Origin of the sequence: Gilliamella sp. App4-10, from assembly GCF_001690495.1 — a bacterium.
Taxonomy (GTDB): domain Bacteria; phylum Pseudomonadota; class Gammaproteobacteria; order Enterobacterales; family Orbaceae; genus Gilliamella; species Gilliamella apicola_G.
In genome coordinates, this window is sequence record NZ_LZGS01000035.1 from 346030 (window position 1) to 461372 (window position 115343).

Genomic DNA, 115343 nt, shown 5'->3' on the forward strand with positions numbered 1-115343 from the left:
CTTGGGAAGGCATTTTTTTTGACCATAACCCTGATTATATTATGAAAATGGCAACTAAAGCCGCCCAAATTGGTGTGGAACGCTTTATTATTGATGATGGTTGGTTTGGTAACCGTGACGATGATTATCAAGGCTTAGGAGATTGGTATTTAGATGAACGAAAATATCCAAACGGTTTAGAACCAGTGATTAAACACGTTAAAGACCTTGGTATGGAATTTGGTATTTGGGTTGAGCCAGAGATGATCAATAAAAATTCAGATCTTTATCGTACCCATCCAGATTGGTTGCTTGAGCTACCAGGTTATCATCAGCCAGAAGGTCGCCATCAATATTTACTTGATTTACAACGCCCCGAGGTTTTTGAATATCTGCTAGAAAGACTAACATGGTTACTCGGTAGTTATGACATTGATTATATTAAATGGGATATGAATCGAGAAATTGTTCAACCAGGCCATAAAGGTAATCCAGCAATTTTAGGTCAAACTAAAGCGCTTTACCGATTACTTGATATTTTGCAAGAAAAATTCCCTGATGTTGAAATTGAATCTTGCTCATCAGGAGGGGGGCGCATCGATTATGAGATGTTAAAGCGTACACAACGTTTTTGGACTTCGGATTCTAATGATGCATTAGATAGACAAATAATTCAACGTGGTATGAGTTACTTTTTCCCACCAGAAGTGATGGGTGCGCATATTGGCGGTGCTTTATGTCATACCACATTCCGCGAACTGCATATGAATTTGCGTGGTCTAACAGCTTTATTTGGTCATATGGGCGTTGAACTCGATCCAGTGAAGGAGTCTGAGCGAGAACAAAAAGGGTTTGCACATTATATTAGTTTACATAAACAGTTGCGTCCTTTATTACATAGTGGTAACACTGTACGTTTAGATGTTGATGATAGCCCAGCGATGCAAAGTTATGGTGTTGTAAGCCAAGACAAAAAAGAAGCTGCGTTTATCATTGCTCAACTAACATTACCAACTTATGCGTTAAGTGGTAATTTGCGATTAACAGGCTTGTTAGCCGATAAGCAATACCAAATTGAGGTGCTAGATATGCCTGATAATATCGATCCTGCAATAAATGGCCATGTTATGAAAACATTACCGCAATGGATGAAGACTCAAACAATCCTGACTGGTAATTGGTTAATGCATGTGGGATTGCCTTTACCAGTGCTTGATCCGGCAACAGCAATGTTAATAAAAGTGACTGCTAACTAATATTATTAACGCTCTTAACTTAATTATTTAGCAACTAACTAGCAGGAGGAATTAGCTAAATTACTAATTCTCCTTAATATTCAATTACTACTGAAACGATTGTGGTTGTTGATACGTTAATGATATTATTGGCAAACACTTTTTTTTACCTTATTATAGTTAATTAAGTCATATATTAAGACTATTGCAAGTCTAATCAGCTTAAAGATGTCAGCAAAAGAAGATAGTTAACTTTCGCTTTATGCACCTATTTTTTTATATTGTTGATGACCGTCAAATCGCTATATTGACAATATATTGAGCATAAATATTTTATCAATAGTAATTAATTAAAAGGTTTTTTATGGCGACAATAAAAGATGTTGCACGTTTAGCAAAAGTATCAGTTGCAACCGTGTCTCGCGTGATTAATAACGCAAATAACGTGCGAGATAATACACGAGTTACCGTAAAAAATGCCATGGAAACATTAAACTACTATCCTGATGCTAATGCACGAGCTTTGTCACAGCAAAATTCGAATACCATTGGTATTATTGTAGCCGATGTTTCAGATCCGTTTTTTGGCGCTATGGTTAGTACCGTTGAAAAAGTTGCTTCACGAACTGGGCATTTTTTGTTGATTGGCAATGGTTATCATAATGAGCAACAAGAATATAATGCCATTACTCAATTGATTGAACATCGCTGTTCATCGTTAGTTGTACATGCCAAAATGATCCCCGATAGTACCCTTAAAAAATTAATGCAACAAGTGCCAGGAATGGTTCTGATTAACCGCATTGTAAAAGGGTTCGAAAAGCGCTGTATTGCCCTTGATGATCGCTATGGTTCTTATCTTGCAGTCAAGCATTTAATTCAACATGGACATACTAAAATTGGTTATTTATGTTCAAATCATAACATCTCTGATTCATCTGATCGTTTACAAGGTTATAAAGACGCATTATTAGAACATGGTATCAACGTTAATGAAAACCTGATCGCTATTGGTTTACCAAATGAAATAGGTGGCGAACAGGCAATGATGTCATTGCTTGAACGAAACAACCATATCACCGCAATCGCTTGTTATAACGACTCAATGGCAGCCGGTGCAATGTCTGTACTTTATGATAATGATATTGAGATTCCAAACGATATTTCGATCATTGGTTTTGATGATCTCGTTTTATCACGTTATTTACACCCTAAATTAACCACCATTCGTTATCCATTACAAACAATGGCAGAACAAGCTGCTGAATTAGCATTAAAGTTGGCTAAAGGTGAAGCACCCCCTTCAAATTTAATCAACATTTTTATACCAACACTCACGAAACGTTATTCAATAAATTTCATTAGATATTAACTATTTAATATCTAATGAAATTAAATAATACAGTAAATAGATATCAACAAACTATCCATTTTTCATCTGACCTATATAAGTAATTTTTTCTTAATAATAATTCAGATCATGAATTTAGTATTATTTTCTATTACGTAAAATTATCATTAAAACCAAACTTCTGTTTGTACACCAAAACTAATTTGATGATCTTTACCATTAAAATCAAATTGACTAATATCATTTTGTAACGCTTCTATATAAGAAACATAAAAGCGGATATCAGGCCTTGAAGATAAAATACTTTTTCCAACTTTGAATGAATGATAAAGTGTTGTTTTGTATCCCTCTTCAACATAAGTTTTACTTTTGACTTTATTCTTTTGCCTAAAGTAACCTAGTTCAATACCGCTTTGATTGTAAGTATCCCATATATAAGCAGGTCTTATTGCTGATTTAAAGCTCATAAAATCGGTATGCGCAAGATGAAGATCATAAGAATAAATATCATTGCCCGAAGTTAACGCCAAAGCATGAGCAACAATCATATCATCGCTTAAATAGGCTTCACCTTCTGATACGAAGCGATAAGCTTTACCACCAGTATGCGTTCCAATATAGTCATTATCCGAATTACTGGCAAACTCTGGATTATTAGTATTAATGTTAGCTAACTGTGAAGCTACAGAATTGGTGGCCGTCTGTAATGTAAACTGATTAAATCCACCAAAAAATGCATTTTGACGCAATACAAAGCTACCAAGCCAAGCATTTTTAACAGAGATATTATTTTGAATTTTAGATTTATTTGGCGCTGAATAACGCGCATTCACACCAAACGTTGCATCTTTCCATAATGGAATATCATGATAGCGGATTTCTAATTCATTTAAATCAACTTCTTCTTTTTTATATTGGGTAATTTTATTACCATCGCTATCCGTTTTAATGACATCTTTTTTATTTTTCACATTTACATCTGCTCTAACTAAAGCTAAATCAAGTGCACCAATACCCACTTTAAGATTTTCGATCCCAATCCCCCCGCCTGCTGGCGTTTTTTGTGTTTTCCAATCGAGCATTTGTATTTCATTATAAGGTAAAGAATGTTTACCAACCCATAATTTCGCATCAGGAAATCTAGGCACAAAACCTTTAGTTTCTAGATAGATATCTGAAAATTGCATAAGATTATCATCTTGAGTATTAAATAAACCCGCAGCTTTATTGGTTGCCACGTTTCCATCAATCATAACAATTGCATCAACTCTTTTGCCCTCTTGATCATAGACTTTTTGCTTAAAGATAAGATCATACCAACCACCATATTCATTACCAAATCGACCTAATGCACCTTCAGCATAATTTTTAGGTTTGCCATTACTTGAGGTTGACCAACCACCACGGAAGTAGCCGTTATAAGAAAACCCTATTTCATCTTTAATATAGTCTTTAAATTCAGCTAAAGTAAATGATGTCTTTTCTAGATAATTTTCGTCTTGTGTGGTACCAGTTTTTGATGTATTAACTAGCACTATTTGATTATCATTACTTACTGTCGGAAGATTAACAGAACCCTGTTGTTTTACAATTGTTGGTTTTTGACTATTTTTAAGCGTTTTTCCCTGATTATTTATAACAATTTGTTGTTTTTGAAGATGATTATTTAACTGAGCGAGCTGTTTATTAGACTCAATCACTTGCTTTTTCAAATCATTAGACTCTTGACTAAGTGCTAATAATTTTTGCTCTAATAACGCAATTCTTGCTTCTAACTCATCTTGAGTTGCTGCCAAAGCATTTGGTAAATAACTTAATCCCAGCATAGTCATTAAAGCAATTTGTTTTATCTTTATTTTACATACTATTTTTTTTGAAAATTTCATTTCCCCTCCTATTCATTATTTTAAAAATAGATAAATATCTTTTAAATTTGAGGCAAAAAAAAACCTAAAGAATAGTCATAACTATTCTTTAGGTTTTGCCCGCTATAAGTCGGTAACAATCCAATACCTTTTAATAGGTAATTTCAATATAACTAATAAAAACGACTATTCAAAAACTAAATACTAATAGTGTGATTGATATCACATTAAAAATTATCATTTTATATACAACTTCAACAAGGGTAATTAGCATTCTAAAAAATACCAAAACGGTAAAAAACTTATTAAATAAAAATGTATACGATTACATAAATGTTAACTTCATCACTGTTTTTAAACACGTGTAATTTATAATCCATAAAAGCTCGATGATAATAATGTTGGTAATCATGAGCAGTCAACATGACATAACAAACCGAATAAGTGGGGAAATATATGAATCCTTCTTTTAATGAAATCATAAACCGACATGATTGGAATAATTTATCTATTTTAAATATTAATCGACTTGATAGCCATCCAAAATTTCATAGCTGGCGAGATAAGCAACAAGCTAAAAATAATAGTAATTCAGACTCGGTATTATCGCTAAATGGTGATTGGTTTTTTAGTTATTATAATAATCCCAAACTAGTACCCGAATCTTGGTTACAAAAAGAGTTAGATCGCACAACTATTCCAGTACCCTCTAATTGGCAATTGCATGGTTATGATGCGCCAGTTTATACCAATATACGTTATCCTTTTCCTTATAATCCACCTAATGTGCCAGAAGAAAACCCGACTGGGTGTTATTCACGCTACATATCCATAACTAAAGAATGGCTAGTTAAAAGTGATACGCGGATTATATTCGATGGAGTTAGTTCTGCTTTTCATCTTTGGTGTAATGGACAATGGGTTGGTTATTCGCAAGATAGCCGAATTCCAGCAGAATTTGATCTAACGCCTTTTTTGCATGTAGGCAAAAACCGCATAGCAGTATTAGTTTTAAAATGGTGTGATGGCAGTTATCTTGAAGATCAAGACATGTGGCGATTAAGTGGTATTTTTCGCGGAGTTTCATTACTGAATAAACCTAAACCACACTTACGTGATATCCTCATTGACACCTTACTTGACGCTTGTTATCAAAATGCCACTTTATCGCTACAGGTTGATGTTCAACATGATGGAAATATGGATTTATTAAATGTCGGTGTTGAATTGTGGTATAAAGATAGATTGGTTGTTGAACATATCCAACCAATCGGTTTACCTTTCACTGATGAAAAAGGAGGATACACTGACCGTTTACACTGTGAAATACCGATTACCAAACCAAAATTATGGAGCGCAGAAAACCCAAACCTTTATCGCATTATTGTTAGTTTATATCACAAAAAAACAGGATTAATTGAATCAGAAGCTTATAACGTTGGATTTAGAACAGTTGAAATCAAAAATGGGCAACTATGCCTAAATGGTAAACCACTTTTGATTAAAGGTACAAATCGCCATGAGTTCTATCCTGATTTGGGATATGCGTTGACTGAAGAAGCAATGTTACATGATATAAAATTGATTAAGCAACATAATTTTAATGCTGTGAGATGCAGCCATTATCCTAATGATCCACGTTGGTATGATCTTTGTGATCAATATGGTTTATATTTGGTTGATGAAGCCAATATTGAATCACATGGTATGTTTCCTATGTCTCGCCTATCGGCAGACCCTCGATGGTTTTCTGCTTATAGTGAACGAGTAACAAGAATGGTTCAATGCAATAGAAATCATCCTTCCATTATAATCTGGTCGCTAGGAAATGAATCAGGACATGGTTCGAATCATGATGCACTTTATGCTTGGATTAAAAGCAACGATCCCACTCGTCCTGTGCAATATGAAGGCGGTGGTGCTAACTCTGCGGCCACCGATATAATTTGTCCAATGTATGCTCGCGTTGAACAAGATCAGCCACACCCTAACGTTGCCAAATGGGCAATAAAAAAATGGGTCTCAATGCCAGATGAAAACCGTCCACTTATTTTATGTGAATATGCCCATGCAATGGGCAACAGCCTAGGAGCATTTTATAAATACTGGCAAGCATTTAGACAATATCCTAGGTTACAAGGTGGTTTCATTTGGGAGTGGGCTGATCATGGTATACGTCGTTATACTCAATCTGGCGGTAGTTATTGGGCTTATGGTGGGGATTTTGGTGAAGCTTATCATGATCGGCAATTTTGTTTGGATGGATTAGTGTTTCCTGATAGGACTTCTCACCCTAGCCTAATAGAAGCAAAAAAAGTGCAGCAGCCATTTCAATTTGAATTAGTTAGTCAAAAACCGTTGATTATTGATATTACAAGTGAATATTTATTCCGCCATACAAATAATGAAATTTTGTGTTGGGAATTATTAGTCAATGGAAAAAAACATCAAAACGGAAAAATTAAACTTAATATTAAACCAGATAGCTCATTACAAATAACCCTTCTTAACAATATACCAAGTGATTTAAATTGTGAAGACTTACATTTAACAGTCTGTATTATTCAAAATAAATCTACGCCATGGTCACAAGCCGGTCACATTGTTGCATGGGAACAGTGGCGATTAGCTAATTCATATATTCCACCATTAGCTTTTTGCCAAGCAAAAAGTAAGCTAATATTGACTGAAAACCAAGATGATTACATTGTTAATTACAAACACCAGCGTTGGAAATTTAATAAAAAAACAGGGCAACTTTACCAATGGATTAAAGGAAATAAACCACTATTAGCCTCGCCGTTTACTGATCAATTTATTCGTGCTCCTATTGATAATGATATTGGTATTAGTGGCGATTATGATAGTAATAATAATCCATTTGCTTGGATTGAGCAGTGGAAAGCCGCTGGTTATTACAATCTTACTCATCAATGTCTAGATATACAGCTCACACAAACAACTGATAAAATTGTGATAGAAGCTTTACATGTATACTTATTTAAAAACAAAAAGGTCATTCAAAGTAGATGGCAACATCAGTTTGATCAAGAAGGCAATTTGACTTTATCAGTGCAAGTTGATATCGCTAATGATATGCCCGCACCAGCGCGAATTGGCTTAAGTTTTCAAATGAAGCCAATCCCTAAAAAAGTAAAATGGCTTGGTTTAGGGCCTCATGAAAATTATCCTGACCGAAAATCATCCGCTACTTTTGGTGATTGGTCATTACCTTTTTCAGAACTTTATACACCTTATATTTATCCATGTGAAAATGGATTGCGCTGCGACGTTAAAAAACTGCAACTTAACGAAATGACAATAACTGGGCATCAATTTAAATTTAACATCAATCAATATGGCACTGAGCAACTCATGGTAAAAACACACCGCCATTTATTAGCACCCAAGCCATATGCATATGTAAGCATTGATGCTTATCATATGGGGATTGGTGGCGATGATTCTTGGACACCAAATGTACATCCTGAATTTTTACTGACAGAAAAATATTATAGTTATCAACTGGTTTTTAAGTGTTAATTAAAAACAATTAACTATATAAAAAATAAGGCACTAATCACTTGTGCCTTATTTTTAGTTATTTAATCTATTTTTCAACACTGAGAGTTTTTAATGTCTTATAGCTCATTCGATACATTCCCTTCAAACAACTTATCAAGTTCTTCGATAAACGCTTGCTCAGGTAGATGGTAAAAGATACCATGCTCGGGCATACCACGCAAAAACAGATAGTAAACGCCCCCAAAATGGGTTTGATATTGGTAATTGGCTAAACGACCTTTTAAAAAGCGATGCAAGGCTAAACAGTAAAGTTGGTATTGTAGGTCGTAGCGATGTTCACACATCACTTTTTCTAGTGCTTCTTGATTATAAGAATCAACGCATTCACCTAACCAATTTGATTTATAATCAACCAAATAATATTTCCCTTCGAATTTAAAGACTAAATCAATAAACCCTCTTAGCATGCCTTGTACCGAATCAAAATCTACCTTAGGACATAATCTTGATAAACGATCATATTGTTTGCACAGACTATCTAATTGCTGGCTAGTTACAGTTTTGCGTATAGGAAGATAAAATTGTAATTCGTTAATATGTTGCCCCATTAACACTTGCGATAATATTAAATTTGGATCATGCAGTGGTGTAGTCAATACTTGTTGCATCCAATTCGTTACTACACCACTCCATGCTGGCTCTAAATTGAGTTTTTTTACCATTTGATTACATAATTCATCAAGGTTATCTGGTGTGATCTCTTCCATAATGCTGTGCATTAATGTACCCACATATGCCCCTTTCGGAAAGTGGTGGATATCATATTGTATATCGGTTGACGGAGCATTAGCAGGTTCAAGTTGGAGCTCATCCCAATCATTAATAATATCGGGATTGTAAGCCAATATGGCATGATTATGTTTTTGTAATTCAGTATAACTTGTGACTCGCCAACTGCTTGATAGCTTACGCGAAAACTCATTCGCCGATAAGAATTGGCTTGGTAAAATTTGAGAAATATACTGTTCGTTCTCTATCGGTAATTGTACTTCAACTAAATTGGCCATATTGGCAATTGATCTTAGTTCATTTTTTAATAAATGATTAATCGCTGATTGACTTTTCTTCAACGACGCAAGCCCAATACTGCAATGATAAACTGAACGGGTCATTGCTACATATAATAACCGCAAATCTTCAGCAAGGCGTTCATTTTCTATCTGTTGTTTAATCTCGTCGGACAGTAACCATGCATAGGTTGTTTGATAGTCATTGTCTTTATCATGATAAAATTGACTATCCGCCTCACGATACATCGAAATAAATGGCAACCACACAATTGGGAATTCCAGCCCCTTGGATTTATGAATAGTAATTATTTTGACAAGGTTTTCATCACTTTCAAGGCGTTGCTGGTGATTTTCTAAATTAGGATCGGGGCTAACTATTTGTTTTGTCAACCAACGCATTAACGCATGTGGACTATCTAATTCATTTGATGCTTCTTGGAGTAACTCGCCTAAATGCATTAAATTGGTTAACGTTCGTTCACCATCTTGGCGAGCTAATATGTTTTCAGCTAAATGACGTTTTTTCATCATTCTGCGTAACATCACTAATACACCATAATATTGCCAAATTGCTTGGTATTGTTTGAACTCTTCAACTAAACTTTCCCATCTGTCTTGATCGTCAGTGATTTGTTCAAGTTCAGTCATGGTTTGCCCTAATAATGATGTCATTAATGCTAGTCTTAATGTTGTTTCGTTTTCAGGCATTAAGACCGCTTGCAATAAACTCAATACATCATTTGCCTCAATTGAAGAAAAGACACTACTATTGTTTGATAAATAAACACTTTTAATGCCGTAATTGGACAATTTTTGTTGAATAATTTCGGCTTCACGACCTGTGCGAACTAAGATCGCAATATCAGCTGTAGTGACAGGACGTTGTTTTTCTTCATTATCAATTAATATTGAAGAATTAGACAATAAAGACAAAATTTGATTAGCACAACAACTTGCTATATGTTCTTGATAATCTGTATTGGTTGCAATGCCATCAGGCAGTAAATAAGCTGTGAGTGCGGCAACTTCTTGGTTATTCACTTGCAAAGACTTTTGTTGATTCCTTTTTGCCGCATCCATGGGTAAAAATGGAATATCTTCAAATATAAATGGATTATTACAATTAGCGAATAATTGATTAACCGCTTTAACCATCGAAACCGATGAACGATGGTTGACATCCATAGTAAAATAATTTTCTCCAGTCGATTGTTTAGCTTTTAAATAAGTGAATATATCAGCTCCCCGAAAGCTGTAAATCGCTTGCTTGGGATCACCAATAAAGAGTAAACCTCGATCTGGCTGTTGGTTATCATAAATACGGTTAAAAATTTGATACTGCGTGGGATCGGTATCTTGAAATTCATCAATCAAAGCAACGCGGTATTTTGACGCTATAGATTGCGCTAATCGTTTACCTGTTTTTGCTTGTAACGCGCGATTAAGTTGCCCAATAAGATCATCAAAGCTCATTTCACCGTGTTTGAGCTTTTCGTCATAAAGCCCTTTTTGAATCACGCTAACAATATCCATTAAGATTTGGCTACGCAAATCCAAAGACTGTGTATATAGATCGTCAATTTGTTCAAAAACAAAATGACATGGCGCATTCTTTCCTTCTTTTGTCTTTTCGATTAATACCGATTGCTTAAATTTTTTAAGTTCATCTGGTAATTCAAACGTTTGAGTTGCGCTGTTAGCCCATGCTGATACTTTAATGACCCAATTAGGTAAATGTCGGCTATTATAAGATTGTTTGCTGACACCTGATTGAGTAATGATATTGACTAATTCATCAGATAAATCTAACCAAGACTTTTTAACATTTTCAATTATTTCATAATTTTTTAGATAAAACGCCTTAATTGTTGTACCGATATCTGGATTTAGCTTGTTAGTATTGTTAAGATTTAAGCCTAAATAAGGTGTGATATCTTTTAATAATGCGGCTGGATCTTGCCATGTAGCAAGTACCAAATAAGCAAGCTGTTTATCAAGTGGCGTAAAATAGTGACGCCAAAACTCTTGTGTTACCCTTAATTTCAGTTGAGATTCATCAGAAATTAGCTTTTGTTCAAATAAAACACCTGACTCAAACGCATGGCTAGTTAATATACGCTGACAAAAACTATGAATAGTATAAATTGCCGCGTCATCCATTGATTGTTGGGCTACAGTAAGTCGTTGTATTGCTAATTTGTGATCATCGATTAACTCAATGAGTTGTTGATAAATCGGATCTTTATGCTGCTGTTGTTGTAGTCCAATTCGTAATTCTTGAATATTTTGTCTTATCCGTGAACGTAGTTCTTGAGTTGCGGCTTTAGTAAAAGTAACAACCAAAATTTCATTAACGTCTAAGGGTCTTGGATAACTATTTTGACCAATACCAAGCAATAATCTTAAATAAATAAAGGCGAGCGAATAAGTTTTACCGGTTCCTGCCGATGCTTCAATTAAGGTTCGACCAGTTAAAGGTAAATCAAAAAGATTGAGTTTTTTTACTCTGCTTGATAAAACCATTCAAGCTTTCCCGCAGATTCTGGCAATAAATTAATACAAGCAATTGCAGCAGTAGGAAACATAGGCGGAGAGACTTGTGGACAAAGTTCATTAACTAAATATCCTACTAATGGCAAATGTGATACCACAATCACATTTTCAATCCCATCGGCTAACAATAATGTTAATACGTCAACAATATGAGATGGGCTACCACTAGGTACTAAAAATCGATTAGTTTCAACTTTATCGACACGAACATGCGATGATAATTCTGTCAATGTTTGTTGTGCTCGTAGATAAGGACTCACTAAGCCAAAATCAAATTGATAATTTTGCTGTTTAAGCCATATTCCAGCTTGATTTGACTGAATAATACCATAATTTGTTAATGTCCGACTTGAATCTGATGAAGCAGAAAATCCTGCTTCACCATGTCTCATAATACAAACTTTCATCAATATTTAATTAACGTAATTTTAATTGGAAAATCATGGATTCTGCACCACAGCAAAAAGTGAATTTTACTGTTAATTTAAAGCCATCATTAATTTTTTCAATATTGCTCTCAATTTGGCAAGGCTCAGTTTCAACATCTTTGGCAGCTTGTGTTAATGATGCCAACTTTTGTTGAGCTTCAGATTCTGTCGCAAAAACGCGCTCATATTCAGCGCTACAATCTTCATTGTCAATTATTGTACCCACATCCACGCAACAACATGCGGCTGTTTCGTTTGCTTTACATTTGTTTAAAGAATCTGTCATGCTCTACACCTCTATTACCAGTTGATATGATTCATAGTATACTCTTAATCATAACTTAGGGCAAAGTACTAACGCTGTTTTGTTTTAGTTATTTATAATAACTTGATAACTAACCGCTCTAACAAATTTTGATTGAGTTTTTAAGGCATATATCGGAATTACTTGCGTTGTTTAGCGTAATTTGAAAAATGACTGTATAACGCGTCTTCCAAACAAGCGATACGGCGCTTATATCATAAAAAAATCACCGTCATCGATTTGGCTAACTACTTTATGGTCAATCGTCCAACAATTTATCGTACTGAAAGACTCCATTAAACATTCAATAACATGACTCACATTGCATATTAAACACGAAAACAGATAGCATCATTTTCTAGGTGGGTTGTGTGCTCGCCATCGTATCCATTACAAATTCACGAAACCAACCAGCCCTAAAATAAAAGGGTAAGTCAAAAGATAGAAAACGAAATGTTTAAGCGATTTTAGGCAAAACGTTTTATGAGCTTTTTAAATGATTATTTTCATCATGAAGTGTAAACAACCCATTGTTTTCTTACCAGTCATATAATTAGTTTTCTGAATAAATATTGACAGAATATAACAATAAACCACTTTGGCAATAGTTGTACAAATAACATGAAGTGAACAGACCTCTGCCAGACAGCAGAGGTTACATTATTAAAATTTAGGCGCTGAAGGACGACCGCGTTTTTTAGCAAATCCTTTATCTGATGTATCAGATTTGCTACCTTTACGGTTTCGCTTAGATTCAGACATTGTGCCATTAACCAAGCTCATTTTCATTGGCTGATTAAGAACTCTGACTTTTTCAAAGTGTTTTAACATATCTTTTGGCATGCCTTTTGGTAATTCAACAGTTGAATAAGTATCATAAAGTTTGATATTGCCAATATAACGGCTACTAATATCGGCCTCATTGGCAATTGCACCAACGATATGCCGCACTTCAACACCGTTTTCTTTACCAAGTTCGATACGGTACATATCCATATCACCCACATCGCGACGCTCACGACGTTTTGGTGTTTCGCGGTTATCTCCTCGTAGGCGGCGCTCACCACTACGGTTATCTCGATCACGAGTGTCACGAGATGGCTTAAATACCGGATCAGGTGGAAGAATCAGTGGACGTTCACCTTGCGCTAATTTGAGCAAAGCAGTTGCAATTGTTTCAAGACCTGCACCACTGTCAGCTTGTATTTTCGCTAATAAATTTTGGTATTGATCTAAATCACTACTTTCTAACTGTTTTTGGACTTGCTCCGTAAATTTAGCTAAACGACGTTTTTCCAGCAACTCTTTAGATGGCAATCCAACTTCTGGGATTGGTTTTTTTATGGTATGTTCGATATTTTTAAGCAAACGACGTTCACGACTATCAACGAATAAAATAGCACGACCGGCTCGACCAGCTCGGCCAGTACGACCGATACGGTGAACATAAGATTCGGAATCTAACGTAATATCATAATTGATAACTAAGCTGATGCGCTCAACATCTAAACCACGAGCCGCAACATCTGTTGCAATTAAAATATCTAATCGACCATTGCGTAAACGATCTAATGTTTGTTCACGCAATTGTTGTGTCATATCGCCATTTAAAGCCGCACAGCTATAACCGTGTTTTTCAAGCACTTCTGCCACATCTAAAGTAGCCGATTTTGTTCGAACAAAAATAATCGCTGCATCAAAATCTTCAGCTTCTAAAAAGCGAACAATCGCTTCATTTTTACGCATACCTCGAACAAGCCAATAACTTTGGTCAATATCAGGCGCTGTTTGATTAGTACCTTTAATTTGAACTTCTTTAGGATTATGCATAAATCGTTTAGTAATACGACGAATTGGCGCGGGCATCGTTGCTGAAAATAATGCTGTTTGATGATTTTCGGGAATCGTCGCCATGATGCTTTCAACATCATCAATAAAGCCCATTCTTAACATTTCGTCAGCTTCATCAAGTACTAAACCTTTCAGATTGGAAAGATCCAGTGTTTTACGATTTAAGTGATCAAGCAAACGTCCTGGTGTACCAACCACAATTTGTGGTCCTTGTTTTAACGCACGTAATTGCACGTCATAACGCTGGCCTCCATATAAAGCTAGTACTTTTATCCCTTTCATATATTTTGAATATTCAGAACAAGCATCTGCAACTTGCATAGCCAGCTCTCGTGTTGGCGCTAGAACTAAAAGTTGTGGTGCTTTTAGGCTTGCATCAATATTCATTAGGAAAGGGATTGAAAATGCAGCAGTTTTACCACTACCTGTTTGCGCCATTCCCAATACATCGTTACCTTCTAATAATAGAGGTATACATTCAGATTGTATAGGTGATGGTTTGCTAAAACCAAGATCATTTAATGCATTAAGGATATCCTCGGATAAACCAAGGTCAATAAAAGAAACTTCTTTTGTCATGTAAACTCGCTTATAAATTTTAAATATATAAACTTACTTATTTAATTAATTAGCAAAGCAATTGATAATTATTAACTAATACCGATAACATTCTATCTTATTTTGCTAAACTGAATAAAGAAAGCAGATATAAATTTATGCCAGTTCACTAAATTGAAAATTTACAACTCACCCCAATAACTAACTGCCAATATTAACTCAGCAACTATTCGATATAAATTCAAAATAAATTTAAAATTAATTGATATTTATACGATAAAAGATAAAGTTAACTGCATTATCTCATGTTGATAACATATTATTTGGCAAATCAGAACTACGCTATAACAATATTTTCACTTTTAAAACTGGCATGACTCTTGTTACTCTTCTTCAAGTAACTTCATTTCGTAGAGTGCCTGTTGATGTTCAACATAGTTATAAATATTATTGGCTAAAGCATATTTAAATAACATTTTGGCACGCTCATTGTCACCTTTACTTTGATAATATTTTCCTAAGTAAAAGTAGGCTTCACAAAGGCGCTCGGCTAATTGTCGATTATTCTCAACACCTTGTTGAAGGTTCTGCATTAATTTAGATTCACTTATTTTACCTAAATAAAATGCAATAATATTGCCACTATAAATCGTTTTATCATTAATCAGATCATAACGTTTTTGTAGCTCAATTTTGGCAGCTTCACTGTCAATTTCTTTTTCAATCAGATAAAGCCATAAAATTCTGATAGGTTCATTCACATCATATTGATAAAACTGGAATGCATCGCGTTCAGCAGCTTGATAATGACCTGTGCGATACAAAGTAATAGCACGATTCAAATACGCATAGGTATAAGCTGGATCAAGCTCTAATAAGGTATTAAATGACACCAAAGCTGCATCAAAATCGCCATCTCTTAATGCGTAAGTTCCTAAAAAGTTGTAAACATCAGAAATTTCAGAATTTAAACTCAATAAATACGAAAAATCGCTTTGCGCAAAAGCTTTAAAACCTAAGGAATCGTAAGCAATACCTCGCTGCAATATGAGCTGCATTCGAGTTACAGTATCAAGATCTTTTTTTGATAGGAGCTGGCTGATCTGAGCAATTTTTAACTCATCATCATATGAAATTTGCTCAGGGACAGCAAGCAAAGGCTGAGAATTAGAACAACCAGACAAGAGAATAACAGCTAGCAAAAAGCAGTACACAGTTCTCAGGTTGAATAATCTCATTTTTTTCCCCTAGTGAATAAGATTTTTATTCTGCAGTTGGAGCAACTTCGTCTGACTGCTCAACAGCATCTTTCATACTCAAACGGATTCTGCCTTGGCGATCAATTTCTAGTACTTTAACTTTTACTTCTTGACCAACTTTTAAATAATCAACTACTTTTTCGACTCGATGATCAGCTATTTGAGAAACATGCACAAGCCCTTCTTTTCCACCAATAACAGATACAAATGCACCAAAATCAACAATTCTCGTTACTTTACCTATATAAATTTTACCAATTTCGACATCAGCAACTAAATTAGTAATACGTGCCATGGCATCTTTCGCTTTATTACTATCTGAAGCCGCAATCTTAACTGTACCATCATCAGTAATTTCAATAGTTGTTCCTGTTTCTTCAGTTAAGGCTCGAATTGTTGCACCTCCTTTACCGATGATATCGCGAATCTTATCAGGATTTACGTTCATTGTATAAATACGTGGTGCAAATTCCGAAATTTCTTGGCGAGGTTTATTAATTGCTTGTTCCATTACACCTAAAATGTGTAAACGTGCACCTTTTGCTTGATTAAGCGCTACTTGCATAATTTCTTTAGTGATACCTTCAATTTTGATATCCATTTGTAATGCACTAACGCCTTCACGCGTACCGGCTACTTTAAAGTCCATATCGCCAAGATGGTCTTCGTCACCAAGAATATCTGACAATACCACAAACTGATCGCCTTCTTTGACCAGCCCCATAGCAATACCAGCAACAGATGATTTAATTGGCACTCCGGCATCCATAAGCGCAAGTGAAGCACCGCAAACAGAAGCCATCGAAGATGAACCATTTGATTCGGTAATTTCTGACACCACTCGAACAGTGTATGGAAACTCTTCACGACTTGGCATTACTGCCGCAACACCGCGTTTAGCTAAACGTCCATGACCAATTTCACGACGTTTTGGTGAACCTACCATACCAGTTTCACCAACAGAATATGGAGGAAAATTGTAATGAAGTAAGAAACGCTCAGTATACTCACCCGTTAATTCATCAATGATTTGTGCATCACGTTCTGTACCTAATGTTGCCGTGACTAATGCTTGTGTTTCGCCACGTGTAAATAGTGCACTACCATGCGTTCTTGGTAAAACACCCGTACGGATATCAAGTGCACGAATCATATCTTTTTCGCGACCATCAATACGAGGTTCGCCTGCAATAACACGCTTACGAACAATTTGGCTTTCTAAATCGACGATAATATTAAGCACTTCGTTTTCATCAACTTCTTCATTTTGCTCTTTTAGTGCGGCTAATACTTCTTCTTTGATTAAATCAATTTTCGCATAACGCGCCTGTTTTTCGGTTATACGATAAGCTTCACCTAAGCGCTCTTTAGCGAGTTCAACAATGGCATTATATAGCACTTCGTTTTTAGCTGGTGCTACCCAATCCCATTTTTCGCAATTGGCTTTTTTTACAAATTCATTAATATTATCAATAACAACTTGTTGTTGCTCATGACCAAATACCACTGCCGCTAACATTTGATCTTCAGTAAGTAAATCAGCTTCAGATTCAACCATTAATACTGCACTTTTAGTTCCAGCAACCACTAAATCTAAACGACTTGTAGCAAGTTCTATTACAGATGGATTTAATACAAATTCATTATTAATAAAACCAACACGCGCAGCACCGATAGGGCCATGGAATGGCACACCCGATAAGCAAAGCGCAGCAGAAGCACCTATCATAGCAACTAAGTCTGGGCTCACATCAGGATTTACTGAAACCACGGTTGCAATAATTTGGATTTCATTAACAAATCCTTCCGGGAATAATGGACGAAGTGGTCGGTCAATTAAACGTGCAATTAGGGTTTCGCCTTCACTTGGGCGACCTTCACGTTTAAAAAATCCGCCGGGAATACGCCCTGCAGCATAGGTACGTTCTTGGTAATTAACCGTTAATGGGAAAAAGTCTTGACCTTCTTTTACTTTCTTATTGGCAACAACAGTGACAAATACAGCAGTATCATCCATATTAACCATAACTGCAGCAGTTGCTTGACGGGCCATAATACCTGTTTCTAAAGTCACAGTATGACGACCATATTGAAATTTTTGGTATGTCGGATTAAACAAAATAATTTCCTCTTGTTATTTATTATGTTGAAGTTTGATATTTCGACAGGACAAAGCATTATGCTGCGCGTATTGATATTCTCTTCAACAATGTGGGGATATATTCAACAAAAAGATTATTTCACTGTCACGACTAATGACAAATCTATAAATTATAGAGCTCTCATTAGTCGCGCGAAACATGAGATATAATCTTAACTTTGTTGACTTACATAAAATATTAATTTTTTAAGCTCAGTATTATATCAGAGCATCGATTTTTCACAACGAAAAAGAGGCCTAAGCCTCTTTTCAAGTAGATTATAAATTAGCGACGTAAACCGAGTTTTTTAATCAATTGGTTATAACGTTCGATATCTTTACGACGTAAATAATCTAATAATTTACGTCGGCTAGACACCATACGTAATAAACCACGACGGCTATGATGATCTTTTTTGTGCTCAGAAAAATGACCTTGTAAATCATTAATACGCGCAGTTAAAAGAGCAACTTGAACTTCAGTTGAACCTGTGTCATTAGTGCCACGACCATATTCGGCAACGATTTTCGCTTTAGCTTCTACAGTTAGAGACATGATAAACCTCTTAAAATAAATATAAAATATGGAATGACCGATCTCTAATTCAGACACTCCTCGGTATTCATATAGTGAATATATGAACTGCACAATTATACAGAAATTTATAAAAATAGCAATTTGATTTATTTAGTTAACGACAGGATTTATTTGAGTTCAAAACCATACTCTTCTTGGATTAGTTTTTTTAACGCCTCAATATAATTTTGGGCAGATATACTTAATTGGACTTTTTGTGATGTTATCCAACCAATTAGGATCTTTTCTTCGACATTTAATGGTATTGATAAAATATCAGAACCATTTAAATCAGTACTTAAAATCCCTGTACTAATGGTATAACCATTAAGTCCATGTAATAGGTTAAACAAGGTTGCCCTATCGCTCACATGAATACTCTTTTTATGATAGACCGTACTTAAAATCTCTTCTGAAAAATAAAACGAATTATACTCCCCCTGCTCGAAAGAGAGATAAGGATAATCCTCTAAATCAACTAAAGTTAATGATTTCATCACAGCTAATGGATGATGAGCACTAATAAATACATGAGGATGAGCTTCAAAAAGTGGATTAAAGGTTAAACGATGTTCTTTCAGTAATCGCAAAATCACCTTTTGATTAAAATCAGTCAAATATAAGATGCCAACCTCACTGCGTAAATTGGCTACATCGCTGATAATATCGTATGTTCTTGTTTCCCTAAGCGTAAACTCGTATTCATCTGTATGATTTTTTTTAATTAAATTAACAAAAGCATTAACTGCAAAAGCATAATGTTGGGTAGATATACTACATAGCTGCTTAGAAGGTACTTTTTTTGAATAATGTTGTTCCAATAATTCAGCCTGATCTAAGACTTGTTTAGCATAACCTAAAAACTCAACACCATCGGTCGAAAGTGAAACGCCTTTGGAGGTACGTACAAAAATCTCAATACCAAATTCAGCTTCTAAATCTTTTACCGCCGTTGATAAACTCGGTTGTGTAATGTACAAATTTTTAGCTGCTTCATTAATTGAGCCGGAACGTGCAATTTCTAAAATATAACGTAATTGTTGAAGTTTCATAATATCAGTTAATGTCTTAACACAAATATATACTAAATCATATTTAAGTGAAGTAAATAATTGTTATCGTTTTTATACTCAAACACATACTTTCCTGAAAGTTTTTAACAACGATTTTGTTGTGCTATTGTAAAATAGTGATGAAAACAAATATTAATGATTAAAATGGTGAGCAATTAAAAGAAGTTTTCGTAAATTAATTTTATACTCATAAACGTTGAAACAGTAATTAGCATGGGTCTGATTAATTTGCGACCTTTAGCAATGACCATCTTAGCACCAAGTCTTGCACCTATAAATTGACCAACTAACATGATAAGTCCAATTGGCCATATCACTTCACCACCAACAATAAAAAATAGTAAACCAGCTAAATTTGAAGTGAAGTTTAACACTTTGGTATGTGCTGTCGCTTTAGTTAAATTAAAGCCAGCCAGTGTTATATAGGCTAACGCATAAAATGAACCCGCGCCAGGCCCAAAAAATCCATCATAAAAACCAATTGCTAAAGCTGGTATTAGTGCAAATTGGATAAGTGAAAAGCGACTTTTACGATCGTTTTCACCAATGGTTGGAGAAAGCAAAAAATAAAGTCCCACGCCAATGGTTAAAATAGGCAGTAATAGCTTTAAAAAATCAGCTTGGACATGCATAACCGACAATGTTCCAACTGCCGATCCAACAAAAGCACACATGATTGAACACTTTTGCTGCTTTAAATCGACCATTCGCTGACGAATAAAATATAAACTAGCAGAAAATGAACCACCACAGCTTTGTAATTTATTAGTCGCCAAAGCACTGGCTGGCGGCAGTCCAACCGCAAGTAAAGCAGGTACGGTTAATAAACCACCGCCACCTGCAATTGAATCAATAAAACCCGCTAAAATAGCAATAGTAAACAGTAAGATAAGTAACTCATCACTCATAGCGAATTGACATCATTACATTGAGCGCGATAGCGAAGATAATGATCCATTAGCACTATAGCAACCATCGCTTCAGCGATAGGTACGGCTCGTATTCCTACACATGGATCATGTCGACCATGGGTCGATACTTCAACGGTCTCGCCATAGATATTAATTGATTGTCCAGCAATTTCAATGCTTGGTGTTGGCTTTAAGGCGATACTGGCTAATATCGTTTGTCCTGAGCTAATACCCCCTAAAATACCGCCAGCATGGTTAGATAAAAAACCTTGCTTGGTTATTTCATCTCGATTTTCACTGCCTCGTTTATTAACAACCGCATAACCATCACCAATTTCAACGCCCTTCACTGCATTAATACTCATTAACGCATGCGCAAGTTCAGCATCTAATTTGTCAAATACGGGTTCACCAAAACCTACTGGAACGTTCTCGGCAACAATACAGACTTTAGCGCCAATTGAGTCACCCTCTTTTTTCAGTGATCTGAGCAACTGATCAAGTGCCTCTAATTGGCTTTCATCAGCGCAAAAAAATGGATTTTGTTCAACTTGTTGCCAATCTTTTAATTCACATTTTACATCGCCCATCTGAGCCAAATAACCACGAATGGTTATGCCAAGCTTTTCTTGCAGATATTTTTTTGCAATCGCGCCAGCGGCAACGCGCATGGCAGTTTCACGAGCAGAAGAACGACCGCCACCACGATAATCGCGTATGCCATATTTATTTTGGTAAGTATAATCTGCATGGCTCGGTCTAAAGATATCTTTAATTTTGCTATAATCTTGAGAACGTTGATCGGTGTTTTCAATAAGTAATCCAATACTTGTCCCTGTTGTCACACCCTCAAATACACCTGATAAAATTTTAACTCGATCGGCTTCTCGGCGTTGAGTCGTATAACGAGATGATCCAGGTCTACGACGGTCAAGGTCATGTTGCATATCTGATTCAGTTAATGCAAGTCCAGGTGGAACGCCATCGACAACACACCCTAATGCTACGCCGTGTGATTCACCAAATGTGGTCACTTTGAATAATTTTCCGATTGAGTTTCCAGCCATAATAAATTTATTCCAATTATTGAAAGCAGCTTATTTAAAACAGTAATGATATTGAATCAACTCTTCACGAGTGATTGCAAACACGCCCAGACCACCATACTTAAATTCAATCCAATTAAATGGGACATCTGGATATTGTTGCTGTAAGCTAATCCAGCTATTACCAACTTCACAAACTAATATACCCGCTGGAGCTAAATAATCTATCGCATCTCGTAAAATTGTTTTTACCAAATCTAAACCATCGAAGCCCGCCTCTAATGCTAATTTAGGTTCATATAAAAACTCATCTGGCAAATCACTCATATCTTCACTATCAACGTAAGGTGGATTTGTGACAATTAGGTCATATTGTTTTACAGGCACATCATTAAATAGATCTGACAAAATAGGTGTAACTCGAAAATCCATTTCGTGCATTTCAATATTTGTTTTTGCAATATCTAATGCTTCTAATGAAATATCGGTGATATCAACTTGAGCATCAGCAAACTCATAAGCACAAGCAATACCAATACAACCACTGCCTGTGCACAAATCTAAAATATTTTTAGGTTCAGCGAATATTAGCTGTTCAAAATGGTTATTAATGAGTTCACCAATAGGAGAACGAGGAATTAATACACGTTCATCAACGTAAAAAGAATGGCCACAAAACCAAGCTTGATTAGTTAAATAAGGGGTTGGTACACGATCTTTAATTCGTTTTTGAATAACATCAAAAAGTTGATTTTTTTCTTCATTAGTCAGATTTGCAGAATAAAACTCCGAAGGAATAAACAACGATAACCCTAACGTTGCTAAAATTAATTGTTTAGATTCATCAATAGGATTATCTGTACCATGACCTAAAAAGACATCTGATAGACTAATTTGTGATGCTGTCCAACGTATAAAGTCCTGAACTGTGTGTAAGTTTTCCATAATGGCTCCAAATGATCGAGGAGAGGAAGGTATTGCTTGTCATTTTAGGTAACTAACTTTAATTACATTTTGTTAAAGTAACTCTAATAGTTAGTTCCTGCAGTAATGCGGAACCTGATGGTTCTATCCTTCAATGACTAAATATTTATGGCGGTGAGGAAGGGATTCGAACCCTTGATACGTTGCCGTATACACACTTTCCAGGCGTGCTCCTTCAACCACTCGGACACCTCACCTAATTATTAGAGCCTGTTTTTTTCAAGCAGGCTGCATACTATAATAATCACCAAACAATTAATCAAGTTTTTTTAATTCATGTAAACAATGGTACCAAATGTCGCTAAAACAGCTAGTATACCAACTGTCGTGATCAAAGCATACTTTAAATTTGAACACATTTTTATTATCTCCAATTATTTTTTATTATTAATTAGTCTGTTCGATTGGTGAATCAAACGAGATAATCTCGTTAATAGAGCTATTACCTTTTAATCTGGGATATTTAGGCGCAAAATCAAGTAATATCTCGATAGATTCATCCAAGTAAGCATCAGGTTGTTTATAATCTTTAGGTAAATCATCTAATTTAGTGATTGATGGTAAACCAGCTTTATTTAAACGTTCATTCATTCTTTTTAAACCACGCTCTTCATTAGTTTTTTGTTCTGCTTCTCGTTTTTTCTTATTAAGCGAAACAATATATTGACGATCTTTTTTATCATTAAGCCTTTTGATATCTTCATCAATATAAATAAATTCAGGATTCTGTGAAATTCGAGTTAAATGTTGCGATTCTAAATCAGGTAATAACGGCTTAATATTGGCAACAGTCAAATAATCAGCTGATGCTATTTTATCCCAAGGTAATGCATTATCTAAGAATCGTTCACCTGTTTCATCAACATACTTAACTTTATTCATTTCAATGTCCGGCTCAACACCTTTTAATTGAGTACTACCTCCATTGATACGATAAAACTTTTGAATAGTGTATTGAGCACCGCCTAGTTCAGGCCAATTAGGATGTAATCTTGCATCAACCGGATAAGAAATGTTACGAGAAGTTTGTACAGTTCCTTTACCATAAGTCGTTTCACCAACAATTAATGCGCGCCCATAATCTTGCATAGCAGCAGAAAATATTTCTGATGCTGATGCACTATAGCGATTAACCATTACAACAAGTGGTCCGGTATATTCGATACCTTTATTTTTATCATCGTAAGTAATAACTTTTTGCAAATTGTCACGTACTTGAACAACAGGTCCACTATCAATAAATAAACCAGTTAAAGTAATAACCTCGGCTAATGAACCGCCACCATTATCACGTAAATCAATAACCAGACCTTGTAAATTTTCTTTATTCGCTTTCGATAAAAGAGATTCCACTTTTTCGGTTAATCCCATGTAGAAACTCGGTATTTCAATAACCCCTACTTTACCGCGCTGATTATCAATGATCTTCAATTTCGCTTCACGATCTTCAAAATGAATTTTATCACGAGTAAGCTCAATGACTTTGGCCTTACTATTGTTACCTGCTGGTAAAATTTCTAACTTAACTATAGTCCCTTTTGGTCCACGAATTTTATCGACAATATCATCTAAACGCCAACCGATAACATCTTCAATTGCAGAATCACTTTGACCTACGCCAATGATTTTATCGCCAACAGAAAACAGCTTACTTTTTTCAGCAGGTCCGCCAGTGACAAAAGACATAATCACGGTATAGTCGTCTTGTTGACTTAATGTTGCCCCAATACCTTCAAATGATAAACTCATTTCAGAATCAAAATCTCGTTTTTTACGTGGTGCTAAATAGCTAGTGTGGGGGTCGATTTCTCTTGCAAATGCATTCATAAATACCTGAAACGCATCTTCATTATTTGATTGTATGATCGTCTTTAGAACGCGATTATAACGTTTAGCTAATACCTCGCGAATCTCTTTTTCATTTTTCCCAGATAAAGATAAACTGAGTTCGTCATATTTAACGCGTTTATCCCAATAGGCATCAAGTTCGGCTTCAGAAATTGGCCATGCAATTTCTTCACGATTAAAATCAACTTCATCATTAACAGAAAAATCCATAGGGCGCTGTAAAACTGTAAGTGCATATTGATAACGGTTATAGCGTTTTTTTAAAAAAAGATTATAAATGTCATAAGCCGTTTTTAAATTGCCATCAATTAATTCTTGACCTAAAGACTCTTGCCTGTTTCGAAAGCTATCCACATCACTTTGAATAAATATGAATTTATTACCGTCTAATAATTTGAAATAGCGATCAAAAATCTGAGCAGAAAAAGCACCATTTAAGGCAAAATTACGATAATGTGATTGGGTAAAAAAATTGGTTACACGTTTAGCAACAACTTGGTGAATCTCGTCTTGCCTCAAAACAGGTATTTGTTCTCCAACTTGTGGCTTTGCCTGAACATTTTGACTAACAATACCTAAAATAAGACCGGCTGTAATAATACCTTTCAGTAATTTATTCATTCAAATTCTCTACTTGTTGATAATAAGTTCAGGTTTAACCGTTAATTCCATACCTGTACCAACCTTTACTTTAATATGCTCTTTTTCAATATTAATTATTTGTACTTTTATAGGTTTCTTACCTACTACAACTTTAACAGAATCACCAATTTTTAGAGTTTTAGCCTTTTTAGAAGGCTCACGTATAGTTTTACGTTTTTCTTTTGTACGATCTTTAAGGAGTTTTTTAGCTTTTTCCTTACTCTCTTTCAACTGTTGTTGAGCATGCTCCATCTGTTCTCGATTGATGACTTCATGAGGGTTGCCATCTAAGTCAACACGGTTAGTCCCTTCTTTTATACTATACAAGTAGCGCCAACTCATGGTGTATGCACGTAGTGCAGCACGAAGTTTAGTTTTACTAAGTACTTCATTACCATCCAGTCGAGAAAGGATATCTTGAAAAACTCCAATCTTTAATGGTTTTGCTTCACCTTCAAGGGTAAAACAATTCGGGAATTTTTGAGCTAAATAAGCAATAATTTCTTTACTATTTGTTAATTGAAACTGACTTTCCATTGTTTATTCCATAGCAGCTAAATTTCACGGGCGTTAAAGTATAGCGCAGCTTATACAATAACACTAATTATCTTTTTTCTGTTTATTAATAAAAGTAATAAAATCTTTAATACCGTTTCGCATCAACCATGAGGCAACAATAGATTGTTCTTCAACGGATAACTGTTCAAATGCAGTCATCCAAAGTTGTAAAGGTTCTATCGGCGAAACAACATAACTAGCACTTTCTTCTTCAACATATAATGCTTTTTTAACATTAAGTGGTAAGCTATCTATATGATATTCTAAAGCTTTGCCTCGAACACCTGCTCTTTTTCGTGCAATCCAATTTTCAGCTCTTGCTTTTCGATTAACACCTTGTATCGTTGACGGCATCCCGGCAATACTTGATAGCTCTTTTGATGAGAACCACTCTTTCATTTTCACTATCCCATTTTAGCACAATTAAGAAAAAATTATAGAAATCAAAGAAACTTTGATACAATAAATAAGAAACATGTAATTATTAATAATTCAAGTTCAATTGCAAACTTACTCGTTTTAGTAACTTTAGAGCATAACATAGATATACAAGGTTATAAACTAAGAGGAAATAAAAAATGAAAAAAAAGTCTAATGATTGGCATCCAGCAGACATTATCGCCGCCTTAAAAAAGAAAGGTACAACGCTTGCAAATCTATCTCGTCAATCAGGTTTAAGCTCATCAACACTTAGCAATGCATTAGTTCGTCCATGGACGAAAGGAGAGATCATTATTGCCAAAGCACTAAATCTAGAGCCTCACCAAATTTGGCCTAGTCGTTATATTAATTCGAGAACAAAGCAACCAATAAAGCGTGTAATACGCCAGAGCAAAGAATAAATTTTAAAATAATCCGTAATAAAAAATCACTTTAAAATAACAATATGGAAACATATAGAAACAAATAGTTTCCATGTTTTTAATATTAAAAATGCTTTTAGCTTGATTGAAAGTTACTTTATTTTTCAATAATAAAAATATTAGTTCATCTTGAACGTTGCCCAACATATGCTATTATCTATAAAAAGTATTAACTAGCAGGCAACAATATAATGAAAAATTTAAAAAAAGTTATTATCGCATTATTCCCAATGATAATATTATCAAGCTGCTCACAAAAGAATTTTATAGAGCAAGGAACCCCACTAAACAAAGAAAAGGTAAGAAATATAGTTGAAGGTTCAACGACTGAATCACAAATGATTACCCTATTTGGCGAACCAACAAACCGAAAAAAAATTAATTCAAATGAAAAACAATGGACATATAAATATATTAAAAAAAGTTCAACCAGTCATATAATTATCGGTGAAACACAATACAATATTATTGAAGGTACACTTGATGTTATCATTTCAAAAGGAGTAGTAACTTGGTTTAACTATGATGAGGAACACAAACAGAAAAAATGGTAGTTCAATGTATACGCTGTAATATAGCGCTATCATCATGCGGTGCCATTTAGATAATTTCTTTTATCCTATTAATTGATACTTTATTCCCTAGCAATTTTGCCCACATTTTTTTTATAAGTCTATTAAAAGAAAATACAATACTGGACAAAATTATACATTACGTTATACTCATCAGCGAAATTAACTAGACAATCGCTGCTTTGTTTTTGTTCTTTGTTCAAAGAGGACAGGCAAAGGGGAGGAAAGTCCGGGCTCCATAGGGCAGAGTGCCAGGTAACACCTGGGGGATTTTAGCGAGAGCTAAAATTTACGACTAGTGCAACAGAAAGTAAACCGCCGATGGCTTATTTTATAAGATCAGGTAAGGGTGAAAGGGTGTGGTAAGAGCACACCGCGCAACTGGTAACAGCTGTGGCATGGTAAACTCCACTCGGAGCAAGGTCAAATAGGGATTCATTAGCGCGGCCCGCGTTGAATCCGGGTAGACTGCTTGAGCTAATGCGTGAGTATTAGCCTAGAGGAATGATTGTCCACGACAGAACCCGGCTTATCGGTTAATTTCACTTTTTACTTCTTATTTTTTTCTCATTGCTGTTTGATGCAGTTTTTGATGGCGTTTTATTATTGAATAAACGTTTAACTGATAGCAAAACTGAAAATATCAAACCTGACACCAATAAAAAGACAGGTATTAACATTAGAAGAGACATTATCTGCTTTTCATATTCTTTAAAAATTGGTGATAACCCAAACAGATAACCTAATGTCACTATCAAGGAAATCCATAATGTCGCACTGATCAAATTATAAATATGGAATTTTCGGCTATGTAGCCCTGATAAACCTGCCATCATTGGTAATAATGTACGTACAAAAGCAATAAATCGACCAATAAATAGTGCTTGTAATCCATACTTATGAAATAATACTTCAGATTTATGATGATATTTTTCCGGTATATTCGCCATCCAACCCTGTACAAGTTTGGTACTACCAAGCCACAGTCCTTGTGCATAACCTAACCAAGTACCTAAAGCTGCACCTACAATTAAAATAAGATTAATTAAACCAAAATGAAAAACATCAAGACTAATTAAAACCCCTGTTAAAAACAGTAAACTATCACCAGGTAAAAAAGCTGCTGGTAATACCCCATTTTCTAGAAGGATAATAACAAACAACATGCCATATAGTGTCCATAGCACATTAGGATTTGAAAGCGTTGCAATATCCAAATTAACAAACGCATGATAAAGTGTAATTATTGTTTCCATCTATTCTTAAATCCCATTAATGTATCGTTATTAGTGGTTAATGGTACCACCAACTGTTAAATTGTTCACTTTCAAAGTGGGTTGACCAACCCCAACAGGCACACTCTGACCTGCTTTACCACAAATACCAACACCAGAATCTAGCTTAAGGTCATTTCCCACCATTGATACTTGTTGCATAGTTTCAATACCTGAACCGATTAGTGTTGCACCTTTTACCGGCGTTGTTATTTTACCTTTTTCAATCAAATAAGCCTCTGACGCCGAAAAAACAAACTTACCAGAAGTGATATCCACTTGCCCGCCAGCAAAATTAGGAGCATAAAGTCCGTAATCAACACTGCTAATAATTTCGTCGAAAGAGGACTTCCCTGCTAACATATAAGTATTAGTCATTCTTGGCATAGGTAAACAGGTGTATCCTTCACGGCGCCCATTACCGGTTGAGTGCATGTTCATTAATTTGGCATTAAGTTTATCAAACATATATCCTTTTAGGATACCATTTTCAATGAGCACAGTTCTTTGACTTGGTGTGCCTTCATCATCGATTGAGATTGAACCACGCCGATTTTCAATCGTGCCATCATCGACAATAGTACAAACTTCTGAGGTGACTTGCTCTCCAATTTTTCCGGAAAATACTGAACTATTTTTACGGTTAAAATCACCCTCTAAACCATGTCCTACAGCTTCATGTAACAAAACACCTGGCCAACCAGCACCTAAAACAACAGGCATTGTACCAGCAGGTGCAGCTTTAGCGGAAAGAGAAACGAGTGCCTGACGCACGGCTTCTCGAGTATAACTATCAGCATAACTTTCTGACGTTTTAGGGTTGATTGTTAAAAAATATTCATATCCAAATCGACCACCACCACCACTACTTCCTCGCTCACGTTTACCCTCTTTTTCAACCAGAACTGAAACCGACAAACGAACCAAAGGGCGAATATCGGCACTTAATGTACCATCAGTAGCTGCAATTAAAATGTCTTCGTAACTACCCGTTAAGCTAGCTGATACTTCAATAACGCTTGGGTCAATTGAGCGCGCTAACTTATCAACTTGCTGCAACAACGCAATTTTCTGCTCTTGAAAAAACGAATTAATCGGATTTATTGATGGATATATTGGTACTGTTTGAGTAGATTTAAATGGCGTCACCGCTATGGGGGTTTGTAGTTTAGTAATTGAATTTGCTGCTAATACACTTTGTTCCAAACGCGCTAATGAAAGCTGATCAGTATAGGCAAAGCCGGTTTTTTCACCCACAACAGCCCTAACACCAACGCCTTGATCACGATGGAACGAGGCATTTTTTATAATACCGTCCTCAAGTAACCAACTTTCATAATAACCAGATAAGAAATATAAATCACCAAAATCAATTCTCCTTGAACTCAGTATATCAAGCAAATGCAGAAGATCTTGTTGGCTTAGATTATTTGGATTGAGCAATCGTTCACTCACTTGAGTTAGTATCATAAGTTCCTTAAATTTTAATTGTGGATGCTAGCCTTCTTGATGATCGATTAAAAACTCGAACATAATGATTTTTTAGCTTTCATCATTTTTATACTAAAACGCATAGTTTCCTGAAACTTTTTTACAAAATAGTGTCCATTACATTAACACTACATCGTATTGTTCTTGAATATAAAGTGGTTCAACTTTTACTTCAACACGTTTCCCCACAAACACCTCAACTTCAGCTAAAGCATGAGACTCATCATTAGTTAAAGCATTAGCCACAGCGGCTGAGGCATAAACTAAAAAGTACTCTGAGTGATGGGCTTTATAAACACGAACTATTTCACGTAAAATTTCATTGCAAACTGTTTCTACCGATTTGACCATACCACGGCCTTTACATGCTGGACATTCTTCGCACAAAATATGCCCAATACTTTCGCGTGTTCGTTTGCGAGTCATTTCGACCAAACCTAAAGTCGAAAATAAATTAACAGTCGTTCTAGCTCTATCTTTAGATAAAGAATCTTGGAGCGATTGTAACACCCGCTCTCGATGCAATTCCTCTTGCATATCAATAAAGTCGATAATAATAATACCGCCTAAATTACGTAATCGTAACTGGCGAGCAATAGCAATAGTTGCTTCAATATTAGTATTAAAAATCGTTTCTTCTAAATTTCGATGTCCAACAAATGCCCCGGTATTAATATCAATTGTTGTCATGGCTTCAGTTTGATCAATAATTAAATATCCACCTGACTTCAATTTGACTTTACGATCTAATGCTCTTTGTATCTCGTTTTCAGTATCATAAAGATCGAAAATCGGTATATTACCACGATAATGTGATAATTTACTGGTCACTTCGGGCATAAATTCTTGCGTAAACTCAACCAATAAATCATAAGTTAGTTTCGAATCCACCAAGATTCGCTCTATGGGATCACCAACAAAATCACGTAATACACGTTGTGATAATGCCAATTCACCATAAACTAGATTTTTACTTACCGGACGAGCCATACGTTCTTGAATTTTAGCCCAAAGTCGTTTTAAGAAATTGGCATCTTGCTCTAACTCATAAGCATTCGCACCTTCTGCTGCCGTTCTAACAATAAAACCACCTTCGGCTGTCACATATTGCTGAACAATATTTTTTAACCTTTCCCGCTCTTGTTCGCTTTCTATACGCTGCGAAGTTGCCACATGTGCAGAATTTGGTCCAGGCATTAATACTAAATAACGTGATGGCAAAGTAATATCGGTTGTAAGTCTAGCCCCTTTGGTTCCTAATGGATCTTTAACCACTTGCACCATTAAGTCCTGCCCTTGACGAACAAGTTCAGAGATATCTTTTACTTGAAATTGTTCTTGTTCAGTATCTGATACGCACTCAGTATGAGGCATAATATCTGATGCATGTAAGAAGGCCGCTTTCTCAAGCCCAATATCTACAAAGGCAGCTTGCATTCCCGGTAAAATACGAATGACTTTGCCTTTATAGATATTTCCAACAATACCACGCCTAGATTCACGATCAACATGGATTTCTTGCAAAACACCATCTTCAATATAAGCAACTCGAGTTTCAGATGGCGTTACATTCATTAATAATTCAACAGACATAAGATTTCCTTTTAATTAATAGCAAAGCTTCGTCTTATGAGCCGCAAAAATAGATAGATGACAATCCATAATAAACCATCAATACAACTTGATAGCAAAATCAATGGTGATATCGTTATAGTATGATAAATACTGACTTGGAATAAAAATACCAGTAAATTATAACATATCGAAATCGCAAAGATGATAAACGACTGTTGCCATAACGCTAAATTACGTATCAATTGGAAATTAAAAACAAGTAAATAAGCAATAAATGAATAAATAAAAGCATGGATCCCCAAGATTGAACCAGAACACAGATCCATCATCACGCCAAATACAAAAGCGGTACCAATTCCAACCCGATGAGGAAGCGCTATCAACCAATAAGCAAAAATAAGGATTAGCAAATGTGGTTTAAATACGTTATATGAAGGTGGCCAAGGAATAATTTGTAAACATAAGCCAATTAATAGTATTACCCAGATAATCAATATTCGATTACGGCTCCTCATGTTTTACTCCCTGATTTCCCCACAATAACAATAAATAACGTAAACTCTTCAGATCTGCTGTTGGTGTTGCTGAAATAATAGGGGTTGAATCAGTAATATCAAGTTTTACTGAACTGACTACGGCTACAGGATATCCTTCCGGAAAACGACCATCAAGTCCCGAAGTCACTAAAACATCACCGACTTTTATATCAACGTTACTAGGCATAAACTCTAATGTTAAATCATTACTACAGCCATTCCCCACAGCAACCATGCCAATATCATTCCTTAGTACTTGTACTGGTATTGCATGTTGATAATCACACACTAAAATTGCACGGCTGGTTGATAGAGCGGTTTCATAAATTTGCCCTACTATTCCTTTTTCGTCAACTACAGGTTGCCCAACATAAACACCATCTTGCTTGCCTTTATTGACAACAAATTGATATGCATAAGGATCTGTATCAGCAAGTAATACTTGCACAGCCATTTTGTGTTCATCATGCCTTAATGGGGAACCTAATAATTCGCGAAGTCTAGTGTTTTCATGTTTTAAATGCTCAAGCAATAATAGATCGTTTTTTTGTTGTAATAAGTCTGCATGCAATTTTGTATTTTCATTTATTAAAGTTTCTCGCGTTTTTGACATCTCGTAAAGAGAATCAAACGACGACTTTGGCGCATTCGAAACATAATATAGTGGAGAAATAATAGTATCTAAATAATAACGAATTTCTTTAAATGGACGATAATTGATATCTAATACAATTAGAGCAACGGCTAGCGCCAAAGAAGTAAATAATTGTACACTGAGAGGCGAACGCTTAGAAAAAAGTAATTTCATTGTCCAGTACTTACCTGTTTTATGTTTTAAGATCTAATTATTTCAAGAAATGAATTCGCCGACAATGTCGGCGGAAAATATGAAATGTTTACTTAATAATCGCTTCATTATTATGAAACTAACTAACAAATAAAGGTAACTATTATTTATTCTTCACTAAATAGATCACCACTATGCATATCAACCATATCTAACGCTTTTCCACCACCTCTTGCAACACATGTTAGTGGATCTTCAGCAACAACAACATGGATACCGGTTTCAGCTGCTAATAATTTATCAATATTACGTAATAAAGCACCTCCGCCTGTTAAAACCATACCATGTTCTGAAATATCAGAAGCTAACTCAGGAGGACACTGTTCTAAAGCAACTTTAACCGCACTAACAATGCCACTTAATGGTTCTTGCAGCGCTTCTAAAATTTCATTAGAATTTATAGTAAAGCTACGCGGTACGCCTTCCGCAAGATTACGACCACGAACTTCAATTTCAAGTACTTCATCACCAGGATAAGCACTACCGATGAAATGTTTGATTTTTTCAGCCGTTGCCTCACCAATTAATGCACCATAATTACGACGAACATAGTTAATAATTGCTTCATCAAATCGGTCTCCACCAATACGTGCAGATGCAGAATACACAACACCGTTTAATGAAATAACAGCCACTTCTGTAGTTCCACCACCAATATCAACTACCATTGAACCTGTTGGTGCAGATACTGGTAAATCAGCGCCGATAGCTGCTGCCATTGGCTCTTCAATTAAATATACTTCACGGGCACCAGCGCCTAATGCAGACTCTCGGATGGCTCGACGTTCAACTTGTGTAGCGCCTACAGGAACACAAACAAGTACGCGAGGGCTTGGTCTTAAAAAGCTATGACTATGGACTTGACGAATAAAGTGTTGTAACATCTTTTCAGTAACTGAAAAGTCTGCAATAACGCCATCTTTCATTGGTCGAATGGCTGCAATATTACCAGGCGTTCGCCCTAACATCAGTTTCGCAGCATGCCCAACAGCAGCAACACTTTTAGGTGTGCCTGTGCGATGATCTTGGCGAATCGCTACAACTGAAGGTTCGTTTAAAACGATACCTTGCCCTTTAACATAAATAAGTGTATTTGCTGTACCTAAATCGATCGATAAATCATTTGAAAACAAGCCACGAACTTTTTTTAACATAATAAAAACTCTTCCTAGAATTAATCTTGTTTAAGTATATTTTAGTATTTAAAAACAAACCATGGAATCAAAAAAATATATTCTCCACTTTACCCAACTAAATAGAATATTATTTAATCCTCTCAAACCATAGCCACTTCAATAGTAAATGAAGCTTACTATTGTATCGCAATTATAAAATAATACCTAGAAAATAGTATAACAAGTGTTTTATAAAGGAGATATATAATGACAAATTCAGTTTTACAGTGTATTCTTTTGCGTTAATGTTAAGTTACAACCTTATTATTGGTCAAAAGAACAGTTTTAGCCAATAATAAGATTACATTAAAATAATTAATTGTTACTTATATCAAATAAACACGGTGTAATTCATGGATATACGCAAAATTAAAAAATTAATTGAATTAGTTGAAGCGTCAGGTATTTCTGAACTTGAAATTTCTGAAGGAGAAGAGTCAGTTCGAATCAGTCGTTCTGTTCCTACTACAAACTATTCGGCGCCTGTACAAAATATTCAAATTCCTCAATCAGCTCCTGTTGTTGTGGCTCCAAGTGTTCAAACAGAAGTCGTGTCAAATACTGTTACAACTGATGGAACAACAATTAAATCCCCAATGGTTGGAACTTTTTATCGTACACCAAGTCCAGAATCAAAAGCTTTTGTTGAAGTTGGTCAAACAGTAAATGTTGGCGATGTACTTTGTATCGTTGAAGCGATGAAAATGATGAACCAAATCGAGTCAGAAAAAGCTGGTACAATAAAAGCCATCTTGGTTGAAAATGGTCAACCAGTTGAATTTGATCAGCCACTATTCATTATTGAATAATCTGAATTTATTTATTATTGACTATACGATTAAGAGATTGAATATGCTGGATAAAATTCTTATTGCGAATCGTGGAGAAATAGCTCTACGTATCTTACGAGCATGTAAAGAACTTGGAATTAAAACTGTCGCTGTTCATTCTTCGGCAGATAAAGACTTAAAGCATGTATTACTTGCTGACGAAACGGTCTGTATTGGTCCCGCAGCCTCAGTAAAAAGTTACCTTAATGTTCCAGCATTAATTTCGGCTGCAGAAGTAACTGGCGCAGTGGCTATTCATCCTGGATATGGCTTTTTATCTGAAAATGCAGACTTTGCTGAGCAAGTTGAGCGGTCTGGCTTTATTTTTATTGGGCCCAAACCTGATACTATTCGCCTAATGGGTGATAAAGTATCAGCAATTCACGCCATGAAAAATGCAGGAGTCCCTTGTGTACCTGGTTCAGATGGTCCTTTAAGTAGTGATATTGAACTCAATAAACAAATCGCTAAGCAAATTGGCTATCCAGTTATCATTAAAGCCTCTGGCGGCGGTGGCGGACGAGGTATGCGTATTGTTCGGGAAGAAAAGGATCTTGAACAATCCATCAAAATGACCAAATTGGAAGCCAAAACAGCTTTCAATAATGATATGGTTTACATGGAAAAATTCCTTGAGAACCCACGTCATATCGAAATTCAAGTACTTTCTGATGGTCAGGGCCATGCTGTTTATTTAGGTGAACGAGATTGCTCAATGCAAAGACGTCATCAAAAAGTGGTGGAAGAAGCACCAGCACTTGGCATCACACCTAAAATGCGTAAATTCATTGGTGAGCGTTGCGTTAATGCATGTATTGAGATCGGTTATCGTGGTGCAGGTACCTTCGAATTCTTATTTGAAAATGGCGAGTTTTATTTTATTGAAATGAATACCCGTATTCAAGTAGAGCATCCTGTTACTGAAATGATAACCGGTGTTGACCTAATAAGAGAACAAATATTAATCGCCGCAGGCGAACCACTCTCAATTAAACAAAGCGATATTGAAATCAAAGGTCATGCAATTGAATGCAGAATTAATGCTGAAGATCCGAAAAAATTTATGCCATCACCAGGGAAAATTACCCGCTTTCATGCGCCAGGTGGCTTTGGCATTCGTTGGGAATCACATATTTATGCTGGTTATACTGTCCCGCCTTACTATGACTCAATGATTGGTAAATTAATTGCTTATGGTGAAACACGCGAAGTTGCCATTGCCCGTATGAAAAATGCATTAGCAGAGCTAGTGATTGATGGAATCAAAACCAATATTGATCTTCATATTGAAATTATGAATGATGAAGGCTTCCAAAAAGGCGGTACCAACATTCATTATTTAGAAAAGAAATTAGGCATTTATGAGTAACAAAATAATCCCTATCTATTAGGGATTATTGCTTTATTTAAGTATCAATAAGGTTTGGGTAGAAATAAATGAAAAATTGGAAAAGTAGCGCCGAAGAAATTTTAACCATAGGACCAGTTGTTCCGGTTATTATTATTGAACGGATTGAAGATGCTGTACCACTAGCCAAAGCTCTAATTGCTGGTGGAGTAAAAGTACTGGAAGTGACGTTACGGACAGCTTGCGCAATTGACGCAATAAAGAAAATCATCAAAGAAGTTCCTGAAGCTGTGGTTGGTGCAGGAACAGTGACAACTGTTGAACAACTAAAACAAGTCACCGAAGCTGGCGTTGAATTTGTCATCACTCCTGGTATTACTGACGCTATTTTAAAAGCGGCGGTTGAAGGTCCTATCCCTGTTATTCCTGGTATTGCAACTATTTCTGAACTATTAACAGCACAAGAATATGGTCTAACAGCATTAAAATTCTTCCCAGCTGAAATCAATGGTGGCGTTGCAGCATTAAAAGCTTTTGCTGGTCCTTGTGGATATATGAAGTTCTGTCCAACTGGGGGAGTAAACCCGAAAAACTATCGCGATTACCTTGCGCTTGATAATGTACTTTGCGTCGGTGGCACTTGGTTTATACCTACTGATGCCATTGCAAAAGGGGATTTTGCTAAAATTACGGAAATGGCAAAACAAGCCGTTGCTGGTGCACAATAACTGCTATTATTCCGCCGATATAATATCGGCGGTTAACCACGCGTTGTCGATGCTTCTTAACTTCTTAACCCTCGCCCACTTTCAATAAGTCGCCATGCAATTACATATAGTACGGTAACAAACAAAATCAGCATTGAAAACGTTATCCATAACGGCACGTCTGTCACGCCCAAAAATCCATAACGAAAACCGTTAATCATATAAACGATTGGATTAATTTTTGAAATCCACTGCCAAAAGGCTGGTAACATAGTAATAGAATAGAAAATACCACCAAGATAAGTTAATGGCGTTAATACAAATGTTGGAATAATGCTTATATCATCAAATGTCTTGGCAAATACCGCATTTAATAAGCCAGCTAATGAAAACAGAATTGAAGTCAATAGTAATGTACAAACAACAAATAACCAAGAATGTACTTCATAACGAACAAAAAATAGTGATACGATAGTCACTAAAATACCGGTTAAAATACCACGCATCACGCCACCACCAACATACCCAAAAATAAGAATATGCGTTGGTACAGGTGCTACCAATAATTCTTCAATGTTATGTTGAAATTTAGCGCTAAAAAAGGATGAACAAACATTGGTATAAGAATTGGTAATGACTGACATCATGATTAATCCCGGCACAATAAATGCCATATAGCTAAATCCCCCCATGTCACCAACACGAGAGCCAATTAAATTACCAAAGATGATAAAATAAAGAGACATTGTAATAACGGGCGGAATTAGCGTTTGAACCCAAATTCTTAAAAATCGTGTCACTTCTTTACGCCAAATACTTTTTAAGGCAATCCAATATAAATTATTCATCAAATATCACCTTTCTGTTTGGTATCATTGTGCAATAGATCAACAAATAACTCTTCTAACCGATTTGCTTTATTTCGTACGCTAATCACTTTAATACTTTGTTGATTTAGTTGTTCAAATAATTGGTTTAACCCATGTTGCTTATCTACTTTGACTTCTAACATTCCTGCTTCAACATCAGAATAATTGTAGCCTTGTAATTTAATAGGCTCAGATGTGGGGACATAATCAATAACAATTGTTTCAGATTGGCTTTTGGCCAATAGCTCACGCATTGAGGAGTTCGCAATCAATTGACCTCTCTGAATAATACCGATATTTCGACATAGCATTTCAGCTTCTTCTAAATAATGGGTGGTTAAAATAATTGTGATACCTTGCCGATTGATTTCACGTAAAAAATCCCACATAGAACGGCGTAATTCAATATCAACACCTGCGGTTGGTTCATCAAGAATCAATAGTTTAGGCTCATGCACAAGCGCTCTGGCTATCATTAATCGCCTTTTCATGCCACCGGATAACATGGTAGCTCGACTGTGGCGTTTGTCCCATAAATCTAAAATTCGTAAATACTTTTCAGCGCGCTCTAATGCTAATTTTCGGGGCAAGCCATAATAACCACCTTGATTAGTAACTATTTGTAGTACTTCTTCAAATTGATTAAAATTAAATTCTTGCGGTACAAGCCCTAATTGTCTTTTGGCATTGACAACATCTTTATCTAAATCATAACCAAAAATTTTAACTTGTCCCGCTGTTTTGGTGACTAATGAGCTAATAATGCCTATAGTTGTTGACTTTCCAGCACCATTTGGTCCCAGCAAGGCATAAAAATCACCAGCTTGCACAGTTAAATCGATACCTTTTAATGCTTCTATACCATTTTTATAAATTTTTTTGAGTGATATTAGCTCAAGTGCAGGAATTGATGGCATGAATATATCCTAAGTGAATCAATTACTATTTGAATAATATGATATCATGTTAAATCAATTGACAATAAAATCAATCAATGTAAAGGTCTTTTTAATTTTATTTATATCAATGCGAATAAATTATCATTGTAAGATCATAGCGCATATTATTATTGGTTGGGCACAAACAGTGTAGTTTTAATTTTCAAGCTGTGTGCCTTTATCGTTGAAGGAATAAGTAGCATGTTTAAAATTGGGTTAGTTTCAGTATCAGATAGAGCTTCAAGTGGCATTTACCAAGATGAAGGAATTCCATCATTAGTTTCATGGTTACAAACTGCATTGAAAACACCTTTTGTAAGCGAAAATCGTGTTATTCCTGATGAACAAGCTATTATTGAACAAACATTATGTGAGCTTGTTGATAATCTACATTGCCATTTAATTTTAACCACCGGAGGTACTGGTCCTGCAATTAGAGACGTAACACCTGATGCGACACTCGCCATCGCTGATCGGGTGATGCCTGGATATGGAGAGCAAATGCGTCAAATCAGCTTACATTTTTTACCAACAGCGATTTTATCAAGGCAAGTTGGTGTTATTCGCAAAAAATGTTTAATCATAAACCTACCAGGCAGGCCAAAATCAATAAAAGAAACCCTTGAGGGGGTTAAAGATAACCAAGGCAATGTCATTGTTAGTGGCATTTTTGCTAGCATCCCCTATTGTATACAACTATTAGAAGGACCTTACATTGAAACCCATGAACAAGTTATAAAGTCTTTTCGCCCTAAGGATGCAATTAAATCAAAACTTTAATTTTATGCAAATTTAACGCATAATTATGTATTTAATAATTGCTACTAATGCTATTTAAAATAGCTGGAGTTATTTTGGTTTGAATAATAAGTAAAATTTATTATAAGTTTTATAAATACATGTATTATGTATTAGCAATTTATTAGCAGTAAACAGTAACAAATTAAAAGCCAAGGAACATTATGAAACAAGCTAATCTCACCAAAATGTTTAAAGAGATGCTTCGTCAAGAGAAGTTTAGTTCGCAAGTAGAAATCGTACAAGCGCTACAAGAACAAGGATTTGATAACATCAATCAATCTAAAGTTTCACGCATGCTAACAAAATTTGGTGCAGTAAGAACCCGCAATGCAAAATCCGAAATGGTCTATTGTTTACCTGCAGAAATAAGTGTGCCCACAACGAGTAGTCCATTAAAAAATTTAGTGATTGATATTGATTTCAATAGTTCAATGGTGGTGATAAGAACCAGCCCTGGTGCCGCTCAACTCATTGCTCGATTACTTGACTCAATTGGTAAATCAGAAGGCATTTTAGGTTCAATTGCGGGCGATGACACTATATTTAGTACACCTACTAAAGAATATACAGTAAAAAAATTATATCAAACCATTATTGAATTGTTTGAACGTGAGTTATAGGTTTTTCCATTTCGCCCTATTGCAAGCAAATAATTTTAATATTTAAACTATTGACACAATTAATAAAATCGTTAATCCTATATAACGCTGATTTCGTAACTGAAGTTGCAAAAACGAAGAGGCGCATTACTCAGGTAAATCATTGTAGGGACTGGAACCACGAATAAATGATCGAGGGGATGTAATGCCGAGGTTTGATTGCCAATCCAGAAGCGATCAAATCGACTGCAAGGGCTGAATCCCTTGGGTTGTCACCTTAACAGGTGGAGCGCTTCATGGTCTGTATTTTTTAATTGTAAATAGGACACACCCGCTCTAACTCTGTTAAAAATAAAAAATTTTTAATATGAGGAATTTATGGAAACATCATTTGTAATTGCTAAATTTGGTGGTACTAGTGTTGCCGATTATCCTTCAATGGTAAATAGTGCCAATATTGTAATAGCTAATCCTAACGTAAAAGTTGTGGTACTATCGGCATCTGCTGGCGTAACAAATTTACTAGTCGCATTAGCAGAAGGACGTGATGCCGATGTTCGAACTCAACATATTGCCAAAATCCAATCAATCCAATACAACATCTTAGAACAATTACCTGAAAATCCCGAACTACGAACTGAAATTGACAAAATCATTGCTAATATAGCCTCTTTGTCTGAAGCCGCAAGTTTAGCAACATCACCAGCATTAACTGATGAGCTTGTTAGTTACGGCGAAATTATGTCTTCAAAACTGTTTGTCGAGTTATTAAAAGAAAAACAAAAAAATGCCATGTGGTTTGATATACGGAAAGTTATGCGCACCGATAATAACTTTGGTAAAGCAACACCTAAAATTGAAGATATTAAACAGCTGTGTTGTGCCCATTTAAAATCACTAAATAATAGTTGCATCATTGTCACGCAAGGATTTATTGGTTGTGAAAGTTCGGGCAAAACCACTACTTTGGGGCGTGGGGGAAGCGACTATACAGCCGCTTTATTAGGTGAAGCATTGAATGCCACTCAAATTGACATTTGGACTGATGTTGCAGGGATTTATACTAACGATCCGCGCATTACCCCTGCGGCTAAACGCATTGATGAAATATCTTTTGCTGAGGCAACCGAAATGGCAACGTTTGGCGCGAAGGTACTACACCCAGCAACACTAGTCCCAGCTGTACGAAGTAATATTCCTGTTTTTGTTGGTTCAAGTAAAGCGCCCCAAGATGGGGGAACAATCGTTTACAGCACTAACAGCATTACATCTAAATTACCAGTATTCAGAGCTTTAGCATTACGCCGCAAACAAACATTGCTAACGCTGACCAGTTTAAATATGCTGCATGCGCAAGGCTTTCTTGCAAATGTGTTTACGATATTAGCCAAACATAATATTTCGGTTGATTTAGTCACAACATCAGAAGTCAGTATCGCATTAACCATCGATACAACAGGTACTAACACCAACGGTAACAGTTTATTGACAAGAGAATTATTTGATGAACTATCAACTGTTTGCCATGTTGATATTGAGGAAGATTTAGCGCTAATTGCTATTATTGGTAATAACCTAACTTCAACTAAAGGTATCGCCAATGAAGTGTTTGGTGTATTAGATGATTTTATTATTAGACTTTGCTGTTATGGGGCAAGTACTCATAATCTTTGCCTATTAGCAAAAAGCAATGATGCAGAATCAATTATTAAAATTCTACATAAAACCATTTTTGAACAATAATATTAAAAAGGGAGATCAGAACTCCCTTATTCACTTGAACATATGTTAATATAAGAAAAAACTGTAAAATAAACTATCATTTACCTTTTACCGATTGTATTCATAAAATTAATCTTTAGACTAAATCATTTATCTACTATTATAATAATTATTAATATATTTTGAATATCTTTTATTAATCTTAATTAATCGATTAAAACTATTACATTGAACATCAACTTCTGTTAGATTTTTTAATTAATTTAAGTAAACTAAAATTAATTTCAATAACAAGGGGAAATTATCATGGGTATTATAAGTTGGATAATTCTAGGATTGATTGCCGGCTGGATTGCCAAGTTTTTTATGCCACTAGGAAGTGTAGGTGTCATTAAAACTATTTTATTAGGCATTGCAGGAGCTTTAGTGGGTGGCTATATTAGCACCTTCTTTGGTTGGGGTAGTGTGACAGGATTTAACTTCCCTAGTTTGTTAATTTCAGTTCTTGGTTCGATTATACTCATTTATATCTATCGCCATATAAAAAAATAAATTATTTTTTTATTAAATTGGCGGGTTTCTCCCGCCAATTTAACTATTTTTTGATTATTATACTCTTAGATATATCACCTTTTTTAGTTCAAAGTTAGTAATAAGTAATTTCGTCATATCCAGATTTTTGTTATATTATTTAACAAAATCCATCAATTTTAACCTGTAGATTATAATGTTAAAAATATTCAACACATTAACCCGCGAGAAAGAAACATTTCATCCTATTACCCCTAATAAAGTTGGGTTATACGTATGTGGAGTTACCATTTACGACCTTTGCCATATTGGTCACGGGCGTACTTTTGTTGCATTTGATGTTATCACACGTTATTTACGTTTTTTAGGTTATGATTTAACTTATGTGCGTAATATTACTGATGTTGATGACAAGATCATCAAACGTTCACTCGAAAATGGTGAAAGTTGTGTTCAACTTACCGATCGAATGCTCCAAGAAATGTATGCAGATTTTGATGCACTTAATATAAAACGACCTGATATAGAACCACGTGCTACTCATCACATGCCACAAATCATCCAATTAGTGGAAGAATTAATTGCCAAAAATCATGCCTATATTGCCGATAATGGCGATGTGATGTTTTCAGTAGACAGTGATCCAAATTATGGTATTTTATCGAGACAAAATTTAGAACAGCTACACGCTGGTGCGCGTGTTGATGTAGTTGATGTTAAACGTAATCCAATGGATTTTGTGTTATGGAAAATGTCAAAACCGAATGAACCAAGTTGGGATTCGCCATGGGGTAAAGGTCGCCCAGGTTGGCACATTGAATGTTCGGCGATGAATAGTTATCAGTTAGGTAATCACTTCGATATTCATGGTGGTGGTTCTGATTTAATGTTTCCACATCATGAAAATGAAATTGCCCAATCAACCTGTGCGCATGATGGTCAATATGTCAATTATTGGATGCATTCCGGCATGGTTATGATAGACCAAGAAAAAATGTCAAAATCACTCAATAATTTTTTCACAATTCGCGATGTATTAAAACATTATGATGCCGAAACAGTGCGTTACTTTTTACTATCAGGTCATTATCGTAGCCAACTCAATTATAGCGAAGAAAATTTAAAACAAGCGAGAATAGCACTAGAGAGACTCTATACAGCCCTACGAGACACTGATCCAACTTATCCACACGTAGTAACGCCTGACAGCAATTATTATCGCCAATTTTGTGATGCAATGGATGATGACTTTAATACGCCAGAAGCTTATTCAACTCTTTTTGATTTAGCTCGTGAAATTAATAAAGCCAAAGCTGATAATAATATGTCCCTTGCTAATGAATTAGCTGCTGAATTGCGTTATTTATCCGCTGTACTAGGATTATTAGAACAAGATCCCATTAAATTTTTACAAGGAGATCAGCGAGATGATGTTGATGTTGCATTAGTTGAGGCATTAATAAAACAACGCAACGAAGCTAGAGTAAGTAAAAATTGGGCACAGGCCGACGAAGCTCGCGACAAATTAAATGCAATGAATATTGTGCTTGAAGATGGTGCGAATGGAACAACATGGCGCAAAAAAAATTAATATTCTCAAAATAAAAATTTTGATGAATAAATAAAATAACACACTAAGCAGTGTCAATTAGAAAAATAACACCCACAATTCTGTGGGTGTTTCTATTTGTGATCATCGTAACGTTTTATCAATCGAAGTTAAAATACCACGTAAAATATTCAGTTCCTGTTGTTCAATACGTGCGCGAGTAAACAATCGTCGCAAACGCCCCATAATTTGCCCAGGGTGATTGGCATTAATAAAGCCTGTTTTTAACAAAGTCTGTTCTAAATGTTGGTAAAAACGCTCTATATCTGCATCAATAGGAAATTCAGTTTCGGACAGATTCGCATTTTTTTGCTCTGATATGTTATTTTCAATATTTAACATTGACATACGAATTTCATAACACAAAACTTGCACCGACATGGCAAGGTTTAAAGAACTATAATCAGGATTAGCAGGAATGCCAACATGATAATGGCACTTTTGCAATTCTTCATTCGTTAAACCAACACGTTCACGCCCAAACACCAAAGCAACTTTGGCATAGGTATTAGTTGCTTCTTGAATAATCTTATCACCACATGTTTTTGGGGTTAAGTGTGGCCATTGCAAACTACGAGAGCGGGCACTAGTGCCAATTACTAAAGTACAATCAGCAATGGCGTGTTCAAGTGACGAAAAAATTTGCGCATTTTTAATAATATCACTCGCACCTGCCGCTAATGAAATCGATTGAGAATCAGGCTTGATGACTGGATTAACTAAACAAAGATTCGTTAATCCCATAGTTTTCATTGCTCTTGCAGCAGATCCCATATTACCTGTATGAGATGTTTCAACCAAAACAATTTTTACATTATCTAAATAACTCACATTATCCTCATTCATTGAAAATATCTTATAACGTAGAATAAACTAAATATTTATTGATACAGTATATAGTAAAATCAGTTTCATCCCCACTGTTATGCAATAGCTAATTAATAGAATCTATTTTTAAATTAAATTCACGAAAATGTGATCAATAATAAAATAAATATCTTATTGACGAGAATAAAATAATTTGCCAATGTAGTAATAACAACATTTAAAAATGTTAGATTTATCGATAAAAAAGCGGAGGTCAACTATGGCTTTAAGTATTACCAGTAAACAAATGGATATTACTCCTGCAATTCGTAGCTATCTAGAGGATAAGTTTTCAAAGTTAGATAAATGGAGGGCACAGCTAATCAACCCTCATTTTATTTTATCCAAAGAACCAGATGGATTTATTGTTGATGCAACAATTGCCACCAAAGGAACGCCATTAGTTGCCTCTGCTAAACATATTGATATGTATGCGGCTATTAATGATCTTATTGATAAACTTGAAAAACAACTCAATAAACTGCAACATAAAGACGAAGCTCGTCGTGCGACTAACAGCATAAAAGACGCAGTATTAAAAGAAGAAATCTAATTAATCTATTATCTAGATTTAATAAAAAGATACTTTGATGGTGCCTTTATTTTTTGGCTTGTTATAATACAAGCCATCTTTTTTTAAATATCTAATAAAAATGACTGCAAACCCTTTATTACCTTTACGAGATAAGATTAATGAGCTAGATAAAAAGTTGTTAGAACTTATTGCTGAACGTCGCAGACTCTCAACACAAGTCATTCATACTAAAATTGATGCAAACATTCCGGTGCGCGATATGGAGCGTGAGCGTTCACTGATAAAAACTTTAATCAATCAAGGCAAAAACTATCATCTTGATGAAGTATTCATTAAACGCTTATATCAATTAGTTATCGAAGATTCTGTACTATTACAACAAAAAATCTTACAAGAAAAACTTAATCACGGCACCATTGTCACTGCCAAAGTTGCCTTTTTAGGTCCCAAAGGGTCTTATTCACATTCTGCTGCTCGCCGCTATGCTAGCACTCACTTAGATGAAATGATTGAATTGGGCTGTTCAACCTTTAAAGATATTTTTACACAAGTAGAAAATGGAGCTGTAGATTATGGCATTTTACCAATAGAAAATTCTAGCTCTGGTTCTATTAACGAGGTTTACGATTTATTGCAAAAAACCAATTTGCACATTATCGGAGAACTTTCTTTACCTATCGATCATTGCGTTCTTGCTATACCAAATTCGCAACTTGAGCAAATTAATACTATTTATAGCCATCCACAGCCATTCCAACAATGTAGCAACTTCCTAGAAAATTACTCTCATTGGAAAATTGTATATTGCGACAGTACTTCATCAGCAATGGAAGCTGTTGTTAAATTGAATCAACCTAATGTTGCAGCAATGGGCAATAAAGATGGGGGAGAATTATATGGACTGCAAGTCCTTGAACATAACTTTGCTAATCAAAAAGAAAATATTACGCGTTTTATTGTACTGGCACGCCAGCCGATCGATGTTTCGGATCAAATTCCAGCTAAAACCACAATTTTAATGAAGACAGGTCAACAAGCAGGTGCTTTAGTGGATGCCCTATTAGTATTACGCAATCAGAATATCGTCATGACTAAACTTGAGTCGCGTCCAATTCATGGTACACCATGGGAAGAAATGTTTTATATTGATTTGCAAGGCAACATCCATTCTTATGAAATGCAAACAGCACTCAAAGAACTAGCATCAATGACGCTATATACTAAGGTGCTCGGATGCTATCCAAGTGATTCAATTGTTGCGGTAATGTAATGACTATAACAATACAACATTTTTCACAAGCGGTACTTAACTGGTATGAACAGTACGGTAGAAAATCGCTACCTTGGCAAATCGAAAAAAGCCCTTATCATGTTTGGTTATCAGAAGTCATGTTGCAACAAACTCAAGTTGCAACTGTTATCCCTTACTTTAACCGTTTTATTGAACAATTTCCCAAGGTAACTGACCTAGCAAAAGCTTCAATAAATGATGTATTGCATCTTTGGACTGGTCTTGGCTATTATGCAAGAGCACGTAACTTACATAAAGCAGCCCAAATGATTGCTGAAAAGTTTAATGGTAAATTCCCAACACAATTTGACGATGTCATGGCACTACCTGGCGTAGGACGTTCAACTGCTGGGGCAATTTTATCACTTTCACAAAATCAGCATTATCCCATTTTAGATGGCAATGTAAAACGTGTTTTAACCCGATATTTTGCAGTTGAAGGCTGGCCTGGTATTAAAACTGTTGAAAATAGGCTCTGGCAATTGAGTGAGCAAGTTACACCAAAAAATGATGTTGCAAAATTTAATCAAGCCATGATGGATATTGGAGCAATGGTTTGTACTCGCTCTAAACCTAAGTGCGCTTTATGCCCTTTAAATAATCATTGCCTTGCCTATAAAACTGAAAGTTGGCAACAATATCCAACCAAAAAACCTAAAAATACTATTCCTGAAAAAATAGCCTATTTTTTAATGCTTGAATATAACCAAACTATTTGGCTTGAAAAAAGACCTGCGTCTGGCATTTGGGGAGGGCTATATTGTTTACCTCAGTTTTCAAGTAAACAAGCGTTAACTGACTGGTTAAAAAAATACGGAATTGAAACAACCAAACCAAAGCAACTCATTGCCTTTCGCCATACATTTAGCCATTTTCACTTAGATATTATTCCTATTCATTGTGTTATCACTAAATATAAAAACTATTTGGATGGATCTTGTGGCTATTGGTATAACCTTAAATCCGACAATGCCAAAATAGGACTAGCAACGCCTATTTATAACTTATTAAAACAAACGACTTACTAACGCTTCTTTATCAGTATCTAGGTTATTTTTCGTATATAATTACCGATTATTTTTAACGATATTCAGTTATGCAAAGCAAACCACATCAAAATTTATCTAGCTACTTAGTCTTTTTAATGGCATTTGCTATTGGTATTACTATTGCCAGCAATTATTATGCTCAGCCGCTATTACACTCGATTACACATGATCTACATATAAAAGTAGAAAATGCAGGATCAATCATTATGGCAGCCCAATTTAGTTATGCTGTTGGCTTACTTTTTATCGCTCCACTTGGCGATAAATTGGAGCGTAAAAGGCTGATTATTATTTTAATGATATTATCCACTTGTGGACTTATGGTAAGCGCATTATCTCAAAATATAGGGATGCTTATAATAGGCACGGCTATGACAGGGCTATTTTCAACGGTGGCTCAAGTTTTAATTCCTTTTGCTGCCACGCTATCAAAACCAGAGCATCGTGGTAAAATTGTAGGCACGTTAATGAGTGGTATGTTACTGGGTATTTTATTAGGTAGAACCTTTGCTGGCGCCATTTCAACAATTGCTGATTGGCATGACGTGTATTGGATTGCAACAGGTATCATGACCATTGTGACGCTATTACTCTGGATTTCTCTACCTAGTTACCATAGCGATATTAACATTAATTATTTTAAGTTGTTATGGTCGATTGCTTCATTATATAAACAAGAACCAACGCTTAGGATTCGTTCACTATTAGCTATTATATCATTTGCACTATTTTCACTATTATGGACACCGCTTGCCTTTTTGTTAACTAATGCTCCATACCACTATTCTGATTTTATTATTGGTTTATTTGGACTTGCTGGTGTGGCTGGTGCAATGGGATCTCCAATAGTGGGAAAATTGTCAGACAAAGGAAAAGGTTTTATTGCAACCACCATAGGGTTATGCTTATTACTGTTATCTTGGTTGCCGCTCTCGTTAGCTCAATATTCAATTTACACCTTAATTATCGGCGTGATTTTATTAGATTTTGCCGTACAAGTGACCCACGTCTCAAATATGAATGCCATTTATCAAATTAGGCCCGAAGCACGCAGCCGAATGAATACAGGTTATATGGTATGTTATTTTATTGGCGGAATGCTAGGATCTGCGGGTTCGACCTATTTATTTAGTCATTACGGATGGATAGCAATAATCATTGCAAGCACGTCTTTGGCAATATTAGGTATCATTTGCTGGTTTTTTTATACTAAAACGCATTCCTATCAGAAACTTTTTGACAAAAATCACAGTAATAAAATGTCAACTTAGATCAAATATGCATAGCGTATTTGATCAATTGTTTTTTTAATAGTGAACTGTGATTAATTGCATTCATACCAATGGTTCTTAATGTCTTTTTCAGCACATTATCACCATTAAACATATCTTGAATAGTCCGCATGGCAGTTAACATAACTAACGTATCTTTACGACGGTTAAATTCAAATGACTTTAAATTATTTACAAGTCCAATATCTTTTTGTGTATCAATTAATTGTTTAATGATCGAAACTAATAAAGCGGAGTCTTGAAAACCTAAATTCACACCTTGCCCAGCTAAAGGATGAATAGTGTGTGCAGCATCACCGATAAGTACTAAGCGATGTTTAACAAATTGTTTTGCAAAACGCGCTTTTAATGGAAAGACCATGCGCGGATTAATTAATTTGCATTTGCCCACCTTATCACCCGTTAATGCTAATAATTCATTTGAAAATTCAGATTCACAAAGCGCAGTTAAAGTTTCTGCATTATCTGGTTTAGTCGACCAAACTAAGCAACTTTTATATTCATCCCAAAGAGGAAGAAAAGCGATAATCCCATCAGGATAAAACACTTGTCTAGCACAAAATCGATGTGGATACTCGGTTTCAACAGTGGTAATAACAGCATGATGAATATAATCGCGCTCAAAAACAGAAATATTTTTGCATCTACGCACCCAAGAATGAGCACCATCAGCACCTATCATTAATTTAGATTGTAAAACAGTTTTATCAGCAAGCGTCAAAAAGGCAAAGTCATCATTAAATGTACAATCAATGGCTTCGCAACTAAAAATATTAATATTGGAACAGTTTAAAGCATATTGGTAAAGATAATGAGAAATGACATTATTTTCAATAATATAACCTAGATTTGGATAGCTATAATCTTTAGCGTGGGCTGATAAATGAGCTTGACCATTTTTTTCCCATACACCTATTTCGGTAAATTCCTGCACTCTATTGCTATTGAATAAATCATCCCATATGCCAATTTGCGAAAAGTATCGCTGGCTAGCACCATTAATAGCAGAGGCTCTAATGCCAATTTCAGCATGAGGAAAGGATTCAGACTGATGAATTTTAGAATCTATAATCGCAATGTTTAGAGCATATTGGCTAAGTGCGCAAGCAGTTGCTAAACCAACTAACCCCCCTCCCACAATTGCCACATCAAATTGAATATTCATATCAATAAGTACAACTATTTATTATCTAATTTATTATCATTTTTTGATTCAACTTCGTCATCACTCATCGCTTTTTTAAAACCTTTTAATGCAGTACCGAGATCCGAACCTAAATTACGCAATTTTTTAGTGCCAAATAATAAAATAACCACTACAAGAAACACTAAAAGATGTGGAATACTAAAAGACATAATCAAATCCTCTCAATAAATATAACGCCCTATTTTAGGATAGGCTTTAAAACAATTCCTTTTAAAATGTTCATTATACTCTTTTGGAGGGATTTCATGAATAGTTCAATAAAAAAAAGACCCGTATAAAACTACACGGGCCAACATGAAATATAAGGAATATAAGGAAAGAAAACAATGAAAAATCCTTACAACGCTTATTATCCATTTTTTTTCGCTTTAGTCAACGCTTTTGTTTGTGGTTATTTATTGGGTTATTATATAAACAAAAACAATAAATACAATAAAAACATAATGATAATCAAATATTCGATACCTGAAACATAATTGATTAATGTCAAATTTAATTTAAAAAAAACTTAATAAATAGAATAAACAAACACAGTTGACAGAAAAACAAGCAATCAAACAGAAAAAACACAAAGCAATCATTTTTTAAAACTCAGCAGAAAGCGCGAAAAAAAATGAAACAGAAGGGAAAGATGCGCAAATATAAAATCAAAAAGGACACTAAAACAAAAATTAAAAGAAATTTATTTGATTTTCCACGACTTATAGATATACAAAATTTAAAAAAAATTCACTATAATTAATAAACTTATGCAAGAAATAAAGAGTCAAAGATGAATTCAATCAAAAATAATAATGTTAAGACTTTCAAAGATAGATTATACAGCTCAATGCAAGGTTTATCTGTTTCTGCCTTCGCTAAAAAATGTGATATGTCAGAAACAGTAATCAGGGATTATTTATCGGGTAAAACATACCCATCACTCACACGTTTAGAAGTCATTGCAGAAAAATGTAATGTTTCTTTTAATTGGCTTGCCACTGGACATAAATTAGAAGTTTTAGATCCTAAAAACGATGAAGATGTCTATAATGAAAATATATATCGTATTCCTGTTTATAAAAAACAGTTACCTACAAAAGAAGAAGCACAAAAAGAACGTTTTGTTAGAGAAACCCCTCCTGTGATGAATTATCCTATTATTGAAGGTTGGGTCAAGCATCGAGGTTTAGATGCTAAAAAATTAATCATTTATTGGGCCAAAGGTGATTTAATGTCGCCAGAAATTGAAAACAATAACGGACTAATTCTTAACACTGAAATAAATGATATTGTTGATGGCGCAATCTATCTAATTGAATATGATGATATTACTTTTTTAAGAAAAATACGTTTAACACTCAATGGATGGTTGTTAATTTGTAATAATAGCCAGCATTCTACTATTGAAGTATCCAAGATAGACTTTCATAAATATCATATTGTTGGTCGAGTTGTACTTATTATTAAAGATATTTTTTAATGTCCTTAATAGCTATATATTGACTTTCAAGATATAATCAAAGAATGGGGAAATATGAAAAATTTTATTTCCTCACTAACTTCTTTGATATTTATAAATTTAGCAATAACAAGTATATAACCAATTAATGCTTATTTAAATTTCATATAAAATTTGAGTGTAAAAATAATTTATAGCTATTTGCACTCATCCTATTTTTCTATATCATTGACAATATAATCAAAAAAAAACCTTATTATTAATTAGGTCTAAATATGTATCAATTCTTCGAAAAATTGGTGTCATCCTATCCCAAAGATGAACCTCAACCTATGGCTAAAAACTTTTTTAGTTTTATATGGCAATCAACAAAAGGGACTCGTTTATTTCTACTATTATTAATTATTCTTAGCGCATTAGGTGGGGCTTTTGAAGCCTTTTTATATGCTGCCCTTGGTAAAGTTATTGATTGGCTTGCGATTGTTGAACCTAACAAATTTTGGCAACAAGAAAAAACAACATTAGTAATGTTAGCCTTAATCATCTTATCAAGTACAATTATTATTGGACTACAAACGATTATTAAACACCAATGCCTAGCAGGGAATTTTCCAATGCGAATGCGTTGGAACCTACATCGATTAGTACTCAATCAAAGCATGCGCTTTTTTCAAGATGAATTTGCAGGAAGAATATCAACAAAAGTCATGCAAACGGCACTAGCAGTTCGTGATACTTGCTTTTTAGTGGCGGATATTTTCATCTATGTCCTAATTTCATTTATTACTATGGCAACAATCATCGGAAAATTAGATCTTTGGTTATTAATTCCATTTATGAGCTGGTGTCTAATTTATGGTATTGCCATGTATTATTTTATTCCTCGCTTAAGTAAAGTCGCTAGTATGCAGGCTGATGCTCGTTCTACAATGACAGGACGAGTAACCGATGCCTATACTAATATTATGACAGTAAAACTATTTTCTCATGCAGGCAATGAGGCAAAATATGCTCAAGAATCAATGGATGAGTTTTTAGTTACGGTTAATAAACAAATGCGCTTAGTGAGCAGTTTTGAAATTGTTAATCACTTATTATCTATTTCATTAGTACTAAGCACCACAGGCGTTGCACTATGGTTATGGACGGATCAACTAATTGGTGTAGGCGCAATTGCAACAACAACGGCTGTTGCACTTCGTTTAAATGGTTTTTCACATTGGATCATGTGGGAAATGACCGCACTATTTGAAAATATTGGGGTTGTTAAAGATGGTATTAATACATTTTCTGCAACTAAAACGGTTGTTGATCAACCCAATGCGACATCGCTTAATGTTACTCAAGGAAAAATCGAATTTAAACATATTCATTTCACATATGACAAAAAGCAGCATCATTCAGTCATTGAAAATTTAGATTTAACAATTAAGTCAGGTGAAAAAATCGGATTAGTTGGTCGTTCTGGGGCAGGTAAATCAACACTTATCAATTTATTACTTCGCTTTTACGATTTACAAAGTGGCAAAATTGTTATTGATGGTCAAGATATTACCACTGTTAGTCAAGAAAGCCTGCGAGCTCAAATAGGTATGGTGACACAAGATACTTCATTATTGCATCGAACAGTACGAGAAAACTTGCTCTATGGTAACAATCAAGCGACCGAAGAACAAATGATTGAAGCAGCCCAAAAGGCACATGCTGATAACTTTATTCAAACGCTTGTTGATACAAGAGGTCGAACTGGATATGACGCATTTGTTGGTGAGCGAGGTATAAAATTATCTGGCGGACAAAGACAGCGTATTGCAATTGCTCGCGTCATTCTTAAAAATGCCCCTATTTTATTATTAGACGAAGCAACAAGTGCTCTGGATTCTGAAATAGAGCAAGCTATTCAAGAAAGCCTATACTCTTTAATGGAAGGAAAAACCGTTATAGCTATTGCTCACCGGTTATCAACTATTGCAGCAATGGATAGGTTGGTTGTACTTGATCATGGTAAAATCATAGAGCAAGGAACACACCAAGAATTACTTAAGAAAAATGGATTATACGCACAACTTTGGAAACATCAAAGCGGTGGATTCTTAGGAAATAATATTTAATTTAATACATTTTACTGGCAATAAATCAGGACACATATTTCATTTTCATGTAAACTTATGTGTCTTTTAGCTTATTAATTAATGAAATTTTTATAAAATTCTGATTCAAATCGCATAATTGCACTATTTTTGGGCTCATCTTGTCTATCGGCGTGGTAACCCGATATTAACTGCACAAAAGCCAAATATCTACCATCAAACTTTTGGATAAATCCAGCTAAATTATAGCATCCTTGAATATAACCTGTTTTGGCTCGTATTGTTTCTTTAAAAGGTACTTGATTAAAACTCTTACGATTTTGCAACGTACCATCAACTCCAGCAATTGGTAACATTTCAATAATCCTTAATTGTGTATTATGGGCGGCAATGTATTGTAAAATTTCCATTAATTTGTCAGCGCTCATCAAGTTTAATCGTGATAATCCAGAACCATCAGCAATAACTAAGTTCTCAAGATTAATACCTGCTTTTTTGCGCAAAATTTGCTTAATAGCATCACCACCATTACGCCATGTACCCGGAACATTATAATAGTGAGCTCCTAAAGTTCTAAAAATGGCGTCTGCATATAAATTATTTGATTTTTTAAGCATCACAGCTAACAGTTCAGAAAGCGGTGCTGATTGGCTAGAAGCTAATAAAGTCAACTGAGTATTAGTTTTATGATTACGTTCTAAAAGTAAGCCTGTATAAGTTAGTTTTTGCTGTTTGAGCTGATTTTTTAAAATCGTAGAAAAATATTCTACACCATCAATTACCGCAAATTTTAACGGCATTTTATCCAAACTTGCAGAAATACATCCTGATAAATGATAACGATTTTTATCTGAATAGCTAACATCTAATTCACAATACTTATCATTAAAATCGTTACTATTTTTTGCGATAGTTTTCACATCTCCTGTCACCATAACAGGAATATTTGATGACTTAGAAATGGAGGCTTTCTCCCCTATTTTACCTGGCGTCAATATTGTATAGAAACAATTATCATCAATAATCGCTGCGGATGGTGGAGCATTGTAACAAGCTGTTAAATTATTCCACGACCACCCCTCTGCTTTATCATGACTTGTAAATATTGAAGTATCCAAAATCACATTTCCTGAAATTTTTTCGATACCTTTTTGACGCAGTGTTGCAATCATGCTTTTTAATCGATCACCAGTAAAAGTAGGATCGCCGCTTAATTGAATAATAAGATCACCATTTAACCATTTATTCCTTATTGAACCGTTAGTTTGTATGCGCGTTATAAATCGGAAATCACTGCCTAGTTCCAGTTCAGCGGCTAAAGCGGTGATCACTTTTTGAGTACTTGCTGGTTGTTTAAAAAGCTCACTTTTATATTTTGCTAATGTCTTAGGATTACTTCCTACAGATTGAACTAAAATGGATAAATCACTTCCTTTAGGTAAAAAAGATATATAAGGTTCTACTGGTTGTGCCTTTAATAATCCTGAAAAAAAAGGAAAAAGCAAGAAAACAATTACCCGGAATTTTGTCATGAAAATTGGCTCAAAATATATCGTGAAATAAAAATAGTTAACGAGGACATGCAAATATAACTTTTTTTGATTTGACTAGCAATATATACTCAACCACTTTTATAATTATGTTCTATTGAAAAATTCAACATAACTAAAAATCAAAATTAACTCCATATAACTTTTAATACTAGGTAGTAAAATTATGATTCAAAATTCATTAGGTTTCCCAATAGAAACCGTTTTGGTCTTTGTTGGATTAGCCTTAGCAGCAATTATTATTGATTTATATGCTCACCATAACGATAAACCTATCAGTTTAAACAATGCCATCCTTTGGTCACTATTTTGGATAATGATGGCATTGGGATTTGCACTATATTTGTATCTTCATCACGGTAGTGCTATAGCTAGCTTATTTGTTACAGGTTATGTCCTTGAAAAAGCATTATCGGTCGATAATTTGTTTGTGATTATGGCTATTTTTTCGTGGTTTGCAGTACCAAATAATTATCGTCATCGCTTACTTTATTGGGGGGTTATTGGAGCTATTATATTTCGCGCCATATTTGTAGCAATAGGTACAGGTTTATTATATTTAGGTCCTTGGATGGAATTAATATTTTCAATATTAGTTGCAGGCACAGGAATAATAATGATTAAAAATCAAGATAATGACCAAGACATTAAAGATTACTCACATCACTTTGCTTTTCGCATCGCCAAACGTATTTTCCCATCTTACCCCAAAATTGTCGGTCATCACTTTTTATTGACACAAAAACAACTTGATACAGAGCTTAAAAAACCTGAAAACAGCAATTTAGTTGGCACAATACCTAAAAGTATTTTTTATGCAACGCCACTGTTTTTATGTATTGCTGTAATTGAACTAAGTGACGTTATGTTTGCCTTTGATTCAGTTCCTGCGGTGATTGCTGTCAGCCAAGAACCGTTAATTGTTTATAGCTCGATGATCTTTGCCATTTTAGGTCTTAGAACGATGTACTTTATTTTACAAGCTATGAAACAGTATTTAGTCCACTTAGGTAAAGCGGTTATTTGTTTGCTCTTTTTTATTGCCGGAAAATTAGCTTTAAATGCAAGTAACCATCTATTTGGATATGGTATTGATATAGATCCAAGCACAAGTCTTTATGTCGTTTTAGGCATACTAGCTTTAGGGATTATTGCCAGTATCATCTGGCCAGGAACTAAAAAATATCAATAATTGTAATAATGATATTGGCAGGTACCCCCTGCCAGTTTGAATTTAGATTTATTGACGTTTTAAGGATCGAATATAATAACTTACACCTAAAATAACAAACCAAATAGGTGTTGCCACTAATGCTTGGCGAGTATCAGCCTCGAAAGTGAGTAACACGATCATAAAAGCAAAAAAAACTAAACAGACGCCGCACATCAAAAGCCCACCAGGCATTTTAAATTGAGATTGTTCATGCAAGGTTACTTTTTTACGACGATAAGCAATATAAGAAATAAGAATCATCGACCAAATAAACATAAATAAAATAGCCGAAATTGTGGTTACTATAGTAAAGGCCACCATGACATTAGGTATCAAGTAAATCAAAACAACTCCCCCCAATAAACAAGTGCACGAAAATAGCAACCCATTAGCCGGTACTGAACGACTTGATAATTTCCCAAAAGGCTCAGGCGCATCTTGCTTTTTAGCAAGTCCAAATAGCATTCTGCTTGTGGAGTAAATACCACTATTGGCTGAAGATGCTGCTGAAGTTAGTACTACAAAATTAATAACACCTGCAGCAGCAGGTAAACCAATTAAAGTAAATAACTCAACAAACGGGCTTTTATTTGGAGAAATTAACGTCCATGGAGTTACACTCATAATAATAATTAAAGCAAAAACATAGAAAAAAATAATACGCGCTGGTACAGAGTTAATAGCACGAGGTAAATTTTTATTCGGATCGACGGTTTCTGCAGCCGTTGTACCAACTAATTCAATCCCCACAAAAGCAAAAATAGCAATTTGAAAGCCAGCAAAAAATCCCATTGTACCATGGGGGAAAAAACCGCCGTATTTCCATAGATTCGAAAACGCTGCTGTGGTATTAGTTTGTTCGGAATAGAAATCAGTTAAAATAAGTATGAGTCCAATACCTATTAGTGCTAGAATCGCAATAATCTTAATCATTGAGAACCAAAACTCAGTCTCACCAAACATTTTTACTGTCAATAGATTTAAGGTCAATAGTAATACAACCGTCAATAACATAGGTATCCAAGATTGTAGCTCAGGAAACCAATGTTGAGCATATCCAGCAATTGCAATAACATCGGCAATTCCTGTAATCACCCAACAAAACCAATAAGTCCAACCAGTAAAAAAACCAGCCCACGGGCCTAACAGATCGTTGGCAAAATCACTAAAAGATTTGTACTTTAAATTAGAAAGAAGGATTTCCCCCATCGCACGCATAACAAAAAATAGGATAAAACCAATAATCATATACACAAAAATAATAGAAGGCCCAGCAAGACTAATTGTCTTTCCCGAGCCCATAAATAAGCCAGTACCGATTGCTCCACTGATTGCAATTAATTGAATATGACGGTTAGAAAGGTTGCGCTTTAAATCATGCTTTGAGGATATAATGCTCATCGCTTTTATTACCCTTAGTTTTCAAAATGTTCCAATATTTCTTTTAATTTAGGACTATAAAGTCTCTAACGTTAAATCGCAAGCTGAATCTTTATGAAAAATTTTTATGGTTACATCATAATTATTGGTAGTTTCTTATAATAGAATTGTGTAGCATAAATAACTATATTACTTAATTTAATTATAATTATTTACCAAGATGAAAGAAAAAAAACACTATTATAGTTTTTATGTTTTATGTACTTTATTTATTTTATCCCTCTTAACTAGTAGCCAAAACCATTCAAATAAACCAATCAAACAAGGTCAACAATATAAAGATGGAAACCTTTTTTTACCACTTAATGTAAGCTACCCTCAATTAACTATTCCGGTTAATATTTCAAACTACATCACTCAAATTGCCAAAATCAAATCATCATCACCATCTTTGTATCGTAAAAATGAACATATTTATAAAGCCATCGATGATTGGATTAATCGTTCTTTGCGGACAGATGAGTTTAATAAAGTTGGACTTAATAGCTATGAAATGTCTGGGCAAGATGGGTATGGAAATGTACATTTGACTGGTTATTACACCCCGATAATCAAAGCAAGACATCAAGCAACCGCAGAATTTAAATATCCTATTTATAAAATGCCCAATAATATAGAAGAGCCACTACCAAATCGTGAGCAAATTTATAATGGTACACTTGAAGATAAAGGTCTTGAAATAGCATACAGTAATTCTTTAATGGATAACTTCATTATGGAAGTACAAGGTAGTGCTTATATTGATTTTGAAGATGATTCGCCTTTAGTGTTCTTCTGCTATGGTGGTAAAAATGGCCATAGCTATTCAAGTATTGGACGTTTATTAGTAGAGCAAGGTGAAATCGAAAAAGAAAAAATATCGATACAAGCTATTAAAGATTGGGCTAAAAATAAAAGTGAAAAGGAACTTAAAGAATTATTAATTCAAAACCCCTCATTTGTTTTTTTCAAACCTCAATATAACGCTGAAGTAAGAGGAGCAGCTGAGGTACCTTTAGTTGCCAATGCATCTATCGCATCTGATAAATCAATAGTACCAATTGGTTCTGTGGTATTAGTTGATGTTCCTCTACTTGATAACGATGGGCAATATCGTGGTAGACGAGAAAATCGTTTAATGGTTGCGCTTGATGTAGGAGGAGCAATTAAAGGACAACATTTTGACCTTTATCTAGGAGTTGGTGATGAACCAGGTAAATTAGCAGGTTACTATAACCACTATGGACGTGCATGGGTGATAAAACCTTAAACGACTAACATCGACGCAATTAAAAGAATCTGCTAGAATAAAACGATACAATCTGAATTAAGGGTAACCCATGAGATTATGCGACCGAGATATTGAAGCATATCTACAAAATGGTAAATTAAAAATAACTCCACAACCTACGGTGAGCTGCATTAATGGTGCAACTGTTGACGTTAGATTAGGTAACCAATTTCGAACATTTCGAGAGCACACCACACCATATATAGATTTAAGTGGACCAAAAGAAGAAGTATCTGCAGCGTTAGAAAGAGTAATGAGCGAAGAAATAGTGTTACCAGAAGGTGATGCCTTTTACTTGCATCCAGGTGAATTAGCATTAGCTGTAACATTAGAATCAGTCACTATCCCTGACGATTTAGTTGGTTGGTTGGATGGACGTTCATCACTCGCTAGACTTGGACTTATGGTTCATGTGACAGCTCATCGTATAGATCCCGGTTGGCAGGGGAAAATTGTATTAGAATTTTACAATTCAGGAAAAATTCCACTTGCACTTAGACCAGGAATGACAATCGGAGCACTTAGTTTTGAAACACTAACAGGTCCTGCTGCAAGACCATACAATCGAAGACAAAATGCAAAATATAAAGACCAATATGGCGCTGTCGCCAGTCGTATTGATAAAGACTAACGTTTTATAACCTTAATAAGGGAACATTGATATGATCAAAAAAATATTGGTTATTCTATTTGCTTTAATTTTAGTTATCACAGCTAGTATTGTTTCGCTTATTGTTTTTGTAGATCCTAACAACTTTCGTGGATTTATTTCAGATACAGTAAAAGATAAAACAGGTTATGAATTATCTATTGATGGTAATTTACGTTGGCATATATGGCCACAAGTGAGTATTTTAACTGATTCAGTCAGGCTATCTGATACCAATTCCCCAAAACCCATTTTAACGGCAGATAATATGAGACTAGATGTTGAATTACTACCTCTTTTCTCAAAAAAATTATCAGTTAAAAATGTTTTTATAAAATCTGCAATCATCAACATTACCGATAAAAGCAAAGGAAATATTGCAAGAAATGAAGCTAAAACACCATCTAATGCTACCACTAATAAAACAACTGATTCTAAAGGTCAAAAAATTTCATCTAATTGGAAATTTAGCTTAAATAAATTTGAAGTTACTGATAGTACTGTGGCATTACAACATAATGATGATTTAATTAACTTTAGAAATATTAATCTAGTAGTACAACAAAATAATAAGAAAAATATTTCCATTGATTTAAAAGGAAACATAGATAAAAATCAACAAAATATATCTTATCTAGTACATGCATGTGTCGATTTAAATCAATTCCCAGAACAAGCAATAATCGATTTAAAAAAGTTAGATTTCATTTATAAAGGTGTCGCTAATTCAGCAAAAGAACTAAAAGGTAACATTCGTGGCGTATTTAACTATCGGCAATCTCCAATGTTACTAAAAAGCCAAAATTTATCTTTTTTAATTAATGAAAATCATTTTACTGGTGTTATAAATGCTGATTTAGCAAATAAACCGTATATAGATTTACAGTTAAATTCGGATAAAATCGATCTCACTTCGTTTTTGAAAATAGATAAAAACTCAAATAACGAGCCTTCCACCCAACAAGCTTCACCAGTGGTGTCAAATATCACAAAGACCGATAATGAATTAAGCTTTCTAAATACTTTTAATGCTAAAGCTAAATTACAGATCAAACAGTTCAATGCCAACAAAATAGTATTAAACAATATCGACGTTGATATGACTAATAATAATGGTATTGCAATATTCAAAAATATTAGTTTTGATTTTGCTAAAGGTCATATAGCTGCAACTGGTGTAGCAAATGGCAAACAAAAAACCACACTAATGAAGCTTAATACTACAATAAGCAATATTGATTTAAATAAATTTTTTAACCAGATAGATACAGCTCATGATCTAGAAGGTTTATTTAATGCTACAGGGGATTTAGAGAGTAACAGCTTATCAGGTTCCCAACTTTTAACTAACTTGCAAGGCAATGTTGCCATTGTTGTGACTAATGCAAGACTTAATAATTTGAATATTCAAAATATAATTCAAAATGCTGCAGCTCAATATTCAAAAGATGTCATGACGCCTGAGAATCAAAAAAAATACACCGAATTTCATAAAATTTCGACTAATGCTTACTTGAAGAAAGGTAATTTGGAGTTGTCGACATTAAATGCTAATTCTGAAACACTTGATGTCATTGATGGTTCAGGAAGAATCGGAATATTAAAACAGGATTTGGATGTCAATTTGAACTTAAAATTGCTCGGCGGCTGGAACGGTAAAAATGAAAAAATCGGAAAACTGCAAAAGTTAACAATACCACTACGTATTTATGGCCAATTTGCTAATCTTCGTTATCAAATTGATATAGGTAAATTAATTACCGATACACTAAGCGATAAATTACAAGAGCGTTTAGACAAACTCCATGAAAAATTAAAGAGCCATGATTCTAAAAATAATTCAAATTCCAAATCAAAGGCTGCAGATTTTTTAGGTGAATTACTAAGAAAATAATAATAAAAAGGTGAAGTTGATTAAAAATCACCTTCACCTTTTTATATCTAGTCTAAAAGATGAGCTATTTATAAAATAAACTTACTTAGATCTTCATCTGCAACAAGTTTATCTAAATGATCACCTACATATTTAGCATCAATTGTAACTGTTTGTCCACCAAGTTCACTGGCCTCAAAAGAAACCTCTTCCATCAAGCGTTCTAATACGGTATGCAACCTGCGCGCACCGATATTTTCATTTTGTTCATTCACTTGCCATGCTGATTCCGCAATTTTACGAATACCATCAGGAGTAAAATCGATATTAACACCTTCCGTTGCCATTAACGCTTTATATTGAACAGTAAGTGACGCATTTGGTTCGGTTAGAATCCGCTCAAAATCTTCACTTGTTAGTGCTTGTAATTCAACTCGAATTGGCAACCGACCCTGTAACTCAGGGATTAAATCAGATGGATTTGCTGTTTGGAAAGCACCTGATGCAATAAACAAAATATGATCTGTCTTAACAGATCCATGTTTAGTCGACACAGTACAACCCTCAACCAAAGGTAAAAGATCTCGTTGTACACCTTCACGTGAAACATCTGGTCCCGATGAGTTACCACGCTTACAGACTTTATCTATTTCATCAATAAAGACAATTCCATTTTGTTCAACTGCCTCAATAGCCTCATGTTTAAGCTCATCAAGATTAACCAATTTAGCAGCTTCTTCTTCGATAAGTTGTTTTAGTGCATCTTTGATCTTCATTTTACGTGGTTTAGTCTTTTGTCCACCTAAATTTTGAAACATCGACTGTAATTGATTTGTCATCTCTTCCATACCTGGAGGAGCCATAATTTCAACACCAATATTAACACCAGCTAATTCGATTTCTATCTCTTTATCGTCAAGTGAACCTTCACGTAATTTTTTACGAAAAGCTTGTCTTGCTGTTGAATTATTATCTTCAACTTGCCCCCATCCGTCTTTAGCTGGTGGTACAAGTACATCTAAAATACGATCTTCAGCTAATTCTTTGGCTCGGTTACGATTGCGTTCAATCGCTTCCTGACGGATCATTTTCACCGCAGAATCGGTTAAATCACGAATAATTGAATCAACTTCTTTACCCACATAACCAACTTCAGTAAATTTAGTTGCTTCTACTTTAATAAATGGTGCATGTGCTAGTTTTGCTAATCGTCTTGCAATTTCAGTTTTACCAACTCCCGTTGGCCCAATCATCAGTATATTTTTTGGCGTAACTTCATGACGCAATGTTTCATCTAGTTGCATACGACGCCAACGATTACGTAGCGCAATTGCGACAGAACGTTTCGCTTTTTCTTGTCCAATAATATGTTGATTTAGTTCACTTACAATTTCACGAGGAGTCATTTCAGACATAGTTAAATTTCTCTTAAATCGGATTAATAATTAAGTTCTTCAATTGTTTGGAAGTTATTAGTATAAACACAAATATCACCAGCAATTGATAATGATTTTTGCACAATATCATGTGCAGAAAGTGAAGTATTATCTAATAGCGCACGCGCCGCTGCTTGCGCATAAGGACCTCCAGAACCAATAGCAATTAAATCATCTTCTGGTTGAATGACGTCGCCAGTACCTGTAATAATCAATGATGCGCTTTCATCAGCAACAGCAAGTAGTGCTTCAAGTTTACGTAGCATTCTATCTGTTCGCCAATCTTTAGCTAGTTCAACAGCAGCTTTAGTTAAATGCCCTTGGTGCATCTCTAGTTTTCGCTCAAATAGTTCAAATAATGTAAAAGCATCAGCAGTACCACCAGCAAAACCTGCAATTACTTTGTTATTATATAAACGACGAACTTTACGGGCATTACCCTTCATAATAATACGTTCGCCTAGTGTAACTTGCCCATCACCACCGATAACGACTTGCCCTTCACGACGAACACTGACAATAGTTGTCATGTTTTGCTCCTTCTTTCACTTAGATAACTTGATTCGGAATGAATAGGCTATATATTGGGATCATTAATGTGTTTTCAACATTTTCATTTGAAGATATTGATAATTTATTGTAAAAATTTTTCAGGGAATATAGCGTTTATGTATAAAAATTATTTTGGTTGGAAGTCAATTGTCATTGTTTTTACTTGATTATAAAACGCACTTGCAGGCTTTGGAATTACAGCTTGTTTAGTTGCTGAAAGCGCTTCTCGACATAATGCCTCATCACCATCTTTCGCACTAACATTAAGTAATAAACCATCAGGTGCAATTTGAATTTCTAATACACAATTCCGACCACTATATAATTTATTAGGATTAATAAATTTATTACTAATAGCAGTTTGAACTAAAGATTTATATTTATCAAGTTCTCCATCTGAAACACCTTTACGGCTGGCTACACCGCTTGATGGACTGGGTGTACCCGATGTAAGCCCACCTAACAAATTATCAAGTTCTTTATCTTTTTTTGCTTGTGCTGCTTGTTTCGCTTTTTCGGCAGCTGCTTTATCTGCCGCAGCTTTTTCTGCGGCTTGTTTTTTTTCTTGTTCTTCTTTTTGCTTCGCTAGTTCTGCTTGTTTACGTTCATTTTCACTTCTTTGCTTTTCGATAAATTCTTGTTCAGCTTTCACTTTAGCTTCTTGTTCGGCTTTTTGCTCTGCTAGCTCTTTTTCTTTACGCAAATTTTCTTCACGTTGTTTATCTAGTAATTCTCTCTCAGCTTTTAATCGAGCTTCTTGTTCTAATTTTTGTTTTGCCAACTCTGCTTGCTGTTGTTCTAAACGCTGTTTTTCAGCTTGTCTTCTTTGCTGTTCTAAATGTTCTTTAACTTTGCGAGCATCTTCTTCTTTTTGTCTTGCAACGCGTGCTGCTTGTGCAGCCTCTGCTTCTTTCTTTTGTAGCTCTTCTACTTTTAGACGTTCTTTTTCTAACTCTTTAAGTCGCTGCTCTTGGGCAAGCTGTTGTTCTTGTAGCTTCCGAGCCTGCTCATCTATTTGTTGCTGTCTCTTTTGCTCAGCTTGTTTTTGACTAACCTGTGACTTTAATTGTCTTTGATATTGTTCAGTCATGACGGAAGGATCAACCATAATAGCATCAATAGAATTTCCATTAACACTACCATAGTTAGCATCATCATTATACATAGCTCGATAACCCAAAATGATAATTAAAATCACATGTAATATAATGGATATTATAATAGCTATACTTAATTTGGAATTTGACTTATAAGACATTGCTGACATCTTGTTATATTATATTATTTAAATTGGTTGAGTCATTAATCCTACAGATTTAACACCTGCAGATTGTAATAAATTCAACGCTTTTATAATTTCTTCATATGGAACATCTTTAGCCCCACCAACTAAAAAAACAGCCTTTTCATTAAGTAACATCTGTTGTCTAACTTCTGCAACAATTTGTTCTTGTGGTAAATTAGCTTGACGCTCCTGATCAATAATTAGTGCATATACACCAATATCGGATACTTCAATGATGATTGGTTTATTTTCTGACGACGAAACCGTTTTAGATTCCGATGCCTCTGGAAGATCAACTTCAACGCTTTGACTAATAATTGGGGCTGTGGCCATAAAAATAAGCACTAGCACTAATAGCACATCCAGTAAAGGTACTATATTAATTTCAGCTTTAGTTGAATAACGTGAATGTCTGCGCATAATTATTTCCTAACAGCAACTGCTTGGCGTTGTAAAATTGCAGAAAACTCATCAATAAAGTTAAGGTAACTTTGTTCAATGCGGCTTACACCCAATGACAAACGATTATAAGCAAGCACCGCAGGAATAGCAGCAAATAAACCAATTGCAGTTGCAATTAATGCTTCAGCAATTCCTGGTGCAACCATTTGTAAAGTGGCTTGCTTAACAGCACCTAAAGAAATAAATGCATGCATAATACCCCAGACAGTACCGAACAAACCGATATATGGACTAATAGAACCCACTGTACCTAAAAAAGGAATATGCAATTCTAGAATATCAAGCTCACGATTCATTGCCAAACGCATAGAGCGTGATGCACCATCTAAAGCTGATTCAGCCATATTCGGGTTAATTTGATACAGTCGAGAAAACTCTTTAAACCCTGAATAAAAAATATGTTCTGTACCGCTAATTTCTTCTTTATGAAATTTCGCTTTATCAAATAAAACATTCAAATCATCAGCATTCCAAAAGTTATTATCAAATTGCTCAATTTGTTTTTTAGCTTTACTTAAAATCTTAGTTCGTTGAAATATAATTGCCCATGACATAACAGAAAAAGTAAGTAACAGCAACATAACACATTGTACTAACAAACCTGCTTGCAAAAACAGATCAATAATATTCAGATTTTCCACTTATATAAACTCCAAAACTAATAACTTAGGAAGCCCGCACGGCTTCATCTTAGTGATATCCACACAAGCAATAAGAACATCCGCTGTGCTGATAACTTGTTTATTCTGATTAAAAATAGTTTGTTTAAAAATAATAGACGCCTTGCGAACTTGGTCAACCTTGCTGCTAATAATCAGCATATCATCTAAACGAGCCGGAAAATGGTAGCTAATATCCATCTTTTTGACAACAAAAGCAATACCTTCTTGTAGTAACTTTTGTTGACTAATATTAAGTTGTCTTAATATTTCGGTCCTAGCTCGTTCAAAAAACGCAAGATACCTAGCATGATAAACTACACCACCAGCATCTGTGTCTTCATAATAAACTCTTGCATTCCAATCGAATTGTCTCATATCCAAACCGCACTAATTAAATTTGGTGCTATTATATCTGAATATAAATTTCGCTGCACTATGATATAAAAAATCACAAATGAAAAAAATTATCATTTGTGTTTTATTGTTAACTTTCATATCCAATAATTAAAAAGGTGACGATTTGTCACCCTTATCATTAATTTTTAATTAATATTATTTAATGTTAGACTCTTTTTCGCTACTGTCTCGCTCAACCCATAAGCCAGTTACGACTGATAACATGCAGGCAGCAATAAGTCCTATACACCATAAAATGTAATACATAATAGTTCCTTAATAAAGAGAATGTTTATTATTTTCAATATGATTCTTATCCAATCGTCCAAACATTTTAATATATGTCCATATGGTATATAAAAGAACAATAGGTAAAAATACAAGAACAACGGCAAACATAATATTAAGTGTTAATTGACTTGACGATGCATCCCATATTGTCAGACTTGCGTTTGGCATAATGCTTGAAGGTATAATAAATGGGAAGGTTGCAATACCATAGGTAAATAAAACACTAAAAATGGTTAATACTGATGAAATAAATACTAACGCATTTTTATTTAAACTAGAAAAAAGAATAGTTAACAGCGGAAATACAACACCTAATAGAGGTACTATCCACAAAATAGGATAATTCATATAGTTGGTTAACCACGAAGTATCAATAGATACTGTTTTAGTTAATGGATTAGATGCTGCATTATAATCAATCACACTAGTAACAGCATAGCCATGAAGACCAAATACCACCCAAACACCAGCTAAAACAAATGTAATTAACATTACTAAACTAGCAATTTGTGTAGCTTTTCTCGCTCTTAAATAAAGTTCACCCGATGTTTTCATTTGTAGCCATGCACCGCCATGCGCAATAAATAACATTAAGCTCACAATGCCAGTCAATAACGCAAAAGGATTAAGCAAACCGAAGAAATTACCATCATAAAATACACGGTAAGAGTTATCAAATCTAAATGGAACACCTTCTAATAAGTTGCCAAAAGCGACACCAAAAACCAATGCAGGCACAAAGCTACCTACAAAGATGCCACCATCCCATAAATTGCGCCATTTTGAATTTTCTAATTTACTGCGATAATCAAAACCAATGGGTCTAAAAAATAGTGCACAAAGCACTAAAATCATCGCGATATAAAAGCCTGAAAATGACACAGCATATGCCATTGGCCAAGCGGCAAATATTCCAGCACCGGCAGTGATTAACCAAACTTGGTTACCATCCCAATGAGGAGCAATTGAATTAATCATAATACGACGCTCTGTATCTGTTTTACCAATAAACGGTAATAAAATACCGACGCCCATATCAAAACCATCCGTGATAACAAAGCCGATTAAAACAACACTAATCAGCACCCACCAGATGACGCGTACAATTTCGTAATCAATCATTGTGTATACTCCTATACCCTATTCTATTACCGATTGTGTTTTTTCATAATGATAGTTACCAGTACCTAAAGAGCTTGGTCCTAAACGGGCAAACTTAAACATTAAGAATAATTCAACAACTAAGAACAGCGTATAAAGGCCACAAATAAGCACCATTGTGAATAACACTTCACCTGCTGTTAATGATGAATTTGCTACTCCAGTCGGTAAAATATCCTGAATTGCCCAAGGTTGACGTCCATACTCTGCAACAAACCAGCCTGATTCACACGCTAACCAAGGAAACGGTAAAAATAGAATTAATAAACGATGTAACCAACGTTTTTCACCAATTTTATTTTTATAAGTTGTCCATAAAGCAAGTCCAGTACCAAGAATCATTAACACACCGAGACCGACCATAATCCTAAACGCCCAGAATAATGGCGCAACAGTAGGAATTGAGTCTTCTGTTGCCGCTTTAATATGTTCTTCTGTTGCTTCAGGTATTGTTAAATTATCACGATCGGTAAAGCGTTTAACTAAATAACCATAACCTAAATCAGCTTTATTATCTTCAAAAGCCTTAAGTACAGCAGGATCTTCATTACCTTGTTGGATTTTTTCCAAATTACTATAGGCTAATATGCCATTACGAATCCTTGTTTCATTATTTGCTAAAATATCTTTTAAACCTATCACTTGAGTGTCAAGTGATCGAGTGGTCATTATACCCATTGCATAAGGGATCTCTATTGCAAATAAATTTTCTTTATTTTTTTGTGATGGAAATGCAATAACATTAAACGATGCTGGCGCAGGTTGAGTTTCCCACTCAGCTTCAATGGCAGCAAGTTTTGCCGGTTGTACGGTTGTCATCTCATGCCCTGCTTCATCACCCATAACAGCAACAACAATCGACATGATAAATCCAAACATAGCCGCCACAGCAAAAGAACGTTTTGCAAAGGGAACATCACGTTTTTTAAGCAGATAATAAGAACTAATACTTAAAACGAAAATAGCGCCTGTTAGATAACCTGCGACAACAGTGTGAACAAATTTATATTGAGCAACAGTGTTAGTAATTAGCTCAAAAAAGTTAGTCATTTCCATGCGTGAATTAATAGGGTTAAATTCAGAACCCACTGGGAATTGCATCCATCCATTAGCAACCAAGATCCAAAGTGCGGATAAATTTGAACCAAATGCCACGCACCAAGTCACCATTAAATGTTTACCACGACTTAATCTATCCCAACCAAAAAAGAATAAACCTACCATGGTTGACTCTAAAAAAAATGCCATCAAACCTTCAATGGCTAACGGAGCACCAAAAATATCACCCACATAATGTGAATAATAAGACCAGTTAGTACCAAATTGAAATTCCATGGTTAAACCAGTTGCAACACCTACTGCAAAGTTGATACCAAACAGTTTACCCCAAAATTTTGTCATATCTTTCCAGACTTGCTTACCACTAACAACGTATACCGTTTCCATAATTGCTAGCATAAACGCCAAACCTAGCGTTAATGGTACAAAAATAAAATGATACATTGCTGTGAGCGCAAACTGGAGACGTGAAAGTTCTACTATATCTAACATAAATGCTCCCTAATCCTTAAATGCTCTCAAATTTTTACATTATTGGCGATTATTATACACCGATAATGACAGAATAAAAATTGATATATATCAAAAAAGGTTATCCCCTAATTCGTTTGTTTACCGCATCACCAATATCAGTAAGACTTGCTACAACTGTAATTCCCGCAAATTGCAATGCTTTGGATTTTTCTGCCACTGTACCTTTATTTCCTGAAATAATCGCACCTGCATGCCCCATGCGTTTGCCTGATGGTGCTGAAACCCCCGCGATATACGCAATCACAGGTTTAGTTACGTGTTTTTTAACATATTCAGCAGCTTCTTCTTCAGCACTCCCACCAATTTCGCCGATCATAACAATGGCTTCAGTTTTAGGATCTTGCTCAAGTAACGCTAAAATAGAAATAAAGTCGCTACCAGGAATAGGGTCACCACCAATGCCAACACACACTGATTGACCTAAACCAATATCCGTGGTTTGTTTGACCGCTTCATAAGTTAATGTACCAGAACGAGAAACAATTCCCACTTTTCCTGCACGGTGAATATGTCCTGGCATAATACCTATTTTACATTCATCAGGAACAATAATACCTGGGCAGTTTGGACCAATCATTACAACATCATTGAGTTGCAATTTTTCTTTAACCACAAGCATATCTAAGATTGGAATACCTTCCGTAATACAGACAATTAATTTAATACCCGCATCAATCGCTTCTAGAATAGAATCTTTACCAAATGCTGCTGGTACATAAATAACACTTGCTGTTGCACCAGTTGCCTTAACCGCTTCCTTAACAGTGTTAAAAACTGGCAAACCTAAATGGATTGTACCACCTTTGCCTGGCGTTACACCACCGACTAACTTAGTACCATAGGCAAGCGCTTGCTGTGAATGGAAAGTGCCTTGACTACCAGTAAATCCTTGGCAGATAACTTTTGTTTCTTTATTAATTAAAATTGACATATTAGCTATTCTCCACGCATCCTATTATTAGGCAACAGCAACAATTTTTTGAGCCGCATCTATTAAGCTTTCTGCTGTAATAACATTAAGTTTACTTTTAGCTAAAATTTCTCGGGCGATCTGCGCATTATTACCTTCAAGACGAACAACAACAGGAACCGTAAGACTGATTTCTTTAATTGCACTAATAATACCATCTGCGATTAAATCACAACGTACAATCCCGCCAAAAATATTGACCAAAATCGCTTTCACATTTTTATCAGATAATATCAGTTTAAATGCTTCAGCAACGCGCTCTTTTGTAGTACCACCACCAACATCCAAAAAGTTAGCTGGTTCACCGCCATGCAATTTAATAATGTCCATAGTTGCCATAGCAAGACCTGCACCATTAACCATACAACCAATATTACCATTTAATGATACATAGCTAAGACCTTGTTTTGCAGCGATTGATTCACGTTCATCCTCTTGAGTTGTATCTCTCAAAATACTTAAGTTAGGATGCCTAAAGATGGCATTATCATCTAAAATAACTTTTGCATCTAGACAAATCAGCTCATCTGAATCAGTAATCACTAATGGATTAACCTCGGCCAATGAAACATCATTTTCTAAAAATAGCTTTGCAAAATTAACAAACAACTTTGTAAACTGATTAACTAATTTTCCTGTTAATCCCAATTTAAAAGCAAGTTCACGACCTTGGTAAGCACAAGGTCCGGTTAAAGGATCAAGTGAAGTTTTAAAAATTAAGTGAGGTGATTTTTCAGCAACACTTTCAATATCAACACCGCCTTCGGTCGAAGCCATAATCACAACACGTTTAGAGCTACGATCAATCACTGCCCCTAAATAAAGTTCTTTCTGAATATTAGACGCTTTTTCAATTAATATCTTATTAACAGGCTGACCTTTACCAGAGGTTTGATAAGTAACAAGATATTGCCCTAACCATTTTTCAGCAAATTGCTTTATTTCACTATAGTTTTGAGTACAAATAACGCCACCGGCTTTACCCCGCCCACCGGCATGAACTTGACATTTAGCAACCCAAGCGCCTGTATCTGTCCCTGAAGATAATTCAGCTAATGTATCTTGTATTTCACCAATTGAGTTACAAACGTACCCTTCTGGTACGGGTAAATTATATTGTTTAAAAAGATATTTAGATTGATACTCATGCAAGTTCATAATGAAATTCCACAGCCTAAGTTAATATAAAAACAGGCAATAATTCTAATGCAAGATGAATTAATTGTATAGCACATAATAACTTATGTTCTGATGTTCTGATGTTCTGTGTAATTTAGAATGATTGCTGACAGTAAATGACAATGATATACTCCTAAAATATTTTTATATCGTAAATAATAAAGGTACAAATATGAAACAAGTTGGTATTTTTTTTGGTAGTGACACAGGCAATACAGAAAATGTAGCAAAGCAAATCCAACTCATTTTAGGTAGTGACAAAGCTGAACTTTTTGACATCGCAAAAATCACTAAAGAGAACATTGAACAATACAATTACCTATTTTTTGGTATTCCAACTTGGTACTATGGTGAGTCTCAAGCAGACTGGGATGACTTTTTTCCTAATTTAGAAAAAATTGATTTTAGTGGCAAAACAGTAGCTATTTTTGGTTGTGGTGATCAAGAAGACTATGCCGAATATTTCTGTGATGCCATGGGAACACTTCGCGATATTATTGAACCTAAAGGCGCAAAAATTGTTGGACATTGGTCAACCGAAGGTTACAGTTTCGAAGCTTCAAAAAGCTTAGTGGATGACACGCATTTCATTGGTTTAGCCATTGATGAAGATCGTCAACCAGATTTAACTGAAGAACGCATCAACAATTGGGTAAATCAAGTCAAAGCCGAAATGAAAATTTAATCTATTAAAATGATTTCTTTTATTTACCGTACATAGTTCCTATAATAGATGGCTATTAATAACTTAATGGGAAGTAATATGACAAATCATGTTAATGATAATAATGCGGCACTCAAAAGTGCTGGTTTAAAAGTTACGTTACCACGATTAAAGATTTTAGAATTATTACGAGATCCTTCATGTCAACATATCACAGTAGAAGACCTTTATAAAAAACTACTTGATATGGGGGAAGAAATTGGGCTTGCAACCGTGTATCGTGTTTTGAATCAATTTGACGATGCTGGAATTGTTACACGACATAACTTTGAAGGTGGCAAGGCGGTTTTCGAACTGGCAACACAACAACATCATAATCATTTAATTTGCTTAGATTGTGGTGAAGTATTTGAGTTTCGCGATGAAATAATTAATACTAGACAAAAAGAAATCGCCGAACAATATGGCGTTAAATTAACTTTTCACAGTTTATATCTTTATGGACATTGCCAATCGGGTAATTGCAAGGAACATCCTGAACTTCATCACAAAAAATAAGCCTATCCCAATAGGCTTTTACTTTTTTACAATATATCAATTCATCTTTATGTGCTAGGTTAATAATTAAATGAAACAGCTTTTAAATTTTATTCCTCTTGTATTCTTTTTTGTTTTTCTGACCATGTATGATGTCTTTGTTGGTGTTCAAGCATTAATGATCGCAGCAACGGTATGCTTTCTTATCATTCTTATGTTATATAGAAAAATAGATAAAGTAGAATTGATTTCTTATCTAATGATCATGATTTTTGGTGGATTTACACTTTATATGCGTGATCCCAATATAATTAAATGGAAAGTGACTATTATTAATTTTTTATTTGCTACAACTTTATTAGTGAGCCAATTTATTTTCAAAAAAAATCTATTGCAAAAAATGCTCGGCAAAGAAATACAGTTAGATATCAATAGTTGGAATAAACTAAATTTATTATGGATTTTCTTTTTTACACTATGTGGCGCCATTAGCTTAGGTGCGACTTATTACACTACAGATGATTTCTTTTGGAAATTTAAAGTATTTATTTTACCTGGCGCATCATTACTATTATCCTTGATATCAGGTATTTATATCTATAAAAATATGAATAAAGATATAGACAATAAATAAATTGTACATACGGAGTATTTTAGCATGACACAAGATATAGCCCCTAAAGGTCAATTAGTGCTTAGAACGCTTGCAATGCCTGCTGACACCAATCCTCATGGACACATTTTTGGTGGTTGGATAATGTCTCAAATGGATCTTGCTGGTGGTATTTTATCAAAAGAAATCGCAAGAAACCGAGTCGTAACGGTTAATGCTAGCAGTATTACATTTTACAAACCAGCAATGGTTGGGGATGTTGTTTGTTGTTATGCACATTGCATCAAAACGGGGAAAACGTCTATCACTATTGGTCTAGAAGTTTGGGTTAAAAAAGTTATTGATACATCTGACACCACACAACGCTTCTGCATAACAGATGCCGTATTTACTTATGTCTCCGTAGATAAGCATAATAACCCAAAACCATTACCTGAAATTTTTCAAAATTATGATTGTACTAAAGATCCAATATCTAAATTAAACGTAAATAATAGCTAGTTAAATATGCAATTTACTTCATTTCATGCATTAATTAGCACCTTGATCTTTCTTGTTTATTGGTTGATCATCGTTGCAACGACATTACGTATTGTCTTCAAACGAAGACCTACAACGTATGTAATTGCATGGATGTTAGTAATTTATATCTTACCACTTGTTGGTGTGATTCTTTATTTTTCGTTGGGCGAAGCTCACTTAGGTCAGCAACGTGTCAAACGAGCGCAAAAAATGCGCCCAACTATTTCTAAATTTATCAACCAACTAAGTGACTTCCCAGATATTTTTACCTGCAACGTTAGCCAAGTTAGCAAACCGATTTTTCAGCTTTGTAAACATCAAACAGGCCTTGATGGAATTAAGGGTAATCACATCGAGCTACTAAGTGAAACTAACGCAATTTTTGACCGTTTAATTGAAGATATAAATCGAGCAACGTCAAATATCGAAATGGTATTTTATATCTGGAATGAAGGCGGTCGTGCTGATGAGGTCGAACAAGCACTCATTCAAGCAACTAAGCGAGGCGTAACTTGTCGATTAATGGTTGATTCTGCCGGTAGCCGGCATTTTATTAAAAGCAATGCTAGCAAAAGGATGCATGATGCAGGCATCATCATTGTAGAAGCTTTACAAGTAAACTTACTTCGATTTATGTTTAGAAGGCTAGACTTACGTCAACACCGCAAAGTAATCATTATCGATAACTATATCTCTTATACTGGTAGTATGAATATTGTCGATCCGCGTTTCTTCAAACAGAATAAACATGTCGGTAAATGGGTTGACATTATGGTCAGAATGAATGGTCCAGTTACAACATTAATGGGCGCCATATATGCTAGTGATTGGGAGTTAGAAACAGGCAAATATTTAGCTTTACCCAAAATCACTGATTTTGCCGAGCCACCCGAAGATAAAAAACACATTATGCAATTAATCGCATCGGGTCCAGGTTATATGGAAAACATGATCCATCAAGTGTTATTAACCGCAATTTATTCAGCGCAAGAGCAAATTATTTTTACCACACCTTATTTAGTACCGAGTGATGATATTTTACATGCAGTGTGCACAGCTGCACAGCGAGGTGTCGAAGTCATCATCATTATTCCCAAAAATATTGACTCACTGATGGTAAAATGGGCAAGCCGAGCTTTTTTTTCTGAATTATTAAACGGTGGTGTAAAACTTTATCAATTCAATGATAACTTATTACATACCAAAAGCGTTTTAATTGATAACCAACTAAGTCTTGTTGGTACTGTTAATTTAGATATGCGCAGCTTGTGGCTTAATTTTGAAATTACAACAGTAATCGATGATGCAGAATTTGCTAAATCGCTATCAAATCTCTTACAAAATTATTTAGCTAATTCAGATAAAATAAACACCGTAAAATGGAATCAACGCCCAATTTGGCAACGCATCGTTGAGCGCTTGTTTTACTTTTTTGCACCTTTGCTATGATTATTGACTAGTTTTATATTTATCTTTACTATGGTTACGACTTACTAATAACCATTTTGAGAAACATCTGGTAAAAACTGATTATCCGTTAATCGATAAACATCACTCTCAATAGACCCATCAATATTAAGTGTAATTTCTCGCCAGCCTGGCGCATCGTCACTTGATAATTGAAAATCATAACATTCAGATTTAAATTGAAAACAAGTTGAAGGAGTTGAAAATGCCTTACAATTATGCCAAACATAATCTTGTTTTTGATGAATGTGTCCCCACCCAATTCCTTTTACATTGGAATGTTTTTGAATAATTTGCTCTAATTGGTCACTGTTTTTTAAAATATGATGATCTAACCAATGACAGCCGGAATTAACTGGATGATGGTGTAAAAAAAATAATGCATACCTATGAGGATGTTGAGTTAAAGCATTGTTTAAAAATTCGAGTTCAGAATCGGGTAAAAAGCCATAAGCCTGACCAACAACTTGACTATTTAATAAAATAATCAGCCATTTATCTCCTAATAATACTACTTTATCATCGGCAAGTTGATAATTTGCAAACACTTTTTGCATATAAGCATAATTATCATGATTGCCTGCCAACCACACACAAGGTGTATTAAACTTGTTTATTTGTTCTGCAAAACGAGCATAAGCTTTTTTAGAACCGTCTTGCACAAAGTCACCGGTTGCTACAATTAAATCAAACTGCTTATTACTACGTTCAACTTCATTAATAACTGCTAAAAAACTTGCATTAGAATTAACGCCAAGCAACGAGCCATCGTCATCAGCAAAAAGATGAGTATCAGTTATATGTAATATTTTACCGTAATTTTTATTACAGATTGGAAGTTTTAAAAATGACTCCAAAATTCACCCCAATTATTTATTAATCTATAATTATGGTTAATAATGTCAGCAACAAAATAGACATTGTGACTGGAAACACAATTTTTATTATAAATCTGAACGTTATATAAAATTGTAAAATAGATTACACTTTTATGAAAGAAATAATTAAATGTAATCAGTAAAAAATTTATGCCCACTCATTTTTTAACAATATATGGTTAAGCTCTAACCATTGTAGTGCAATAATTGATGCAGCATTGTTAATTACGCCATCTTTAATCCATTGATACGCTTGTTCTCGGCTTACAACATGAACTTTAATATCTTCGCTTTCTTCAGCAAGACCATGAATACCTTTGGCGGTTGATGAATCAACTTCGCCCACCAAAATATGCAATTGTTCTGTTAACCCCCCAGGCGATGCTAAATAACTGATGATAGGTTTACATCGACCAATAACGACTCCTGCTTCCTCCATTGCTTCACGTTTTGCTACTTCTTCAAATGATTCATTGTCGTGATCCATCATTCCAGCAATGAGTTCTAGCATCCAAGGACTATCTTGCGTTTCAATAGCAGCAATCCGAATTTGTTCAATTAGCACAACTTCATCACGTTTTGCATCATAAGCTAAAAGCACAACCGCATGCCCACGTTCTAAAATTTCACGAGTGACAACCTCGCTCATTGAACCATCAAATTTTCGATACTGAAAACGATATTCAAACAAAGAAAAAAAACCTTTATACAAGATTCGTTTAGTTAGATTCAATACATCATTTTTGTCAAAATGTACTGGATTGTTTTTAATTTTCATATAAGATTCCGATTTTAAAATAAATTTGAATAAAAAGTGCGAATGGCATGCAAACTATGCTTACTATATGTTAATTATCTGTTAAAATTACACTATTAAAGATACTACTATATTTTAATGATTTTTAAAGAGAAGATTGATGAAAAAAACTTTAACTTTTTTAATTGGATTAGCGTTAAGCCAATCTGTTTTTGCTGAAAATTTGATACAAATTTATGAACAAGCAAAAGAAACCAATCCAGATCTACGCAGTTCATTAGCAGAAAAAAATAAAGCATACGCAGCAATTTCTGGCTCTCGAGCAAGTTTACTACCACAAGTTGGTTTAAGTGCTTCTTATGGTGTAACTCATGGTCGACGTGATGCAAGTGGGATAAAGTCCAAAAGCGGGAACTTATACCAAGTAGCAGTATCTCAAAGTATTTTTAATTTCTCAAGTTGGAAAGCCTTGGATATTACTAAAAAACAAGCAAGTATTGCTGATATTGCTTATCAATACCAAGGTCAAACCTTAATTTTAAATACTTCTGTCGCTTATTTTAATGTGTTAAAAGCGCTGGATGCATTGAGTTTTATTGATGCACAGAAAAAAGCAATAGGCCGTCAGTTAGAACAAACTCGTCAACAACACCAAGTTGGTTTAGTGGCCATTACTGATGTACAAAATGCCCAAGCTAACTATGACCTAACTGTTGCGCAACAAGTCAACGCATTAAATGAGTTAAATAATGCAATCGAAGAGTTACGCCAAGTGAGTGGGCGTTTTTATTCAAGTTTGGCAAGTGTTAATACTAATAACTTTAAAACAGAAACCCCAGCACAAATCAGCTTATTGTTAAAACAATCTGAAACGTCTAATCTTAATTTATTAACAATGAAATTAAATCAAGACATCGCACGTGAACAGATCAAACTCTCTCAAGCAGGTCATTTACCTACAGCAAGTTTAGATGCATCAACAAACCTCAACAAAACCGATAGATATGGGAATAACGTAGCTGCAGGTACACATGGTGGTAAATCTTATTCAGGAAATAACTATGTTGGTGTTAGTGTAAACCTACCTATCTTTTCGGGTGGTGCAACAATGTCTAAAGTTGAACAAGCACAACAAAATTACGTGAGCTTCAGCGAAAAACTAGAAAGTACTAATCGTGGTGTGATTAATCACGTACGTTCATCGTACAACAATATTTCATCATCAATTAGCGCAATCAAAGCTTATCAACAAGCAGTAGTTTCGGCACAAAGTTCATTAGAAGCAACTAATTCTGGTTATCAAGTTGGAACAAGAACAATTGTTGACGTATTAAACGCAACAACTCAGCTTTACAGTTCTAAACGAAATTTATCTGATGCAAAATATAATTATTTAACTAGCTTACTACAACTAAAATATGCAGTAGGAACCTTAACTGCTAACGATTTAGTTTATCTAAACAATATGTTAGGTAAAGAAGTGAGCACTTTGGTGACGATAAAATAATTATTGGTTCTTTTATGACAACTGTTAAAAAAGGCGAGCAAATCGCCTTTTTTATTATGTATAAAAAACACACCTATTACGATATTGCATTCAACACAAATTCAATAAATGCTTTTAGTTTTGGTGGTTGCTGACGATCAGCAGTATAAAGCATATTAAGCGGCTTGGCAGGTGGTAAAAATTTTTGTAATATGGGAAATAATTTTTTCTGCTTAATTGGTTCTTGTAACATAGATTCTGGCAACATGGTGATACCTAGTCCTTCAATCGCAGCTATCGCTAACGCTGAAGTCTGATTACTTTGAAATGTCCCTGATATAGGAATATTAACTATTTCACCATTAATCATAAACGACCAAACATGATCTTTTTTATTCTGATTCACATATTGGTAAATCAAGCATTGATGCTTTTTCAAATCATCAGGTATTAGTGGAACACCATATTGCGCTAAATAATCTGGTGAGGCAGCAAAAATAAGTTGATGAGGATTAAGTTTACGAGCAATAAGCCCTGAATCGCTCAAATCACCAATCCGAAAAGCGATATCAAAACCGTCCTTAACTAAATCGACATAACGATCACTTAATTGTATATCGACACTAATTTGGGGATAACACTTCATAAAACTACTAATTAATGGCACTAAAGTAAAATTACCAAAAGTAAATGGTGCACTAATTCTAAGCACACCACTAGGTTTATCTAAAAACTGTTGCGCAAGCATAGAGGTGGCTTTAACTTCACCTAAAATACTCACACAGCGCTCATAATACTGCTTACCAAATTCGGTAAGATTTTGTGAACGTGTTGTTCGATTAAGTAACTTTAACCCTAATTGCGTTTCTAAAAAAAGAATATATTTCGCAACCATTTGTGGAGAGGTATTTAATGAGATAGATGCCGATGCAAATGAACCTGTCTTCACAGTCAATACAAAAGCCTTCATACTTCTAAAAAGATCCATATTACCAATCTCCAGTTGTTAATAAAACAATTTTAAAGCCATTTACCATCTTTTATTTTATAAATACTATAACGCAAATCAAGTAAACAAATAAAAACAGAGTAAATATATGGGAAAAATCGGCATTATAAGGGCAGGATTTGTAAGTCAAGCCTACACAACATTATTTATGCGCGCAGGTTATCAAGTTATGCTAAGTAATTCTAGAGATAAAAAGACGTTATTTAGCATAGCCACACGCTTAAACTGCCAAATTGGGAGCCAAGAAGAAGCCATTAAATTTGGTGATATAATTCTCGTTGCTATTCCTTTTATCAATTATACACAATTACCAGCAGAGCTACTCAGCGGAAAAATAGCACTTGATGCCACTAACTATTATCCTGCCCGCGATGGTCATTTAGGACAATTAGATAATCATGAAACAACAACCCGCGAGTTAGTCGCTAAACATCTTGATAAATCTAGAGTAGTTAAAGTTGTTAATGCAATTCCCGCAAAAGATGTTATTAAAGATGCAAAGCCCAATGATAAATCAGATAGAAGAGCAATTCCTATAGCAGAAGATGACTTAGCTCAAGCCTCTAAAGAAGTTAAAATACACATAATTCATGGCAAACAAATAATCAATAAAAAATATAAAAGACTCAAAATGAGCCCCATCCTTCTAGCAGCATAAAGTTACATTTATCATATATTCAATAGGTTGAATGATTTTAATTAAATACAGATATTTGAAATATTAGAGGAAATAAAAATGACCAATACACATAAAAAATATACCGTCATAACCGGCGCAAGTTCAGGCATAGGTTATGCAACAGCTATTGCTTTTGCAAAACGAAATAAAAACCTTATTGTTATTGCAAGAAGACAAGAAAATTTGGCACTTTTACAACAAGAAATTGCAAAAATTGCCCCAGCATTAGAAGTAATTATAAAACTTTGTGATTTATCACAACCAACCAACGCTTATTCTCTTTTTAATGATTTAGACAACTATTTTATTGAAACATGGATTAATAATGCCGGTCTTGGTCATTACGGCAGTGTTAGCGATCAAGATTTAGGAAAAATCGAAACAATGCTTCATTTAAATATTGAAGTCCTAACAATTTTTTCAACACTGTATGTACGAAAATATCAAAATGAATCTGGGACACAACTAATAAACATCTCCTCCCGTGGTGGATATACGATCGTTCCTAATGCGGTAACCTATTGCGCAACAAAATTCTATGTCAATGCCTTTACCGAAGGGCTAGCACAGGAATTAAAGCAAGCTAACGCCCAATTAACAGCAAAGGTATTGGCTCCCGCTGCAACAAAAACAGAATTTGGTGAAAAAGCCAATAATGTCAGTGAATACAACTACGATGCAAGTTTTACCAAGTACCATACAGCAAAGCAAATGGCCGATTTTCTACTAGCTTTATACGATAGCAACAAAGTTATTGGTGAAATTAATACAAAAGATTTCTCTTTTTCACTAAAAGACAGCATATTTCCTTATTCAGGAAATCCGTCAGAAAATCAAAAATAATGCAATAACGAATTTACATGCAATGTTAAATCAAACAGCAAAATATGATTTTTAACAAAATAGAGCTTTGGCAGTCGTTATTTTGATTGCCAAATTTCAGGATAAATAGAGACACATAGCATATTGATTTAAAGTGAAGTTTTATTTACTTCGATCAAAAAATGGTGTTTAAATGAAATTGGGGGTAGATATGAAATAGGTTCCTAAATGTAAAAGGGAAGGTTTTTTATTGTAGTTTTTTGAATCAAGTAAATAGATGAATAAAACTTCTTCCCAAGGACTACCCTCTTCCGTCACAAAAATTAAAATATAGCAGTCATCATAACTGAAGGCCATTTCTAAATACTAGCCTCTAGTTTTTCATCATAGCAAACACCATCAACTTCAACAAACGATTTGCCTTGAGCTAATGGTTTAATGTAACATTAAATATCGGTTTTATCTGTTTATCCCAAAAAATGCTTATTAATAAAAACCTATCAATAAGAAACTTAATAAAGTCAACAATTAATAAGCAAAATAATAAAATACCCATATTGAAAATAAATTATAAAACTAATTAATGAATAGAACTTGAATTAATATTATTACAATATAAAAACCAATATACACACAATTACATTTGAATTAGATTCATTAACGATTCTATTTTTGCAATTCTATCTTCAACTTTTTTGGCTGCACCATCCAATGAATATCCATCTTCCATCAATTCTTGAATTAAAACAATTTTTTTTATATTCGCTAAATCAAATTGACGAGACTTAGATTGTGGATCAACCGTTTTAATGATGCCTTTTTCTTCCCAATATCGTAATTTTCTAACTGGAATTTTTGTCATCTCAGAAACCTCTCCAATACCAACAATCACGGTTGATAAAAAGTCATCATATGAATTTTTAGCAGAGATATCTTCCATAATAAAACCTTTTTCATCGTTTATTTTTTTATATTTTATCGATTAAATTATATTGTACAACAAATTATGTTGATTTAAAAACCATAATGGATATATACTCCAATTGTTGTAGTTTAAATACAACAATAAAACTTAAAGGACTCATCAATGAAATATAAGTTAATCGTAGGAACAACATTAATTCCTTTTATAGCACTTGCTGTTGTTACCCTTCTATACATTTTTTTACCCATTCCAGAAAATTTACTAATTTTTATCAAAGGTAGCACACCAAGTAATGTCAGCTTATTGACAAGTGTGTTTGGTATTTTTTACGCGATTGGACTAATTATTTGGGGAATTTTATCGGATAAAATAGGCAAAGATTTTACTTTAGCAATAGGCTTACTACTTTTAGCATTAATCACTTTTATCATTCCATTGATAAGTGGTTATTATTTATTATTGCTAGCACGTTCCATCCAAGGCTTTTGTGCAGCCTCATTTCCACCTGTTGCATTAGCGTGGATTTCGGTCAACCTTGCTGATGCAACAAAATCTAAAGCAATCTCAATTATTAGTTGTGCGTTTCTACTCGCAACAACCATTGGGCAATGGTTTGGTTCAATAATGATTGTTGATTCACTGCATAAGTCTATGTGGTTTTTAGGTATTATTTACGCATTAGGCGCTGTATGCTTTTATTTCAACAGTTCAAAAAGCAATAGAAAAAAACCAACACCCCAAAAAACAACAATAACTTCAATTTTTAGTAAACTTCCCAATATTTTGTTTAATAAAAAATTATTTCCTATCTATTGTTGTTCGCTCTTTGTTTTACTTAGTTTCGTTAGTCTTTATTCAATATTACACCATAGCTCATTAATCATTTATGTACCAACACTACGTAATATAAGCATTATTGCTATATTATTTAGTCTAACAGCTGGTTATATATTTAAGCTAATCAAACCATTATACGTATTATTCATGGCATTATGCCTAATGAGCATTTCGTTATTAATTCACTGTTTTTATATTAATGACCAATTAAATTTTGTTAGTTTTTTATTTATTATCCATTTTATATTTATTTTTGGACTAGCCTATGCCATTCCATCAATGATTACATGTATTACAATCGAATCTGAAGCTGAAAGTCGTGGCATTGCCATATCGCTATACACCTGTGTTTTATTTATTGGTGCGAGTGTAGGCGCCTTTTTACCAACCATTTTTGAAACAAATACTTTAATTTTACTCGTCACCCTTTTCCTATTTATTTGTGCATTGCAACTAATGTTAAATAAAAGAAATTACCATTAAGGTTTTTATAATGAAAAAAATATTTATTAGCTTAATAATTATAACAAGTTTTTTAAATTCAACTTGTTACGCCGAAGAAATGAGTACAATAAAGGAACCCACTATGAACTCAACGCAAATACAACAAGCAAAAAACATACTTGAACCAAATTTTCAAAAGTTATTACAAAATGCAGAACGCGATTTTAATTTTGTATTAACTAAACAAGGACTCCACAATAAACAGCCTGTCACTCTTTATCGTTTTGAACCCAATGAAAGCATACATCTTGAACAACAACATGTTTCATTATTAATAAATGATACTACTAAAAATTTACAAGGATTAGTAAGATTACTACCTAAATATCAGTCTTCTAGCCAACAAGTTTCCAAAGAAATCGCATTACAAATTACTCTAAATTTTCTTAAAGACTATGCACCAGATTTATTAGAAAACTATAATAATAATTGGATCAATACCCATAACGAAACTATTATTGTTGATGGCAAAAAAAACACACTAACTGGAATGAAAGTCAAATGCCGTGATTTAAATACTGGCCTCTATTTTTGGACTATTATAGGACCTGATCAAACAGTAATGGTTTTTGAAAGAGATATTGACTGGGATTTTATTCGAGCAGGAAGGCAAACTCAAAAATGGTTACATGATAGTTGGTTAGCTAAACACTTATAATAGAAAAACAACTCTAAAAAACAAACGCTACAATTATTTATCAAATAAGCAAATTTTATACTGAAACGCATAATTTCCTGAAACATCTTAACAAGTATATTAACTTGTTAAGATGCAGTTTTTATAATAAAGATATCAATTACGAAATGCGCATGCCCGGTTTAGCGCCACTATCTGGCGATAACAAGTACACACCGTCGCCATCATCTTTACCACTGGCACAAAGCACCATACCTTCTGAAACACCAAATCGCATTTTACGAGGCGCTAAATTGGCAATCATAATGGTTAAACGCCCAATTAGTACTTCTGGATCAGGATAAAATTGTTTGATGCCTGAAAACACATTACGGGTTTCATCACCAATATCAAGCGTCAACTGGAGTAATTTATCGGAACCTTCAACAAAACAGGCATGTTTAATTAAAGCAACACGCATATCAACTTTGGCAAAATCGTCAAAATTAATTGTATCGGCAATAGGTTCAGCAACATTTGTTTTAGCTGGTGTTGCTAGGGCAGCTTGTTCTTTTGTTTCTTCAATCATGGCAGTAATTTTATCCATATCAATACGATTAAATAGGGCTTTAAACTGGTTAATCTTATGGCTAGTTAATGCATTGGCAATAGTATCCCACTCTAATTTGCTATTTAAAAATGCTTCTGTTCGCTCTGCTAATGACGGTACAATCGGCTTTAAGTAAGTCATTAAAATGCGGAATAAGTAAATACCCATTGAGCAAATATCTTGCAATGCTTGATCTTGCCCCGCTTGTTTGGCAACCACCCATGGCGCTTTTTCGTCAATATAACGATTGGCTTCATCAGCGAGTGCCATGATTTCACGAATAGCCTTACCTGATTCACGTTGTTCAAAATAATCAGCAATGACTTTTGCTTTTTCTACAAATAACGCATAAAGTTCTGGCTCAGCCACTTTTTCTGATAATTTGCCGTCAAAGCGTTTATAAATAAACCCTGCCGAACGCGAAGCAATATTTACCACTTTATTGACTAAATCGCTATTTACACGTTGAACAAAGTCTTCTAAATTTAAGTCAATATCATCAATATGTGACGACAATTTAGCCGCATAATAATAACGTAAACAATCAGGATCTAAATGTTTTAGATAGGTACTTGCTTGAATAAAAGTACCGCGTGATTTAGACATTTTTGCACCATCAACAGTCACATAGCCATGTACAAAAATATTGGAAGGCTTGCGATATTCGCTACCTTCAAGCATAGCTGGCCAAAATAAGCTGTGAAAATAAACAATATCTTTACCAATGAAGTGATACAGCTCTGTATTTGAATTTTTGTTCCAAAATTCATCAAAAATTGGTTTATTTTGTTTATTACAGTAATTTAAGAAAGATCCCATATAACCAATTGGCGCATCTAGCCAAACGTAAAAATACTTACCAGGAGCATCGGGGATTTCAAAACCAAAATAAGGGGCATCACGGCTAATATCCCAAGGCTGTAAGCCTGATTCAAACCACTCTTGCATTTTATTAGCGACTTGATCTTGTAGTGTCCCTGAGTGAATCCACTCTTGTAACATAGTTGAAAAAGCCGGCAGATCGAAAAAGAAATGTTCTGACTCTTTTAAAATTGGCGTCGCCCCTGAAACCACAGACTTCGGATTAATTAAATCAATCGGATTGTAAGTTGCACTACACACTTCACAGTTATCGCCGTATTGATCTGGCGCTTTACAATGTGGACAAGTACCTTTTACAAAGCGATCAGGTAAAAACATCTGTTTTTCAGGATCAAATAGCTGTGAAATGACTTTGGTTTTAATATAACCATTGGCTTTTAAGCGCTTATAAATTTGCTCTGATATTTCACGATTTTCTGAGCTATGAGTTGAATGGTAATTATCATAACTAATATTAAAGCCAGCAAAATCACGTTGATGCTCAGTTTTCACGTCACTAATCATCTGTTCAGGCGTAATTCCTAGTTGCTGTGCTTTGAGCATAATTGGCGTACCATGCGCATCATCGGCACAAATAAAATAGATCTCATTACCACGCATGCGTTGATAACGTACCCATACATCAGCTTGAATATGTTCAAGCATATGACCTAAGTGAATTGCACCATTGGCATAAGGCAATGCACAAGTCACCAATATTTTGCGTTGAGTTGTCATGTTGATTTATTACCCTTTTTTACATAATGGCAGAAATAGTACATCAATCGTGGGATTATCGCTAGATTTATGCCATAATTTGATGAAATTTCTATACTCGATTCACTTTGCCAATGGCAAATAATCCTTTTTGAAGAATGTAAAATATTATACTTTTTACACCTTTTTAAGGAGGAGTATTAAAAATGAACCAAGTATAAATATTAATGCATAAAGAGATAACAGCAATGAACATTGAAGTAAAAAAGATTCTTGAGAATTTTACTCATGCAACCCTACAAAAAAATTTACTTGAACTTGGCGTAATAAAAAAATGCGAAATAGTTAATCAGCATTTATCCATCAACTTAGCCATGCCCTTTGCTTGGCAAAACGCTTTTGACGAGTTAAAAAAAATAACCACCCCAAAATTACTTAAGCTTAACGGCATTAACAACGTTGACTGGCACATTGAATATAAAATTGCCACATTAAAACGCGCTAATGACCAACATGCCATTAACAATATAAAAAATATTATCGCCATAAGTTCAGGCAAAGGTGGCGTGGGCAAATCATCAACAGCCGTCAATCTTGCACTAGCTTTACAAAAACAAGGCGCAAAAGTAGGGGTTTTAGATGCGGATATTTATGGACCTTCAATTCCCACCATGCTAGGCACAGAAAAAGAACGCCCGCTGACACCAGACAATAAGCATATGACTCCCATCCTAGCATATGGGCTTGCAAGTAATTCTATTGGCTATTTAGTTGACTCCGATGGAGCCATGGTATGGCGTGGGCCCATGGCAAGCAAAGCGCTATTGCAAATTTTGCAAGACACGCTTTGGCCTGAACTCGACTATCTTGTTATTGATATGCCTCCAGGCACAGGGGACATTCAATTAACCCTGGCGCAAAGTATTCCTGTAACGGCAGCAATCATTGTCAGTACACCACAAGACATCGCATTAATGGATGCCAAAAAAGGCATGGCCATGTTTAATAAAGTCAACATCCCAACGCTAGGTATTATTGAAAATATGAGCTATCATATTTGTGAAAATTGTGGTCATCACGAAGCTATTTTTGGCGAAGGGGGAGCACAGCGTTTAGCTGAGCAATATCAAACAAAATTACTTGGGCAAGTCCCTCTTCATAAAATGTTACGCCAAGACCTTGATACCGGGCAACCTACCGTTATTAGCCACCCTGATAGCGAATTTACCCAACTTTATTGCCAAATTGCAGGGCGTATTGCCAGTGAACTCTATTGGCAAGGCGAAACAATTTTACCTGATATCTCGTTTAAAACCATGTAAATTAAAAATCGATATATTGGCTGCTAACTATCATCAGCCAATATATTAAGATTGAATTTGTAAAATTATTAATAATAAAATGTAAACAATCAGGCGTTTTTCAACACATAATAATCAATGAGATCACCTAGTATCTACTATTTTAAATGACTAAACTCTATCTTTGCTTTAGCTAGTTGTTGACTAAACTCCGAATTTGTATGTAGTTGAGCCACAACAGCTGCGGCCATAACTTTTGCTGCATCGACATCACTTTGCCAATGATAACCACAAATTACCCGACTTTCACCTATTTCATAACCACGCTTAAGAATTTCATTTTGTCTCTCAGGATTGATTTCAGCAAGTACTAGCGAAATAGCAAATCCCATTGTGGTATGACCTGATGGATAAGAACCATTGGTTGATAATGTTTTTTCATCTTCTGGTCGACAAGTTGGTTCGTGAAAAAAGGCATATGGTCTCATTCGTTTATAATAATTTTTAGCGGAACGCGTCGCCAGGTCACCAGCATCTTCTTTCATGGTTGTAATAAGTTTATAAATCTCGGGGGTGTTAATTGCAGAAATATCAAAACCAAACGAAAGTGAGAACTGTTTAGTAACATTATCCTTACTAGAATCAGCATCTAAATAAGCTTGATACCCTCGTTCAGAATTACGAACTGACTTTCCCCAATCGTACATTGCTTTGTCCCTAAGGAAATCAATACTATTAAAAGAAGGAGGCGGAGGTAATAAAAACAAACTATTAGGCGCTTGATCTTCTTTAAGGTAAAAATCTTGTGGATCAGATGTCACATCTTTAATATTACTGGCATATACACTTGTACATATTAAAGAACACATAATAATACTGTTTACGAAAATTTTTTGCATATAAGTTTCCTTATTAAAAAGCATTATCACTCTCGATATCCAACAACTCATGATAATCAACTCAGTTATTTAAAATAGATAAATTGCCTTATAATATTGCCAATAAATATTTTATTATAAGTATATCAATGTGGTTACTTAACAACATTAGCTAATTAATAGCTAGTCAATCATAAATATAATTCTTTTATTAATAAACAAACGATTTTTTTATATGTGATAACTATCACATTTATTTGTATTGAAATTTTTTGAATTATCATTTTCACAAAATTGAGTAATTAAAAATGTTATTCATTGGATAAATCATCACATCTAGCATAATATGAGTATGACAGCCGAATCATGCTAGATTTATAGTAAATAAAGCTGTAAAACCTCAAGTAAGTTTACTCCACCGAAACAACGTGACTTGTCACAAAACTAAGGAAGCAATTATGCAAAAAAGAGTTAATGAAGTTACTATGCGCGGAGCCCCTATTACTTTATTAGGTTCCAAAATCAACGTTGGCGATATGGCACCTGATTTTATCGTGCAAGATTTAGCAATGAAGCCCATTAAATTATCCGATTTTAAAGGTAAAATCAGAATTATTAATTCGGTGCCATCTATTGATACTTCGGTATGTAGTGCTCAAGTCCACCGTTTTAATGTCGAAGCGGCAAAATTAACCGATACGGTAATATTTTCAATTAGCGTTGATTTACCTTTTGCATTAAATCGCTATTGTGCTGCCGAAGGCATTGATGCCGTTAAAGTGACGTCAGATCATAAAGACCTTGATTTTGGTTTAAAATATGGCACTGTTATTGAAGAATTACGTTTACTTTCTCGTGCCGTATTTGTTATTGATAAAAATGACAAAGTTGTTTATGTGGAATATGTTAAAGAAACGTCATCTGAACCTGATTATGACAAAGCTCTAGCGGCTGCTAAAGCATTAGCATAAATTGCAGCAATGATATATATCGCCAGCCATTACCTATAGTGGTGGCGATTTACTGTTAGATTAATTCACAGTAGCTATTTAATAGACAAAAATATTCAGTTATAATCAAAAACAACCTAATCTTCCTCTCATAATCTTAATCATGAACAATAGTATTACCCGATCTCGCATTTGGTCATCAATTCTTTGCCTTGCATTTGCAGCATTTATTTTTAATACAACGGAATTTGTACCTGTCGGGCTATTACCCAATATTGCTGAAAGCTTTTCAATGGATGTCGCTCATGCAGGATTATTACTCACCATTTATGCATGGGCTGTTTCGTTATTATCATTGCCATTGACGGTATTAACGTCAAAAATGGAACGAAGAAAGCTGCTTATCTTCCTATTTTTCTTATTTATTGGTAGTCATATTTTAGCTGGATTTGCATGGAATTTTTGCAGCTTAATGATAGCAAGAATTGGTATTGCTTGTGCTCATGCAGTATTTTGGGCAATTACAACACCACTTGCCGTTCGGTTAGCGCCTAATGGAAAAAAAGCTAAAGCCATGGGCTTTATTGTTATTGGCGTATCAATGGCAACCATATTAGGTATTCCAATTGGTACCATTATTGGGCAACTTGTCGGCTGGCGAGTGACTTTTTTATGTATTGCCTTTATCGCTTTTTGCGTGATGATATTACTGCTTTACTTGCTACCTGCTGTGCCAAGCATGAATATTATTTCTGTCAAAAATATTCCGAATGTATTAAAACGCCCAATACTGCTAAACATTTATCTATTAATAGCCATTATTATTGCCGGCCACTTCACGGCTTATACCTATATTACGCCATTTATGAAAGATATTGGCGGATTTAATCAAAGTGTTATCGTCACTTTATTATTAGTCATAGGTTTTTCTGGCATGATTGGCAGCGTTATTTTTGCAAGATACGCCGAAAAAAATCCAACCGCTATTTTAGTGATCCCAATGTTGTCATTGATCACTTGCTTATTATCGCTTTATGTATGCTCATTCACGCTTTATACCGCAATCATTCAATGTCTAATCTGGGGGCTTTCCATAACCATTATTGGCATGGTTATGCAAAGCAAAGTTATCGATGCAGCGCCCGATGCAACCGATATTGCCACATCTGTTTATTCAGGTATTTACAATATTGGTATAGGAGGCGGGGCGTTTATAGGCAGTAAAGTATTAATTCTACTTTCAATTGGTGATATTGGTTTTGTTGGTGCGATTTTTGTCCTCATTGCGTTATTATTTTTCTGTCTTTATTCTAGAAAGTTGTGGAACAATAAAACCATTTTATAAAAATCTAAAAGCCCAAAAACAGCATTATTTATTTTATAACCCGAATAAATAATGCTGAAAGCCCAGCCTTTCTTATGATTTACTTAAAGACTCTAACTGTTCCCAACGTTCGAAAGCAGATTCTAATTCGGCTTCTTTATCGGTCAAAGTTTGTAAGATTGGACTCGTGACTTCGTGTGGCTGATTAAAAAAATCACTTTGGCTAATTTGTGCTTGTAAATCGGCAATTGCTAATTCTAATTGTTCTATTTTGCTTGGTAATTGTGCTAACTCTCGTTGCTCATTATAACTCAGCTTAACCTTCTTTTTATTGGTTATCTCATTGCTTTTATTATTCGACGTGCTTAACGCTTTTTTGGGCTGTTTAACATTATTCACTGCCGATACTTTAACCGGTTGTGCCTGTTGCTGTTGTTGCAATGCATCAGCATAACCTCCTGCATAAATACCAATATGCCCTTTATCCTCAAAAAACCAACATTGGGTAACGACATTATCAACAAATTGTCTATCATGGCTAACCAATAAGACCGTTCCCTGATAATCATTAACCAACTCTTCTAACAATTCCAACGTTTCAATATCAAGATCATTAGTCGGTTCGTCAAGTATTAATAAATTGCTAGGTTTTAAAAATAGTTTAGCCAACAATAAGCGGTTACGCTCCCCACCTGATAATGCACGAACAGGTGTTCTGGCGCGTTTTGGCGGAAATAAAAAATCTTGCAAATAACCAAGCACATGACGTGATCGTCCATTCACCATCACCTCTTGTTTACCTTCGGCTAAATTATCCATCACGGTTTTTTCAGGATCGAGCTCTAACCGATATTGATCAAAATAAGCCACTTCAAGCTTGGTACCGCAATGCACGCTACCTGAGGTTGGTGTTAAATTACCTAACATCAGTTTTAACAAAGTCGTTTTACCAATACCATTAGGACCAATCAGGGCAATTTTATCACCACGCAATACTTGCACAGTAAAATCATTAACTAGCAGCTTATCTTCAATCTGATAGGACACATTTTCAAGCTCAAAAACGATTTTTCCTGAACGTAATGCCTCTTCAATTTGCATTTTGGCACTACCCATCACTTGGCGACGCTCGCTATACTCTTGGCGCATTGCTTTTAATGCTCGCACTCGCCCTTCATTACGTGTACGGCGTGCTTTAATACCTTGGCGGATCCAGACCTCTTCTTGAGCCAATTTTTTATCAAATTCAGCATTTTGCAATTCTTCAACGCGCAGTGCTTCTTCTTTACCAAGTAAATAATTATCGTAATTACCGCTCCAAGAGGCAATTTTACCCCGATCTAAATCAATAATACGCGTTGCCATTTGGCGAATAAACGAACGATCATGAGAAATAAACACAATACTGCCATTGAAGCTTTTCAAAAACTCTTCCAACCATTTTATGGTTTGAATATCTAAATGGTTTGTTGGTTCATCGAGCAATAAAACCGATGGCTGACAAACCAACGCTTTAGCTAAAGCAGCTTTACGCAGCCAGCCACCAGATAGCGAAGATAACAAGGCATCACCGTCAAGCGACAACGACGAAATAACATTACGAATACGACTATCTAATTGCCAGCCATTTTGATGATCTAACTGCTCTTGCATTTTTGCTAATTTAGCCAAATTACTTTCGCAAGGATCGTGCTCAACCCGATGGATTAAATCATAATAATCTCGTAATAACTGTGCTTGCTCATGTAATCCTTCTGCCACAAAGTCAAACACATTGCCTTGCACATCGCGAGGGGGATCTTGCTGTAAGCGTGAAACAATCACATTATTTTCATAAATAATTTGCCCTTCATCTAATGGTACTTCTTTATTTAACACTTTAAGTAACGTTGATTTGCCGGCACCATTGCGACCAACAAGACAAACACGCTCGTTTGGCTCAATAGACATATCAATATGATCGAGCAATGGTGCATCACTAAATGAAAGATAAGCATTGGTAAGATTAATTAATGACATATTGGTGATTTTTATTTGGATATTAAGTAATAAGACATTATTCTATCATAAAGTTACCAAAGGCAACTAAATCAAAAACCAAAGATACATCAATAGGTCTTACAAATATTAGAAATTACCGTTCTATTCTATAAAAAAAAACAAATACTGTTATATTAATTTACAAAGATATTATTAGATTTCTGTGCGGAGATTATTATGAGCCATATGTGGACATTTCAACGTGTCGGTGGACTTGATCAAGTTGTATTTAAAAGTGCCAATGACATTATCAATTTACCGGATTTAGATCCTAAATTATGGGTTGCCCTAAGTTGCCCAACAACAGGCTTAGATTTTGATAAGCGAACCTTAGCCCTACTTGATTCTGACAACGATGGACGTATTCGCATACCTGATATTTTAGATGCCATTAGTTGGACTCAAGATAAAATCATCTCATTTGATAGCATTTTAAAAACGAGTGAAACGCTACCGTTATCACAAATCAACACATCGACACCACAAGGAAAAAAACTCTCTGTCACTGCACATAGCATTTTAGCTAGCTTGAATAAAAGCAACGTGGATTACTTAACGCAAGATGACATACAGCAGTGTATAAAAATCAATGCTGACAAACTTTACAATGGTGATTTAATCTTTCCTGCATCAACTGAATTATCGCCCGACATGCAAACGTTTATTCAAACGGCAATCAAAACCACAGGGGCGCAAAAAGATATGAGTGGACAAGATGGCATTGATTTAAACATAGCCACCACCTTTGTTGACAACCTAAAAACGTGGTTGCAATGGCAAACCAAAATAAGTAATACGCAAACCCCATTTGGGGAAAATACCGCCGAAATTTGGAAATTAATCCAGCTATTAAAACCCAAAATTGATGATTATTTTTTACGCATCGAACTAGCACAGTACGCTCCACAAGCGCAAACTGCACTCAACGTCGACGAAAAATATATTGTACCAACACAAAACGGATTACTGTCTGATGAAGCCTTAGCCGAATTACCGCTATCAAAAATCGACACAACCAATGCGCTTGATCTCGTCAATGGTCTTAATCCACTTTGGAAAGCTAAAATCAGCCGATTGAAAACTTTAGTGGAATCATCTTTATCCAATCCCGATCAACTAACACAGCAAGAATGGCAAAATATTCAACAAAGCTTGCAAGCTTACTCCACACTTATTAGCGCTAAGCCAGAAATGGTACAATTACCTGTTGAAATTGAACCTTCGACTAGTATAGAAGATATGCCAAATAGCGTCATTACGGATCTAGCTAACGATGATTTACTGAACGAATTTAAGCAAATGGTTGAACAAGATAATAAAACGCCAATATCCGCATCTGACGTGCTAGTGTTAGAAAAATTAGTCCTGTTTCACAAACATCTTTACCGCTTACTAGTTAACTTTGTTTCTTTTGCGGACTTCTTCTCGCCAAAAACTCGATCTGCATTTCAACTGGGTAATCTTTATATAGATGGCCGCTGTGCAACCCTTTGCGTTGCAGTCGACAATATTGCCAAACACGCAACCATGGCAGATTATTCTGAACTTTGTTTACTTTATTGTGAATGTACACGGCATGGACAAAAACTGCTGATTGCTGCAGCAATGACAGCCGGACAAGGTGATTTATTAATTGAAGGTCGCAATGGTGTGTTTATCGACAATGACGGGAACGATTGGGATGCTAATGTTGTAAAAATAATCACTAAGCCAATTAGCATTCAGCAAGCGATTTTAGCACCTTATCAGCGGATTGGGCGCTGTATTACCGAACAAATTAACAAATGGGCAAGCAGCAAAGATGCCGATGTTGAAAAATCGAGTGAACAGGCACTACAAAACCCAGCCAATAAATTTGATATTGGCAAAAGCGTCGGAATTTTTGCGGCAATCGGTTTGGCCGTTGGTGCAATCGGCACGGCATTAGCTTCAATTTTCCAAGCAATTTTTTCGCTCACTTGGTGGCAATTCCCTTTGTTTTTTGTTGGATTATTCCTGATTATTTCTGGCCCTTCTGTGATTTTAGCATGGTTAAAATTACGCCGAAGAACCCTTGGTCCACTGCTTGAGGCATCAGGTTGGGCAATTAACGGGCAAGTTAAAATCAACTTAATGCTAGGTGGCTTACTGACCAGCAAAGCCGAACTACCAACAAACGCAAAACGTAATTTGCATGATCCAATGAAACAACGTCACAAAAAATTGATCGCCATATTTTGGTTAGCTATTTTACTGGGTGTTGGAGCAACAATAGGCTGGTTATGGCATGAAGGTTGTTTTGATCGCTATATCGAACCCCAAAAGCAAGAACAAACGCAAAATAATACCCATACAAATATTAACGAATAAAAATCGTTGTATAAAACAAGCCGACACTATAAAATTTCGCCGACAATCATCGGCGAAATTAGCTAGTTGTTAATGCTGATAAACGGGTAAGCGGCGACAAATAGCTAAAACTTTGTCTTTTACCGCTTGAATGGCTTGTTCATCATCAATATTATCTAAAACATCACAAATCCAATTTGCCAAATCACGGGACTCAGCTTCTTTAAAGCCTCGACGAGTAATAGCCGGCGTACCAATACGCACGCCAGATGTCACAAATGGGCTTTGTGGATCTTTAGGCACACTATTTTTATTGACAGTAATATTGGCACTCCCCAAAGCGGCATCGGCTTCTTTACCTGTAATATTTTTATCAACTAAATCAATTAAAAATAGGTGGTTGTGTGTTTCGCCAGAAACGACTTTATAACCACGTTGTACAATCACTTCAACCATCGTTTTGGCATTTTTAACCACTTGCTGTTGATATTCTTTATAAGCTGGTTCCATTGCTTCTTTTAATGCCACCGCTTTAGCCGCAATCACATGCATTAAAGGTCCACCTTGGGATCCCGGAAAGACAGCCGAATTTAACTTTTTATATAATTCTTCACTGCCATCTTTAGCTAAAATCAATCCCCCACGTGGTCCTCCTAAGGTTTTATGAGTTGTTGTAGTCACAACGTGTGCATAAGGCACTGGATTTGGATAAACACCTGCAGCAACCAAACCTGCTACATGCGCCATATCCACAAATAAGTAAGCCCCCACACTATCAGCAATTTCGCGCATACGCTTCCAATCAACCACGCCAGAATAGGCCGAAAACCCACCAATAATCATTTTTGGCTTAGATTCTTGAGCTATTGTAGCTAACTTGCCATAATCAATACGTCCAAAATCATCAACCCCATAAGCAACCACATTATAAAGCTTGCCTGAAAAGCTGACCGGCGAACCATGAGTTAAATGACCTCCTTCAGACAAATTCATACCTAAAACAGTATCGCCGGTTTTTAACAGCGCCATATAAACCGCAAAATTAGCCTGCGAACCTGAATGCGGTTGCACATTAGCATAATCGGCGCCAAATAAAGCCTTAGCACGTTCAATTGCTAATTTTTCAACAATATCAACATATTCACAACCACCATAATAACGTTTGCCTGGATAACCTTCGGCATATTTATTGGTGAGTTGTGAGCCTTGCGCCTGCATTACACGTGGACTGGTATAATTTTCTGATGCGATCAGCTCAAGATGATCTTCTTGACGCTGCTCTTCGCCTTTAATGGCATCCCACAATTCCTTATCATACTCGGCAATAGTCATATCTTTACTAAACATGTTGACTCCTTATAGTTCATTGCATCCGCCTTAAAGGCATGGTTGCACAATGTGTGTATACACAATGTGGTATAAAAAACATCACAGTCAATAATCCTTACTTAATCAGCGTGTGATTTCAATCTTTTTTTGGAGTTATAAAAAATATTTATATTAAATGGACGAGTAAAAATGGCCTTAAGAAGGTGAGCATTATCAATAATATGAAGCCGAAGGTAGCTTTGATTAGGCTTTTGATGAAAACTTTGAATACTGCATTAAAAAGTCAAAAAACACTCAAATATAGAATTGATTTTATTAAAGTTTTAATACAAATATTTTTAATAAAACAAATTATTTATAATGTTTTTGGGTTTATTGTGGATTTAGGTGAAGTAGTTTTAGGATGTTTTAAGCTGTTAACACCAATTATAACGTCCCAAAAAGACCATAAAAGATACACGATTGCTATCAAGAGGTATGCATATCTTATTTTTTTATTAATAATAACAGACAAATACTGGGAATTAAAAAGACTATAGGTTCGGCAGTATATCGTCCACCCGAAGGAAGTTGACACAGGTAGTCGATATCGCCTGATTCTAACATCCATTCGTAATGAGAGGTTGAAAATAAATTAATCAAACATAGTAAAAAAACAAATAGATAAATGAAACAAGTTTCATAATCGACCTAAAATCCTTTTAATTTAATTTAAATTATGATGTTATGATTATTTTACCTGCTTTGTAGTACCGTTCAAAAAAGCTACTACAACTTAAAACAATAACGATCGCCAATCGCGCTACCTTGGGCGCCAAATTGGCGCAAATTATGATCGACTGCGTTCATTGATTGCCAGTGGTTTTCGCACCAATCTGGCGCTAGCAAGGTTGGCTTTCTAGCGTTAGCTGAAATGCGATGATATAAAATATTGGCGGGCGTTTGCCTGATGATATCGCCAGCAATATCGACATATTGATCTAATGATAAAACGCCAAGACGCCCAGCTCGCCATGCTTTTGCCATAATACTGCCATCAACAATATGCAAAGGGTGCAATTTTAAGCCATCAACACCACTATTTAATACACGTTCAAGCGTGATTAAATTATCTTGTTTGGTTTCTTTGGGTAAGCCAATAATTAAGTGAGTGCACACTTTAATACCAAGATTACGAGCTTTTTGTACGGTTTGATGATAATCGTTAAAAGTATGTCCACGATTTATATCATGCAAGGTTTTATCGTGAGCGGTTTGTAAGCCCAGTTCTAACCATACTTCAAAACCTTGAGATTGATAACCTGCCAGTAAATCAAGTGCTTCATTCGGTACGCAATCAGGGCGAGTACCCACACAAAGCCCAACAATATCAGCACTATTTAGTGCCTGTTCATACATATTTTTTAGGATTGCAACTTCAGCATAAGTACTGGTGTAGGCTTGAAAGTATGCAAGATAGCGTTTAGATTTTTTCATTTGATGAGCTTGCGATACAAGTTGATCGGCAATTGATTTAACTTGAATCGACTCATCAATAATCGAGGCAACATTACAAAAAGTACACCCCCCCAAGCCGATAGTGCCATCGCGGTTAGGGCAGCTAAATCCCCCATGTAAGGTCAGTTTATAGATCTTTTCGCCATATCGACGCTGAAGATCGGAGCCAAAAGTATTGACAACAAGATGAAGTTGCATAATAGACCAAAAATAAAATTTTGTTTATTTTACGGAGTTAGAGGGCTTACTTCAAGCGGCGATGTATGGGATTATTTACTCATTAAATAATAAAATCAATTTCCTAACTCACTATTTTTGTGCTATGAAACAACCCTTTTAATTAAGAGTAAAGGTTTACTTATTTTTGATCAATAAGATTTATTGGCACATCTTCTTTTGGTTAAACTTATGTAACTAATTGATTTTATTGAAAAACAACAACAAGAAAAAATTAAATAAAATCAATACTCTACCTGAATGTTTTTTGGCTAATAAAGTATCGATTTTAATTAATGGTGAAGACTTACTTATCTTTATCTTCGCTTATTAAGGTTTACGAAATATTTCTTTTTTTGTTGAACTTATGTAAATGCTTAATTTTAACAAAAAACAACAAACAAAAATATCAATAAAATCAATATTCTACCTGAATGCTTTTTAAGTAAATTCTCACAAAACTAGCTATTTTTGCACCTTGCTTATCAACAAGTATATAATACCCCTTTCAATATTGAGGCAACCTGCATGCAACTGGCATTTTGTATCTATAAATATTTCCCTTTTGGTGGTTTGCAACGCGATTTTTTGCAAATTGCTAAAGCTTGTCAAGCTCGTGGTCATCGTGTGCGGATTTATGTGATGGCGTGGCAAGGCGATAAGCCTGCTGGCTTTGATATTATTTTGGTTCCTAAAAAAGGCTTATCTAATCATAGCCGTAATCAATCTTATTCCCAGTGGGTCAAGGCGCATTTACAAGCAAATCCTGTTGATTGTGTAGTTGGATTTAATAAAATGCCCGATCTTGATGTCTATTTTGCGGGTGATACTTGTTATGCTGAAAAAGTGTCACACAAGGGCTTTTGGTATAAGATATCAAAACGCTGTAAACACTATTTAGCCTTTGAAGATGCGGTTTTTAATCGACATAGTCAAACCAAAGTGATGGTTTTAACTAAACAACAAATCAGTGATTTTGTGCAGTATTATGATACTGAGCAATCACGATTTTACTTATTGCCGCCCGGTATTGCGCAAGATCGTCAATATCATCCAGAATCGCTCGCTAAAGGTAAGCATTTTAGACAAGCCAATCAAATTGATGAACATAATTTTGTGATGGTGCAAATTGGCTCAGATTTTAAACGTAAAGGGGTGGATCGTTCGTTAATCGCCATTGCAGCTTTACCTAACGAATTAAAGCAAAAAGTCACTTTTTTAGTGGTTGGACAAGATAAACCCGATGCTTATCAAAAAATGGCTAAACAACTGGGTATTGAGCAGCAAGTCCGATTTTTTGCGGGGCGCAATGACATTGCCGATATTTTATTTGCAGCCAATTTACTGTTACATCCAGCAAGGCAAGAAGCTGCAGGTATGGTTTTAATTGAAGGATTGGCCGCTGGTGTGCCGGTTATTGTATCAGGCATTTCAGGGTATGCTTATCATATACATGATGCAAATGCTGGAGTGATACTTGCTGAGCCTTTTGTACAAGCAAATCTCAATCAAACTTTGCAAAATGCTCTAACCAATCACGATCAATTACTAACATGGCATAATAATGCGATAGATTATGGCAAAACGGCGGATTTATATCATTTAGCGCAGCGTGCCGCAGATATTATTTTAGGTTGTGATAATCATGAATGAAATTAAGTTAAAATCACCTTTTGAGAAGTTGTGGTGTGGTAAAGATCCATTTGCTGAGGTTGAGTTAATATCGGGTAAAGTCTATCGTGCTGTTAAACAACGCAAAACGTTAAATTTTGAGCTTGCTGGACAATCTTACTTTATTAAAATTCATCGTGGCACAACGGTTAAAGAAATTGTGAAAAATCTAATTTCGTTACGTTTACCCGTTTTAGATGCTAAGCAAGAATGGGAGGCTATTCATCGCCTAGCGCAAGCGGGCATAAATACCATGGATGGGCGTGCTTTTGGACGCAAAGGATTAAATCCGCTGACTCGTCATTCATTTATTATCACTCAAGATCTTAATCCGACAATCAGTTTAGAAGATTTTACAAACTCGTGGCTAACTAAGCCGCCAAGCTATCACTTAAAGCGTTCTTTAATTGTTTATTTAGCTAACATGGTAGCAAAAATGCATGCAGCCGGTGTTAATCATCGTGACTGTTATTTGTGTCATTTTTTGCTGGATTTACCGTTATTTGAAAATCAGCAGCAAATCAAATTATCGGTTATCGATTTACACCGAGCACAGACTCGCAATAAAGTGCCTACTCGCTGGCGAGATAAAGATTTAATTGGGCTTTATTTTTCATCTACTAAAATTGGCTTAACTGATCGTGATATTTGGCTGTTTTTAAAAATCTATTTTAATAAGCCTCTGAAATTCATTTTGCATGATGAATCGAAATTAATTAATAGTACGCACAAAAAAGCAGAACGAATTCGTAAACGCACCGAAAAGTATCACCTTTAGCAATAAGGATACATTATGTTTATTGAACAAATTGATATTTCAGGATTTAAGGGGATCAGTCAGCTATCGTTAAAATTAAATGCGGGCTCTAGTGTACTCATGGGGGAAAATCGTTGGGGGCGCTCGAGTTTAATTAGTGCGCTACAACTGTTATCGCTTGATAATAAGTTTTATCAATTTGTCGATTCCGATTTTTACCATGACCGAAATGAAATCTATGGTAATAAAATTAATATCCAAATAACGTATTGTGAATCCTATCTCAATGAACTTAATAATCTAGACTATAAGTCATTATTACCCGTTGCCTATCATTCAGAGCAAGATAAACTATTTCGAATTACTTACCTAATTACGGCTAATAAGCAAGTTGATAAAATTATTACTCAGCACATGTTGGTGGATTTACAAGGTAAACCTTTTGCTTTTGAGAATCACGAGCCATTAATCGCCAATTTAATTGATCTCAATCCTGTTATGGCACTTAAGCATTCGATTAGTCCTCAAAATCTGCCCATTACCAATCAGCCGTTATCGGAATACTATACTTTGCAACTTTCTGAACAGTTAAAGGCTCACTCAGCACAATTAACGCAAGATCATCTACACCGCGGTTTGCAAGCCGCCAAAGCGTTGTTAGAATATTATTTTGCTGATCAAGAGCATCGTTACCATTATAAGCAAGTAGCCAAACAAGGGACGCCACGTAGTGAAGATTGGGATTCGCTTGAGCGTATTAATAATGTGTTGGATGGGCTTGATAACGACTTTTTACGCACTGCATTATTGGGTATTTTAGGTTCTATCATCAATGCCAAAGGGAATAATTCACTTTTGCAAAGTTCTGTGCCCATTTTGATTTTAGAAGAGCCTGAAAGCCAACTGCATCCTATTATTTTGTCGGTGGGTTTTCGGTTGTTAAAACATTTTCCTACGCAAAAAATTATTACCTCAAACTCGAGCGATTTAGTTTCGTTATTTCCATTAGAAAGCCTTTATCGGTTAATTCGTCTGCCTGATAAAATAGTTTCCAAATACATTGCTCCCCATTCATTAAGTATTAGCGATAGCCGTCGTATTGCCTTTCATATTCTTTACCGGCGCTCAAACGCCTTATTTGCACGATGTTGGTTATTAGTCGAGGGCGAAACCGAAGTGTGGTTATTGCGTGAGCTTGCAGAACAAAGTGGTTACCATTTGAGTTCAGAAGGAGTTCAGCTCATTGAGTTTGCTCAGTGCGGCTTAAAACCACTCATAAAATATGCCAATAAAATGGGCATCAATTGGTATGTGATAACTGATGGAGATATGGCTGGTAAAAAATATGCCGATACCATAAAATCGCTATGTGGTGACGATAAAAATCCCAATGATTACTTAACCGTTTTACCAGCCCGAGATATTGAAAACTTTTTATTTAAACATGGATTTAGCCACGTTTATAAACTCGCTGCTTATAATACCACACAGCATATTGATCTGCCTGTACATCAAATTATTCAAAAAGCGATTCATAAAAGTTCAAAACCTGATCTTGCGATTGCCATTTGTGATGATGCAAAATCACGTGGAATAAACGCCATACCGCGTTTATTAACCGATACCTTTGCCAACATTATTAAAGTTTCTAAGGCGTTAGTTTAAGTCATCGCTGTGTAAAAAATATTTTAAGATAGATATTAAGAAGATAAAACCATTCCGCTGACATTATTTCAGCGGAATGGAATGCAAGTTAAGGCTATTTAGTGATTCGTTTATATTTAGCGCGTTTTGGCTCTAATGCCTCAGCACCCAATGTGCGTTTTTTCCACTCTTCGTACTCGGTAAAGTTACCCTCAAAGAATTCAACATGACCTTCGTCTTGGTAATCCAAAATATGGGTCGCAATACGATCTAAAAACCAACGGTCATGCGAAATCACTAAGGCACAGCCCGGAAACTCTAATAATGCATTTTCCAGCGCACGTAGCGTTTCGACATCTAAGTCATTGGTCGGTTCGTCAAGTAACAGAACATTACCGCCCACTTGCAATAATTTAGCTAAATGCACGCGTCCACGTTCACCGCCTGAAAGTTCACCCACTCGTTTTTGCTGATCAACACCTTTAAAGTTAAAACGACCAACATAAGCACGGCTTGGAATTTCAAAATTACCAATACGCATAATATCTTGACCATTTGAGATCTCATCCCAAACAGTTTTTTTATCATCCATGTTATCGCGGAACTGATCAACCGAGGCTAGCTGCACAGTTTCACCTAAAGTAATGGTACCTGAATCAGGTTGTTCTTTGCCTGATAGCATCCTAAATAGCGTTGATTTACCTGCCCCATTTGGACCAATAATGCCAACAATTGCCCCTTTAGGAATGCTAAAAGACAGATTATCAATCAACACACGATCGCCATACGATTTAGTGAGGTTATTCACCTCAATCACTTTATCCCCCAAACGTTGCCCAGGTGGAATAAATAGTTCGTTAGTTTCGTTACGTTTTTGGTAATCGTTGCTGTTGAGTTCTTCAAAACGGGCTAAACGGGCTTTGCTTTTTGCTTGGCGCCCTTTTGGATTTTGCCGTACCCACTCAAGTTCTTTTTCAATCGATTTACGACGTGCCGATTCGGTCGAGGCTTCTTGCGCTAAACGCTGATCTTTCTGTTCAAGCCAAGATGAGTAGTTACCTTCCCATGGAATGCCCTCACCACGGTCAAGTTCTAAAATCCAACCAGCTACGTTATCTAAAAAGTAGCGATCGTGAGTTACCGCAACAACCGTGCCTTCGTAGTCATGTAAAAATCGTTCTAACCATGCAACCGATTCCGCATCTAAGTGGTTGGTTGGCTCATCAATTAATAACATATCAGGTTTTTCCAGCAATAACTGACAAATAGCCACACGTCGGCGCTCACCACCCGATAAATTTTCAATTTTCGCATCCCAATCGGGTAACCGCAACGCATCGGCTGCCCGTTCTAATTGGTTATCTAAATTATGCGCATCTTGCGCTTGAATAATGGCTTCTAGTTCAGCTTGTTCTTTAGCCAATTTGTCAAAATCGGCATCAGGATCGGCATAAGCAGCATACACTTCATCTAATCGAGCCAGTGCTTGTTTAGCATCACCAACTGCTTGTTCTACAGCCTCGCGCACGGTTTGTTTAGGATCTAATTTCGGCTCTTGTGGTAAATAACCAATTTTAATGTCAGGCTGTGGTCGTGCTTCACCTTCAATTTCGGTATCCACCCCCGCCATAATGCGCAGTAAAGTAGATTTACCCGCACCATTTAAACCCAGCACACCAATTTTTGCACCAGGGAAAAAGCTTAAAGAGATATCTTTTAAAATATAGCGTTTAGGGGGAACAATCTTCCCAACGCGGTTCATGGTATAAACATATTGCGCCATAAAACATCATCCGTTTAATTGATTAAAAATAGCAAAAAGTATTTGCTATATGACTAATGGCGTATATTGTAGCGATTCTGAAGATTGGGTCTAGGGTTATTTGTTAGAATTTGGATAATGATTTATACATCAACGTGCTATAAATGATGATTTTTAAAAACATCACTGACCTATTCCCAAAAATAAATGATGACCCATTGATTTTGCCTTCGATCAGCTCGCTAATCATCGTCGATTTAGAATATTGAATGTAGTAGATGATTTTTCTAGGAAATTGTTAAGTCAACTGATTTCAATTTCTGATCCTCGCCAAAATATGAGACAGTGCCCACCTCTATCATTTTGTCGTTTTAGTAATATTGTTGTTCATATTGTTCTGGTGATACCCAGCCGTTGGCTGAATGACGGCGTATTCGATTATAATAGATTTTAATATAATCAAATAGTGCTTTATTAGCCAGCTTCTTCGTTTTGCAGTAACAATCATGAATAAGATATGATTAGGCTCATCGTCCTTTCTGAAACTGGATATCCTACATCTCTAACATCATGAAATAGACTCGATGCACCCACACGTGCCTTATGCTGCTAATATTGCTTTTTGATATACTCGCTGAGTTTGGCTAATTTGTTTGTTTTTTTAACCCTGCATAATAACCCAATGCACTAACGCCAAGTAACGGACATATCTGGGTCATGGATGATTTTCCATCATAATCATCGTACCAATCAAAAATTCACGAAACCTACCTACCCCCAAAAATTAATGGAAAAGCAGAAAGAAAGATACGTATCTTAAAAAATGTGGCAAAATCAGCAAATATTTAACGATTTAAAAAAGAGAAAAAATTTTAAGGGGTTTATTTATTTTTATAAAACGGTTAAACCACATAAAGCGATTTCGGGTAAAACGTCTTATAAGTTTTCAGAAAATTATTTTAAACATGAAGTATAAATAACCCAGTGTTTCCCACAGTGAATGATGTTATTGGTCTATCATTATTTATAATGATGATTTAAGTATAAACGATAGCGCGAGCAGAATAGTAAACTACTATTCGATAAAATTTAACCATTTCATAACAATTATCTTTGTTTAATATAAATAGTTGGTGTTGGTTAAATAGAAATAAACTATAAAAATATCCCCCATATTTATCACAATTAATAGGGGGATATTTCAAGTTATTTTATAAAAACGTAAAAATTTGCTCTTTCGGTAAGCGTGATTTTGGTCGGTGTGCATTGCCGTCATTTTCAGCTCGATAGCCTAATGTGGCAACAACAATACTTTTAAGACCTTTGCTTTTAAGATCTAAGATTTCATCCATTTTTTTGGCGTCGTATCCTTCAATAGCCGTTGAATCAACACCAATTGCCGCTGCTGCAAAAAGCAGTTGCCCTAATGCGAGATAAGCTTGTTTACTTTCCCAACATTGTTGCGCTTCAATGGTTGCACTATTGAGGTTTACAAAGTGCCGACGACCTTGATCTTGCGCTTGTTTAAGATCGGCTGAAGGATATCGACCGTCTTTATCTTCTTGATTAAGCAGATTGACTAAATGGGCTTCATCTATTGGCGTTTTAATACAAAAAACAATAGTGTGCGAAGCGCCAGCCACTCTTGGTTGATTAAATTCAAGTATAGCGGGTAAAATTTTATTTTTGGACGCATCATTATCAATAACATAAAAGTGCCATGGTTGTGAATTGACAGATGATGGACTGTTTCTTAAAACTGTTAATAATTGTTCAATCTGATCGGCGGGAATTTTTTTGGTTTCATCATAATGTTTAGTGGTATAGCGTTTTTGAGAAATATCAACTATATTCATTGTTGTGCCCTCATGAGTTATGCTTTCAATTATTATAATAAAGTTAAGTTATATCTCAACTTATCATTTTAATAGATGGGTTAAATAGCAAAGCAAGACTTGATAGATTGTGTATTTGTTATTTTATTTAAAAAATAGAATATTAAGTTCGAAAAAATGATTGACATCAGCCATATCATTTGATAAAAATACTACTAATTTAGTCTATATTACAATCAAATTTGAGATTTTATGTTTGTTAACTATTTATCACTCAACCTTAGCTTCCTCCTCGCATCTTTTTGCGCGGATAGTTTTTGTGTGGAGTAAAAAGATAGTTTATTGAATAACTCTACAAATTAACAAAAACCCGCGCTAAAGTGCGGGTTTTTTTGTTTTTGCAAAATAGAGCCCGTGATAGCGCCTAATAAAAAGGAAAAAACGATGAACGATCAAGTCATTATATTTGATACAACGTTACGTGATGGCGAACAAGCATTACAAGCAAGTTTGAGTGTTAAAGAAAAGTTACAAATAGCGCTTGCATTAGAGCGAATGCGAGTCGATGTGATGGAAGTTGGCTTTCCTATTTCATCACCTGGTGATTTTGAGTCAGTACAAACCATAGCAAAAACTATTAAAGATAGTCGAGTTTGTGCCTTATCTCGTTGTGTTGATAAAGATATTGATGTTGCTGCCGAGGCATTAAAAGTTGCCGATCAATTCCGAATTCATACTTTTATGGCAACATCAACCTTACATGTTAAAGATAAATTAAAAATGACATTTGATGATGTCATTGAAAGGGCTGTGCACTGTATTAAGCGTGCACGTAATTATACTAATGATGTGGAGTTTTCTTGTGAAGATGCAGGCCGTACCCCAATTGATAACTTATGTCGTATCGTTGAAGCAGCAATTAAAGCCGGGGCAAGAACGATCAATATCCCGGATACTGTCGGTTATACTGTCCCTTATCAATTTGGTGGCATTATTCGTACCTTATTTGAACGTGTCCCGAACATTGATCAAGCGATTATCTCTGTGCATTGCCATGATGACTTGGGCATGTCGGTGGCTAACTCGATTAGCGCGGTTCAAGAAGGTGCTCGCCAAATTGAAGGGGCGATGAATGGTTTAGGCGAACGTGCGGGTAATACCGCACTTGAAGAAGTGATTATGGCAATCAAAGTTCGTCAAAATATTTTAAATGTGCATACTAATATCAATCATCAAGAAATTTATCGCACAAGCCAGATTGTCAGTCAAATTAGTAACATGCCAATTCCGGGCAATAAAGCAATTATTGGTAGTAATGCTTTTGCTCACTCGTCCGGGATTCATCAAGATGGGGTTTTAAAAAATCGTGAAACTTACGAGATTATGACCCCAGAATCAATCGGTTTAAATCAAATTCAATTAAACTTAACCTCTCGCTCTGGGCGCGCCGCGGTTAAACATCGTTTAGAAGAACTGGGGTATCACGATAAAGATTATAACTTAGATCAAGTCTATGAAGCGTTTTTAGAACTGGCTGATAAAAAAGGTCAAGTGTTTGATTATGATTTAGAAGCATTAATCTTCATCAATCAATTGAAAGATGAAAAAGAACATTATGTTTTGGATTACTTTAATGTTCAGTCAGGTTCAACAGTGGTTTCAACTGCTTCAGTCTGTTTATTAATTGGCGATAAAAAGTATTCCGATGCAGCAACAGGTAATGGTCCTGTCGATGCGGTTTACCAAGCCATAAATCGGATTACTGGCGAACCTATCTCGATTGTTAAATACCAATTAGCCTCTAAAGGGCAAGGCGAAAATGCGTTAGGGCAAGTGGATATTGTTGCCGAATATAAGGGGCGTAAATTCCATGGTGTTGGACTTGCAACTGATATTGTTCACTCATCCGCTTTGGCTTTAATTAATGTATTAAATAATGTGTATAGAGCAAATCAAGTTGCCCAAGAAAAACAAAAATTACACCAAGATTAACAAATAATTTGTTTTGCTCGTTTAACAGCAAAATAAGAAAATTATATGAGATTGTAAAGGAATAAAAAATGTCACAAAACTACCATATTGCAATTCTGCCCGGCGATGGCATTGGCCCAGAAGTGATGAAACAGGCCTATAAAGTACTAGACGTTATCCGTCAAAAATATCAACTTTCTATCACTACTAGTGAATACGATGTCGGTGGTGCAGCAATTGATATTCATGGCTGCCCATTACCTAATGACACTCTTGAAGGCTGTGAAAAAGCCGATGCTATTTTATTTGGCTCAGTCGGCGGACCAAAATGGACTAACTTACCACCCGACCAACAGCCTGAACGCGGTGCGTTATTGCCACTACGCAAACATTTCAAATTATTTGCTAATATGCGTCCTGCTCGCTTATATCAAGGATTAGAAGATCTTTGCCCATTACGTGCCGATATTGCCCAGCGTGGTTTTGATATTTTATGCATGCGCGAATTAACTGGTGGTATCTATTTTGGTTTACCGAAAGGACGAGAAGGAAGTGGCGCGCAAGAAAAGGCTTTTGATACAGAGGTGTATCACCGTTTTGAAATCGAACGTATCGCTAAAATGGGCTTTGAAGCCGCACGTTTACGTCGTAAAAAAGTGACATCAATTGATAAAGCTAATGTACTACAAACCTCAATTTTATGGCGCGAAGTAGTGAATGAAGTTGCTAAACACTATCCAGATGTCGCACTTGAGCATATGTATATTGATAATGCCACCATGCAATTAGTTAAAGATCCTTCACAGTTTGACGTAATTTTATGTTCAAATTTATTTGGTGATATCTTGTCTGATGAATGCGCCATGATAACTGGCTCTATGGGTATGTTACCTTCTGCCAGCCTTAACGAGCAAGGTTTTGGATTATACGAACCCGCGGGCGGAAGTGCGCCAGATATTGCAGGTAAAAACATTGCTAATCCAGCAGCACAAATTCTATCTTTAGCATTGCTAGTACGTTATAGCTTAAAAAGAGATGATATTGCATCAGCTATCGAAACAGCCGTAAATAAAGCATTAGAGCAAGGCTATCGTACTATTGATCTAGCCCAAAAAGAGCAGCCAGTATCTACTAATGAAATGGGCGATATTATTTGTAAGCTGCTTTAACCGCATGGTTTGATTATAACCGTAAATAAAATAATGCGATAAACCCAGTCTTTAGTACTTGTTGTAAAAATAATAAGGAATATGCAATGTCAAAAACACTGTATCAAAAATTGTATGATGCACATGTCGTTTATGAAGCACCAAACGAAACACCTATTTTATATATCGATCGCCATTTAGTGCATGAAGTCACCTCTCCACAAGCATTTGATGGTTTGCGTGCAATGAATCGTAAAGTGCGTCAGCCTCATAAAACTTTTGCGACCATGGATCATAATACTTCAACCAAAAGTAATGATTTAAATGCTTGCAGCGAAATGGCTCGCATTCAATTAACTGAACTGGCAAAAAATGCCAAAGAGTTTGGTGTTTCGTTATATGATTTACAAAGCCCATTACGTGGTATTGTCCATGTGGTCGGTCCTGAACAAGGGATGACTTTACCCGGTATGACTATTGTGTGTGGTGATTCACATACCGCAACACATGGCGCATTTGGTGCACTAGCATTTGGAATTGGCACCTCTGAAGTTGAGCATGTCTTAGCCACCCAGACCTTAAAACAAGGCCGTGCTAAAACCATGAAAATCGAGGTTAAAGGTCAAGTAGCTAAAGGGATCACGGCCAAAGATATTATATTAGCGATTATTGGTAAAACTACCAGTGCTGGTGGTACTGGGCATGTGGTTGAGTTTTGTGGTGATGCCATCAAATCATTATCAATGGAAGGACGCATGACATTATGCAATATGGCAATCGAGATGGGGGCTAAAGCTGGTATTATTGCGCCAGATGAAGTGACTTTTGAGTACTTAAAAGGTCGTCAATTTTCACCAAAGGGGGACGATTTTGAAAAAGCTGTTGCCTATTGGAAAACCCTAAAAACCGACGACGGCGCGCAGTTTGACACCGTGGTCACACTTGAAGGTAAAGATATTGCACCTCAAGTCACTTGGGGAACAAATCCGGGTCAAGTCACGTCCATTGATGCAACAGTACCCAATCCCGATGGTTTCTCTGATCTCATCGAGAAACATTCCGCAGAGCGCGCATTAACTTATATGGGATTAACCGCTGGCACCAAAATGACAGATATTAAGATCAATAAAGTGTTTATTGGCTCATGTACAAATTCGCGAATTGAAGATTTACGTGCAGCAGCGCTAATTGCTAAAGGTCGCAAAGTGGCAGAGGGTGTACAAGCATTAGTCGTGCCAGGCTCAGGTCCTGTCAAAAAACAAGCCGAAGCCGAAGGATTAGATAAAATTTTTATCGACGCTGGTTTTGAATGGCGTTTGCCGGGCTGTTCAATGTGCCTTGCAATGAATGACGATAAATTAGCACCAGGGGATCGCTGCGCATCAACTAGTAATCGTAATTTTGAAGGGCGCCAAGGGCGGGATGCCAGAACACATTTAGTCAGCCCTGCTATGGCTGCTGCCGCGGCTATTACTGGTCATTTTACTGATATTCGCAAACCGTTTTAAGGAGACTTGTCATGGCTAAATTTACAAAACATACCGGATTAGTTGTTCCTTTGGACGCGGCTAATGTTGATACTGATGCAATCATTCCAAAACAGTTTTTACAGAAAGTAACACGTACTGGATTTGGTCAACACGCCTTTCATGAATGGCGATTTTTAGATGATGCTGGCAAGCAGCCTAATCCTGAATTTGTCTTGAATAAACCCCGCTATAAAGGTGCCAGCATTTTATTAGCACGTGAAAATTTTGGATGTGGTTCTTCTCGTGAACATGCCCCTTGGGCATTAGCTGATTATGGATTTAAAACCATCATTGGTTCAAGCTTTGCCGATATTTTTTACAATAACTCATTTAACAATCAGTTACTATTGGTTAATTTATCCGAAGACGATGTTGATGAGCTGTTTAAAATGGTCGAAACCAATGAAGGCATTGAGTTTACCATTGATTTAGTCAATGAAGTGGTTATTGCCGGCGACAAGCGATATACATTTAAAATTGATACTTTTAAACGTCATTGCTTGTTAAATGGGTTAGATAATATTGGCTTAACCTTACAACATGAAGAAGCGATTAGCGACTTTGAACATAAAATCCCTTCATTTTTAGCTTAACTTTTGGGCGCTTATTTGCGCCCAATAATGAGAATCAACAATGGCAACACATCATGACAATGTAAAACAGCAGTTTGGCGAACAAGCCAATGCTTATTTAACCAGTAAAGTACATGCTCAAGGGCCTGATCTTGAATATTTATCTAACCTACTTATACCACATTCCGAGGCAAGTCTACTTGATATGGGATGTGGCGCAGGTCATGTCAGTTTTATTGCGGCAAAATATGTTAAACATGTTACAGCCTATGATCTTTCAAATGAAATGTTATCGGTTGTAGCGCAAACATCGAAAGAGCGCGGTTTACAAAATATAACCGTTAAGCAAGGTTATGCGGAATATCCACCTTTTACTGATAATCAATTTGATATTGTTGTCAGCCGTTATTCAGCACATCACTGGCATGATGTCGGCAGAAGTATTCGACAGCTCCATCGCATAACTAAACCTGGTGGTAAATTAATTATTATGGATGTTGTTTCACCTGGTCACCCTGTATTAGATATTTGGCTTCAAACCGTTGAAGCCTTGCGTGACGCATCACACGTTCGAGACTATACCCCCGGTGAGTGGTTAACCTTTTTAACTGAAGCTGGTTTTGTCATTAATAATATAGTCCGCCATCGTTTAACACTCTCTTTTGATACATGGGTTAAACGAATGCGTACTGCTGAACAGTTAATTGAGGCAATACGAATTTACCAAGAAACAGCAGCTGACGATACAAAAAATTATTTTGAACTTCAAGCAGATGGTTCTTTTACTACAGATATGATGATTATTGAAACTGAAAAAGTCATCTAAAATCATCCGTGGTCATAAACAGATTTAAATTTAAAGTTGTTTACGTTGGCTTGATGGCGGAATTGATAAGACTTCACGATATTTTGCTACGGTTCGACGGGCAATCATAATACCTTGTTCTTCAAGGATTGCGACCAATTTACTATCACTTAATGGCTTTTTGCTGTCTTCTGCCAATATATATTTTTTAATTAAAGCACGAATAGCTGTCGACGAAGCTTCACCACCTGATTCTGTGTTTACATGACTAGAAAAAAAGAATTTTAACTCAAATATTCCTGTAGGGCATTGTAAATATTTCTGTGTTGTCACACGGGAAATGGTTGATTCGTGCATGTCAATTGCCGTTGCAACATCAGATAAAATCATTGGTTTCATGTATTCAGTACCGTGTTCAAAAAATGCTTGCTGATGCTCAACAATAAATTGACTTACTTTAAGTAATGTTTCATGACGATTTTCAACACTTTTAATAAACCAATTCGCATTTTGCAAATGTGAGCGAATATATTGGCTATCACTTTCATTTGCTATCTTTTCCATTGCTGCATATTGCTGATTAATACGTAAGCGCGGCATGGTGTCATTATTCAAATCGACAACCCAGTTTCCATTCACCTTTTTTACTAAAATATCAGGGATCACATAATCTGGTGGTGTGGTATTGACTGAATCACCAGGATACGGCTGTAAATGTTGAATAAAATTGACTGCTTCTTTTAACTGCTCATCGCTTGCGTTTAATACTTTTTTTAATGTTCTATAATCTCGCGTCGCTAACAAATCTAAGTAGTTCTCAATAATTTGTTTAACCAGTAGTGGACAGGTTAAATGTTGAATTTGAATGGATAAACACTCTTGTAACGATCTGGCTCCCACGCCAATTGGATCAAAATGCCAAATACGCTTTAAAACAGTTTCAACTTCGTTCAATTCAATCTCGTCATTACCCTGCTCTTCCAAAATTTCATCTAATGAAACTGTTAGATAGCCTCGCTCATCAATCGCTTCAATAATCGACACCGCTATCGCCCTATCAATATCACTAAAAGGCGTTAACTCAAGTTGCCATCTTAAATAATCATGTAACGTTTCGTGAGTTTCACCTTGGTAGATAGGCAATTCATCATTACGATAATCAGAGTGAGTGCCAGAGGGGGTTCCAGCGGTATAGATATCATCTAGTGAGGCATCTAATGGGATATCTTCGGGTATTTCTCGGCTATCTAAGGCTTCACGCGTATCGATATTTTCATCTTTAACGTTTTGTTCAACATCAATTTCGTGATATTGATCGGCCACTTCGAGCAATGGGTTATTTTCAAGCTCGGTTTGAATCTCTTGTTGAAGCTCTAAAGTTGACAACTGTAACAATCGAATCGCCAATTGTAATTGTGGTGTCATGGATAATTGTTGAGATACTTTCAGTTGTAAACTGGGTTTGATCATAATCTGAACTCGTTTCCTAAGTAAACGCGTTTTACATATTCGTTATTTAAAATGTCACTTGGTGAACCCTCAGCAATTAAATGTCCTTTATTAACAATATAAGCACGCTCACAAACATCTAACGTTTCACGGACATTATGATCGGTTATTAATACGCCTAGCCCTCGATCACGTAAATGTTTAATGATACTTTTAATATCTATCACTGAAATCGGATCGACACCAGCAAAAGGTTCATCAAGCAAAATAAATTTAGGATTAGCCGCTAATGCCCTTGCTATTTCAACTCGGCGCCTTTCACCACCAGATAGAGATTGACCTATGCTGTCACGAATATGCGTAATATGAAACTCTTCAAGTAATTCTTCGGCACGATCAATTTTTTCATTTTTATCAATATCTTTGCGCGTTTCTAAAATCGCCATAATGTTATCAATAACAGACAATTTTCTAAAAATAGAGGCTTCTTGTGGTAAATAACCAATGCCTTTTTGAGCCCGTTCATGTAAAGGTAAAATGCTGATATCATGATCATCAAGGTAAATTTTGCCTGCATTTAAGGTCACAATACCAACCACCATATAAAAAGTGGTGGTTTTACCTGCGCCATTTGGTCCTAATAACCCGACGATTTCGCCAGAATTAACGGTTAAACTCACATCTTCAACTACACGGCGTTTTTTGTATACTTTAGCTAGATTTTCCGCTTTTAACATTGACATTTTATTTATTCATCTCTTTAACTTGGTTTGGGATGATAGTGCTTTTTACTCGCATATTCTTACCTGGTTGCGCTAATATTTGCTGTTTTTTGACATCGTAAGTAATAAGATCACTAATAATATGATTGTCCTGTTGAAATAATTCGGCATTACCTTGTAAAACCACATTATTTTGTTTTACATTGTAAATAACTTGTGAAGAATGACCCGTTACAATCTTATTGTTTTCCGGTAAAATTTGCTTATAATTCACTGGATTTCCATAGGCCGTGATTTTTTGTTTTACCGTGTCTTGCGTGTCTGTTATAACCACTTTATCTGCTTGTATGGTTAACCCTTCTTGAACAATGACAACGTTACCAATAAATGTAATTGTGTTATTTTCAATATCAATTTGTTGATTATCCGCATCAATCGTAATAGGTTTATTATCGGCGAACATCTTATGGTCTTCTTTAGGTTCTACTGATTGCGTAGTAGATTCATTTGCAAAACTACTTAAAGAGATAGGTAGCAATAAAATTAATGAAAAAACAACTTTTTTTAGCGAAATCATGTTTTATTTTGCCTCTGTATTATAATATGTTTTTACATTTTCAAGTATGTTAGCCGTTTTTGCATGCAAATCACCCGCTAATCCAATACCTGTTGAATAAAACCCCACACCATTAACGATGACAGGATCTTTTGATGTGACTAGTTGTGAAGTTAAATCTATCACGGCATTATCTGTTTTTACTTGTTTTAATTGAGCTTCTTTTGTCAAATTATCTAATTGTACATCATGATAAAGATACAAAAGTTTATCACTCGTTAGTATCGCTTTCTTTGCTTTAATATGCCATGCAGCTAAATGAACTTGATCATAAAAAGTAAAATTGGGCAAATCAAATTCAGTATTGTCTGAATCATCAAAGTGCCTAATATTACTGGACTCAATTTTATAAATAAGCTCACCAGATAAGTCGTAAATATTTGTTAACATTTCATCACTTTGATAATTCGGCTTATCTGATATATTTTGGGTTGATTTGCTTACTACATCATCTCCTTTTTGATAATTGTAATAAACACCGATAACAACAATGAGAAGTAAAAAACAGATAAGATTTTTTTTATTCATAACATACGTTAATCACATTAATTAGAAATTATTATTTCGAATGCCCAAAATTTTAATTATTCTACTTTATTTTTTATTAAATTAATATCGAACATTAAAAGAAGTTAAATCGTTTTGTGGCAATAATTCGCAAATATTTACACATGAAATACGCGATGATGCAGGCCCG

Annotated in this window: 103 protein-coding genes, 1 tRNA gene, 1 other RNA gene, 1 pseudogene and 1 riboswitch (2 of these 107 only partly in view); of the genes and pseudogenes, 47 read left to right on the forward strand and 59 right to left on the reverse strand. The window is 35.3% G+C overall.

The features are described from left to right. Window positions 1–1235 carry the 3' portion of an alpha-galactosidase gene (locus A9G23_RS06640; protein WP_065586845.1) on the forward strand. Its footprint begins 883 nt before the window's first position, so the window shows 1235 of its 2118 coding nt (coding positions 884–2118); its start codon lies off the left edge, out of view; the stop codon is at window positions 1233–1235. Window positions 1236–1578: 343 nt separating this feature from the next. After that, window positions 1579–2586, forward strand: a complete 1008-nt coding sequence (locus tag A9G23_RS06645) for a substrate-binding domain-containing protein (RefSeq protein WP_065586846.1) — start codon at window positions 1579–1581, stop codon at window positions 2584–2586. Window positions 2587–2732: 146 nt separating this feature from the next. Here A9G23_RS06645 and A9G23_RS06650 read toward each other — a convergent pair whose 3' ends face one another. Continuing rightward, window positions 2733–4451: a carbohydrate porin gene (locus A9G23_RS06650; protein WP_065586847.1), complete on the reverse strand. Its 1719-nt coding sequence runs from the start codon at window positions 4449–4451 to the stop codon at window positions 2733–2735. A 435-nt stretch (window positions 4452–4886) separates the two neighbouring features. Here A9G23_RS06650 and A9G23_RS06655 point away from each other — a divergent pair, with 435 nt between their 5' ends. Next, window positions 4887–7973 carry a beta-galactosidase gene (locus A9G23_RS06655; RefSeq protein WP_065586848.1) on the forward strand — a complete coding sequence of 1029 codons (3087 nt, stop codon included), beginning with the start codon at window positions 4887–4889 and terminating at the stop codon, window positions 7971–7973. Window positions 7974–8071: 98 nt separating this feature from the next. On the opposite strand, the gene recB is transcribed toward A9G23_RS06655, so the two are convergent. The 16 genes from recB to A9G23_RS06730 all read right to left on the reverse strand — a co-directional run bounded on the left by recB (window position 8072) and on the right by A9G23_RS06730 (window position 26156). Next, window positions 8072–11548, reverse strand: a complete 3477-nt coding sequence (gene recB, locus A9G23_RS06660) for an exodeoxyribonuclease V subunit beta (protein ID WP_065586849.1) — start codon at window positions 11546–11548, stop codon at window positions 8072–8074. Further along, window positions 11527–11970, reverse strand: coding sequence for a phosphohistidine phosphatase SixA (sixA, locus tag A9G23_RS06665; protein ID WP_218056170.1), 444 nt, complete (start codon window positions 11968–11970; stop codon window positions 11527–11529). Before sixA ends, recB begins: the two co-directional genes overlap by 22 nt. Before the next feature lie 25 nt (window positions 11971–11995). Next, complete coding sequence (locus A9G23_RS06670) at window positions 11996–12292, reverse strand: YfcZ/YiiS family protein (RefSeq protein WP_065586851.1); 297 nt, start codon at window positions 12290–12292, stop codon at window positions 11996–11998. Between the two features lie 681 nt (window positions 12293–12973). Next, window positions 12974–14740 (reverse strand): DEAD/DEAH family ATP-dependent RNA helicase, encoded by a 1767-nt coding sequence (locus A9G23_RS06675; RefSeq protein ID WP_065586852.1) that lies wholly within the window; start codon window positions 14738–14740, stop codon window positions 12974–12976. A gap of 362 nt (window positions 14741–15102) precedes the next feature. Next, window positions 15103–15957 carry a lipoprotein NlpI gene (gene nlpI / locus A9G23_RS06680; RefSeq protein WP_065586853.1) on the reverse strand — a complete coding sequence of 285 codons (855 nt, stop codon included), beginning with the start codon at window positions 15955–15957 and terminating at the stop codon, window positions 15103–15105. A 25-nt stretch (window positions 15958–15982) separates the two neighbouring features. Continuing rightward, window positions 15983–18097: a polyribonucleotide nucleotidyltransferase gene (pnp, locus tag A9G23_RS06685; protein ID WP_065586854.1), complete on the reverse strand. Its 2115-nt coding sequence runs from the start codon at window positions 18095–18097 to the stop codon at window positions 15983–15985. 307 nt (window positions 18098–18404) lie between these two features. Further along, window positions 18405–18674, reverse strand: coding sequence for a 30S ribosomal protein S15 (gene rpsO / locus A9G23_RS06690; protein ID WP_034909676.1), 270 nt, complete (start codon window positions 18672–18674; stop codon window positions 18405–18407). A gap of 149 nt (window positions 18675–18823) precedes the next feature. Continuing rightward, on the reverse strand, window positions 18824–19747 hold the full coding sequence (locus A9G23_RS06695; protein WP_065586855.1) for a LysR family transcriptional regulator: 924 nt from the start codon (window positions 19745–19747) through the stop codon (window positions 18824–18826). 176 nt (window positions 19748–19923) lie between these two features. Beyond that, complete coding sequence (locus tag A9G23_RS06700) at window positions 19924–20676, reverse strand: TSUP family transporter (protein WP_065586856.1); 753 nt, start codon at window positions 20674–20676, stop codon at window positions 19924–19926. Beyond that, entirely contained in the window at window positions 20673–21746 is a 1074-nt protein-coding gene (aroC, locus tag A9G23_RS06705) for a chorismate synthase (protein ID WP_065586857.1), read from the reverse strand. Before aroC ends, A9G23_RS06700 begins: the two co-directional genes overlap by 4 nt. 30 nt (window positions 21747–21776) lie before the next feature. After that, window positions 21777–22670 (reverse strand): 50S ribosomal protein L3 N(5)-glutamine methyltransferase, encoded by an 894-nt coding sequence (gene prmB / locus A9G23_RS06710; protein WP_065586858.1) that lies wholly within the window; start codon window positions 22668–22670, stop codon window positions 21777–21779. A gap of 148 nt (window positions 22671–22818) precedes the next feature. Then, window positions 22819–22906, reverse strand: a tRNA-Ser gene (locus A9G23_RS06715). 72 nt (window positions 22907–22978) lie between these two features. Then, a complete protein-coding gene (gene cydH / locus A9G23_RS11915) occupies window positions 22979–23068 on the reverse strand; it encodes a cytochrome bd-I oxidase subunit CydH (protein WP_141670047.1) in 90 nt (29 codons plus the stop codon). Window positions 23069–23096: 28 nt separating this feature from the next. Next, window positions 23097–25178, reverse strand: a complete 2082-nt coding sequence (prc, locus tag A9G23_RS06720) for a carboxy terminal-processing peptidase (RefSeq protein ID WP_065586859.1) — start codon at window positions 25176–25178, stop codon at window positions 23097–23099. 9 nt (window positions 25179–25187) lie between these two features. Beyond that, a complete protein-coding gene (proQ, locus tag A9G23_RS06725) occupies window positions 25188–25736 on the reverse strand; it encodes an RNA chaperone ProQ (RefSeq protein WP_065586860.1) in 549 nt (182 codons plus the stop codon). Window positions 25737–25799: 63 nt separating this feature from the next. Then, window positions 25800–26156, reverse strand: coding sequence for a DNA-binding protein (locus A9G23_RS06730; RefSeq protein ID WP_065586861.1), 357 nt, complete (start codon window positions 26154–26156; stop codon window positions 25800–25802). A 179-nt stretch (window positions 26157–26335) separates the two neighbouring features. On the opposite strand from A9G23_RS06730, the gene A9G23_RS06735 reads away from it, so the two are divergent. The 3 genes from A9G23_RS06735 to rnpB all read left to right on the forward strand — a co-directional run bounded on the left by A9G23_RS06735 (window position 26336) and on the right by rnpB (window position 27740). After that, window positions 26336–26599, forward strand: coding sequence for a helix-turn-helix domain-containing protein (locus A9G23_RS06735; protein ID WP_065586862.1), 264 nt, complete (start codon window positions 26336–26338; stop codon window positions 26597–26599). Between the two features lie 212 nt (window positions 26600–26811). Further along, entirely contained in the window at window positions 26812–27174 is a 363-nt protein-coding gene (locus A9G23_RS06740; RefSeq protein ID WP_065586863.1) for a hypothetical protein, read from the forward strand. Window positions 27175–27350: 176 nt separating this feature from the next. After that, window positions 27351–27740: RNase P RNA component class A (gene rnpB, locus A9G23_RS06745), an RNA gene on the forward strand. Here the strand turns inward: rnpB and A9G23_RS06750 are convergent. From A9G23_RS06750 to A9G23_RS06775, 6 genes are all read right to left on the reverse strand, one after another. Continuing rightward, window positions 27735–28448, reverse strand: coding sequence for a DedA family protein (locus tag A9G23_RS06750; RefSeq protein WP_065586864.1), 714 nt, complete (start codon window positions 28446–28448; stop codon window positions 27735–27737). The genes rnpB and A9G23_RS06750 overlap by 6 nt on opposite strands. 30 nt (window positions 28449–28478) lie before the next feature. Beyond that, window positions 28479–29936, reverse strand: coding sequence for a metalloprotease TldD (tldD, locus tag A9G23_RS06755; protein ID WP_065586865.1), 1458 nt, complete (start codon window positions 29934–29936; stop codon window positions 28479–28481). Window positions 29937–30074: 138 nt separating this feature from the next. Beyond that, entirely contained in the window at window positions 30075–31550 is a 1476-nt protein-coding gene (gene rng, locus A9G23_RS06760) for a ribonuclease G (RefSeq protein ID WP_065586866.1), read from the reverse strand. 11 nt (window positions 31551–31561) lie between these two features. Continuing rightward, window positions 31562–32047, reverse strand: coding sequence for a rod shape-determining protein MreD (mreD, locus tag A9G23_RS06765; RefSeq protein ID WP_065586867.1), 486 nt, complete (start codon window positions 32045–32047; stop codon window positions 31562–31564). Then, a complete protein-coding gene (mreC, locus tag A9G23_RS06770) occupies window positions 32034–32876 on the reverse strand; it encodes a rod shape-determining protein MreC (RefSeq protein WP_065586868.1) in 843 nt (280 codons plus the stop codon). The genes mreD and mreC overlap by 14 nt, the downstream gene beginning before the upstream one ends. A 146-nt stretch (window positions 32877–33022) precedes the next feature. Further along, entirely contained in the window at window positions 33023–34069 is a 1047-nt protein-coding gene (locus A9G23_RS06775; RefSeq protein WP_065586869.1) for a rod shape-determining protein, read from the reverse strand. Window positions 34070–34443: 374 nt separating this feature from the next. On the opposite strand from A9G23_RS06775, the gene accB reads away from it, so the two are divergent. From accB to A9G23_RS06790, 3 genes are all read left to right on the forward strand, one after another. Beyond that, a complete protein-coding gene (gene accB / locus A9G23_RS06780; RefSeq protein WP_065586870.1) occupies window positions 34444–34899 on the forward strand; it encodes an acetyl-CoA carboxylase biotin carboxyl carrier protein in 456 nt (151 codons plus the stop codon). A gap of 43 nt (window positions 34900–34942) precedes the next feature. Next, a complete protein-coding gene (gene accC, locus A9G23_RS06785; protein ID WP_065586871.1) occupies window positions 34943–36289 on the forward strand; it encodes an acetyl-CoA carboxylase biotin carboxylase subunit in 1347 nt (448 codons plus the stop codon). A 68-nt stretch (window positions 36290–36357) separates the two neighbouring features. After that, entirely contained in the window at window positions 36358–36996 is a 639-nt protein-coding gene (locus tag A9G23_RS06790; RefSeq protein ID WP_065586872.1) for a bifunctional 4-hydroxy-2-oxoglutarate aldolase/2-dehydro-3-deoxy-phosphogluconate aldolase, read from the forward strand. 56 nt (window positions 36997–37052) lie between these two features. Here the strand turns inward: A9G23_RS06790 and A9G23_RS06795 are convergent, their stop codons facing one another. Both A9G23_RS06795 and A9G23_RS06800 read right to left on the reverse strand, forming a co-directional pair. Continuing rightward, the gene (locus tag A9G23_RS06795) at window positions 37053–37823 is read right to left on the reverse strand and encodes an ABC transporter permease (RefSeq protein ID WP_065586873.1); all 771 of its coding nucleotides are present in this window, start codon (window positions 37821–37823) and stop codon (window positions 37053–37055) included. Further along, the gene (locus A9G23_RS06800; protein ID WP_065586874.1) at window positions 37823–38761 is read right to left on the reverse strand and encodes an ABC transporter ATP-binding protein; all 939 of its coding nucleotides are present in this window, start codon (window positions 38759–38761) and stop codon (window positions 37823–37825) included. The genes A9G23_RS06795 and A9G23_RS06800 overlap by 1 nt, the downstream gene beginning before the upstream one ends. Window positions 38762–38983: 222 nt before the next feature. On the opposite strand from A9G23_RS06800, the gene mog reads away from it, so the two are divergent. The 5 genes from mog to cysS all read left to right on the forward strand — a co-directional run bounded on the left by mog (window position 38984) and on the right by cysS (window position 44026). Then, window positions 38984–39562, forward strand: coding sequence for a molybdopterin adenylyltransferase (gene mog / locus A9G23_RS06805; RefSeq protein ID WP_065586875.1), 579 nt, complete (start codon window positions 38984–38986; stop codon window positions 39560–39562). 182 nt (window positions 39563–39744) lie between these two features. Then, window positions 39745–40203, forward strand: coding sequence for a transcriptional regulator ArgR (argR, locus tag A9G23_RS06810; protein ID WP_065586876.1), 459 nt, complete (start codon window positions 39745–39747; stop codon window positions 40201–40203). Window positions 40204–40311: 108 nt separating this feature from the next. After that, window positions 40312–40485: riboswitch (Lysine riboswitch) on the forward strand. Window positions 40486–40560: 75 nt separating this feature from the next. Beyond that, entirely contained in the window at window positions 40561–41925 is a 1365-nt protein-coding gene (lysC, locus tag A9G23_RS06815; RefSeq protein WP_065586877.1) for a lysine-sensitive aspartokinase 3, read from the forward strand. A 285-nt stretch (window positions 41926–42210) separates the two neighbouring features. Beyond that, window positions 42211–42456 carry a GlsB/YeaQ/YmgE family stress response membrane protein gene (locus tag A9G23_RS06820; RefSeq protein WP_065586878.1) on the forward strand — a complete coding sequence of 82 codons (246 nt, stop codon included), beginning with the start codon at window positions 42211–42213 and terminating at the stop codon, window positions 42454–42456. A gap of 175 nt (window positions 42457–42631) precedes the next feature. Further along, complete coding sequence (cysS, locus tag A9G23_RS06825) at window positions 42632–44026, forward strand: cysteine--tRNA ligase (protein ID WP_065586879.1); 1395 nt, start codon at window positions 42632–42634, stop codon at window positions 44024–44026. 102 nt (window positions 44027–44128) lie between these two features. On the opposite strand, the gene trmJ is transcribed toward cysS, so the two are convergent. Further along, window positions 44129–44890 (reverse strand): tRNA (cytosine(32)/uridine(32)-2'-O)-methyltransferase TrmJ, encoded by a 762-nt coding sequence (gene trmJ, locus A9G23_RS06830; RefSeq protein ID WP_065586880.1) that lies wholly within the window; start codon window positions 44888–44890, stop codon window positions 44129–44131. A gap of 241 nt (window positions 44891–45131) precedes the next feature. Between trmJ and raiA the strand changes: the two genes are divergently transcribed. The 4 genes from raiA (at window position 45132) to A9G23_RS06850 (ending at window position 49057) form a co-directional block, all read left to right on the forward strand. After that, complete coding sequence (gene raiA, locus A9G23_RS06835; protein ID WP_065586881.1) at window positions 45132–45464, forward strand: ribosome-associated translation inhibitor RaiA; 333 nt, start codon at window positions 45132–45134, stop codon at window positions 45462–45464. A gap of 100 nt (window positions 45465–45564) precedes the next feature. Beyond that, complete coding sequence (gene pheA, locus A9G23_RS06840) at window positions 45565–46716, forward strand: bifunctional chorismate mutase/prephenate dehydratase (RefSeq protein ID WP_065586882.1); 1152 nt, start codon at window positions 45565–45567, stop codon at window positions 46714–46716. Further along, window positions 46716–47765, forward strand: a complete 1050-nt coding sequence (mutY, locus tag A9G23_RS06845) for an A/G-specific adenine glycosylase (protein WP_065586883.1) — start codon at window positions 46716–46718, stop codon at window positions 47763–47765. Before pheA ends, mutY begins: the two co-directional genes overlap by 1 nt. A 68-nt stretch (window positions 47766–47833) precedes the next feature. Next, window positions 47834–49057, forward strand: coding sequence for an MFS transporter (locus A9G23_RS06850; protein WP_065586884.1), 1224 nt, complete (start codon window positions 47834–47836; stop codon window positions 49055–49057). Window position 49058: 1 nt separating this feature from the next. Here A9G23_RS06850 and A9G23_RS06855 read toward each other — a convergent pair whose 3' ends face one another. Together A9G23_RS06855 and tatA are read right to left on the reverse strand one after the other, a co-directional pair. After that, complete coding sequence (locus tag A9G23_RS06855) at window positions 49059–50243, reverse strand: FAD-dependent monooxygenase (protein ID WP_065586885.1); 1185 nt, start codon at window positions 50241–50243, stop codon at window positions 49059–49061. Window positions 50244–50257: 14 nt separating this feature from the next. Beyond that, entirely contained in the window at window positions 50258–50437 is a 180-nt protein-coding gene (tatA, locus tag A9G23_RS11235; protein WP_218058810.1) for a Sec-independent protein translocase subunit TatA, read from the reverse strand. 620 nt (window positions 50438–51057) lie between these two features. Here tatA and A9G23_RS06860 point away from each other — a divergent pair. Together A9G23_RS06860 and A9G23_RS06865 are read left to right on the forward strand one after the other, a co-directional pair. Next, window positions 51058–51747, forward strand: coding sequence for a LexA family transcriptional regulator (locus A9G23_RS06860; RefSeq protein ID WP_065586886.1), 690 nt, complete (start codon window positions 51058–51060; stop codon window positions 51745–51747). A gap of 254 nt (window positions 51748–52001) precedes the next feature. Next, window positions 52002–53837 carry an ABC transporter ATP-binding protein gene (locus A9G23_RS06865; protein WP_065586887.1) on the forward strand — a complete coding sequence of 612 codons (1836 nt, stop codon included), beginning with the start codon at window positions 52002–52004 and terminating at the stop codon, window positions 53835–53837. 74 nt (window positions 53838–53911) lie between these two features. Here the strand turns inward: A9G23_RS06865 and dacB are convergent, their stop codons facing one another. Then, on the reverse strand, window positions 53912–55348 hold the full coding sequence (gene dacB, locus A9G23_RS06870) for a serine-type D-Ala-D-Ala carboxypeptidase (RefSeq protein ID WP_065586888.1): 1437 nt from the start codon (window positions 55346–55348) through the stop codon (window positions 53912–53914). Window positions 55349–55532: 184 nt separating this feature from the next. Here dacB and A9G23_RS06875 point away from each other — a divergent pair, with 184 nt between their 5' ends. Further along, window positions 55533–56558 carry a TerC/Alx family metal homeostasis membrane protein gene (locus A9G23_RS06875; protein ID WP_065586889.1) on the forward strand — a complete coding sequence of 342 codons (1026 nt, stop codon included), beginning with the start codon at window positions 55533–55535 and terminating at the stop codon, window positions 56556–56558. A 48-nt stretch (window positions 56559–56606) separates the two neighbouring features. On the opposite strand, the gene cycA is transcribed toward A9G23_RS06875, so the two are convergent. Next, window positions 56607–57980: a D-serine/D-alanine/glycine transporter gene (gene cycA / locus A9G23_RS06880; RefSeq protein WP_065586890.1), complete on the reverse strand. Its 1374-nt coding sequence runs from the start codon at window positions 57978–57980 to the stop codon at window positions 56607–56609. 199 nt (window positions 57981–58179) lie between these two features. On the opposite strand from cycA, the gene mltA reads away from it, so the two are divergent. The 3 genes from mltA (at window position 58180) to asmA (ending at window position 61832) form a co-directional block, all read left to right on the forward strand. Continuing rightward, window positions 58180–59268 carry a murein transglycosylase A gene (gene mltA, locus A9G23_RS06885; protein ID WP_065586891.1) on the forward strand — a complete coding sequence of 363 codons (1089 nt, stop codon included), beginning with the start codon at window positions 58180–58182 and terminating at the stop codon, window positions 59266–59268. Between the two features lie 70 nt (window positions 59269–59338). Beyond that, window positions 59339–59920, forward strand: a complete 582-nt coding sequence (gene dcd, locus A9G23_RS06890) for a dCTP deaminase (protein ID WP_065586892.1) — start codon at window positions 59339–59341, stop codon at window positions 59918–59920. 31 nt (window positions 59921–59951) lie between these two features. Next, complete coding sequence (gene asmA, locus A9G23_RS06895; protein WP_065586893.1) at window positions 59952–61832, forward strand: outer membrane assembly protein AsmA; 1881 nt, start codon at window positions 59952–59954, stop codon at window positions 61830–61832. A gap of 68 nt (window positions 61833–61900) precedes the next feature. Here the strand turns inward: asmA and hslU are convergent, their stop codons facing one another. The 11 genes from hslU to sucC form a co-directional block, all read right to left on the reverse strand. After that, on the reverse strand, window positions 61901–63226 hold the full coding sequence (gene hslU / locus A9G23_RS06900) for an HslU--HslV peptidase ATPase subunit (protein ID WP_065586894.1): 1326 nt from the start codon (window positions 63224–63226) through the stop codon (window positions 61901–61903). A gap of 23 nt (window positions 63227–63249) precedes the next feature. Then, a complete protein-coding gene (gene hslV, locus A9G23_RS06905) occupies window positions 63250–63777 on the reverse strand; it encodes an ATP-dependent protease subunit HslV (protein WP_025316169.1) in 528 nt (175 codons plus the stop codon). A gap of 149 nt (window positions 63778–63926) precedes the next feature. Beyond that, on the reverse strand, window positions 63927–65066 hold the full coding sequence (gene tolA, locus A9G23_RS06910; protein ID WP_081296978.1) for a cell envelope integrity protein TolA: 1140 nt from the start codon (window positions 65064–65066) through the stop codon (window positions 63927–63929). A gap of 18 nt (window positions 65067–65084) precedes the next feature. After that, window positions 65085–65504: a colicin uptake protein TolR gene (gene tolR / locus A9G23_RS06915; protein ID WP_065586896.1), complete on the reverse strand. Its 420-nt coding sequence runs from the start codon at window positions 65502–65504 to the stop codon at window positions 65085–65087. Between the two features lie 2 nt (window positions 65505–65506). Then, window positions 65507–66187: a protein TolQ gene (gene tolQ, locus A9G23_RS06920; RefSeq protein ID WP_065586897.1), complete on the reverse strand. Its 681-nt coding sequence runs from the start codon at window positions 66185–66187 to the stop codon at window positions 65507–65509. Next, entirely contained in the window at window positions 66188–66583 is a 396-nt protein-coding gene (ybgC, locus tag A9G23_RS06925) for a tol-pal system-associated acyl-CoA thioesterase (protein WP_065586898.1), read from the reverse strand. Between the two features lie 177 nt (window positions 66584–66760). Beyond that, window positions 66761–66871 carry a cytochrome bd oxidase small subunit, CydX/CbdX family gene (locus A9G23_RS11240; RefSeq protein ID WP_081296979.1) on the reverse strand — a complete coding sequence of 37 codons (111 nt, stop codon included), beginning with the start codon at window positions 66869–66871 and terminating at the stop codon, window positions 66761–66763. A gap of 9 nt (window positions 66872–66880) precedes the next feature. Beyond that, entirely contained in the window at window positions 66881–68017 is a 1137-nt protein-coding gene (cydB, locus tag A9G23_RS06930) for a cytochrome d ubiquinol oxidase subunit II (RefSeq protein WP_065586899.1), read from the reverse strand. A gap of 18 nt (window positions 68018–68035) precedes the next feature. Continuing rightward, on the reverse strand, window positions 68036–69607 hold the full coding sequence (locus A9G23_RS06935) for a cytochrome ubiquinol oxidase subunit I (protein WP_065586900.1): 1572 nt from the start codon (window positions 69605–69607) through the stop codon (window positions 68036–68038). Between the two features lie 100 nt (window positions 69608–69707). Continuing rightward, complete coding sequence (gene sucD, locus A9G23_RS06940) at window positions 69708–70580, reverse strand: succinate--CoA ligase subunit alpha (protein WP_065586901.1); 873 nt, start codon at window positions 70578–70580, stop codon at window positions 69708–69710. 27 nt (window positions 70581–70607) lie between these two features. Further along, complete coding sequence (gene sucC, locus A9G23_RS06945; protein WP_065586902.1) at window positions 70608–71777, reverse strand: ADP-forming succinate--CoA ligase subunit beta; 1170 nt, start codon at window positions 71775–71777, stop codon at window positions 70608–70610. Between the two features lie 193 nt (window positions 71778–71970). Between sucC and fldA the strand changes: the two genes are divergently transcribed. The 5 genes from fldA to cls all read left to right on the forward strand — a co-directional run bounded on the left by fldA (window position 71971) and on the right by cls (window position 75583). Continuing rightward, entirely contained in the window at window positions 71971–72483 is a 513-nt protein-coding gene (gene fldA, locus A9G23_RS06950) for a flavodoxin FldA (protein WP_065586903.1), read from the forward strand. 78 nt (window positions 72484–72561) lie between these two features. Then, the gene (gene fur, locus A9G23_RS06955; RefSeq protein ID WP_065586904.1) at window positions 72562–73020 is read left to right on the forward strand and encodes a ferric iron uptake transcriptional regulator; all 459 of its coding nucleotides are present in this window, start codon (window positions 72562–72564) and stop codon (window positions 73018–73020) included. A 70-nt stretch (window positions 73021–73090) separates the two neighbouring features. Beyond that, on the forward strand, window positions 73091–73633 hold the full coding sequence (locus tag A9G23_RS06960) for an inner membrane-spanning protein YciB (protein WP_065586905.1): 543 nt from the start codon (window positions 73091–73093) through the stop codon (window positions 73631–73633). A gap of 24 nt (window positions 73634–73657) precedes the next feature. Next, a complete protein-coding gene (yciA, locus tag A9G23_RS06965) occupies window positions 73658–74113 on the forward strand; it encodes an acyl-CoA thioester hydrolase YciA (protein WP_065586906.1) in 456 nt (151 codons plus the stop codon). A 6-nt stretch (window positions 74114–74119) separates the two neighbouring features. Then, on the forward strand, window positions 74120–75583 hold the full coding sequence (gene cls, locus A9G23_RS06970) for a cardiolipin synthase (protein ID WP_065586907.1): 1464 nt from the start codon (window positions 74120–74122) through the stop codon (window positions 75581–75583). A 44-nt stretch (window positions 75584–75627) separates the two neighbouring features. Here the strand turns inward: cls and cpdA are convergent, their stop codons facing one another. Together cpdA and nudF are read right to left on the reverse strand one after the other, a co-directional pair. Next, a complete protein-coding gene (cpdA, locus tag A9G23_RS06975) occupies window positions 75628–76458 on the reverse strand; it encodes a 3',5'-cyclic-AMP phosphodiesterase (RefSeq protein WP_065586908.1) in 831 nt (276 codons plus the stop codon). Window positions 76459–76627: 169 nt separating this feature from the next. Further along, window positions 76628–77257 carry an ADP-ribose diphosphatase gene (nudF, locus tag A9G23_RS06980; protein ID WP_065586909.1) on the reverse strand — a complete coding sequence of 210 codons (630 nt, stop codon included), beginning with the start codon at window positions 77255–77257 and terminating at the stop codon, window positions 76628–76630. Window positions 77258–77396: 139 nt separating this feature from the next. Between nudF and tolC the strand changes: the two genes are divergently transcribed. Then, complete coding sequence (gene tolC / locus A9G23_RS06985) at window positions 77397–78743, forward strand: outer membrane channel protein TolC (RefSeq protein WP_065586910.1); 1347 nt, start codon at window positions 77397–77399, stop codon at window positions 78741–78743. A 76-nt stretch (window positions 78744–78819) separates the two neighbouring features. Here the strand turns inward: tolC and A9G23_RS06990 are convergent, their stop codons facing one another. Further along, window positions 78820–79710: a LysR family transcriptional regulator gene (locus tag A9G23_RS06990; protein ID WP_065586911.1), complete on the reverse strand. Its 891-nt coding sequence runs from the start codon at window positions 79708–79710 to the stop codon at window positions 78820–78822. A 109-nt stretch (window positions 79711–79819) separates the two neighbouring features. Between A9G23_RS06990 and A9G23_RS06995 the strand changes: the two genes are divergently transcribed. Continuing rightward, window positions 79820–80389, forward strand: a complete 570-nt coding sequence (locus A9G23_RS06995) for an NADPH-dependent F420 reductase (protein WP_065586912.1) — start codon at window positions 79820–79822, stop codon at window positions 80387–80389. 78 nt (window positions 80390–80467) lie between these two features. Next, window positions 80468–81253, forward strand: a complete 786-nt coding sequence (locus A9G23_RS07000; RefSeq protein ID WP_065586913.1) for an SDR family NAD(P)-dependent oxidoreductase — start codon at window positions 80468–80470, stop codon at window positions 81251–81253. Window positions 81254–81869: 616 nt separating this feature from the next. Here A9G23_RS07000 and A9G23_RS07005 read toward each other — a convergent pair. Next, complete coding sequence (locus tag A9G23_RS07005; protein ID WP_065586914.1) at window positions 81870–82172, reverse strand: MerR family transcriptional regulator; 303 nt, start codon at window positions 82170–82172, stop codon at window positions 81870–81872. A 147-nt stretch (window positions 82173–82319) separates the two neighbouring features. Between A9G23_RS07005 and A9G23_RS07010 the strand changes: the two genes are divergently transcribed. Beyond that, window positions 82320–83477 (forward strand): MFS transporter, encoded by a 1158-nt coding sequence (locus A9G23_RS07010; RefSeq protein WP_065567694.1) that lies wholly within the window; start codon window positions 82320–82322, stop codon window positions 83475–83477. A gap of 103 nt (window positions 83478–83580) precedes the next feature. After that, window positions 83581–84156, forward strand: coding sequence for a hypothetical protein (locus tag A9G23_RS07015; RefSeq protein ID WP_065580444.1), 576 nt, complete (start codon window positions 83581–83583; stop codon window positions 84154–84156). A 139-nt stretch (window positions 84157–84295) separates the two neighbouring features. Here A9G23_RS07015 and metG read toward each other — a convergent pair whose 3' ends face one another. Beyond that, complete coding sequence (gene metG / locus A9G23_RS07020; RefSeq protein ID WP_065586915.1) at window positions 84296–86323, reverse strand: methionine--tRNA ligase; 2028 nt, start codon at window positions 86321–86323, stop codon at window positions 84296–84298. A gap of 206 nt (window positions 86324–86529) precedes the next feature. On the opposite strand from metG, the gene apbC reads away from it, so the two are divergent. Continuing rightward, window positions 86530–87624 (forward strand): iron-sulfur cluster carrier protein ApbC, encoded by a 1095-nt coding sequence (gene apbC, locus A9G23_RS07025; protein WP_065586916.1) that lies wholly within the window; start codon window positions 86530–86532, stop codon window positions 87622–87624. Between the two features lie 137 nt (window positions 87625–87761). Here the strand turns inward: apbC and A9G23_RS07030 are convergent, their stop codons facing one another. Then, complete coding sequence (locus tag A9G23_RS07030; RefSeq protein ID WP_065586917.1) at window positions 87762–88502, reverse strand: acid phosphatase; 741 nt, start codon at window positions 88500–88502, stop codon at window positions 87762–87764. Window positions 88503–88939: 437 nt separating this feature from the next. Here A9G23_RS07030 and tpx point away from each other — a divergent pair, with 437 nt between their 5' ends. Both tpx and A9G23_RS07040 read left to right on the forward strand, forming a co-directional pair. After that, window positions 88940–89452: a thiol peroxidase gene (gene tpx, locus A9G23_RS07035; RefSeq protein WP_065586918.1), complete on the forward strand. Its 513-nt coding sequence runs from the start codon at window positions 88940–88942 to the stop codon at window positions 89450–89452. 142 nt (window positions 89453–89594) lie between these two features. After that, the gene (locus A9G23_RS07040; protein WP_065586919.1) at window positions 89595–90776 is read left to right on the forward strand and encodes a sugar transporter; all 1182 of its coding nucleotides are present in this window, start codon (window positions 89595–89597) and stop codon (window positions 90774–90776) included. A gap of 72 nt (window positions 90777–90848) precedes the next feature. Here the strand turns inward: A9G23_RS07040 and A9G23_RS07045 are convergent, their stop codons facing one another. Beyond that, window positions 90849–92774, reverse strand: coding sequence for an ABC transporter ATP-binding protein (locus tag A9G23_RS07045; protein WP_065586920.1), 1926 nt, complete (start codon window positions 92772–92774; stop codon window positions 90849–90851). A gap of 198 nt (window positions 92775–92972) precedes the next feature. On the opposite strand from A9G23_RS07045, the gene A9G23_RS07050 reads away from it, so the two are divergent. Further along, a complete protein-coding gene (locus A9G23_RS07050; RefSeq protein WP_065586921.1) occupies window positions 92973–95144 on the forward strand; it encodes a MerC domain-containing protein in 2172 nt (723 codons plus the stop codon). A 69-nt stretch (window positions 95145–95213) separates the two neighbouring features. Here the strand turns inward: A9G23_RS07050 and glyA are convergent, their stop codons facing one another. The 3 genes from glyA to A9G23_RS07065 all read right to left on the reverse strand — a co-directional run bounded on the left by glyA (window position 95214) and on the right by A9G23_RS07065 (window position 98147). After that, a complete protein-coding gene (gene glyA / locus A9G23_RS07055) occupies window positions 95214–96470 on the reverse strand; it encodes a serine hydroxymethyltransferase (RefSeq protein ID WP_065586922.1) in 1257 nt (418 codons plus the stop codon). Between the two features lie 468 nt (window positions 96471–96938). Beyond that, window positions 96939–97094, reverse strand: coding sequence for a YjeO family protein (locus tag A9G23_RS11920; protein WP_218059501.1), 156 nt, complete (start codon window positions 97092–97094; stop codon window positions 96939–96941). Window positions 97095–97220: 126 nt separating this feature from the next. Next, window positions 97221–98147 carry a TIGR01212 family radical SAM protein gene (locus A9G23_RS07065; protein ID WP_065586924.1) on the reverse strand — a complete coding sequence of 309 codons (927 nt, stop codon included), beginning with the start codon at window positions 98145–98147 and terminating at the stop codon, window positions 97221–97223. 546 nt (window positions 98148–98693) lie between these two features. Between A9G23_RS07065 and A9G23_RS07070 the strand changes: the two genes are divergently transcribed. Genes A9G23_RS07070 through A9G23_RS07080 form a run of 3 tightly spaced genes read left to right on the forward strand, consistent with a single transcriptional unit; the run spans window position 98694 to window position 102258 of the window. After that, entirely contained in the window at window positions 98694–99818 is a 1125-nt protein-coding gene (locus A9G23_RS07070; protein WP_065586925.1) for a glycosyltransferase family 4 protein, read from the forward strand. Further along, window positions 99811–100614, forward strand: a complete 804-nt coding sequence (gene rfaP, locus A9G23_RS07075; RefSeq protein WP_065586926.1) for a lipopolysaccharide core heptose(I) kinase RfaP — start codon at window positions 99811–99813, stop codon at window positions 100612–100614. The genes A9G23_RS07070 and rfaP overlap by 8 nt, the downstream gene beginning before the upstream one ends. 15 nt (window positions 100615–100629) lie before the next feature. Then, window positions 100630–102258 carry a DUF2813 domain-containing protein gene (locus tag A9G23_RS07080; RefSeq protein WP_065586927.1) on the forward strand — a complete coding sequence of 543 codons (1629 nt, stop codon included), beginning with the start codon at window positions 100630–100632 and terminating at the stop codon, window positions 102256–102258. Between the two features lie 94 nt (window positions 102259–102352). Here A9G23_RS07080 and ettA read toward each other — a convergent pair whose 3' ends face one another. Next, a complete protein-coding gene (gene ettA, locus A9G23_RS07085) occupies window positions 102353–104020 on the reverse strand; it encodes an energy-dependent translational throttle protein EttA (RefSeq protein ID WP_065586928.1) in 1668 nt (555 codons plus the stop codon). A 196-nt stretch (window positions 104021–104216) separates the two neighbouring features. On the opposite strand from ettA, the pseudogene A9G23_RS11750 reads away from it, so the two are divergent. Next, window positions 104217–104321, forward strand: a pseudogene (locus A9G23_RS11750) (IS3 family transposase); the annotation flags it as partial. Between the two features lie 49 nt (window positions 104322–104370). Here the strand turns inward: A9G23_RS11750 and A9G23_RS11250 are convergent. Further along, complete coding sequence (locus A9G23_RS11250) at window positions 104371–104511, reverse strand: IS3 family transposase (RefSeq protein WP_081296993.1); 141 nt, start codon at window positions 104509–104511, stop codon at window positions 104371–104373. 699 nt (window positions 104512–105210) lie between these two features. Beyond that, window positions 105211–105855, reverse strand: a complete 645-nt coding sequence (nfsB, locus tag A9G23_RS07090; RefSeq protein WP_065586929.1) for an oxygen-insensitive NAD(P)H nitroreductase — start codon at window positions 105853–105855, stop codon at window positions 105211–105213. 423 nt (window positions 105856–106278) lie between these two features. Here nfsB and leuA point away from each other — a divergent pair, with 423 nt between their 5' ends. From leuA to A9G23_RS07115, 5 genes are all read left to right on the forward strand, one after another. Beyond that, complete coding sequence (gene leuA, locus A9G23_RS07095) at window positions 106279–107826, forward strand: 2-isopropylmalate synthase (RefSeq protein WP_065586930.1); 1548 nt, start codon at window positions 106279–106281, stop codon at window positions 107824–107826. 68 nt (window positions 107827–107894) lie between these two features. Next, window positions 107895–108974, forward strand: a complete 1080-nt coding sequence (leuB, locus tag A9G23_RS07100) for a 3-isopropylmalate dehydrogenase (protein ID WP_065586931.1) — start codon at window positions 107895–107897, stop codon at window positions 108972–108974. Between the two features lie 86 nt (window positions 108975–109060). Then, on the forward strand, window positions 109061–110461 hold the full coding sequence (gene leuC / locus A9G23_RS07105; protein ID WP_065586932.1) for a 3-isopropylmalate dehydratase large subunit: 1401 nt from the start codon (window positions 109061–109063) through the stop codon (window positions 110459–110461). An 11-nt stretch (window positions 110462–110472) separates the two neighbouring features. Continuing rightward, window positions 110473–111075 (forward strand): 3-isopropylmalate dehydratase small subunit, encoded by a 603-nt coding sequence (gene leuD / locus A9G23_RS07110; protein WP_065586933.1) that lies wholly within the window; start codon window positions 110473–110475, stop codon window positions 111073–111075. A gap of 40 nt (window positions 111076–111115) precedes the next feature. Next, window positions 111116–111880: a class I SAM-dependent methyltransferase gene (locus A9G23_RS07115; RefSeq protein WP_065586934.1), complete on the forward strand. Its 765-nt coding sequence runs from the start codon at window positions 111116–111118 to the stop codon at window positions 111878–111880. Between the two features lie 30 nt (window positions 111881–111910). Here the strand turns inward: A9G23_RS07115 and A9G23_RS07120 are convergent, their stop codons facing one another. From A9G23_RS07120 to yccX, 5 genes are all read right to left on the reverse strand, one after another. Then, window positions 111911–113326 (reverse strand): RNA polymerase factor sigma-54, encoded by a 1416-nt coding sequence (locus tag A9G23_RS07120; protein WP_065587052.1) that lies wholly within the window; start codon window positions 113324–113326, stop codon window positions 111911–111913. Further along, window positions 113326–114051 (reverse strand): LPS export ABC transporter ATP-binding protein, encoded by a 726-nt coding sequence (gene lptB, locus A9G23_RS07125; RefSeq protein ID WP_065586935.1) that lies wholly within the window; start codon window positions 114049–114051, stop codon window positions 113326–113328. The genes A9G23_RS07120 and lptB overlap by 1 nt, the downstream gene beginning before the upstream one ends. A gap of 1 nt (window position 114052) precedes the next feature. After that, on the reverse strand, window positions 114053–114607 hold the full coding sequence (gene lptA / locus A9G23_RS07130; RefSeq protein ID WP_065586936.1) for a lipopolysaccharide transport periplasmic protein LptA: 555 nt from the start codon (window positions 114605–114607) through the stop codon (window positions 114053–114055). Between the two features lie 3 nt (window positions 114608–114610). Further along, window positions 114611–115174 (reverse strand): LPS export ABC transporter periplasmic protein LptC, encoded by a 564-nt coding sequence (lptC, locus tag A9G23_RS07135; RefSeq protein WP_065586937.1) that lies wholly within the window; start codon window positions 115172–115174, stop codon window positions 114611–114613. A gap of 81 nt (window positions 115175–115255) precedes the next feature. Further along, window positions 115256–115343, reverse strand: the 3' portion of a protein-coding gene (gene yccX / locus A9G23_RS07140; RefSeq protein ID WP_141670049.1) for an acylphosphatase. 191 nt of this gene lie beyond the right edge of the window; 88 of the gene's 279 nt are visible here — the last part of the coding sequence; its start codon lies off the right edge, out of view; the stop codon is at window positions 115256–115258.

What these genes read in the sequence shown, in the direction of transcription:
- A9G23_RS06850 (WP_065586884.1), top strand. Translation starts at nt 47,834, where the DNA reads ATGCAAAGCAAACCACATCAAAATTTATCTAGCTACTTAGTCTTTTTA.
- sixA (WP_218056170.1), bottom strand. Translation starts at nt 11,970, where the DNA reads ATGAGACATGGTGAAGCAGGATTTTCTGCTTCATCAGATTCAAGTCGG.
- A9G23_RS06775 (WP_065586869.1), bottom strand. Translation starts at nt 34,069, where the DNA reads ATGTTAAAAAAAGTTCGTGGCTTGTTTTCAAATGATTTATCGATCGAT.
- nfsB (WP_065586929.1), bottom strand. Translation starts at nt 105,855, where the DNA reads ATGAATATAGTTGATATTTCTCAAAAACGCTATACCACTAAACATTAT.
- leuD (WP_065586933.1), top strand. Translation starts at nt 110,473, where the DNA reads ATGGCTAAATTTACAAAACATACCGGATTAGTTGTTCCTTTGGACGCG.
- A9G23_RS07000 (WP_065586913.1), top strand. Translation starts at nt 80,468, where the DNA reads ATGACCAATACACATAAAAAATATACCGTCATAACCGGCGCAAGTTCA.
- mreC (WP_065586868.1), bottom strand. Translation starts at nt 32,876, where the DNA reads ATGAAATTACTTTTTTCTAAGCGTTCGCCTCTCAGTGTACAATTATTT.
- A9G23_RS06990 (WP_065586911.1), bottom strand. Translation starts at nt 79,710, where the DNA reads ATGGATCTTTTTAGAAGTATGAAGGCTTTTGTATTGACTGTGAAGACA.
- A9G23_RS06670 (WP_065586851.1), bottom strand. Translation starts at nt 12,292, where the DNA reads ATGACAGATTCTTTAAACAAATGTAAAGCAAACGAAACAGCCGCATGT.
- yciA (WP_065586906.1), top strand. Translation starts at nt 73,658, where the DNA reads ATGACACAAGATATAGCCCCTAAAGGTCAATTAGTGCTTAGAACGCTT.
- nudF (WP_065586909.1), bottom strand. Translation starts at nt 77,257, where the DNA reads ATGAAAATTAAAAACAATCCAGTACATTTTGACAAAAATGATGTATTG.
- hslU (WP_065586894.1), bottom strand. Translation starts at nt 63,226, where the DNA reads ATGTCTGAAATGACTCCTCGTGAAATTGTAAGTGAACTAAATCAACAT.
- proQ (WP_065586860.1), bottom strand. Translation starts at nt 25,736, where the DNA reads ATGGAAAGTCAGTTTCAATTAACAAATAGTAAAGAAATTATTGCTTAT.
- A9G23_RS07070 (WP_065586925.1), top strand. Translation starts at nt 98,694, where the DNA reads ATGCAACTGGCATTTTGTATCTATAAATATTTCCCTTTTGGTGGTTTG.
- A9G23_RS07115 (WP_065586934.1), top strand. Translation starts at nt 111,116, where the DNA reads ATGGCAACACATCATGACAATGTAAAACAGCAGTTTGGCGAACAAGCC.
- raiA (WP_065586881.1), top strand. Translation starts at nt 45,132, where the DNA reads ATGGCTTTAAGTATTACCAGTAAACAAATGGATATTACTCCTGCAATT.
- tolA (WP_081296978.1), bottom strand. Translation starts at nt 65,066, where the DNA reads ATGTCAGCAATGTCTTATAAGTCAAATTCCAAATTAAGTATAGCTATT.
- mreD (WP_065586867.1), bottom strand. Translation starts at nt 32,047, where the DNA reads ATGAGGAGCCGTAATCGAATATTGATTATCTGGGTAATACTATTAATT.
- A9G23_RS06800 (WP_065586874.1), bottom strand. Translation starts at nt 38,761, where the DNA reads ATGCCATCAATTCCTGCACTTGAGCTAATATCACTCAAAAAAATTTAT.
- A9G23_RS07005 (WP_065586914.1), bottom strand. Translation starts at nt 82,172, where the DNA reads ATGGAAGATATCTCTGCTAAAAATTCATATGATGACTTTTTATCAACC.
- A9G23_RS06875 (WP_065586889.1), top strand. Translation starts at nt 55,533, where the DNA reads ATGATTCAAAATTCATTAGGTTTCCCAATAGAAACCGTTTTGGTCTTT.
- A9G23_RS07030 (WP_065586917.1), bottom strand. Translation starts at nt 88,502, where the DNA reads ATGCAAAAAATTTTCGTAAACAGTATTATTATGTGTTCTTTAATATGT.
- glyA (WP_065586922.1), bottom strand. Translation starts at nt 96,470, where the DNA reads ATGTTTAGTAAAGATATGACTATTGCCGAGTATGATAAGGAATTGTGG.
- cysS (WP_065586879.1), top strand. Translation starts at nt 42,632, where the DNA reads ATGTTAAAAATATTCAACACATTAACCCGCGAGAAAGAAACATTTCAT.
- sucD (WP_065586901.1), bottom strand. Translation starts at nt 70,580, where the DNA reads ATGTCAATTTTAATTAATAAAGAAACAAAAGTTATCTGCCAAGGATTT.
- ettA (WP_065586928.1), bottom strand. Translation starts at nt 104,020, where the DNA reads ATGGCGCAATATGTTTATACCATGAACCGCGTTGGGAAGATTGTTCCC.
- A9G23_RS06860 (WP_065586886.1), top strand. Translation starts at nt 51,058, where the DNA reads ATGAATTCAATCAAAAATAATAATGTTAAGACTTTCAAAGATAGATTA.
- A9G23_RS06675 (WP_065586852.1), bottom strand. Translation starts at nt 14,740, where the DNA reads ATGACAAAAGAAGTTTCTTTTATTGACCTTGGTTTATCCGAGGATATC.
- A9G23_RS06700 (WP_065586856.1), bottom strand. Translation starts at nt 20,676, where the DNA reads ATGAGTGATGAGTTACTTATCTTACTGTTTACTATTGCTATTTTAGCG.
- cydH (WP_141670047.1), bottom strand. Translation starts at nt 23,068, where the DNA reads ATGTGTTCAAATTTAAAGTATGCTTTGATCACGACAGTTGGTATACTA.
- A9G23_RS06960 (WP_065586905.1), top strand. Translation starts at nt 73,091, where the DNA reads ATGAAACAGCTTTTAAATTTTATTCCTCTTGTATTCTTTTTTGTTTTT.
- cydB (WP_065586899.1), bottom strand. Translation starts at nt 68,017, where the DNA reads ATGATTGATTACGAAATTGTACGCGTCATCTGGTGGGTGCTGATTAGT.
- lptB (WP_065586935.1), bottom strand. Translation starts at nt 114,051, where the DNA reads ATGTCAATGTTAAAAGCGGAAAATCTAGCTAAAGTATACAAAAAACGC.
- A9G23_RS07080 (WP_065586927.1), top strand. Translation starts at nt 100,630, where the DNA reads ATGTTTATTGAACAAATTGATATTTCAGGATTTAAGGGGATCAGTCAG.
- mutY (WP_065586883.1), top strand. Translation starts at nt 46,716, where the DNA reads ATGACTATAACAATACAACATTTTTCACAAGCGGTACTTAACTGGTAT.
- A9G23_RS07045 (WP_065586920.1), bottom strand. Translation starts at nt 92,774, where the DNA reads ATGTCATTAATTAATCTTACCAATGCTTATCTTTCATTTAGTGATGCA.
- A9G23_RS06655 (WP_065586848.1), top strand. Translation starts at nt 4,887, where the DNA reads ATGAATCCTTCTTTTAATGAAATCATAAACCGACATGATTGGAATAAT.
- cls (WP_065586907.1), top strand. Translation starts at nt 74,120, where the DNA reads ATGCAATTTACTTCATTTCATGCATTAATTAGCACCTTGATCTTTCTT.
- asmA (WP_065586893.1), top strand. Translation starts at nt 59,952, where the DNA reads ATGATCAAAAAAATATTGGTTATTCTATTTGCTTTAATTTTAGTTATC.
- accB (WP_065586870.1), top strand. Translation starts at nt 34,444, where the DNA reads ATGGATATACGCAAAATTAAAAAATTAATTGAATTAGTTGAAGCGTCA.
- argR (WP_065586876.1), top strand. Translation starts at nt 39,745, where the DNA reads ATGAAACAAGCTAATCTCACCAAAATGTTTAAAGAGATGCTTCGTCAA.
- sucC (WP_065586902.1), bottom strand. Translation starts at nt 71,777, where the DNA reads ATGAACTTGCATGAGTATCAATCTAAATATCTTTTTAAACAATATAAT.
- A9G23_RS06695 (WP_065586855.1), bottom strand. Translation starts at nt 19,747, where the DNA reads ATGAAACTTCAACAATTACGTTATATTTTAGAAATTGCACGTTCCGGC.
- leuA (WP_065586930.1), top strand. Translation starts at nt 106,279, where the DNA reads ATGAACGATCAAGTCATTATATTTGATACAACGTTACGTGATGGCGAA.
- dacB (WP_065586888.1), bottom strand. Translation starts at nt 55,348, where the DNA reads ATGACAAAATTCCGGGTAATTGTTTTCTTGCTTTTTCCTTTTTTTTCA.
- A9G23_RS07050 (WP_065586921.1), top strand. Translation starts at nt 92,973, where the DNA reads ATGAGCCATATGTGGACATTTCAACGTGTCGGTGGACTTGATCAAGTT.
- A9G23_RS07065 (WP_065586924.1), bottom strand. Translation starts at nt 98,147, where the DNA reads ATGCAACTTCATCTTGTTGTCAATACTTTTGGCTCCGATCTTCAGCGT.
- fldA (WP_065586903.1), top strand. Translation starts at nt 71,971, where the DNA reads ATGAAACAAGTTGGTATTTTTTTTGGTAGTGACACAGGCAATACAGAA.
- recB (WP_065586849.1), bottom strand. Translation starts at nt 11,548, where the DNA reads ATGGTTTTATCAAGCAGAGTAAAAAAACTCAATCTTTTTGATTTACCT.
- prc (WP_065586859.1), bottom strand. Translation starts at nt 25,178, where the DNA reads ATGAATAAATTACTGAAAGGTATTATTACAGCCGGTCTTATTTTAGGT.
- ybgC (WP_065586898.1), bottom strand. Translation starts at nt 66,583, where the DNA reads ATGAGACAATTCGATTGGAATGCAAGAGTTTATTATGAAGACACAGAT.
- A9G23_RS07015 (WP_065580444.1), top strand. Translation starts at nt 83,581, where the DNA reads ATGAACTCAACGCAAATACAACAAGCAAAAAACATACTTGAACCAAAT.
- A9G23_RS06645 (WP_065586846.1), top strand. Translation starts at nt 1,579, where the DNA reads ATGGCGACAATAAAAGATGTTGCACGTTTAGCAAAAGTATCAGTTGCA.
- hslV (WP_025316169.1), bottom strand. Translation starts at nt 63,777, where the DNA reads ATGACAACTATTGTCAGTGTTCGTCGTGAAGGGCAAGTCGTTATCGGT.
- A9G23_RS06855 (WP_065586885.1), bottom strand. Translation starts at nt 50,243, where the DNA reads ATGAATATTCAATTTGATGTGGCAATTGTGGGAGGGGGGTTAGTTGGT.
- leuC (WP_065586932.1), top strand. Translation starts at nt 109,061, where the DNA reads ATGTCAAAAACACTGTATCAAAAATTGTATGATGCACATGTCGTTTAT.
- A9G23_RS06730 (WP_065586861.1), bottom strand. Translation starts at nt 26,156, where the DNA reads ATGAAAGAGTGGTTCTCATCAAAAGAGCTATCAAGTATTGCCGGGATG.
- mog (WP_065586875.1), top strand. Translation starts at nt 38,984, where the DNA reads ATGTTTAAAATTGGGTTAGTTTCAGTATCAGATAGAGCTTCAAGTGGC.
- apbC (WP_065586916.1), top strand. Translation starts at nt 86,530, where the DNA reads ATGCATAAAGAGATAACAGCAATGAACATTGAAGTAAAAAAGATTCTT.
- A9G23_RS06790 (WP_065586872.1), top strand. Translation starts at nt 36,358, where the DNA reads ATGAAAAATTGGAAAAGTAGCGCCGAAGAAATTTTAACCATAGGACCA.
- A9G23_RS07010 (WP_065567694.1), top strand. Translation starts at nt 82,320, where the DNA reads ATGAAATATAAGTTAATCGTAGGAACAACATTAATTCCTTTTATAGCA.
- aroC (WP_065586857.1), bottom strand. Translation starts at nt 21,746, where the DNA reads ATGGCTGGAAACTCAATCGGAAAATTATTCAAAGTGACCACATTTGGT.
- dcd (WP_065586892.1), top strand. Translation starts at nt 59,339, where the DNA reads ATGAGATTATGCGACCGAGATATTGAAGCATATCTACAAAATGGTAAA.
- nlpI (WP_065586853.1), bottom strand. Translation starts at nt 15,957, where the DNA reads ATGAGATTATTCAACCTGAGAACTGTGTACTGCTTTTTGCTAGCTGTT.
- prmB (WP_065586858.1), bottom strand. Translation starts at nt 22,670, where the DNA reads ATGGAAAACTTACACACAGTTCAGGACTTTATACGTTGGACAGCATCA.
- A9G23_RS07040 (WP_065586919.1), top strand. Translation starts at nt 89,595, where the DNA reads ATGAACAATAGTATTACCCGATCTCGCATTTGGTCATCAATTCTTTGC.
- rpsO (WP_034909676.1), bottom strand. Translation starts at nt 18,674, where the DNA reads ATGTCTCTAACTGTAGAAGCTAAAGCGAAAATCGTTGCCGAATATGGT.
- pheA (WP_065586882.1), top strand. Translation starts at nt 45,565, where the DNA reads ATGACTGCAAACCCTTTATTACCTTTACGAGATAAGATTAATGAGCTA.
- mltA (WP_065586891.1), top strand. Translation starts at nt 58,180, where the DNA reads ATGAAAGAAAAAAAACACTATTATAGTTTTTATGTTTTATGTACTTTA.
- tpx (WP_065586918.1), top strand. Translation starts at nt 88,940, where the DNA reads ATGCAAAAAAGAGTTAATGAAGTTACTATGCGCGGAGCCCCTATTACT.
- trmJ (WP_065586880.1), bottom strand. Translation starts at nt 44,890, where the DNA reads ATGAATGAGGATAATGTGAGTTATTTAGATAATGTAAAAATTGTTTTG.
- A9G23_RS06935 (WP_065586900.1), bottom strand. Translation starts at nt 69,607, where the DNA reads ATGTTAGATATAGTAGAACTTTCACGTCTCCAGTTTGCGCTCACAGCA.
- A9G23_RS06735 (WP_065586862.1), top strand. Translation starts at nt 26,336, where the DNA reads ATGAAAAAAAAGTCTAATGATTGGCATCCAGCAGACATTATCGCCGCC.
- metG (WP_065586915.1), bottom strand. Translation starts at nt 86,323, where the DNA reads ATGACAACTCAACGCAAAATATTGGTGACTTGTGCATTGCCTTATGCC.
- lysC (WP_065586877.1), top strand. Translation starts at nt 40,561, where the DNA reads ATGGAAACATCATTTGTAATTGCTAAATTTGGTGGTACTAGTGTTGCC.
- cycA (WP_065586890.1), bottom strand. Translation starts at nt 57,980, where the DNA reads ATGAGCATTATATCCTCAAAGCATGATTTAAAGCGCAACCTTTCTAAC.
- A9G23_RS11240 (WP_081296979.1), bottom strand. Translation starts at nt 66,871, where the DNA reads ATGTATTACATTTTATGGTGTATAGGACTTATTGCTGCCTGCATGTTA.
- lptC (WP_065586937.1), bottom strand. Translation starts at nt 115,174, where the DNA reads ATGAATAAAAAAAATCTTATCTGTTTTTTACTTCTCATTGTTGTTATC.
- leuB (WP_065586931.1), top strand. Translation starts at nt 107,895, where the DNA reads ATGTCACAAAACTACCATATTGCAATTCTGCCCGGCGATGGCATTGGC.
- A9G23_RS06750 (WP_065586864.1), bottom strand. Translation starts at nt 28,448, where the DNA reads ATGGAAACAATAATTACACTTTATCATGCGTTTGTTAATTTGGATATT.
- A9G23_RS06995 (WP_065586912.1), top strand. Translation starts at nt 79,820, where the DNA reads ATGGGAAAAATCGGCATTATAAGGGCAGGATTTGTAAGTCAAGCCTAC.
- tldD (WP_065586865.1), bottom strand. Translation starts at nt 29,936, where the DNA reads ATGATACTAACTCAAGTGAGTGAACGATTGCTCAATCCAAATAATCTA.
- accC (WP_065586871.1), top strand. Translation starts at nt 34,943, where the DNA reads ATGCTGGATAAAATTCTTATTGCGAATCGTGGAGAAATAGCTCTACGT.
- lptA (WP_065586936.1), bottom strand. Translation starts at nt 114,607, where the DNA reads ATGATTTCGCTAAAAAAAGTTGTTTTTTCATTAATTTTATTGCTACCT.
- A9G23_RS06740 (WP_065586863.1), top strand. Translation starts at nt 26,812, where the DNA reads ATGAAAAATTTAAAAAAAGTTATTATCGCATTATTCCCAATGATAATA.
- rng (WP_065586866.1), bottom strand. Translation starts at nt 31,550, where the DNA reads ATGTCTGTTGAATTATTAATGAATGTAACGCCATCTGAAACTCGAGTT.
- tolC (WP_065586910.1), top strand. Translation starts at nt 77,397, where the DNA reads ATGAAAAAAACTTTAACTTTTTTAATTGGATTAGCGTTAAGCCAATCT.
- A9G23_RS06650 (WP_065586847.1), bottom strand. Translation starts at nt 4,451, where the DNA reads ATGAAATTTTCAAAAAAAATAGTATGTAAAATAAAGATAAAACAAATT.
- rfaP (WP_065586926.1), top strand. Translation starts at nt 99,811, where the DNA reads ATGAATGAAATTAAGTTAAAATCACCTTTTGAGAAGTTGTGGTGTGGT.
- A9G23_RS06795 (WP_065586873.1), bottom strand. Translation starts at nt 37,823, where the DNA reads ATGAATAATTTATATTGGATTGCCTTAAAAAGTATTTGGCGTAAAGAA.
- A9G23_RS06865 (WP_065586887.1), top strand. Translation starts at nt 52,002, where the DNA reads ATGTATCAATTCTTCGAAAAATTGGTGTCATCCTATCCCAAAGATGAA.
- fur (WP_065586904.1), top strand. Translation starts at nt 72,562, where the DNA reads ATGACAAATCATGTTAATGATAATAATGCGGCACTCAAAAGTGCTGGT.
- A9G23_RS06820 (WP_065586878.1), top strand. Translation starts at nt 42,211, where the DNA reads ATGGGTATTATAAGTTGGATAATTCTAGGATTGATTGCCGGCTGGATT.
- tolR (WP_065586896.1), bottom strand. Translation starts at nt 65,504, where the DNA reads ATGCGCAGACATTCACGTTATTCAACTAAAGCTGAAATTAATATAGTA.